Annotated in this window: 74 protein-coding genes and 1 pseudogene (2 of these 75 cut by a window edge); 64 read left to right on the forward strand and 11 right to left on the reverse strand. The window is 55.0% G+C overall.

Annotation, left to right across the window (positions count from 1 at the left end):
• The 13 genes from ACI48J_RS11895 to ACI48J_RS11955 form a co-directional block, all read left to right on the forward strand.
• On the forward strand, nucleotides 1–679 hold the 3' portion of the coding sequence (locus tag ACI48J_RS11895; protein WP_405082903.1) for an alpha/beta hydrolase. Its footprint begins 188 nt before the window's first position; only the last 679 of its 867 coding nucleotides appear in the window; its start codon lies beyond the left edge, outside the window; the stop codon is at nucleotides 677–679.
• A gap of 56 nt (nucleotides 680–735) precedes the next feature.
• On the forward strand, nucleotides 736–1545 hold the full coding sequence (locus tag ACI48J_RS11900; RefSeq protein ID WP_405082904.1) for a 2,3-dihydro-2,3-dihydroxybenzoate dehydrogenase: 810 nt from the start codon (nucleotides 736–738) through the stop codon (nucleotides 1543–1545).
• A 22-nt stretch (nucleotides 1546–1567) separates the two neighbouring features.
• The gene (locus ACI48J_RS11905; RefSeq protein ID WP_405082905.1) at nucleotides 1568–2893 is read left to right on the forward strand and encodes an isochorismate synthase; all 1326 of its coding nucleotides are present in this window, start codon (nucleotides 1568–1570) and stop codon (nucleotides 2891–2893) included.
• Nucleotides 2890–4602: a (2,3-dihydroxybenzoyl)adenylate synthase gene (locus ACI48J_RS11910; RefSeq protein WP_405082906.1), complete on the forward strand. Its 1713-nt coding sequence runs from the start codon at nucleotides 2890–2892 to the stop codon at nucleotides 4600–4602. Before ACI48J_RS11905 ends, ACI48J_RS11910 begins: the two co-directional genes overlap by 4 nt.
• A 72-nt stretch (nucleotides 4603–4674) precedes the next feature.
• A complete protein-coding gene (locus ACI48J_RS11915; RefSeq protein ID WP_405082907.1) occupies nucleotides 4675–5748 on the forward strand; it encodes an isochorismatase family protein in 1074 nt (357 codons plus the stop codon).
• A complete protein-coding gene (locus ACI48J_RS11920; RefSeq protein WP_405082908.1) occupies nucleotides 5748–13007 on the forward strand; it encodes an amino acid adenylation domain-containing protein in 7260 nt (2419 codons plus the stop codon). Before ACI48J_RS11915 ends, ACI48J_RS11920 begins: the two co-directional genes overlap by 1 nt.
• Entirely contained in the window at nucleotides 12991–13188 is a 198-nt protein-coding gene (locus ACI48J_RS11925) for an MbtH family protein (RefSeq protein WP_326052630.1), read from the forward strand. Before ACI48J_RS11920 ends, ACI48J_RS11925 begins: the two co-directional genes overlap by 17 nt.
• A 384-nt stretch (nucleotides 13189–13572) precedes the next feature.
• Entirely contained in the window at nucleotides 13573–14133 is a 561-nt protein-coding gene (locus ACI48J_RS11930; protein ID WP_405082909.1) for a MarR family winged helix-turn-helix transcriptional regulator, read from the forward strand.
• 70 nt (nucleotides 14134–14203) lie between these two features.
• Nucleotides 14204–15424, forward strand: coding sequence for an MFS transporter (locus ACI48J_RS11935; protein WP_405082910.1), 1221 nt, complete (start codon nucleotides 14204–14206; stop codon nucleotides 15422–15424).
• Between the two features lie 196 nt (nucleotides 15425–15620).
• Entirely contained in the window at nucleotides 15621–16340 is a 720-nt protein-coding gene (locus tag ACI48J_RS11940; RefSeq protein WP_326052624.1) for a response regulator transcription factor, read from the forward strand.
• A 4-nt stretch (nucleotides 16341–16344) separates the two neighbouring features.
• Entirely contained in the window at nucleotides 16345–17811 is a 1467-nt protein-coding gene (locus ACI48J_RS11945) for an ATP-binding protein (protein WP_405083210.1), read from the forward strand.
• The gene (locus ACI48J_RS11950) at nucleotides 17808–18959 is read left to right on the forward strand and encodes a TolB family protein (RefSeq protein ID WP_405082911.1); all 1152 of its coding nucleotides are present in this window, start codon (nucleotides 17808–17810) and stop codon (nucleotides 18957–18959) included. Before ACI48J_RS11945 ends, ACI48J_RS11950 begins: the two co-directional genes overlap by 4 nt.
• Nucleotides 18960–19364: 405 nt before the next feature.
• A complete protein-coding gene (locus ACI48J_RS11955) occupies nucleotides 19365–20393 on the forward strand; it encodes a response regulator (RefSeq protein WP_405082912.1) in 1029 nt (342 codons plus the stop codon).
• A gap of 287 nt (nucleotides 20394–20680) precedes the next feature.
• On the opposite strand, the gene ACI48J_RS11960 is transcribed toward ACI48J_RS11955, so the two are convergent.
• The gene (locus ACI48J_RS11960) at nucleotides 20681–21079 is read right to left on the reverse strand and encodes a RidA family protein (RefSeq protein ID WP_326052609.1); all 399 of its coding nucleotides are present in this window, start codon (nucleotides 21077–21079) and stop codon (nucleotides 20681–20683) included.
• Between the two features lie 405 nt (nucleotides 21080–21484).
• Between ACI48J_RS11960 and ACI48J_RS11965 the strand changes: the two genes are divergently transcribed.
• From ACI48J_RS11965 to ACI48J_RS12025, 13 genes are all read left to right on the forward strand, one after another.
• Nucleotides 21485–22771 (forward strand): maltose ABC transporter substrate-binding protein, encoded by a 1287-nt coding sequence (locus ACI48J_RS11965; protein ID WP_326052608.1) that lies wholly within the window; start codon nucleotides 21485–21487, stop codon nucleotides 22769–22771.
• A 36-nt stretch (nucleotides 22772–22807) separates the two neighbouring features.
• The gene (locus ACI48J_RS11970) at nucleotides 22808–24106 is read left to right on the forward strand and encodes a carbohydrate ABC transporter permease (RefSeq protein WP_405082913.1); all 1299 of its coding nucleotides are present in this window, start codon (nucleotides 22808–22810) and stop codon (nucleotides 24104–24106) included.
• An 18-nt stretch (nucleotides 24107–24124) separates the two neighbouring features.
• Entirely contained in the window at nucleotides 24125–24958 is an 834-nt protein-coding gene (locus ACI48J_RS11975; RefSeq protein ID WP_326052605.1) for a sugar ABC transporter permease, read from the forward strand.
• Nucleotides 24959–24996: 38 nt separating this feature from the next.
• Nucleotides 24997–26835 (forward strand): glycoside hydrolase family 13 protein, encoded by a 1839-nt coding sequence (locus ACI48J_RS11980; protein WP_405082914.1) that lies wholly within the window; start codon nucleotides 24997–24999, stop codon nucleotides 26833–26835.
• A gap of 32 nt (nucleotides 26836–26867) precedes the next feature.
• Nucleotides 26868–27782: a LacI family DNA-binding transcriptional regulator gene (locus ACI48J_RS11985; protein ID WP_405082915.1), complete on the forward strand. Its 915-nt coding sequence runs from the start codon at nucleotides 26868–26870 to the stop codon at nucleotides 27780–27782.
• Between the two features lie 26 nt (nucleotides 27783–27808).
• Complete coding sequence (locus ACI48J_RS11990) at nucleotides 27809–29167, forward strand: alpha/beta hydrolase (protein ID WP_405082916.1); 1359 nt, start codon at nucleotides 27809–27811, stop codon at nucleotides 29165–29167.
• A complete protein-coding gene (locus ACI48J_RS11995; protein WP_405082917.1) occupies nucleotides 29164–30507 on the forward strand; it encodes an alpha/beta hydrolase in 1344 nt (447 codons plus the stop codon). Before ACI48J_RS11990 ends, ACI48J_RS11995 begins: the two co-directional genes overlap by 4 nt.
• 22 nt (nucleotides 30508–30529) lie before the next feature.
• Nucleotides 30530–31126 (forward strand): hypothetical protein, encoded by a 597-nt coding sequence (locus ACI48J_RS12000; RefSeq protein ID WP_405082918.1) that lies wholly within the window; start codon nucleotides 30530–30532, stop codon nucleotides 31124–31126.
• 447 nt (nucleotides 31127–31573) lie between these two features.
• Nucleotides 31574–33013 carry an FAD-dependent oxidoreductase gene (locus tag ACI48J_RS12005; protein ID WP_405082919.1) on the forward strand — a complete coding sequence of 480 codons (1440 nt, stop codon included), beginning with the start codon at nucleotides 31574–31576 and terminating at the stop codon, nucleotides 33011–33013.
• A gap of 519 nt (nucleotides 33014–33532) precedes the next feature.
• Nucleotides 33533–34402 carry an aminoglycoside 6-adenylyltransferase gene (locus tag ACI48J_RS12010; protein WP_405082920.1) on the forward strand — a complete coding sequence of 290 codons (870 nt, stop codon included), beginning with the start codon at nucleotides 33533–33535 and terminating at the stop codon, nucleotides 34400–34402.
• 189 nt (nucleotides 34403–34591) lie between these two features.
• Complete coding sequence (locus ACI48J_RS12015; RefSeq protein ID WP_405082921.1) at nucleotides 34592–35350, forward strand: alpha/beta fold hydrolase; 759 nt, start codon at nucleotides 34592–34594, stop codon at nucleotides 35348–35350.
• Nucleotides 35350–35940: a TetR/AcrR family transcriptional regulator gene (locus ACI48J_RS12020; RefSeq protein ID WP_405082922.1), complete on the forward strand. Its 591-nt coding sequence runs from the start codon at nucleotides 35350–35352 to the stop codon at nucleotides 35938–35940. The genes ACI48J_RS12015 and ACI48J_RS12020 overlap by 1 nt, the downstream gene beginning before the upstream one ends.
• A 21-nt stretch (nucleotides 35941–35961) precedes the next feature.
• On the forward strand, nucleotides 35962–36345 hold the full coding sequence (locus ACI48J_RS12025; protein WP_405082923.1) for a nuclear transport factor 2 family protein: 384 nt from the start codon (nucleotides 35962–35964) through the stop codon (nucleotides 36343–36345).
• A gap of 237 nt (nucleotides 36346–36582) precedes the next feature.
• Here the strand turns inward: ACI48J_RS12025 and ACI48J_RS12030 are convergent, their stop codons facing one another.
• Nucleotides 36583–37446 carry a hypothetical protein gene (locus ACI48J_RS12030; protein WP_405082924.1) on the reverse strand — a complete coding sequence of 288 codons (864 nt, stop codon included), beginning with the start codon at nucleotides 37444–37446 and terminating at the stop codon, nucleotides 36583–36585.
• 758 nt (nucleotides 37447–38204) lie between these two features.
• Here ACI48J_RS12030 and ACI48J_RS12035 point away from each other — a divergent pair.
• The 11 genes from ACI48J_RS12035 to ACI48J_RS12085 all read left to right on the forward strand — a co-directional run bounded on the left by ACI48J_RS12035 (nucleotide 38205) and on the right by ACI48J_RS12085 (nucleotide 79246).
• On the forward strand, nucleotides 38205–50735 hold the full coding sequence (locus tag ACI48J_RS12035; protein WP_405083211.1) for an amino acid adenylation domain-containing protein: 12531 nt from the start codon (nucleotides 38205–38207) through the stop codon (nucleotides 50733–50735).
• An 83-nt stretch (nucleotides 50736–50818) separates the two neighbouring features.
• Entirely contained in the window at nucleotides 50819–65866 is a 15048-nt protein-coding gene (locus tag ACI48J_RS12040; protein WP_405082925.1) for an amino acid adenylation domain-containing protein, read from the forward strand.
• Nucleotides 65867–65971: 105 nt separating this feature from the next.
• Nucleotides 65972–69223, forward strand: coding sequence for a non-ribosomal peptide synthetase (locus ACI48J_RS12045; protein WP_405082926.1), 3252 nt, complete (start codon nucleotides 65972–65974; stop codon nucleotides 69221–69223).
• A 31-nt stretch (nucleotides 69224–69254) separates the two neighbouring features.
• A complete protein-coding gene (locus tag ACI48J_RS12050) occupies nucleotides 69255–71039 on the forward strand; it encodes an ABC transporter ATP-binding protein (protein WP_405082927.1) in 1785 nt (594 codons plus the stop codon).
• Nucleotides 71036–72769: an ABC transporter ATP-binding protein gene (locus ACI48J_RS12055; RefSeq protein ID WP_405082928.1), complete on the forward strand. Its 1734-nt coding sequence runs from the start codon at nucleotides 71036–71038 to the stop codon at nucleotides 72767–72769. Before ACI48J_RS12050 ends, ACI48J_RS12055 begins: the two co-directional genes overlap by 4 nt.
• A gap of 233 nt (nucleotides 72770–73002) precedes the next feature.
• Nucleotides 73003–74442: a helix-turn-helix domain-containing protein gene (locus tag ACI48J_RS12060; RefSeq protein WP_405082930.1), complete on the forward strand. Its 1440-nt coding sequence runs from the start codon at nucleotides 73003–73005 to the stop codon at nucleotides 74440–74442.
• Nucleotides 74443–74571: 129 nt separating this feature from the next.
• Complete coding sequence (gene deoD / locus ACI48J_RS12065; protein WP_405082931.1) at nucleotides 74572–75285, forward strand: purine-nucleoside phosphorylase; 714 nt, start codon at nucleotides 74572–74574, stop codon at nucleotides 75283–75285.
• Nucleotides 75282–76463, forward strand: coding sequence for a NupC/NupG family nucleoside CNT transporter (locus ACI48J_RS12070; RefSeq protein WP_405082932.1), 1182 nt, complete (start codon nucleotides 75282–75284; stop codon nucleotides 76461–76463). The genes deoD and ACI48J_RS12070 overlap by 4 nt, the downstream gene beginning before the upstream one ends.
• A gap of 41 nt (nucleotides 76464–76504) precedes the next feature.
• Complete coding sequence (locus tag ACI48J_RS12075; RefSeq protein ID WP_405082933.1) at nucleotides 76505–76759, forward strand: hypothetical protein; 255 nt, start codon at nucleotides 76505–76507, stop codon at nucleotides 76757–76759.
• 135 nt (nucleotides 76760–76894) lie between these two features.
• A complete protein-coding gene (locus tag ACI48J_RS12080) occupies nucleotides 76895–77158 on the forward strand; it encodes an HPr family phosphocarrier protein (RefSeq protein ID WP_326050302.1) in 264 nt (87 codons plus the stop codon).
• A gap of 12 nt (nucleotides 77159–77170) precedes the next feature.
• Entirely contained in the window at nucleotides 77171–79246 is a 2076-nt protein-coding gene (locus ACI48J_RS12085; RefSeq protein WP_405082935.1) for a methyl-accepting chemotaxis protein, read from the forward strand.
• 354 nt (nucleotides 79247–79600) lie between these two features.
• Here ACI48J_RS12085 and ACI48J_RS12090 read toward each other — a convergent pair whose 3' ends face one another.
• Nucleotides 79601–80374, reverse strand: coding sequence for an IclR family transcriptional regulator (locus tag ACI48J_RS12090; protein ID WP_405082936.1), 774 nt, complete (start codon nucleotides 80372–80374; stop codon nucleotides 79601–79603).
• A gap of 140 nt (nucleotides 80375–80514) precedes the next feature.
• Between ACI48J_RS12090 and ACI48J_RS12095 the strand changes: the two genes are divergently transcribed.
• The 6 genes from ACI48J_RS12095 (at nucleotide 80515) to ACI48J_RS12120 (ending at nucleotide 87417) form a co-directional block, all read left to right on the forward strand.
• Complete coding sequence (locus ACI48J_RS12095) at nucleotides 80515–81615, forward strand: alpha/beta hydrolase (protein ID WP_405082937.1); 1101 nt, start codon at nucleotides 80515–80517, stop codon at nucleotides 81613–81615.
• A gap of 80 nt (nucleotides 81616–81695) precedes the next feature.
• A complete protein-coding gene (locus ACI48J_RS12100; RefSeq protein ID WP_326050295.1) occupies nucleotides 81696–83090 on the forward strand; it encodes an MFS transporter in 1395 nt (464 codons plus the stop codon).
• 69 nt (nucleotides 83091–83159) lie between these two features.
• Nucleotides 83160–84065, forward strand: a complete 906-nt coding sequence (locus tag ACI48J_RS12105) for an alpha/beta hydrolase fold domain-containing protein (protein ID WP_405082938.1) — start codon at nucleotides 83160–83162, stop codon at nucleotides 84063–84065.
• A 132-nt stretch (nucleotides 84066–84197) separates the two neighbouring features.
• Nucleotides 84198–85076: a polysaccharide deacetylase family protein gene (locus ACI48J_RS12110; protein ID WP_405082939.1), complete on the forward strand. Its 879-nt coding sequence runs from the start codon at nucleotides 84198–84200 to the stop codon at nucleotides 85074–85076.
• A 276-nt stretch (nucleotides 85077–85352) separates the two neighbouring features.
• Nucleotides 85353–86438 (forward strand): AI-2E family transporter, encoded by a 1086-nt coding sequence (locus ACI48J_RS12115; protein WP_405082940.1) that lies wholly within the window; start codon nucleotides 85353–85355, stop codon nucleotides 86436–86438.
• A gap of 100 nt (nucleotides 86439–86538) precedes the next feature.
• Nucleotides 86539–87417 (forward strand): NAD-dependent epimerase/dehydratase family protein, encoded by an 879-nt coding sequence (locus tag ACI48J_RS12120; protein WP_405082941.1) that lies wholly within the window; start codon nucleotides 86539–86541, stop codon nucleotides 87415–87417.
• A 108-nt stretch (nucleotides 87418–87525) separates the two neighbouring features.
• Here the strand turns inward: ACI48J_RS12120 and ACI48J_RS12125 are convergent, their stop codons facing one another.
• Entirely contained in the window at nucleotides 87526–87978 is a 453-nt protein-coding gene (locus ACI48J_RS12125) for a hypothetical protein (RefSeq protein ID WP_405082942.1), read from the reverse strand.
• A gap of 236 nt (nucleotides 87979–88214) precedes the next feature.
• On the opposite strand from ACI48J_RS12125, the pseudogene ACI48J_RS12130 reads away from it, so the two are divergent.
• The 4 genes and pseudogenes from ACI48J_RS12130 to ACI48J_RS12145 form a co-directional block, all read left to right on the forward strand.
• Nucleotides 88215–88532: pseudogene (locus ACI48J_RS12130) on the forward strand (RrF2 family transcriptional regulator); the annotation flags it as partial.
• Nucleotides 88533–88623: 91 nt separating this feature from the next.
• Nucleotides 88624–89538, forward strand: coding sequence for an NAD(P)/FAD-dependent oxidoreductase (locus tag ACI48J_RS12135; protein WP_405082943.1), 915 nt, complete (start codon nucleotides 88624–88626; stop codon nucleotides 89536–89538).
• Between the two features lie 219 nt (nucleotides 89539–89757).
• A complete protein-coding gene (locus ACI48J_RS12140) occupies nucleotides 89758–90378 on the forward strand; it encodes a TetR/AcrR family transcriptional regulator (protein WP_405082944.1) in 621 nt (206 codons plus the stop codon).
• A 77-nt stretch (nucleotides 90379–90455) separates the two neighbouring features.
• On the forward strand, nucleotides 90456–91685 hold the full coding sequence (locus tag ACI48J_RS12145; protein ID WP_405082945.1) for a cytochrome P450: 1230 nt from the start codon (nucleotides 90456–90458) through the stop codon (nucleotides 91683–91685).
• 159 nt (nucleotides 91686–91844) lie between these two features.
• On the opposite strand, the gene ACI48J_RS12150 is transcribed toward ACI48J_RS12145, so the two are convergent.
• Both ACI48J_RS12150 and ACI48J_RS12155 read right to left on the reverse strand, forming a co-directional pair.
• Complete coding sequence (locus ACI48J_RS12150; RefSeq protein WP_405082946.1) at nucleotides 91845–92057, reverse strand: hypothetical protein; 213 nt, start codon at nucleotides 92055–92057, stop codon at nucleotides 91845–91847.
• A gap of 78 nt (nucleotides 92058–92135) precedes the next feature.
• Entirely contained in the window at nucleotides 92136–93563 is a 1428-nt protein-coding gene (locus ACI48J_RS12155) for a PLP-dependent aminotransferase family protein (protein WP_405082947.1), read from the reverse strand.
• Between the two features lie 125 nt (nucleotides 93564–93688).
• Here ACI48J_RS12155 and ACI48J_RS12160 point away from each other — a divergent pair, with 125 nt between their 5' ends.
• From ACI48J_RS12160 to ACI48J_RS12180, 5 genes are all read left to right on the forward strand, one after another.
• Nucleotides 93689–94606 carry a DMT family transporter gene (locus ACI48J_RS12160; protein WP_405082948.1) on the forward strand — a complete coding sequence of 306 codons (918 nt, stop codon included), beginning with the start codon at nucleotides 93689–93691 and terminating at the stop codon, nucleotides 94604–94606.
• Between the two features lie 127 nt (nucleotides 94607–94733).
• Complete coding sequence (locus ACI48J_RS12165; protein WP_405082949.1) at nucleotides 94734–95222, forward strand: hypothetical protein; 489 nt, start codon at nucleotides 94734–94736, stop codon at nucleotides 95220–95222.
• A gap of 381 nt (nucleotides 95223–95603) precedes the next feature.
• Nucleotides 95604–96005 (forward strand): flagellar basal body rod protein FlgB, encoded by a 402-nt coding sequence (gene flgB / locus ACI48J_RS12170; RefSeq protein ID WP_405082950.1) that lies wholly within the window; start codon nucleotides 95604–95606, stop codon nucleotides 96003–96005.
• A 57-nt stretch (nucleotides 96006–96062) separates the two neighbouring features.
• Complete coding sequence (locus ACI48J_RS12175; RefSeq protein WP_326050280.1) at nucleotides 96063–96833, forward strand: TerC family protein; 771 nt, start codon at nucleotides 96063–96065, stop codon at nucleotides 96831–96833.
• 57 nt (nucleotides 96834–96890) lie between these two features.
• Entirely contained in the window at nucleotides 96891–97541 is a 651-nt protein-coding gene (locus ACI48J_RS12180; RefSeq protein ID WP_405082951.1) for a DedA family protein, read from the forward strand.
• Between the two features lie 128 nt (nucleotides 97542–97669).
• Here ACI48J_RS12180 and ACI48J_RS12185 read toward each other — a convergent pair whose 3' ends face one another.
• Complete coding sequence (locus tag ACI48J_RS12185) at nucleotides 97670–98311, reverse strand: beta-class carbonic anhydrase (protein WP_405082952.1); 642 nt, start codon at nucleotides 98309–98311, stop codon at nucleotides 97670–97672.
• A gap of 478 nt (nucleotides 98312–98789) precedes the next feature.
• On the opposite strand from ACI48J_RS12185, the gene ACI48J_RS12190 reads away from it, so the two are divergent.
• The 4 genes from ACI48J_RS12190 (at nucleotide 98790) to ACI48J_RS12205 (ending at nucleotide 104419) form a co-directional block, all read left to right on the forward strand.
• Complete coding sequence (locus tag ACI48J_RS12190; RefSeq protein WP_405082953.1) at nucleotides 98790–99578, forward strand: GNAT family N-acetyltransferase; 789 nt, start codon at nucleotides 98790–98792, stop codon at nucleotides 99576–99578.
• A gap of 177 nt (nucleotides 99579–99755) precedes the next feature.
• Nucleotides 99756–100310 (forward strand): GNAT family N-acetyltransferase, encoded by a 555-nt coding sequence (locus tag ACI48J_RS12195; protein WP_405082954.1) that lies wholly within the window; start codon nucleotides 99756–99758, stop codon nucleotides 100308–100310.
• Nucleotides 100311–100757: 447 nt separating this feature from the next.
• The gene (locus ACI48J_RS12200) at nucleotides 100758–102479 is read left to right on the forward strand and encodes a proline--tRNA ligase (protein WP_405082955.1); all 1722 of its coding nucleotides are present in this window, start codon (nucleotides 100758–100760) and stop codon (nucleotides 102477–102479) included.
• A gap of 401 nt (nucleotides 102480–102880) precedes the next feature.
• Nucleotides 102881–104419, forward strand: coding sequence for an ABC-F family ATP-binding cassette domain-containing protein (locus tag ACI48J_RS12205; RefSeq protein WP_405082956.1), 1539 nt, complete (start codon nucleotides 102881–102883; stop codon nucleotides 104417–104419).
• Nucleotides 104420–104564: 145 nt separating this feature from the next.
• Here the strand turns inward: ACI48J_RS12205 and ACI48J_RS12210 are convergent, their stop codons facing one another.
• Together ACI48J_RS12210 and ACI48J_RS12215 are read right to left on the reverse strand one after the other, a co-directional pair.
• The gene (locus ACI48J_RS12210) at nucleotides 104565–105569 is read right to left on the reverse strand and encodes an MFS transporter (protein WP_405083212.1); all 1005 of its coding nucleotides are present in this window, start codon (nucleotides 105567–105569) and stop codon (nucleotides 104565–104567) included.
• A gap of 9 nt (nucleotides 105570–105578) precedes the next feature.
• Entirely contained in the window at nucleotides 105579–106079 is a 501-nt protein-coding gene (locus ACI48J_RS12215; protein ID WP_405082957.1) for an NUDIX domain-containing protein, read from the reverse strand.
• Nucleotides 106080–106298: 219 nt separating this feature from the next.
• Here ACI48J_RS12215 and ACI48J_RS12220 point away from each other — a divergent pair, with 219 nt between their 5' ends.
• The 3 genes from ACI48J_RS12220 (at nucleotide 106299) to ACI48J_RS12230 (ending at nucleotide 109166) form a co-directional block, all read left to right on the forward strand.
• The gene (locus ACI48J_RS12220) at nucleotides 106299–107399 is read left to right on the forward strand and encodes a threonine aldolase family protein (protein WP_405082958.1); all 1101 of its coding nucleotides are present in this window, start codon (nucleotides 106299–106301) and stop codon (nucleotides 107397–107399) included.
• A 202-nt stretch (nucleotides 107400–107601) separates the two neighbouring features.
• Nucleotides 107602–108282 carry a metallophosphoesterase family protein gene (locus ACI48J_RS12225; protein ID WP_405082959.1) on the forward strand — a complete coding sequence of 227 codons (681 nt, stop codon included), beginning with the start codon at nucleotides 107602–107604 and terminating at the stop codon, nucleotides 108280–108282.
• A 278-nt stretch (nucleotides 108283–108560) separates the two neighbouring features.
• Nucleotides 108561–109166, forward strand: a complete 606-nt coding sequence (locus tag ACI48J_RS12230; RefSeq protein ID WP_405082960.1) for a VanZ family protein — start codon at nucleotides 108561–108563, stop codon at nucleotides 109164–109166.
• A 101-nt stretch (nucleotides 109167–109267) separates the two neighbouring features.
• Here ACI48J_RS12230 and ACI48J_RS12235 read toward each other — a convergent pair whose 3' ends face one another.
• On the reverse strand, nucleotides 109268–110167 hold the full coding sequence (locus ACI48J_RS12235; protein WP_405082961.1) for a LysR family transcriptional regulator: 900 nt from the start codon (nucleotides 110165–110167) through the stop codon (nucleotides 109268–109270).
• Nucleotides 110168–110304: 137 nt separating this feature from the next.
• Between ACI48J_RS12235 and ACI48J_RS12240 the strand changes: the two genes are divergently transcribed.
• From ACI48J_RS12240 to ACI48J_RS12250, 3 genes are all read left to right on the forward strand, one after another.
• Complete coding sequence (locus ACI48J_RS12240; protein ID WP_405082962.1) at nucleotides 110305–111798, forward strand: UbiD family decarboxylase; 1494 nt, start codon at nucleotides 110305–110307, stop codon at nucleotides 111796–111798.
• Nucleotides 111799–111866: 68 nt separating this feature from the next.
• Nucleotides 111867–112433, forward strand: coding sequence for a UbiX family flavin prenyltransferase (locus tag ACI48J_RS12245; protein WP_326050258.1), 567 nt, complete (start codon nucleotides 111867–111869; stop codon nucleotides 112431–112433).
• A gap of 81 nt (nucleotides 112434–112514) precedes the next feature.
• Nucleotides 112515–113099: a YdeI family protein gene (locus tag ACI48J_RS12250; protein ID WP_405082963.1), complete on the forward strand. Its 585-nt coding sequence runs from the start codon at nucleotides 112515–112517 to the stop codon at nucleotides 113097–113099.
• Nucleotides 113100–113264: 165 nt separating this feature from the next.
• Here the strand turns inward: ACI48J_RS12250 and ACI48J_RS12255 are convergent, their stop codons facing one another.
• Nucleotides 113265–113810 (reverse strand): DUF6022 family protein, encoded by a 546-nt coding sequence (locus ACI48J_RS12255; protein WP_405082964.1) that lies wholly within the window; start codon nucleotides 113808–113810, stop codon nucleotides 113265–113267.
• A 414-nt stretch (nucleotides 113811–114224) separates the two neighbouring features.
• Here ACI48J_RS12255 and ACI48J_RS12260 point away from each other — a divergent pair, with 414 nt between their 5' ends.
• Nucleotides 114225–114878, forward strand: a complete 654-nt coding sequence (locus tag ACI48J_RS12260; protein ID WP_405082965.1) for a TetR/AcrR family transcriptional regulator — start codon at nucleotides 114225–114227, stop codon at nucleotides 114876–114878.
• A gap of 88 nt (nucleotides 114879–114966) precedes the next feature.
• Nucleotides 114967–115343, forward strand: partial view of an NAD(P)H-dependent oxidoreductase gene (locus ACI48J_RS12265; protein ID WP_405083213.1) — the 5' portion only. It continues 199 nt past the right edge of the window; only the first 377 of its 576 coding nucleotides appear in the window; the start codon lies at nucleotides 114967–114969; its stop codon lies off the right edge, out of view.

Here is a 115343-nt window from a genome sequence, read left to right on the forward strand (position 1 = left end):
CGGCAATTCGGTATTTGCCACCGTAGCGGAGGCATTGCGGGTTCAATGCCGGCGTCCCGAAGTGACGGGCGTCAAAGCGGCGCTTGTCGTAGGGATCGGGTATCCGACGGACGAACCGTTTCATCCGCAGCGATACTTCGATTACACGCCGGAAAAGACAGCCAAGTATACGCGCAAGCCGGACGGAACGGTGCTTCCGGAGCAGGGAGGCGCGGCTGCCTTCCTCGAATTTATTCAGGAAGAGCTGAAACCGGCCATCGCAAGGGAGTACCCCGTCGACAGCGCGAATCAGACGATTATGGGTCATTCCCTTGGAGGATTGTTCGTCCTGCATACGCTTTTTACAAGACCGGAATATTTCCGTACCTATATCGCCGGCAGCCCGTCCATCCATTGGAACCGCGAATGGCTCGACGAGCGGGAGAAGCTGTTTACGGCTGCACTTGACGCGGGTTCGCTGCAGAGGAGTTCGGGTATCCGGGCGCTGATTGCGATGGGCGAACTGGAAAATGCGCATCCCTCGGGCAATTACGGGATGGCGAGAGAGCTGGCCGCCAGGCTCTCTAAAATGGAGAGCCGCGGTTTAACCGCACAATGGCATTCGTTCGAAGAGGAAGGGCATGTCTCCGTTCTTCCCGGATTGATCAGCCGGGGGCTGAGGTTCGCTTCCCGCCCCTAACGAAAGCGGCAGAAGGAGCCTGACAATACAGCCATTGGAAGGGAGCGAATTGAAGGATGAAAGAAAGCCCGTTTGCAGGTGCGCCGTACACGGGAATCTCCGGTAAAGTTGCCGTCGTGACGGGCGCCGCCCAAGGCATCGGTGAAGCGGCGGCAGCCGTTTTTGCAGGACTGGGCGCCGTAATTGCCGCCGTAGATCTCCAAGAGGAGAAGGTGAAGCGGACAGCCGAAGATCTGACAAGCTCGGGCGCCTCCGCCGCAGCCTATACGGCCGACGTGTCGGACAGCAGGAGCGTGGAAGAAGTCATTGCCCGTATCGAGCGTGAGCAGGGACCGGTCGATATACTCGTGCATGCGGCGGGAGTGCTGCAGCACGGAACCGGCGTAACGCTCGGCGACGAGGAGTGGGAGCGGACATTCGCCGTGAACACGACCGGCGCCTTCTATGTGTGCCGCTCCGTCATCAGCCGCATGTCCGGTCGCCGCAGGGGGTCGATCGTGCTGATCGGCTCTAATGCGGGGACCGTGCCGCGTTACGGCATGAGCGCCTACGCCGCTTCCAAAGCCGCCGCGGCCATGATGCTGAAATGCCTGGGTCTTGAACATGCCGCGGAAGGAATCCGCTGTAATATCGTTTCTCCGGGATCGACGGATACACCGATGCAGCGGGGCATGTGGGAAGACGACAGCGGGGAATTCAAGACGATTTCGGGCTCGCCGGAACTGTACAAGCTGGGCATTCCGCTCGGAAAGCTGGCGACTCCGGAGGATATCGCCTGGGCCGCGGCTTTTCTCTCGTCGGATCAGGCGGGACATATAACGCTTCACGATATCCGAATCGACGGCGGAGCCACGCTCGGCCGCTGACAGATCAAAAGGAGTGGTAAACATGATGCTGGGACAAAAGGAAAAATTGTTATCCCCGGCCGACCTGCTCGATAAATACAGCGAAGGCTCGGCGTTTTATTTCGGCTCGCCCCGCCTGACGCTGCTTGCGGAAGGGGAGCTTGTCCGGCTTTCCGTTGAAGGGAAAGGGGAAGAACTGGAACGGCTGCCCCGCCGGGTCGCGGACCTGCTGGCGGGTGTCCGTGCGGGGAATGCCGCCGAACCCGTTATCGTCGGCGCGATTCCGTTCACCGTGAACAGCGGTGTCAGACCCGAACTGTTCGTTCCGCTGCAAACCCTGTGGGCGGGTCCCCTGCCGGAATCGGAGGAGGTCCTTGCCGAGATTGCGGGCGATACGGACCGTCCTGTTTTTGACGGGAAAGCGGACGGCGGAACCTTCAACATCGTCTCGTTTCCAACGGAATCCGATTACGAGGCGGCGGTGCGGAAAGGACTGGAGCAGCTGAGGTCCGGCAAACTGCGCAAGGTCGTCCTTTCGCGTTCGCTGCGGCTGGAAAATTGCCCGCCCGTTCAAACGGGGCATCTCCTGCGCCGTCTCGCGGCAAGCAATACGCGCGGCTGCACGTTTGCCGTTCCTTTGCGGGGGCAGCAATCCGCAGCGGCCGGCAGCGGCTGCAACGCCGGACCGGGCCAAGGCGCGGCCCCGGCTTCTGCCGCCCGTACGCTGATCGGCGCCAGTCCGGAGCTGCTTGTCGCGCGCTCGGGCCAGCTGGTCACGGCCAACCCCCTGGCCGGCTCGGCCGCCCGCAGCGGCGATCCCGCCGAGGACAAGCGGCGTGCGGACGCGCTCCTGCTGTCGGCCAAAGACCGCCACGAGCATGCGGTTGTGGTCGAAGCGGTAGTCTCCGCGCTCCGGCCTTACTGCCGGAAGCTCGATGTACCGGCCGAGCCTTCGGTCATCGGGACCAAAACGATGTGGCATCTGTCCACGAAGGTGACCGGAGAGCTGCTGGAACCGGCGGCAAGTTCCCTTGAACTGGCGGTCGCGATGCACCCGACGCCAGCGGTGTGCGGCACCCCGACAGGTCCCGCGAGAACCGCCATCCGCGAGCTCGAATCGTTTGACCGGAGGTATTTTACCGGAATGGTCGGCTGGTGCGATGCGGCGGGCGACGGCGAATGGGCGGTGACGATCCGCTGCGCAGAGATCGGGGAGGATGCCGTGACTTTATACGCGGGCGCCGGGATAGTCGAAGGTTCGGACCCCGCTGCCGAGCTGGCCGAAACCTCCTCGAAGCTCAAAACGCTGCTTCTCGCGATGGGAATGGACCCGGAGACGGGAAGCGGCGGGGGAGGGAAGAGCGTATGAGCGGAGATTATCCATACTGGCCGGACGAGTTCGTCCGGAAGTACCGCGAAGCGGGCTGCTGGCGCGGTGAAACGTTCGGCGGGATGCTCCGCGAACGTGCCGCCGCTCATGGGGACCGGACCGCCATTGTCGGCGGTGAAGCGCGTGTCAGCTACGCCGAGCTGGATTTGAACGCCGACCGGCTGGCTGCCGGTTTGAAAGGGCTCGGAATCCGGAAAGGCGACCGGGTCGTCGTGCAGCTTCCGAACGTGCCGGTTTTCTTTGATGTGATTTTTGCGCTGTTCCGGATCGGTGCTCTCCCCGTCTTTGCACTGCCGCTCCATCGCCGGAGCGAAATTGTTCATATCGCTTCCTATTCGGAAGCGGCGGCTTATATCACCATCGACAAGTACGCCGGCTTCGACTACCGCACGCTGGCTTCGGAAGTGAAAGCCGAAGTTCCGGGTCTTCGTCACGTACTCGTAGCCGGAAATCCTGGTGATCATCGGAGTTTGGAAGAAACGTATGCACGCGAAATTCCGGCTATTCCGGGTAAATTATATCCCTTACAGGCGGACAGATCCGAGGGACAAGCATCCGATGGTCCGGACAAGCTGCCGGATACGCGGGATACGGGGCCTGCTCCCGGAGACACCGCTTTTCTGCAATTGTCCGGCGGAAGCACGGGGCTTCCCAAGCTCATCCCGCGTACGCACGACGATTACATATACAGTCTTCGGCGCAGCGCGGAAGTATGCGGGCTGGACGGCGGCAGCGTATATCTGGCCGCTTTGCCGGTCGCGCATAATTTTCCGCTGAGCTCGCCCGGGGCGCTCGGAACCTTGTACGCCGGAGGTACGGTCGTGCTTGCGCGGTCGGGCAGTCCGGACGAGGTGTTTCCGCTGATCAGGAAGGAAAAATGCACCATTGCGGCCGTCGTTCCGCCGCTGGCGCTTGTCTGGCTGGAGGCCGCCCGGACGAGAGGCGAAAACCTTCATCCGCTCCAGGTTCTTCAAGTAGGCGGGGCCAAATTCAGCGAGGAGGCGGCCAAGCGCGTCAAGCCCGAGCTGGGCTGCACGCTCCAGCAGGTTTTCGGCATGGCCGAAGGTCTTGTGAATTACACCCGGCTGGATGATGCGGAAAGCGTCATTACGGGCACACAAGGACGGCCCATGTCACCGCTTGACGAAGTGCTTATTCTCGATGACGAGGATCGTCCGGCGGCTCCGGGAACGATCGGTCATCTGCTTACCCGGGGACCTTATACCATCCGCGGCTATTACAAAGCCCCCGAGCACAATGCGCGCAGCTTTACTCCGGACGGCTTTTACCGGACGGGAGACCTGGCACGTCTGACCCCCGAGGGTAATCTCGTGGTGGAAGGCAGAGCCAAGGATCAGATTAACCGGGGGGGCGACAAAGTAGGCACGGAGGAAGTGGAAAACCACCTGCTTGCCCATCCCGCCGTCCGGGACGCCGCCATCGTGGCGATGCCCGACGAATTTCTGGGCGAGCGTTCCTGCGCTTTTATTTTGTCTAGGGATCCTCATACGGGAGGCGACGAACTGCGTTCCTTCCTCCGCCGCCGGGGTTTGGCCGCTTACAAAATCCCGGACCGGTTCGAATTCATCGATTCGTTTCCCCAGACCGGAGTCGGAAAGGTGAGCAAGAAGGAGCTTCGCCGGCGTATTGCGGCTTTGCTGCTGGAAGAAGCCGGAGTTAAAAGCTAGATTCGCACAGCGGGTCTATCGGGCATGGATAGCCCGGTTAATTTTATACAGCCTGACAAGGAGAGGATTGAAATGGCAATACCATCCGTACAATCATACCCGATGCCTACGGCAAAGGATTTACCCGTAAACCGGGTTTCCTGGACACCCGACCCGTCCCGGGCGGCGTTCCTTATTCACGATATGCAGCAGTATTTTATGGCCTGTTTCGAACCGGGAAAATCGCCCGGAGTTGAGCTGACGGAGCATATCCGGCTCCTTGCAAGTCGCTGCAGAGAACTCGGCGTGCCGGTTATTTATTCGGCCCAGCCCGGTGCCCAGACACCCGAACAGCGCAGGCTGCTTCAAGATTTTTGGGGGTCCGGTATCGGACCCGACCCCCGGGAACAGCAAATCATTGCGGAACTCGAACCCGGAGACAACGATATCCGGCTGACCAAATGGCGCTACAGCGCTTTTCAGAAAACGGATTTGGCCGAGCAGCTGAAAGCGATGGGACGGGACCAGCTGATTATCGTCGGCATTTATGCCCATATCGGCTGTCTGATGACGGCCTGCGAGGCTTTTATGAGAGATATCGAGGCCTTTATGGTCAGTGACGCTCTCGCCGATTTTTCGCGGGAAAAACACGATCTGGCGCTGGAATACGCGGCCGAGCGCTGCGCGTTCACTCTGACGACGGAGCATCTTCTGGCGCAGTGGGCAAAAGAGACTCCGGAGGCCGTGAACCCCGGGCAGACGGAAGCGCGGGCCGCTTCAAACGCAGGCGGCCCCTTAAACGGCGCAGCCTCCGGTATCGCCGAAACCGCCGCGGCTGACGTCCGGGCGGACGGGCCGGAAGTGACGGGCGCTCCCGATCCGTACGCCTTTGCTTTGTCGGCTCTGCGGCAGCAGGTTGCCGGGCTTTTGCGGGAGCGGCCGGATGCGATAGGAGACGAGGATAATCTGCCGGAATATTGGGGACTCGACTCCATCCGGATTATGACATTGGCCGAACGCTGGAGAAACCTGGGGGCGTCCGTTACGTTCGCGGAGCTTGCCGAAGAACCGACGCTGCTTGCCTGGAGCAGACTGCTGGCTTCCAGAACCGTAACCTTCGTCCCGAACGGGGATTATTACGATGCGGCCGCAAGGGGGGATCGCTGATGATAGGGAGCGCCCTTCGGCTGCCGCTTTCCGGCGCTCAGCAAGGAATCTGGTACGCCCATCAAATGGACGCGCAGCGTTCCGTTTACAACACGGCGGAATGGCTGGAGATTCACGGAGACATAAACGAGGAACTGCTGGAGCAAGCGCTGCGGCTGACGGTACAGGAAGCGAAGTGGCTGCACGCCCGCTTCGGCGAGGACGGCGACGGACCGTGGCAGGAGCTGGGACCCGAAACGGACTGGGCTCTGCTGAAAATAGACGTCAGCCGGATGAATCATCCTCGTGCCGAGGCGGAAGCCTGGATGCGCCAGGATTTGCAGAAGCCCGTGGAACTCGCGGAAGGACCTTTGTTTACCCAGGCGCTGATCCGGCTGGCTTCCGACCGCTGGTGCTGGTATCAGCGCATTCATCATATACTGATCGACGCGTACGGCTATGCGCTGCTGCACCGGAGAGCGTCTCGGATTTATACCGCTCTCGCAGCCGGCGGACCCGTTCCGCCGCATAATTTCGGTTCTCCCGAGCAAGTTCTCCGCGAGGAGGAAGCATACCGGGCATCGGGGCAGCACGAGCGGGACCGGGCGTACTGGCTGGACAAGCTCGCGGACGCACCCGACTCCTCCGTCATGGGCAGAGGCGGAAACAGCCCGGACGGCAGCCCTCTCCGGCAGTCGGGGCGGCTTGCTGCCGCGGCAAGCCGCGTACTGGCCGAATCCGCCGCTGGGGCCGGATGCAGTTGGGCGGAAGCGGTGCTTGCCGCCGCCGCCGCTTACGTGCACCGGATGACGGGCTCCGCGGATATCCGGCTCGGCCTTCCTTTAATGAACCGGCTGGGCAGCTCGGCCCTGAATGTACCCGGTATGGTCATGAACGTCCTGCCGTTGTGCCTGACCGTAAGGCCCGAAACGAGCTGGGGAGACTTGAGACAGCAAGTTGCGGCGGAACTGCGCAAACTCCGCAGGCATCAGCGCTACCGGCAGCATGATCTTGTAAGAGATCTGGGTCTGCTGGGCGAGAGGCGAAGGCTTTACGGGCCGATGATCAACATCATTCCGTTCGTGGAAACCCCTTCTTTCGCCTCGGCCGGAACGGTTCGGCACTCCATTTACGCAGGACCCGCCGACGATCTGTCTCTGCATATTTACGAAGCCTCAGACGGTGACGGCTTGCAGATCGATTTCGATGCGAATCCCGGCATTTACAGCGGGCAGGAACTTTCGGGCCACCGGCGCCGTTTTCTCAGCTTCCTCGAGTCGGCCGCCTTCGCTGACCCGGATACACCCGCCGGACTGCTGGACACACTGCTGCCTTCGGAGAAGGACCTGCTCCTGAACCGCTGGATCGATACCGCCTGCGACGTGCCCGGAGATACACCCGCGGAGCTGATCCGCCGTCGTGCGGAGCTCTCGCCCGATGCGGCTGCCGTTCTGTGCGGCGGACGGACGCTGACGTACGCGGAGCTGGACCGGCAGGCAGCGGTTCTCGGCGCGGAGCTTAGACGACTCGGGATCGGACCCGAGCGGCTCGTCGCGATTGCGCTCCCGCGGAGCGAGGCGGCCGTCGTTTCCATCCTGGCGGTTCTCCGGCTGGGAGCGGCCTATATGCCGGTTGACCCGGACTATCCGGCGGAGCGCATCGCCTACATGCTGGACGATGCGCAGCCGGCCTGCCTCCTGACGGATACAGAGTCGATGCGTTCGCTGCCGGATACGGGCGATGTGTCCTTGCTGCTGCTCGATCAACCGGGCAAGGGAGACCGCGCGGAAAGTCCCGGTTCCATTCCGGAAACCGGAGACCAGGCAGATGCCGAATGTCATCCGCTGCGCCCGTCTCCGCTCAATCCCGCTTATGTGATCTATACCTCCGGCTCCACCGGCAGGCCGAAAGGCGTGCCCGTAACCTACGGCGGCCTCGCCAATCTGCTCGACGCCATGCAGAGGAAGTTCCGTCTTCAAGAAGGAGACAGCTTCTTATCGGTGACGACCCTTGCGTTCGATATTTCCGTGATGGAAATTTTGCTGCCGCTGATCGGAGGCGCTTGCCTGGATATCGCATCCCGGGAGCTGATTCTCGAACCGGGGGCGCTGGCCCGCAGAATAAGGTCGACCGGAGCCTCCATCATGCAGGCGACGCCGACTTTGTGGCAGGCGCTCGTATCGGCAAGGCCGGGAAGGCTCGACGGCCTGCGCGTCATTGCGGGAGGGGAAGCGTTGCCCTTGAGCCTCCAGCTTGCCCTGCAGGAACTCGGCTGCGAGGTGCACAACCAATACGGCCCGACGGAAACGGCCATCTATTCTACCGCGGCCGCACTTCCGGGGGATTCGATGATCAAGCCTCCGATCGGCCCGCCGATCGCCAACACCCGGACGTATATCCTGGATGCCGGGCTCCAGCCCGTTCCTCCGGGAGCCGAAGGGGAATTGTACATCGCAGGCGCCGGAGTGGCCCGCGGTTATCTGAACAAACCCGTTCAAACGGCGGAGCGTTTCGTAGCCGATCCGTGGGGAGAGCCGGGTTCGCGCATGTACCGCACGGGCGATCTGGCCCGCTGGCTTCCGGACGGAAGCATCGATTATTTGGGCCGGGCGGATCATCAGGTAAAATTGCGCGGCTTCCGGATCGAACTAGGCGAAATCGAATCCCGTATCGCCGGACAGCCCGGCATAGCTCAAGCGGTTGTCGTGGTCAGGGAAGACAGGCCAGGGGAGCGGAGACTCACCGCGTATGTCGTGCCCGAGGAGCTTCATGAACCGGATCATGCCCGATTGAAAAAACAGCTTCAGCAGGAGCTGCCCGAGTATATGGTCCCGCTTGTCTGGGTTACCCTGGCGAGTCTTCCGCTGACGCCCAATAAAAAAGTCGACCGCAAGGCGCTGCCCGTTCCGAAAATGGCCGGCTCCGTTAAAGAAGCTTCCGCGCGGACGCCTCACGAGGAACTTCTATGCCAGGTATTCGCGGAGGTGCTCGGCTTGTCCTCGGTTGGCATCGACGACGACTTTTTCCGTCTGGGCGGGCATTCGCTTCTGGCCGGACGAGCGGTTCTGCGCATACGCGAAACGACGGGAGTAGATGTGCGGTTGTCCGGCATATTCGAAGCGCCGACGGTTCGCGAACTTGCACTGCTGCTGGGACGGAAGGGGATAGCTATCCCGCCGGTCGTTCCGGCCGCTCCGGGGGCCGCAGTCCCTCTATCGAGGGCTCAGAGACGCTTGTGGTTCCTGTACCGCCTGGAGGGACCGAGTTCCACCTACAACATCCCGCTGGTGTGCACACTCTCCGGGAAGCTGGACCGTCAGGCGTTGAAGCAGGCCCTGCTCGACGTTGCCGGGCGTCACGAGCCGCTGCGCACCGTATTTCCGGAGACGGCTGACGGCATGCCGCAGATCCGCATCATGGATCGCGAAGCTGCCGCCGAGATGTTTGTGTTTCAGGTTGTTCCGGCAGAGGGCCTGGAGGGAGACGACTGGGAGGAAGCGCTCGACCGGGAAGTTCGTCACGGATTCGAGCTGTCTTCCGAGATCCCGCTGAAAGCGGTCCTTTTTGAACGGGATGAAGAGGAATACGTCCTGCTGCTCATCGTGCATCATATCGCGGCAGACGGCTGGTCGCTCTCGGTTATCACGTCGGATCTGACCGCCGCCTATGCGGCCCGGGTTGCAGGCCGTGACCCTTCATTCAGCGATACTCCGGTCCGGTACGGCGATTTTACGCTGTGGCAGGAAAAACTGCTGGAAGAAGAAAGCGAGCCGCAGAGTCTGATGGGAAGCCAGCTGGCGTACTGGAAAGAGGCGCTGCGGGATCTGCCCGAGGAGCTGCCGCTGCCGGCCGACCATCCGCGCCCGTCCGTGTCCGGACAAGCCGGGGGTGTGATTCCGTTCCGGATCGGCGAAGACTTGCACGCGCAGCTGCTCGAACTGGCGGCCGAAGGGAAAGCCAGCTTGTTCATGGTGCTGCATGCGGCGCTGGCGGCGCTGCTGTCCCGGTTGGGCGGCGGCGAGGACATACCGGTCGGAAGCCCCGCCGCGGGACGGCCGGACGAAGCGACCGGATCGCTCGTGGGCATGTTCATCAACACGCTCGTGCTCCGGGCGGATCTTTCCGGACAGCCCACGTTCCGCGAACTGCTCGCACGCGTCCGGCAGACGGATCTCAGCGCCTACGAGAATCAGGAGCTGCCGTTCGAGCGGCTGGTCGAGGCGCTGAGTCCGGCACGGTCCCGTTCACGGCATCCGCTGTTTCAGATTATGCTCGTGCTGCAAAATACACCGGCCGCGAGGCTGGACCTGCCGGGAATCGCCTCGAAGCTGGAGCTGCGGGGAACAGGTTCATCCAAGTTCGATCTTACATTCGAACTTACAGAGCACCGGCGCCCGGACGGGGAACCGTGCGGCATAGAAGGCTTGCTGGAATACAGCGCGGATTTGTACCTGCCGCACACGGCCGAAGCATTTACCGAGCGGTTTCTGAAGCTGCTGGAACAAGCTGCGGCGCAGCCCGATCAGCCGGTCGGCCGCATAAGCGTGCTGCTGGAGGAAGAGAGGCTCGCGCTCACGGCCAAGCCGAAAACGGAGGCTGCCAAGCAAACGATCGCAGGCGGCAAACGGTCCGCCTCGGGACGAACCCTTACGGAGCAGTTCGAAGGGCAGGCCGCACTCCGGCCGGATGCTCCCGCTGTCGTGTACGGCACGCAGACGCTGAGCTATCGGCAGCTCAACGAACGGGCGAACCGGATCGCCCGCCTCCTGATGGAGGAAGGAGCCGGACCCGAGCAGTTCGTAGCGCTGGCTCTGCCGAGATCGGCGGATCTTCCGGCCGCTGTGCTGGGCGTTCTGAAAACGGGAGCGGCGTATCTGCCCCTCGATCCCGATTATCCGGCCGACAGGCTGGCCTACATGCTGGAAGATGCGGGACCTTCGATTCTTGTTACTTCGGCGGACGCCGCTGCAAGCATGCCGGAAAGAAGCAGCCTGAAAGTCGTGGTACTGGGCGACTTTACCTGCGAGGAGCGCCTGCGGAAGCTGCCGGATTCCGATCCCGAACCGGATCTGCGTGCAGGCAGACATAACGCCCTCCATCCGGCGTATCTCATCTACACGTCGGGCTCGACGGGCCGCCCCAAAGGGGTCGTTATTCCTCACGAAAATGTAATCCGGCTGATGGAATCGACAGAGGAATGGTTCGGCTTCGATGAGACGGACACCTGGACGCTGTTCCACTCCTATGCCTTCGACTTCTCGGTATGGGAGCTGTGGGGCGCACTGTTGTACGGAGGAAAACTCGTTGTCGTGCCGTTCTCCATAAGCCGTTCTCCGTCCGAATTCCTGGGTCTGCTGGAAGAACAGGGCGTTACGGTGCTCAATCAGACGCCTTCCGCTTTCTATCAGTTGATTCAGGCGGACCGGGAGCATTCGGAGAGAGCTTCGGATCTTTCGCTCAAACATGTCATTTTCGGAGGGGAAGCGCTTGATCCCGGAAAATTGGAGGAGTGGTACAGCCGCCATCCGGATCATTTCCCGAGACTCGTCAATATGTACGGCATAACGGAGACAACCGTGCATGTGAGCTACTATCCGTTGGACCGTCGCAGCGCGGAAGCAGGGTCCGGCAGCGTCATCGGCGTACCGATTCCCGACCTGGACGTATACGTGCTGGACGATAACCTGGAGCCTGTACCGTTCGGCGTAAGCGGGGAGATGTACGTGTCCGGTGCGGGACTTGCAAGAGGCTATTGGCAAAAGCCGGAGCTGTCCGCCCAGCGTTTTGTCGCCGATCCGTTCGGTACTCCGGCAAGCCGGATGTACCGGACAGGGGATCTGGCCAAGAGATTCGCGGACGGCTCCCTGGAGTACTTGGGTCGGGCCGACCAGCAGGTGAAGCTGCGCGGCTTCCGGATCGAGCCGGGCGAAATCGAAGCCGTGCTGGAGAAGCACCCGGCGGTTGCGCAGGCGGCCGTCGTCCTGCGGGAGGATCAGCCGGGTGACAAACGGCTGGCGGCGTATATCGTTCCCGCCGTGTCCGGCGAAGTACCGGACACGGGCATGATCCGTCTGCACGCTTCCGCGGCGCTGCCGGATCATATGGTCCCTTCCGGCGTCGTCGTGCTGGACAGTCTGCCGCTGACCGTTAACGGCAAGCTCGACCGCAAAGCGCTGCCGGCTCCCGTCTACGCTTCCGCCAGCGGAAACCGGAGTCCCCGGACGCCGCAGGAAGAAGTGCTGTGCGGACTGTTCGCGGAGACGCTCGGCCTGGAGGATGTCGGGATCGACGACGGATTTTTCGAACTGGGCGGGCATTCGATGCTGGCCGTCCGTCTCATGAGCCGGATACGGGAGGTATGGGGTAAGGATCCCGGTATCGGTCTTCTGTTCGAAACGCCTACAGTGGCCGGACTTGCCGCGAGGCTTGAAGAGGATACGGGTGACGGGGCGCTGGAGATGCTGCTGCCGCTGCGGTCCAACGGTTCCGGCGCTCCGCTGTTCTGCGTGCATCCGGCCGGAGGACTCAGCTGGTGCTACGCCGGCTTGATGAAGCATCTGAATCCGGACGTTCCGATCTACGGGCTGCAGGCGAGAGGCATAGCCGGTCCCGACCGGCTTCCGCAGACGCTGGGCGAGATGACGGAGGATTACATCCGCTGCATCCGAACCGTCCAGCCGGCGGGTCCGTACCGCCTGCTCGGATGGTCGCTGGGAGGCAACGTGGCTCACGCCATGGCGGTGCAGCTTCAGAAGGAAGGCGAATCCGTCGAATTTCTGGCGATGCTGGACGCCTATCCGAGCCATTACCTGCCGCTGCGGGGAGAGCCGGATGAAGAAGAGGCGCTGACCGCTCTGCTCGCTCTCGGCGGGTACGACCCCGACAGCATCGGAGACGGGCCGCTGACGATGGAAACCGCGATTGAGATTCTGCGCGGAGACAACAGCGCGCTGGCTTCGCTGAGTGTCGAGACGATCCGCCAGCTGCGTGTAACCTACGAAAACTCGGTCAAAATTTTGGCGGCCTACGTGCCGGAGAAATACGACGGCGATCTTCTGTTTTTCCATTCGACGATCATTCCGGACTGGTTCGATCCCATCGATCCCGATATGTGGATTCCATATGTGGGAGGAAAAATCGAGCGCCACGATATACAATGCCGGCACAAGGATTTGTGCCAGCCGGGACCGTTGTCCATCATCGGCCGTATGCTGGCCGGAAAGCTGTCATCCGCAAACATGAAGGAAGGGGAGGGGAGTTTCCATGGGCAATCCGTTTGACGATCAGAGCGGTTCCTTCCGGGTTCTTGTCAACGCCGAAGGGCAGTATTCGCTTTGGCCCGCTTTTATCCGGACACCGGACGGCTGGACGGCCGTTCTGGAGGAAGGCACGCACCGGGAATGTCTCGAATATATCGAGAGCAGCTGGACCGATATGAGGCCGGCCAGTCTGCGGGAGTAAAGAGACGGAGCATCCGATGGAAGCGGAGTTTTCCGAACCGTCGGGGTCGCTCACTTGACTTTTCTTTAAAAAAAGCTCGACCGCAAATATAGAAGGACGGTTCCGGTAAATGCCCGGACACCGTCTTTTTTTGTCGCTTGCAACGCTGCGATACGTCTTAAAGATGCAGAACGGAGTGCAACGCTTTCGGACCTTTGTCAGCGGAAAAACCGCTCTTGCCAGAAGAGCGGCCGGTTACGCGCTCCCGCTCCATACTGACGCTTGCAAAAACGGAAACGATACGTTATAGTGAATTTGATTAGATTATCTAACTAATAGGAACGATGAAGTCTGCACCGGGAATGATCGAACAGCGATAAGGCGGATAACGTCGAAGGGAGGTATATGAACGTGAACAGAAAACCCGCCAAGGAATATACGACCGAACAGCAGCTGCCGAGACTGGGGACGAAGCCTTATCGGGATTTGCTGGAACGCACCGCGAATTCCGATACGGACCGCGATTCCGCTCTTACAGGTCTCCTTATGCTCTGGGTCGGGGACAGTGTTCTCGATGTGATGGATATTCATTTATCCGATTACGACATCACGGAGAGCAAGATGGATATTCTGCTGCTTATCTTCCTTCATCAAGACCAAGAGCTCGTTACCCCTTCTTCCATAGCGGACCGGCTCGGCATACGCCGCTCCTCGGTGACGTCTTTATTGAACTGGCTCGACAAGAGAGACTTGATCATCCGCGAGCCGTACAGCAAAGACGGGCGAATGACACATATCCGGCTTAGTCCCGAAGGGAGCGGGTTGGTTCAACGGGTGCTGCCCGTATTCTGGTCCACCTGCGCGTCCCTCGTCGATGAATTGGATAAAGAGGAACGTGAGCTGTTTAATAAGATGCTCGTTAAGCTTAACAGAGGCATAGAAAAACGGCTCGGAGCCGGCAGATAATTTTTTTAGTCATGTAGTTAGATAATCTAATCATATATCCGTATTAAATCCATTCAACTTGAGGTGAAGTATGAATAATCAAGCCCCACTTACGAATGCTTCTGCCGTGCGCAGAAACTATTCCCTTATGACCGTGATTTTGTGCTGGTCCGGCCTGGCGATCATGTCCAGTTTGTATGTGACGATTCCCCTGACTTCGGTTTTTGCCCGGCTTTATGACATAACGCCGACACAGGCGGCCGCTGCGGGGAGCACGTTTTCGGTGGGCTTTGCCCTCGGATGCCTCATTTATGGCGCTATGTCCGATAAATACGGGCGAAAGAAGGTTATTTTCACCGGTCTTCTCGTTCTGACGCTTATTTCGTTTCTTTTGGCCATGGCCCATACGTTTGCTTGGATCGTGGTTCTCAGGGGGCTTCAAGGAGCGGCGGCAGCTACTTTCTCACCGGTGGCGCTTGCGTATGCCGTAGAGATGTATCCGGCGGAAAAGCGCGTAACGACGATCGGCTTCATCAGTACGGGATTTTTGACGGCCGGAATCGTGGGACAGGTGGTCAGTAGTCTTATCAGCGAACAGTACGGGTGGAACGCGGTATTTTATGTGCTTGCCGGCGTTTACGCACTGACTGCGGTTCTGGTTTATATTTTTCTTCCAAAAGGAGGCATCCAACAGGCCCACGCGAATATTTGGGAGCCAGTCCGGCAGATCGGGCAAGTTTTTGTCCGCAAGCAGCTCGTGTTCAGTTATGTGGTCGCTTTCGTTCTGCTCATGTCTTTTGTGAACATGTATACGGTGCTGGGCAGTTATTTAAGCGGAGCTCCCTTCGGTCTGGATAAACAGGGAGTTCTGGTTGTCCGGTCCATTGGAATCACGGCCATGCTTCTGTCGCCGTTTGCCGGACGTATCTCGAAACGCTTCGGAATACATATGACACTGCGGGGGTCTCTGGCGCTGGCGGCAGCCGGATTGGCTTCGATGGGGCTGATCTCCAGTCTGCCGGTTCTTGTTGCGGTAAGTCTCGTATTCGTGGCGGGCATCGCGCTGGCGGTTCCTTCACTCGTCTCTCTCGTCGGTCAACTGGGCGGTAAACTGCGCGGAATAGCGGTGTCCGTCTATACGTTCATTTTATTTGCGGGAACGAGCTTCGGTCCGGTGTTATCGCTTTCTTTTATGAAAAGCTTCAGCTATCCCGTTACGTTCCTTCTGCTCGCTTCCATTTTGTGCATAGGTTTGGCGGCAGCCTGTCTGATTGGCCGGGAGAAGCCTTTGGAAATTAAAAAATCCCGGTAAGGGAACGCACCGGTTTGTGTAGGGAGGGTTTAAACAACGTGCCTTCAGAAAACACCGGTCAATAAATGAAGCCAACTGTCCGCAGGGAAGCGGACGGGTGGCTTTTTTTGTCCGTCCGATGCAAATAAATGTAAATAAGCTGCTGGTAACGGCGGCACCGGTTGTGCTACGATTTCATCTAGAACGGAGTGAAGGTATGGAGAAGACTAGAGAGAATACCAGAGAGAAGACCAGATTATTGATCATTGAAGATGAAGAGCCTATCGCGGATTTGCTTGCTTACGGGCTGAACCGGGAAGGGTTTGAGGCTTTTACCGCCCATACGGCGGCGGAAGGCTTGCTCAAGATCGGCCAGGTGCGGCCCGATCTGCTTCTGCTCGACTGGATGCTGCCGGATTTGAGCGGGCTCGAAGTATGCAGACAGGTCACGGCCGCCTATAAAATCCCGATCATTATGATTACGGCCAAATCGGATATTACCGACAAGATTCAAGGGCTTGAATACGGGGCGGACGACTATATGACAAAACCGTTCGATTTGCGCGAGGTGGCTGTCCGCATCCGGACGGTGCTGAGGAGAGTCAGCCAAGCGAACGTAACGCCGGCAGCGCCGGCGGGGGCCGTAATCCGGTTCAGGGACATCGAAATCGTCGAACACGAACGAATCGTCACAATCGGCGACGAGGCTGTCGATCTGACTCCGAAAGAATTCGATCTTCTTCTCACGCTGTGCAAGTACAAAGGCAAGATTTTCACCCGGACGGAACTGCTGGATTTCGTATGGGGCTACGATTATACCGGAGATACGAGAACGGTCGACATCCACATTCAGCGGCTGCGCAAAAAACTGGGAGCGAGCGATCTGATCGTGACGGTATTCGGGGTGGGATACAAATTTGAAAAACAGGTGGATTAACGGCATATTCTCGACCATCAGAGCCAAATTTCTGATCGGGCTGTTCGTGATTTTTTCCGTTTCTTACCTGCTGCTGAATCATTTCGTCGTCCGGATCATTGAAACCAGTAATGAAAAGATCATTTCGCAGGACTTGATCCAGCTCAAAAACAACAGCAGCATTTACGTCAAACAGGCGTTTCTGATTAACCATTTCAACACGGACGACGTGTACTTCCAGCAGATGGCGGAGGAAATGGTCCGGGATCTGAACCATGTCACCTCCAGCGATACAAGCGCCTATTCGGTTGCGGGAGAACTGATTTTTGCATCGGACGAAACGAAGTTTTTATCGGCGAACGCGGACGATCTTCAGCATGCGCTGGACGGAAAAACAGCCTACCGGATTCAATACACGGACGAGAAGGCGGAAGTGTTTTATGCCTATCCGGTTATCGTCGAAGGCAAGAAAGTCGGTATTCTACGCTTCGGCAAAGATTTTTCTTTGCTGTACGAACAAAAAAAACACATTTTGGATGTTTTTTCCACCGTAACGATTGCCATTTTTATTGCGGCGTTTGTTTTTTCCTATCTGTTGTCCAGAAACATTACGATTCCCCTGATCAAGCTTACAAGAGCTTCTTCGGAAGTGACGAACGGCAACCTGAATATCAAGATCGGTTTTCGCAGAAAAGACGAGATCGGACAGCTTGCGCATAACTTCGGCAATATGATCGTTCAGATCAAGAAACAAATTCAGCGGATTAAGAAGGATCGTGACCGCCTGGAAGAACTGAACCGGCATCGGAAGCAATTTTTCGATCATGTCACGCATGAACTGAAAACGCCTCTTACTTCGATCATCGGGTACGCGGAGCTTATCCGAGAAGTAGGCAGCCGGGACGAAGCTTTTTTTGCCAAAGGAATGAATCATATCGTGAACGAAAGCAAACGGCTGCACGAAATGGTGCTTCAACTGCTCACCCTATCCAGGGAAACCGGCGGTCAGGATGCGACGGAAACGGTCGAGCCGGGCCATATTCTGCGTGACGTATGCGACGGAATGCTGCTGAAAGCCCAGAGGTACAACAAATTCATTCATTGTGAGGCGGACGAAAACCTGACCCTGGTCGCGGACCCGGCTAAAATCAGGCAGCTTTACATCAATATTATCGACAACGCGATCAAATACGGGCGGTCTCCGTCGACGGTTCAGGTTAAAGCCGAGAAACTGCCGGGGTTCATCCGGGTTACCGTAGAGAACGAGGGGGAAACGATCCCGTCCGGTGAATTAGCTAAAATTTTCGAGCCGTTCTACCGGGTAAACGGACCGGCCGACCGGGAAGCGGGCAGCTGCGGTCTGGGCCTGAGCATCAGCAAAGCGATTGTGGACGGGCTCGGCGGTACGATCGGGATGAGGAGCGATGAACAGGTGACGACGGTCATCATCGAATTGCCTTACGAGGAGGCCCGTGAGGAGGAATCAGAATGAAAAGACGATCTATGCTGAGCTTGCCGCTTCTTCTGGCGGCATTAGCTCTGCCGGCCAGCTGCGAGGGATCACCGAAGGCGAAAACCATCGTGATCGGAGATACGGCAGAAAACGCGCATAGGGAAGAGGAAAGCCCCGATTTTGAAACGAACAAAATTTACAAACTCTCCTTGCCCGGAAACAAGGCGGTAGATGTATGGGGATGGATGTCCTCCCGCCTTTTGCTCGCTTCTTACAAGAATCAGGAGACGAAACAGGATATCCAACTGGTGGATTACCGGAATTTGTCCGCCGTGAGCTTGACCCCGCTTGCCGGGAATGCACAGTCCGGGAAAACTTCACCCGACGGGAAGTATATGGCCTATACGGGTCAGTCCCGTACGGGGGAGACTTTGTATGTACTCGATTTAAACACGGCGCAAAGCTTCGCCCCCGGAATACCGGATAAAGGGAAAGGGATTACCAGCGCCATGACCTGGTCCAACAACGGCCGATACTTGTCTTTTACGGTGAAAAGCAGAGAGTACGGGACCGAATCCATTGTCGTGTACGACATGAAGAACCGGGCTGCGCAGGAAATTCCTCTGCCGAGATGGCAGGAAAACAGCGAGGCCCCCGCTCCACGGTCGCTGAAACGCGATAGCAAATATACGGTGATTTCGGTTAAATTTGCGGACGACGGCAGCACGGCCCTGATGGGGCGTATAGGCGAGGACGGTTCGTATGTTACTCTCGGGGCGGTAGAAGAAGATAAATGGACCCGCAAGTTCGAACATTCGGCCAGCGAGCGGCAGTTTGATTATGTGAACGGCAGCCAAATTATTTTTCTCGACGCCAAAAATACACTGACGCTTTACGACGAGCGCGATGAGAATACAGTCGCACTGTCTGCGGGGATCAGCACTTTCCGCCTGTCGGGCGATAATAAAACGATTGCCTACGCAAAGGACGAAGAGTCTCTCTACGTCGCAAAGCTGCAGGGCCATAACATGATTAAGGAGAAATTGGTCTACAAGGGCCTTGTGCTGTCCCAAATGGACTGGAGTCCCGACAATAAGAAAATTTTGATAACGGGCTGGAAGTCTTACGACAGAGGGCCTGCTACAGGCAATCCGGAACAAACCCCGCTTGTGATCGAATTCAAATAAAATCCCTGTCTCCGCCCCGGCGGCATGCAGGGATTATTTCGTCTAGGCGCGGATTTCCAAAATGGAAACATTTTGTTTACAAGTTAGAGAGCTTTCTTTTACAAGCCGGGCTTATAACTATAGATAACCCCCGTTAGCCTCGGCGTAAGAAATGCGGATGGGGGGAGGATGCCGGAATGATAAGAATGCTTCTGCTGATCACGACCCTGCTGAACGAATAACCGGTGAAACTTCCGGCCGGATCTTCCGCTTCATGACCTGATCGGACCGATTCCGTATTTTAATGATTCATTCGAGCTTCTGATGATAGCCTCTGCGGGATGAAGGAGCCTATAATGGCGCTGAGATACGGGTTGTAAACGGGTCCGTCAGGATACTCCGACATAAGAAAAGGGGATTCGTAAGGTGTATACAATCTTACTGGTTGACGATGAATCAACGACGATTAAACTGATGCGTTATATGCTGGAGAATTCCAGGTTTCCGGTTCTGCGCATTTTCGAAGCTGCCGACGGGAAAGAGGCGCTCCGTATGATGCGCGAGTACGGGGCCGATCTTGTCGTAACCGACATAAGCATGCCTTATATGACCGGCCTGGAGCTGTGCCGTCAGCTTTCCGGGGAGTTCCGGCACACGCCCGCCATCATCGTGTCCGAGCACGATAAATTCGAATACGTGAGAGAGGCGCTGGTCTGCGGAGTGAAAGATTACCTCTTGAAGCCGCTGTGCAAAGAGCGCTTTCTGTCTTCCGTACGCAGGACGCTGGAGGAGCTGCCGGAAACGGTTCATACCATCGGCGAGACCTCGGACAGATGGAGAGGGCTTGCGGATACCTGGGTCGAAGCGGTGCTTCAGGAGAACCGCACGGTTCAGGAGATGACGGGCCGCAAATGGCTGGCTTCGCTGCAAGGGGTGCCCCCTTCTCTGTGCCTGAAGTGGCACAGCGCTTTTCACCGCATCCTTCTGCAGAGCGCCGCAGCCAAGCTCGAAAGAGAGGTCGATTGCTCTCTGCAGCCTTATCACGGACAAACCGGCGCCGAGCTGACGAATTGGATCATAGCCGATTTCAAAGCTCTGCAGCATGCCGTGAAACTGGCGGCTTATACGGATAACCAGCGCATGATCTATAACGCGCAGAAATATATCCAGCAGCACTACAACAAAGAAATCACGCTGGAAGAACTGGCTTCGTCCGTTGGGTATTCCGCTCCTTATTTCAGCTATCTGTTCAAACTGAAAACCGGGATTTCTTATATGGCTTACCGCACTCAACTGCGGTTGAAACGGGCTCAGGAGCTGCTGCTTAAAAGCGACAAGTCGATGCCGCAGATTGCCAGCGAGGTCGGTTACAACGATGTAACGAGCCTGATCCGCGCCTTTAAAAAAGAGCTGGGCTACACGCCTTCGGATTACCGGAAAAGCGGCTTAGTTTAAGCAGCGAAAGCGGGAGAAGCCGGAATTCAAATTTGTTGAGTACATAACTGTTTTAAATTAAAACGCTTAAATATTTGGAAGACCAACCGGGAGACCTCGTCTGATGGGGGCTGCCGGTTGGTCTTTTCAATCGAGAGAGCGGCCGGACGATACCCAGGATAGGGGGAAGGGGGAGGACTTCAAATGTCGCTTTTTTAAGGCAATAAAATATCCGGTTAGTCATAAAAATGAACATAAAAACCCCCACGCAATGTTCGATTACGTGAGGGAGAATGAATTGGTCGGGATTAGACTTTAGCCGCCCATATCTCAATTTCAATTTTTAGTTCAGGTAAGCCTAATTCCGAGATATAGCCGATCGTCATAGCAGGATAATTAAGGCCGAACAATTCGGCCCATTTTTCATATAAAAAATCCCAGTCGATTTTTTGGGTAGCCCATATGTTGACTTTAATAATATGTTCGGATGATAATTCCTCGGCGTGCAAGACAGTTTGGATATTATCGAAAGTATACCGGATTTGTTCGTTCATGCTATCGGGAATCTTACCGTTTCGATCCGCTCCGATTTGACCGGAAGTGACATACAGCTCCGCATTTCTTGGGATTTTGGTAATGTGAGTGTAGTTGCCTACGGGGCTGCACATACCTGCCGGATTTTTTCTGGTGATTTTGGAGTTTTCCATTTTATATGACCTCGCATTCTATAAATGACCTGCCGTTTTCACTGCTCGCTTTTGGACAGACTTTGCCCGTAAAAGTGAATGCTAGAAAAAAACAGCGGTAGAGTATCCGTAACCGACGGACAGAAACCCCATAGACTTCTTCTTCATGGATCGGATACCCCTTTCTTTATACATGCGAAGAGAACAATTGAATACATTGTAGACCAGATTCTAGGGGGTGTCAAAATTTGTGACGGCCAAACGTGTTTGAACGGTTGCATGTAAGACACCCTATGAATAGGCAAAAGCATTTACCATTTTTTATCATTGACTCCTTGGAAAGATACCCTTTATGATGTGGTTAAGCAATTACTTAAACGTTTCAGTACTTAAACGATTCAGTAATCAAATGAAGGGGGAAACATCATGTCCAAACGCTTATTTTCCGCCGGAATTGCCGTTCTCTTAAGCGTGACCGGCTTAACCGGTTGCGGTAACGATGAGCCTTCGCCTTCCGCGCAGCCGCAGGAACAGGGCGGAGGAAATGCGCAGCAGAAGGAGCTCAAACCCGAAAGCGGTGCCAAGCTCGTCGTGTGGGAATCGAAGGGTCCCGAACTGGATTATTTAAAAACCGTCGCCGCAAGCTTCGAGAAGGAATACGGAGTTCCCGTAAAGGTGGAACCCGTCCCGGCCATCGATACCGTGAAAAAGCTGACCACCGACGGTCCGGCCGGAATCGGGGCCGACGTCTTCTCCGCACCGCACGACCAGCTCGGCAATGCCGTCATGACCGGCCTTGTGCTGGAAAACGACGCTTTCGGCGAAGAGGACAAAAAGCAGCTGCTGCCTTCGGCTTTGGAAGGCGTCAGCTATTCCGGCGCCCTCTACGGATTTCCGACGGCCATCGACACGTACGCGCTTTTTTACAATAAAAAAGCGATGCCCCAAGCTCCGAAAACATACGAGGAGATCGTAAAATTCGCCGAAACCTACAACGATCCGGCGAACAAAAAGTTCGCCCTGATGTGGGACGTCGGGCAGCTGTACCAGTCGTATTCGTTCCTTGCCGGCTACGGAGGTTATGTTTTCGGCGGCAAAGGCACCGATCCGAACGATATCGGGCTGAACAGCCCGCAAGCGGTCGAAGGAGCCAAGTATTTGCAATCGCTTAAAAAAATTCTGCCGCTGAATATCCACGATATCAACGACAATATCATCACCGGCTTTTTCCAGGAGGGGAAAACGGCCTCCGTCATTAACGGGTCTTGGCTTATTTCCAGCTTGTCCAAAGCCGATTTCGAGTTCGGCGTCGCTCCGCTGCCGCTGCTGCCTAACGGGGAGCATCCCGTAAGCTTCTCCGGCATCCGGGCCCTGTACGTCAATTCGTATACGAAGTACCCCGATGCGGCAAAGCTGTTCGCAAGCTATGCGACAAGCAAAGACCATCTGATCGAGCGGTTTAAAATGACGGCTCAGCTGCCTCCGAGGCAGGACGTCATGACGGACCCGGTCCTCACCTCCGATCCTTACGCGCCCGCTTTCCTGGAGCAGGCGAAGCATTCGGTGCCCATGCCTTCGATTCCCGAGATGGGCAACGTCTGGGTGCCGGCCGGAACCGCTATTTCCTCGTTGTGGAACGAGAACCAAGACCCTGCCGCCGTTTTGACGAAGGCCGTGGAACAAATCAAAACCGCGATGAAAACAACGAAATAAGCGGAACATCAAAACCTAAGTTAGGCGGTCTGACGTATGCAAGTAAATCCAAACAATCGCCGGCACCGGATACGGGCCGCTGCGGGCTCGGCGGCACTCATCGGCCTGGGGCAGCTCTACAACAGGCAGATTGTCAAAGGGCTTCTGTTTCTCCTTTCGGCACAGTTGTTTATCTGGAGCTACTGCCCGCTGGCCCTGCGGGGAATAGCCGGACTGATCAGCCTGGGTGACGTGCCGACCAAAGTGGTCCGGGGCAAAGTCATACCCGGCGACCATTCCATCTTTCTGATGATCAACGGAGTGATGACCTGCGTGATCGTGCTGTTGTTCATCGGATTCTACGCCCTGAACATTGCGGACGCATGGAAGAACGGAGAGCTTAGAGACAGAGGAAAGCCCGTTCCCGGATTTCGGGCGTCGGTGAAGCAGGCGAAGTTCAAGCATTTCCCGTACCTGCTTCTGCTGCCCGCGTTCGTGTTTGTTCTTTTCGTCACGGTGATCCCGCTCGTGTTTAACGTTATGATCGCGTTTACGAACTATTCGGCGCCCGGCCATATCCCGGATCGTTCGCTGGTCGATTGGACCGGACTCCGGACCTTTACCGATTTGTTCGCCCAGAAAGCGTGGCGGTCGACCTTCCTCGGCATTTCGCTGTGGAATATCGTCTGGGCGACAGCCTCCACGATAACGGTCTTTTTTAGCGGACTCCTTCTGGCGATGATGATCAATCACCCGCGTATCCGCTTCAAAAAGTTTTGGAGAACCGCCTTTATGCTTCCCTGGGCCGTACCGCAATTCATTTCGATTCTGGTATTCCGCGTGCTGCTCAACGGCTCGTTCGGTCCCGTCAACGGATTTCTGGCCAGCCTCGGCTTGCCGCCGGTGTCCTGGCTGTCCGATCCGACGATTGCCAAAGCATCGATTCTGCTCGTGAATCTGTGGTTCTCGACTCCTTTTCTGATGGCCCTGATGGCGGGGATTTTGACGACGATGCCCCGGGATCTCTACGAGGCGGCCGATGTGGACGGGGCTACCGCTGCGCAGAAATTTTTCGGAATTACGCTGCCGCTTGTGAAGCTCGCCACGGCACCGATTTTTATTATGCAGTTTGCGTTTAACTTCAATAACTTCAATCTGATTTATTTGCTGACGGACGGGAAACCGAACAATCCCGATTATTATTACGCCGGAAGTACGGATATCCTGATTTCGTGGATTTTCAAAATGACGCTGAATCAGAGCCAGTTCAATATGGCCTCGGCCGTCTCCATCATTATGTTTGTGTTCATTGCCCTGTTCTCCTTATGGAATTACAGACGGATGAAGGCACTTTGAGAAGAGGAATGGGTCTGCATGAGGAAATTTAAAGACAATCTGACCGTTACGGGAATCTATCTCGTTTTTATCGCGCTGCTTGTCGCAACGGTTTACCCGATCCTGTGGGTGATCGGCACTTCGTTGAATCCGGGGCAGAGTCTCCTGGTCAGCCGGATGATCCCGGATCATCCCACTTTCGCCCACTATGCCGAGTTGATCAAGCAGACGGACTTTGTGCTGTGGTACCGCAATACGGTCAAGATCGCCCTGGTGAACGCCGTCGTTTCGACAACGCTTGTGGCCGCCACGGCCTATGCCTTCTCCCGGTTCCGGTTCAAGGGTAGGCAGCAGGGATTGATGACCCTGCTCATTCTGCAAATGTTTCCGGGCTTCTTATCCGTCATGGCTCTATTTGTTCTCCTGCTTCAGACGAAGCTGCTGGACACGCACACGGGCTTGATTCTCATTTATGCGGGAGGCTCCGTTTCGATGGGAACCTGGGTGATGAAGGGGCATTTCGATACGATTCCGAAGAGCCTGGAGGAGGCGGTATTCATAGACGGGGGGAGCCACGCCGACGCGTTTTTTAAAATCATTTTCCCCCTGTCGCTGCCGGCGGTTACTTTCGTCGCTCTGAACAGCTTCATCACGCCGTTTATGGATTTTATTTTGCCGCAAATCGTGCTGAGGTCTTCGGAAAAAATGACGCTGGCCCAAGGCTTGTACAGCATGGTAGCCACCGAGACGAATTCGAGCTTTACGCTGTTCGCCGCCGGAGCCGTGCTAGTGGCACTTCCGATTACCTGCCTGTACATGTATTTCCAGAAGTATCTGATCCACGGAATTACGGCAGGGGCGGACAAAGGATAGACAATAGAGCGGAATACTAGGAGAAAAAGGAGCAGACCATGTTACTGGAAGCGATCGACCACCGGTCGGGGCAGGCTTACTGCTATGCCTACGACGAGCGTACCGTGCATATCCGGCTGCGCACGAAAAAAGACGATGTTGACGCCGTGCACGCGCTGCACGGAGACAAATACGATTGGGAGCGGACAGCTCTTGAAACAAGGCTGTACAAGACAGGCAGCGACCAATTGTTCGACTACTGGCAGGGAGAGTTGGTCCCGCCGCATTACAGATTGAGATACGCTTTTAAACTGACTTCGGGGGAAGAGGTCGTATGGTTGACCGAGAAAGGGTTCGGCACGGAAAAATCGCAGGACCCGCTCACGTTTTTCGATTATCCGTTTTTGTGGCCGCAAGAGGTGCTGAAACCGCCGGCCTGGGTGAAGGAAGCCGTCTTCTACCAAATCTTCCCCGATCGCTTCGCGAACGGAGATCCGGCCAACGATCCCCCGGGCGTCCGTCCTTGGAGCGACTCCGATCCGGGGCCGCACGATTTTTACGGCGGAGACCTGCAGGGGGTGTACGACCGCATCGACTATTTGACTTCGCTCGGCGTAAACGCGATCTATTTCACACCGCTGTTCGAAGCGGCGACGAACCATAAGTACGACACGGCCGATTACAGGAAAGTCGATCCGGCTTTCGGGGATACGGCGCTGCTGAAAAAGCTGGTTGCCGCGTTCCACGAAAGAGGCATCCGCGTGATCCTCGATGCGGTGTTCAATCACAGCGGAGAAGGATTCGCCCCGTTCATGGATGTGCGGGAGAAAGGTCAGGACTCTCCTTACCGGGACTGGTTCCACATCAAGGAATTTCCGCTGAGGACGGAGCCGAGACCGTCTTATCACTGTTTCGCGTTCGAGTCCCACATGCCGAAGCTCAATACGGCCAATCCCGAAGTCAGAAACTATCTGCTTGACGTGGCCGAGTATTGGGTGCGGGAGTGCGATATCGACGGCTGGAGGCTGGACGTGGCCAACGAAGTCGATCACGAGTTCTGGCGGGAATTCCGCAAGAAGCTGAAAGCGCTGAAGCCCGATTTCTACATCCTGGGCGAAATTTGGCACGATGCGATGCCGTGGCTTCAGGGGGACCAGTTCGACGCGGTCATGAATTATCCCGCCACCGACGCCATTCTCGACTATTTCGCCCAGGGCGAAATCGATGCCCGGGAGCTTGGCAGCCGGATAAACCGCCTGCTCGCTTCCTATCCGCAGCAGGTGAACGAGGCGGCCTTCAACATCCTTGGCAGCCACGACACCCCGCGGCTTCTGACCCGGATACCGGACGAGGCGAAAGCGAAGCTGGCGGTTCTGCTCCAGTTCACGCTCCCCGGAACTCCCTGCATTTATTACGGGGACGAAATCGGAATGCAGGGGGGGCCTGACCCCGATTGCCGGAAGCCGATGCAGTGGGATACGGCCCGGCAAAATCACGGCCTTCTCGCGTTTTACCGCATGCTGATCGAGCTGCGGCGGACACGCCGCGCTTTGAGTGAAGGCACTTTCCGGGTTGTTTACGCGGAGCAGGATCAGCTTATCGTGCTGAGAAAGAACGCGGAGGAGGAGCTTTACATCTGCGTGAACAACAGCAGCCGGGAGGCCTCCTGCCACGTTTTCGAGCCGGAGCCGGTCTCTTCCGCCGCGAATGCGCAAAGCGAGCTTCGGCCGGGCCCGGAGAGAGGCGGCCTCATCCGGCCGGAAGCCGAAGTGATTCTCGGCGGGGGGGCGTTTGTCCGGACCGAGAACGGCCTCTCGGCAGCGCTGCCGCCGTACGGCTGGCTGGTCGCATCGGTGCCCCTGGGGCGGTTTGACACCGGACAAGGGGATATGCTTTAATCAACCTAAACGTTTAAGTAGGAGCGATTAGGATGAAGAAAGCAACCATCAAAGATATAGCCAAAGCGGCGGGTGTCTCCATTGCCACCGTTTCGTATATTTTGAACGATGTGAAGACCCAGTCCATCTCGGACGAAACGCGCGTCAAGGTGATGAAAGCCGCCCGGCAGCTTAAATACGTGGCGAACCGGACCGCGCAATCGTTAAAAATCAAAAAAACGGGCCTGATCGGCATTTTGCTGTTTCAGGGGGACGAAGACCGTTACTGGTCCGATTTTAAATATGCCAAAACAGTAAGCAAAATCGAACAGATTTGCGGACAACTCGGATACCATGTCATTTTTATGCAGGTCCGTAGCCGGCTTTCGGATTACAAAATGATCATGGAGCGGAATTTGGACGGCGTTTTCCTTCTTAATGCGGATCAGGAACGTTTCGGCACGGTCTCCAATTATTTCGGTTTCGGTATTCCCGTCTTTGTCATCGACAGTTATATCGAAGATTCGCTGTTTCACAAAATCATTCCGGATTTCGCGCAAAGCTTCCGGGCTTGCGAGGCTGCCCTTGGCGGGCGGCCGGAGTTTCTGGTCACGGATGCTTACAACAACGCGAAGCTTGCCGGTTTCATTCGGGAACAGTCCGGTTTGGAGGATGAACGGATTTGCACGTATGACAGTCCGGAACAGCTGAACGATTTCCTGTCGCGGTTTGAAGGGAAGCCGGGGATCGTGATCAACGAATTTCTGGCGCTTGAAGTGCTGAAAAAGACGCCCCGCATTGCCGCCGTATGCACGTGCCATTGTCCGCAGGTCCTTCCGTGTACGGTAGGGAGGATTACGTTCGATTTGAATGACTATCAGGAAATAGTTCATAAAATGGATCGTTACATTCAAGATGCGGACTATGTAGATCCTGAAAAATTTTACTACTTGTCCGGCACTCCGTAACGATCCGTTTCAAAGGAGAGTTCACGGTGAGTTCATCGCGGTTAATCGAAATCAATCCTTTTTATTCTCATACCTTGAAAAACGAGCGGACAATTTATGTGTATTTGCCGCCAAGCTATCATTCGAACGACGGGAAAAGATATCCCGTCCTGTATATGCAGGACGGCCAGCATGTTTTTTTCAAAGACCGGAAGGGCGAGTCCTGGGATGTTCATCTCACCGTCGACGAGTTGACTGCGCAGGGCAGGATGAGAGAAATCATCGTCGTCGCCGTTTCGCATGTGGAGGACGCGCGCATCGCCGAATATATGCACGCCAATCCGGACGGCCACAACCTTTTCAACACCACCAATCAAGGCGAACTATACGAGACGTTTCTCGTCCATGAGGTGAAGCCTTTCATAGATGAGACCTACCGGACCTTGACGGAGAAAGAGCATACCGCTCTGATGGGATCGTCCGCCGGTGGACTTGTATCCTACAACATCGGCTTCCGGCAGCCGGAAACGTTCGGCATGATCGGAGCGTTGTGCCCTTTCTTCGTAAGCGTAGATCCGGCCACGATGGAAGACCGGTGGCTGAGCACCGTCTATACCGACAAAAAACCGCTGAAAATATGGATGGATGTCGGGGACGCGGAAGGCTTCACGGTTATGGAGAAGCATGTGAGACAAGTCGCGGATAGGCTGATGGACGCGGGCTACGAGCCGGGCGAAGATTTCATGTATTATTTCGCCGTCGGCTCGGGCCATTCTCAGAAAGACTGGGCGGCCAGAGTCCATGCGCCTCTTCTGTATTTTTTCGGCGAAATCGGAACTCCGGTACGCGTAGATCTTCTCGGCCCGGAAAGAATCGGTCTGCAGGGTCCGTCCTGCGCGCTTAATCCTGTCGTTCATTATGACAGCGGCTTTATGATGACCGATCTGGACGCGGACTATGAAGTAACGGACCCGGGTATCGTCGAGGTAACGGCCGAAGGCAGGCTCCTTCCAAAGCGGGAAGGAAGCGTCACCGTCCGTTACAAGGGGCAGGGGCTGGCGGCGAGTCTGGACTTGACCGTCGTTGCGCATCTTTCCGATACGGTCAGCGTCACGATGTTCGTCGAAGTGCCGGCCTGCACGCCGAAGACGGATACGCTCTATGCGGGCATCGAATTGCCGATGATCGGAGAGAGGCTCTATGGAGGCACGTTCCAAGTGCCGCGGGGTATTTCCTTCGAGTTCCGTATTTCGCGCGGCCTCGGCAAGCACGAAACGTACGCAAGCGGAAAGGAAATACCTTACCGCAAATTTACGGCCCGCGAGGGGCTGGAGCTGTCTTACAAAGTGGAACACTGGGTAGACGTTCCGCCAGAGACGGAAGCAAAGGAGGCGGCAAACGGATGAGGAGTCGGTCGAGTTTGTTGAAAATCGAACAGTTTTATTCGGCTCTTTTGAACAACCGCCGCGATCTGTTCGTATATCTTCCGCCCGGTTACGGCGAAGAGAGCGGCAGGCGTTATCCGGTCTTGTACGTGCATGACGGACAAAATATTTTTCATCCCGCCTTTAACGGCTATTCGTGGAACCTTCATGAAACGGCGGACCGGCTCGTTCAAAACGGCCTGATGGAGGAAATCATCATAGTCGGCATCGCGAATATGGGCATGCAGCGGTCGGATGAATTCACTCACGAGCTGGAAGGCGTCGATTATTTGCGCGACAAAGTGGACATCCGGCCGATAGGGCAGCTTTACGAACAGTTCATCACCGATGAATTGATGCCCTATATCGACTCGCTGTTCCGCACGAAAAAAGGGCCGGAGCACACGGCCATGATGGGATCGTCCCGGGGAGGTCAAGTGACCTATCATATCGGCATGCGCCGCCCGGACCTGTTCGGGAAGCTGGCCATCCTGTCGCCCTATTTTTACTGCGTCGATCCCGTAACTCTGGAGGAAGCGCGCCAGTATCATACCTGGACGGACAAAGTCCCGTTATCCCGGATCTGGATCGATTCGGGAAGCTGCGAGGGCACGCTGATTCTGGAAAAACATGTGCGGGAAGCGACGGAAAGCCTTCTGCGGCTGGGCTATAAACCGGATGACGAGCTCGTTTATTACCTGGACCCGACCGGCACTCATTCGGAAAAGGACTGGGCCGCGAGAGTGGCGTCTCCGCTACTGCATATGTTCGGGGTAAAAGGAGCTCCTGCCAAGCTTAGTCTGGAGGGAGAAGAAATCGCGGGTATCCGGGGGCCGGAAATGCGTCTGAATCCGATCACGGAATTTGACAGCGGGTTTAAAATGTCGCTGCTAAGGGCGGATTACGCGGCCGAAGACGGGACGATCCTCGAGATGCGTGAAGACGGCACCCTGGTGCCCGGGCGTGAAGGGGAGACCGCCGTTAAGGTGAGTTACGGCGGCCTGTCCGCAACGCGGTCGATCCGTGTCGCCGGAGAGCTCAAGGAGCATGTCACGCTTGAGCTGCTTGTGCACGTGCCTGCGGATACGCCGGAAACCGCGGCTTTGTACAGCTGGATTCCGCTTCGCAGAGAAGCGGGCGAACCCGGCCTATATTCCGCACGTCTCACCGTTCCCCTTAATGCGGCTTTTGAGTACCGGATCAGCCGGGGGGACGGAGCCGTGGAAGCGGATCAGGCCGGGCAGGCGGTTACGCGCTTTTACAAGGCAGAAGCTGACGGCCGGCTGGAACTAACGGTACACAGCTGGAAGAATCCTCGGTAAGGGAAGAGGGAGGAAATTTTAGATGAACAAAATGATCGTTAGCGTGCTGCTCGGATCTTTGATTGTTTCCGGAAGCCTGATGATGAACGGAACGGCCATGCGGCCCGCATTGCCGAATTACGGTATGGCGGATGGCAGGGCGGCTCTTCCGGGAGCGGGCGGCATCCCAGATGTTAAGGTTCCGGTGCTTGACGGAGTCGAATCCGGCGGCGAGAAGACTTATGCTCAGCTGCCCGTGACACAAACCGCAAATAATATCGAAGTTACCGTGCATGCCGTCAGGCTTAAGGCCGACACGGCGGATTTCGAGGTGACGATCCGAAATCTTTCGGACCGGGAGCCGATCTCGCCGGATCTCGCAAGCGTCTCTGTCGTTACGAATGAAGGCCTGGCCGGCCGTCACTCGGAGAAGGTACATGCTGCGCAGAATAATCCGGATTTCGAGCAGGCGGTGATCCTGCCCGGCAAGGAGAGATACGGGTGGCTGAGCAGCGGTGCGTGGAGTGAGGAAGCTCCCGGGCGTCTCACTCTGAAGGTGACAATCCGCAGCAACAGCGGAGTGGGGCAGGCGTTTAGCATCCCCGTTGACTGCCGGGGGCTTACGTTCCGCACTCTTTGATGACACGGGCCGTTACGGGTATTAATGCCGAGACGGAAGAAGAGAGACGGAGCCGGACGGATTGGTCAGAGAAGCGCTAGAGAGTCAGGCAGATAGAGATAGGTACGAGTGAGGGCAAGAGCAAGAGCAAGAGCAAAAGCAAAAGCAAAAGCAAGAGCAAAAGCAAGAGCAAGAGCAAAAGCAAAAGATAACTGGATGCCGCACTCAGGTGCGGCTTTTTGCCGTATGCATGTGGCCCTGTGGCAGGCACCGCGCATCGGCTTAAATACCTCTTGCATCTTTTGAAGCAAAGGTGTAAGATAGGGCCATAAAGACATTGTGATTTATTTCACAGAATAAACTCGATCCGTTGTTATTATTTATCCGCTTTGGCTAACCGCCAACAGCTCTTTTTTTAAAGAAAGTATGTGAATTAATTCACTAATAAAATTTCGGGAGGCTATCATCATGACATTCAAAGTTGCCGTAATCGGATGCACACACGCAGGAACCGCCGCTGTTAAAAACATTGCAACCCAATATCCCGACGCGGAAATCACGGTTTACGAGCGTAACGATAATATTTCGTTCCTTTCGTGCGGAATCGCGCTTCATGTCGGCGGGGTGATCGGGGATGCGCAGGGGCTTTTCTACAGCAACCCGGAAGAGCTTGCCCGGCTCGGTGTCGTTACCCGGATGCGTCACGAAGTGCTGGAAGTCGATGTGCAGGCCAGGACGCTCCGGGCCCGCAATCTGGAAACCGGGGAAGAGTTCGGCGACAGCTACGACAAGCTGGTCGTGACGACAGGTTCGTGGCCGGTCATTCCCCGGATGGAAGGCATCGGGCTGGAGAACATCCAGCTGTGCAAAAACTACGGCCATGCCCGTGAAATCATCGCCCGCGCGGCGGACGCGAAGCGCATCACGGTAATCGGAGCCGGTTATATCGGCATCGAGCTGGTCGAAGCGTTCCGCGATCTGGGCAAAGACGTGACGCTGATCGACAACATGGACCGCGTCATGGCCAAGTACCTGGACCCCGAGTTCACCGGCTTGGCCGACAAGGAACTCCGGGAGCGGGGAGTACGGCTCGCGCTCGGGCGGACCGTCGAAGGCTTCCGCGGTACGGACGGCAAGGTCCGCGAGGTCGTGACGACCGACGGCACTTTCGAGACCGACATGGTCGTGCTGTGCATCGGCTTCCGTCCCGGAACGGATCTGCTCAAAGGCCAGGTGGATATGCTGCCGGGCGGTGCTATCCTCGTGGACGATTATATGCGCACGAGCCATCCCGACGTGCTGGCCGCCGGAGACAGCTGTGCCGTCCGGTACAATCCGACGGGCGAAGCGGCTTACATCCCGCTGGCGACGAATGCGGTGCGCATGGGAACGCTGGCCGCTATGAACCTGCAGAAGCCGGTCGTCCGGTACCAGGGCACCCAAGGCACGTCGGCCATCAAGCTGTTCGACTGGAACATCGCTTCGACGGGGCTTACCGAAGGAGCCGCGGCTGCGGCGGGCATGATTGTGAAGGCCGTCCTCATTCATGAGAACAACCGGCCGGAATTTATGCCGACTTATGACGACGTGATGCTGAAGCTGGTTTTCGAAGCGGAAGGCGGCCGCTTGGTGGGAGCGCAAGTGATGTCGAAAGCGGATTTGACTCAGGCCGTCAATACGCTGTCGGTTTGCATCCAGAACCGGATGACCGTCCAGGAGCTTGCTTTTGTGGATTTCTTCTTCCAGCCGCACTATAACAAACCGTGGAACCTGCTAAATACGGCAGGCCTGGCGGCGATGAAACGGCTCGATGAAACGGCGAAGGCTGCCGTAACAGAGCAGGAACGTATGGAACCCGGCACCGAACGTGCCGATGCCCGGCCTCACGGTAAATACGGTGTCGCGTAAAAAGACTGAACGGCGGACGAAAGCTGCTCCGATCTTATGACCTGCCAAATATAGAACCCGCTGCCGTTTTATAAGGGGAGCGGGTTCTTTTTATTCACGCGTATTTCTATTTATGACCCTTAGCGGGCTCGAACTGCTGACCCTCAGCCGATCAAGATACGGCTCTAGTTCAGCGGCAGCTCCCATCTCAAAAAGAGAAATTTCCGTCTGTCCCACGAATAGAGTAAAATATAGTAGAAGCTGAGCAGCCGGTTTTCCAACCTGACTGACGGAAATTTGGCGCAGCGCATTTAAGATACGGCGGGCTTTTTAGCACCGGCCACAACAAGAAAGCCGTCACATACATACGCAGCTAAAACGGGCTTTTAAACGGCCCTGTCTTACAATTTTTAACCGGGAGGATAAGCTGATGACATTTGCGGAACATTTTACATAACTCCGTTTACCGGATATCCGGGGACCTCCTTGAAATGTTTTCTTTTCAAAATTCGGACATGAAAACTCGGGAGGTGCCGATCCATGCGTTCGGAACAAGAAATGTTTAATCTGGTATTAACAGTGGCGAAGAATGACAGCCGTGTAAGAGCGGTCGGTTTGAACGGTTCGAGGACGAATCCGAATGTTCCCAAAGACATTTTCAGGGATTACGATATCGTCTATCTCGTCACGGATATGGAGTCTTTTATAAACGACCCGGAATGGGTGAACGTTTTCGGCGAACGGATGATTATGCAGACGCCGGAAGAGATGGCTCTGTTTCCTAACGAGCTGGGAAACCGGTTTACCTATCTCATGTTATTTGAAGACGGGAATCGGATAGACCTGATGCTTATTCCTCTTGAGGAGAAAGAAATGTACTGCCGGGAAGACAAGCTGACGATGATCCTGCTTGACAAGGACAACGCTTTGCCGGTCGTACCGCCTCCAACTGATGAAGACTACTGGGTGCAGCGGCCGAGCGCCGAATTTTACGCCGATTGCTGCAACGAATTCTGGTGGGTGTCCACTTATGTCGCCAAAGGACTGTGGAGACAGGAAATTTTGTATGCGATCGATCATATGAACCTGGTCCGGGCGATGCTGCTCAAAATGCTGGAATGGAAGGTCGGGATCGATACCGGCTTCTCGCTCAGTATCGGGAAGAACGGCAAATTTTTAAAACGGTACCTGGATGAAGAATCTTGGAGCAAGCTTTTGTCGACCTATGAAAACGGCAGTTATGAACAGGTTTGGAACGCTTTGTACGCGATGGGAGAGCTTTTTGAGCCTGCTGCCCTTCAAGTGGCGGCCGAATTCGGATATGTTTATCCTGCAAAAGAAGCGGAGAAGATCAAACCGTTTTTGCGGCGAGTTCAATTCCTTGCTCCGGATGCGCGGGACATCTATTAACAGTTCTTGAAACGAAAAAGAACCCTGACACATAGCTGTCAGGGTCTTTTGGTTACGATGGGAACTGAAACGGACAGCGAAGGCTGGAAAACGGGCGCTCATAAATTTTATATTAACCGTACGTTCATTCAATAATAAAATAATGGTACTGTAATGGAATATTCTTCATGCGGAAAGGAGTTCATGTAGATGGATCTGTATTATGAAATACAGGGAAAAGGCGCTCCGGTCGTGCTCATCCACAGTCCCGGTGTAGACTCTCGTGAATGGAAGCTCATCGCTCCAATTTTGGCGCAGTCGTTCCAGGTGATCACGTTCGACGGCCGGGGGACCGGGAAATCCCCCGCTCCGACCGATCCGATCAATCTAGTCGAAGATCTGAAGCATCTGCTTGAACATTTGAATATAGGGCAGGCTGTCCTGATCGGTCATTCCATGGGCGGGCAGGCGGCAGCGGATTTCGCTTTGACTTATCCTTCGATGGTTAGCCGACTTATTCTGCTCGCCCCGGCGCTTACCGGTTTTCCTTACTCGGAGGCATTCACGCAATGGATGGCCCAAGTGAACTCTTTCGCCCCCGATCTCGGCAAAATGATCGACTACTCCTTGGCCGGACCTAATTACCAAGTCGTCATGTCGAGTCCGCAGCGGGATTTTCTGATTGAGATGCATACGGACTATATGCGCAAAGTTTTTACGGAATGGAAGAGTTTCGAAGTGAACTGGCCTCAGCCTCCCGCGATCGAGCGTTTAGAGGAGATTGCCGCGCCAACCTTGTTTCTGCATGGAACGGTGGAATGGGGGGATATGGAAGGCGTTGCGGAGCAATATAAGCGTGTCCCTTCGTGTGAAATCATCCGCATAGTAGGCGCCGACCATATGCTGACATTGACTCATCCCGCGGAAACGGCCGGTTATATCGAACAGTTTCTGAAGGAACCTATCTGATGCCGCGTTCAAGGGAAGAAAACGAGCGCGTCCGCCGGCTTGCCCAAGAAAACATCCGGACATCTGCGATGCAAGTTTTTATAGAGAAGGGCTATTATAACGCTTCTATTGCCGATATAGCAAAGAGGGCGGGGGTTTCCAAAGGGCTTTTGTACAATTATTATAAAGGAAAAGAAGAACTTCTCGGCGACATGGTACAAAGCCGGATAGAAGAAATCGAAGACGTCATGCAAAAAGCGGCTTCTATGGGTACCCCGACCGAGCAGTTGAAACATATCATCGACGGCGCCATCGACAATGTGCTCCAGCATCCGAAAATTTACCGGTTTTATTTGCATCTGCAAACGCAGCCCGAAGAAGATCTGCTGCTGTCCCGGTACAGCCAGATGCTCAATGAAGAAATGGCCCGGCAGTTTCAGCTTCAGTGTGAAATGTTCCGTAAACTCGGAGTTCCCGATCCCGAAATTAGATCGCTTCATTTTTCTTCGGCCATCCACGGAATTTCCCTGATGATTTCGACCTATCCCGAGCATTACCCTGTCCGGCAGGTGAAGGAACAGTTGTTTCGCGATTTTTGTGCTACCGAGTAAATATTCGAGAGGAGCGTCAAGATGGAGAACCGTGCGGCGCAAAGTTTGATTGAAAAATACGTGGAGGCCTACAACGCTTTCGATATCGAAGGCATGCTTCTGCTTATGCACGAGGAGATTGTGTTCCGGAATATCTCTAACGGCGTGGTGAATGCGGAGACGGAAGGAAAAGACGCTTTTCGCGAATTAGCCGGACAATCCCAAAAGCTGTTCTCCCAGCGCTGTCAGACAATTACGGATTATGCGGTCATTGGCGACCGGGTCGAAGTTGGGATTGATTACGAGGGAACTCTTGCGGCCGATCTGCCTCACGGTCCTAAAGCGGGGGAAAAGATCGCTCTTAAAGGAAAGTCGGTATTTAAAATTGAAGACGGCAAATTGCTTGTAATCGAAGATTACAGTTAAAAGGGTATCCGGGAGGGATTTCCGTGCTTTCAGCGAAAGGTGCGGGCCTTCCCCGTACAGAGCGGTTTTGGTCCACGGCGGTGGTTATTCGGCGGCGCAATGCGAAACGTGAAACGACGCCACGCAAAGCAGCCGAAGTTTCATCCGGAGAGTGATATTGGGCACGGTATATGCGGTGTACGAACGCAAACAGGTGCAGGCTTTTTAGCCTGCACCTGTTATTTTTTTGTCCCGGCGTCAGTAGCGGTCCATAATCAACTGAGTCTTGAGCGAATCCTGCGCGAGGAACCAGCCCTTGCTCTGCAGCAGCGCGATCAGTTCATCGTGCTTCGCGGACGCGGTTGATTCGCTCGTCGTCTTGAACGAAGCTTCGACTATGTATTCGGTGCCGGTTCCGGCAGAATTCCGGATCGGCCATACTTCGATGTACAGCTTCAAGCCGTTCCAAGTGCCGATCGAGCGTTTGGCAAGCACAGGCCCGTAGTAGCGGGAGCTTCCGAGCAGACTCGTGCCCCAGCCGTTGCTGAGCCAGTCGTCGAACTTGCCCGGCGCATTGCTGATCATCAGGCTGCGGGCATCGCTGACAGACGGAAGATCCATGCCGCTGTATCCGGATTTGCTGGCATTTTTGCTTCGCGTGATGCTCAAGGTTTTGTTCTGGTAGCCCCACTCGACTTGCGCTTCGTAGTTCGTATCGCTTGAGTCGAATCCGTCCTGGTTCGCTTTCGTAAGGGCGGCGTTGATATCGTTGTTTGCGATCGGGTACCGCTTTTTGTAGCTCAGCTCGAATTTGCTCTCGCCTTCGGTTTTACGAATGCGGGTGCTCCAGCCGCCGGTATAAATAGTTTTGGCGTTCGTGTCCAGGAAAGCCACATTCATTTTGGTAACGCTGGACGGCATGGCGAACGTATCCAGCACGTCGCTTTTAAGCTTGTTATCCGAGCCCAGAACGGCCGCCGGACTCATCAAAATCTTTACCTCGTAATCGGGTACCATGTTGCTTGCCGCATGTGCGGGTTCGGACTGGATAACCGTTCCGGTCAATAAAATCGAACCGACGGTCAGGACAAGCGCGGTGGTGCGGAGCAAACTTGTAAACATCTAATTTTCTCTCCTTTATTCTCATCTTTAATAGTTTCCCATTATTTAGAATAAAGAACGTTTATTAGCTCATCGTCAAGCGAAAGAACGATTTATGTAAATCCCGCTTTCTTTATATTCGCAGAGAAGTGAAAGAATTGAGGTGTGGTCCGGAGAGAGGGGCGGGAATCGGGCTTAATCGACAAATACCCACGTTTCGGCAATGACATATGTCACACATAATGTTGTTATTTTGTAAAATTGGATAAATATAGACCTTATTATTAAATTAATACAAAATAGTTCAAAAATACCATGATTACCGTGGAGACATCAGTTATAATTGGTAATTGATGGTGAATTATGTAATTTTATAAGAAGAGGAAGCAAATGGAACTCCTACAAAGCTTGAAAGCCAAAATAGTTTAGCTTCAAACGCAAGAATTCTCTTGTTTCAAAACCCGGTAGACGGGGATGATTTTTATCCATTTGTTAAACTGCCCGCGAAGGGAGGATACCTTTACTCATTATCTCTATCCGACATCATCTGTCAAGTTTTGGAACATGTTTACAAGCCGGACAATTCATTAGACGAGCCTGCCGAAAGAGCCCCTTCACTTTTGTCCAAGTTTTTTGAAAGTTTGGTGTGTGGAATTAGATAACAGGGTTGCATACCTGAAAACGAATCTCTATACCGGGAGAGTGTCGATGTGAGAGAAAATACGAACAAACGGTTTGCTTTAACTCAAGCGCAGCGAAGAATATGGAGTATGGAAATGATGTATCCGAATACATCGGTCGGAATCATCGTGGGTACTCTGTTTATTCGCGGACCCGTGAATACCGACGTTTTGATGCAGGCGATTTATAAGCTGGTCCGGGACCACGATGCGTTCCGAATCCGGATTGCGTCTTCCGATGCCGGTGAACCACTCCAGTGGTTTGCGAATGAATCGGACATTGAACCGCACTGCGACTATATGGAAATGGGCAGCGAAGCCGAAGCGAAAGAGTGGCTGGAACAATTTAATCATACGCCGTTATCCATTTTTGACGAACACCTGTATCAATTCTGCCTGTTTAATCTGAATAACGAAGAACATTGGTTTAACATAAAAATACATCACAGCATAGCGGACGGTATCGCATCGCATCTTCTTTGCACGACGGTCATGGAAAATTATACAAAATTAATCGACGGCCAAGAACCGGAGCCTAAAGCAAAAGGGACTTATCTCGATTACATTTACGCCGAACAAGAATACGAGCGTTCGGATCGCTACCAGAAGGACAAAGCCTACTGGCTGGACAAGTTCGAATCCTTCTCGGAAATTACACGAATGAAACCGAGTTCGCCTTACTCCGTGAGTACGGAGGCCGACAGGGTGAGTGTACCTTTCGCAGGCAAGCGCTACGAGCAGCTGCAGCGTTTCAGCGAGGAGTATAACATCAGTACCTTTACGGTGTTCTTGGCGGCATTATACATATTGCTCCATAAAGTAACGGGAAATGAAGATATTACAGTCGGGACCATCTATGCGAACCGGACGTCGAAGCAGGAAAAAGAGACGATAGGTATGTTCGTGAGTACGGTTGCGACCCGAATGCTGCTCGAGCCGGATCAGCATGTATTGGCGTTTTTGCAGCATGTGTCCAAAGAACAGAAGGCGAATCTCCGCCACCAGAAGTACCCGTACAATCAGCTTATTCAAGACTTAAGAGAGCGGAACAAACAGTGGGACGTTCCCGAATTGTTCCGGGTGGACATCGAATATTTGCCCGTGAACTGGACTTATTACGACGGCCTCAGCGTCATTCGGAAAAGCAGTCATTCCGGGCACGAAGTGGGCGATTTTGCCGTACACGTCGTAGATATGCTGGACGACAAGGAAATTGATTTGAATATCGATTACCGGGCTCAATTGTTCGATGAGAGTGAAATCTTACGGATCTCGGAGCAGATGTTTACTATTATTGACCAGATTGTCCTTAATCCCCGTCAAACCGTGCGCGAGCTGTCCATGCTGAGCAGCGAAGAGAAGAATAAAATTTTGACGGAATTCAATCCGCCGGTGTCCGAACTTCCGCCTGCCGAAACGTTCCACCGGTTGTTCGAGGAACAGGCGGCGCTGAATCCGGATACGGCGGCAGTGGTGTACGAGAACAATCAGCTCACATACGGGGAACTCAACGATCGGGCCAACCGTCTAGCGGGCTCGCTGCGCGGAGCCGGAATCGGCCGGGAATCGGTCGTGGGCATTCTGGCCGACCGCTCGGTCGATCTGCTCGTCGGCGTCATGGCGGTATGGAAAGCCGGAGGCGCGTATGTTCCGCTGGACCCGGATTACCCGTCCGATCGCATCCGGTTTATGCTCGAAGACAGCGGTGCGGCCGTACTGCTGACGCAAAGCGGACTGAGGGACAGGGCCGGAACGTGGCTGGGAGAAGGAGGGGCGCTTCGCACGATTCTATGCCTGGACGACGAGAAGTCGTACAGCGAAGAAAGGGAGAACGCGCCGGCGGAGAGCCGGCCGGACGACCTTGCCTACGTGATCTACACCTCCGGCACGACAGGGCGGCCGAAAGGCGTTATGATCGAGCACCGGAGTCTGGTGAATACGGCAGCGGCTTACCGCAAGGAATACGGGCTTGATCAATTCCCCGTACGCCTGCTGCAGCTGGCGAGCTTTTCCTTTGACGTGTTCGTCGGGGATATCGCCCGGACGCTCTACAACGGCGGCACCATGGTCATCTGCCCGAAAGACGACCGGATCGATCCGACACGCCTGCACGGCTGGATACAGAGCCGGCAGATTACCGTGTTCGAATCGACGCCGGCGCTAATCATCCCGTTTATGGAGCATGTGGCGCAGCAGGGGCTCGATATGAGCTCGATGAAGCTTCTCATCACCAGCTCCGACAGCTGCAGTGTGGAAGATTACCGGCAGCTGCAGGAACGGTTCGGTTCTCGGTTCCGGATCATCAACAGCTACGGCGTGACGGAGGCGGCGATTGATTCGAGCTTCTACGACGAACCGCTCTCCAAGCTGCCGGAAGCCGGAAATGTGCCGATCGGCAAAGCGTGGCTGAATGCGAAATTTTACATCGTGGACGCTCAGTTGAACCCCGTTCCCGTAGGGATTCTGGGCGAGCTGTGCATCGGCGGGCCGGGCGTGGCCCGGGGATACATGAACCGTCCGGAGCTGACGGAAGAGAAGTTTGCGGACAGTCCGTTCGCTGCCGGGGAGCGCCTGTACCGCACGGGCGATCTGGCTCGCTGGATGGAAGACGGCAACGTCGACTTCATCGGGCGGATCGACTATCAGGTGAAGATCCGAGGATACCGGATCGAGCTCGGCGAAATCGAGACGGCCATGCTGCGTTTTGACGGCATCCGCCAAGCGGTCGTGACCGACCGTACCGACGAGCGGGGCCAGAAGTATTTGTGCGGGTACGCGGTGGCGGAATATGAAATCGATACCAGAGAATTGCACGCGTATCTGGAGCGGACGCTCCCTTCGCATATGGTGCCGGCTCGCGTGATGTGTCTGGACCGGCTGCCTCTTACGCCGAACGGCAAGGTAGACCGCAAGGCGCTGCCCGAGCCGGAAGGAAGCTTACAGGCGGAGGTGAAATACATCGCTCCCCGAACTTCGGCGGAACAGGCGCTTGCCGCCGTCTGGCAGTCCGTGCTGGGCGTAGACAGAGTCGGTCTGTCGGACAATTTCTTCGGACTTGGCGGCGATTCGATCAAAGCGCTGCAGGTTTCTTCAAGGCTCCTTCAGGCCGGTTACAAACTGGTTATGCGTGATCTTTTCCACTATCCGACGATAGCGTCCCTCAGTCCGCAGCTTCAAACGGCCGGCAAAACCGCCAGCCAGGAAGAGGTAACGGGAGCCGTGACGCTGACGCCGATTCAGCGCTGGTTTTTCGGGCAAAATCCGGCCGACCCGCACCACAGCAATCAGGCCTTCATGCAGTACCGCAGGGAAGGTTTCGAGGAGACGGCTCTGAGGAAAACGATCGCTAAGCTGGTCGAGCACCATGACGCGCTGCGTACGGTTTACCGCAAAACCGAAGCCGGATATGAAGCATGGAACCGGGGGACGGAGGAAGAGTTGTTCAGCCTGGAAGTGGCTGATTTCACGGGCCTCGGAAACTGTAAGGCAGCCGTTGAGGCGAAGGCAAGCGAAATCCAGGGAAGCATCGACCTTGAGAAGGGACCTTTGGTGAAGCTGGGCCTGTTCCGCTGCACGGATGGCGACCATTTGCTCATAGCCATCCACCATCTTGTTGTGGACGGCGTGTCCTGGCGTATCTTGTTTGAAGATTTTGCGGCCGGTTACGAACAGGCTCTGGGCGGACAAGCGATTTCGCTTCCGCATAAAACGGATTCGTTCCAGACATGGGCCGGGCAGTTGTCCCGCTATGCGGGTAGTGCGGCGCTTGAATCCGAGCGGGCTTACTGGAGGCAGATCGGGCGGATCGAACTTGCGCCGCTGCCCAAAGATTTGGGGCAGGAGAAATCACGGCTCAAAGACAGCGATGTCGTGACCGTAATATGGACGGAAGGCGAGACGGAGCAGCTCTTGAAACAGGCGCACCGCGCTTACAATACGGAGATGAACGACCTCCTGCTTACCGCCCTCGGTATGGCCGTCCAAGCCTGGACGGGACATAGCCGGGTGCTCGTGAATTTGGAAGGCCACGGACGTGAAGACATCCTGCCGGATGTCGACATTACGCGCACCGTCGGATGGTTCACCAGCCAATTTCCGGTCATTCTGGAGAGCGGCCGGGATCAGACGGTTTCGCAGCAGATCAAACAGACCAAGGAAGGCCTCCGGCGTATTCCGAATAAGGGAATCGGCTACGGCATTCTGAAATACATGTCGGAAGAGGGGGAGAGCGGCCTATTCGGTTCCGATCCGGAGATCAGCTTTAACTATCTCGGTCAGTTCGATCAGGATTATCAGAGCAGCGGTTTGGAACCTTCTCCATTCTCGACCGGGAACGATATCAGCGAAAACGCGGTGATGGATTTCGCGCTCGACATGAACGGTATGGTCACGGAGGGATCGCTTGAGCTTTCGATCCGCTACGGCACGACACAGTACCGCCGGGAGACGATTGAGCGGCTGGGAAGCCTCCTGGAAACAAGCTTGCGGGGAGTAATCGCACACTGCTTGTCCAAGGATCTGCCGGAGCTTACACCGAGCGATGTCCTGCTTCCTGATCTGTCCGTGGAAGAGCTGGAGCAGCTGACGGCACGCACCGCCTCCATCGGCGAGCTGGAAAATGTGTACACGCTGACTCCGATGCAGAAGGGTATGCTGTTCCACAGCCTACTGGACGCCGATTCGGAAGCGTATTTCGAGCAGGTGACGTTCGATCTGCAGGGCAGCCTCGACGCCGAAGCTTTTGCGAAAGGGCTGGATGTGCTGATTCAACGGCATGAAGCGCTTCGGACGAATTTTATAAGCGGATGGAAAGATGAGCCGGTTCAAATCGTGTTTCGTCAGCGGAAAGGCGAAATTTACTACGAGGATGTAAGCGGACTTGACGAGTCGGAGAGGGAGCAAGCACTCGCTGAACTGGCAAACGCCGACAAAGCCCGGAAATTTGATTTGGCGCATGATTCGCTTATGCGGGTGACTCTTGTGCGGACCGATGAACAAACGTGGCACTTGATCTGGAGCCACCATCATATCCTGATGGACGGCTGGTGCATGTCCTTTATGATCAAGGAAGTGTTTGAAAGCTATTTCGCGTTTCTGGAACGAAGAAAACCGGAACTTCCTCCCGTTACTCCTTTTGCCCGTTATATCGAATGGCTGGAGAAACAAGATCGGAACGCGGCAGCCGACTATTGGAGCGGTTACTTGAACGGCTATGACCAGCACACCAAGCTTCCTCAGGAAAAAGCGCAGCGTAAAGCGGAAAGTTTCAACGCGTTCGAACTGGATTTCGAATTCAGCCGGGAACTGAGCGAGCGGATCGAGCGCGTGTCCAGGCAAAATCAGGTGACGCTGAGTACGTTCGTCCAGACGCTCTGGGGTCTTGTTCTCCAGGTTTATAACAACAGCCGGGATGTCGTGTTCGGCTGCGTCGTTTCAGGCCGTCCGGCGGATATCGCCGGTGTGGAAAGCATGATCGGCCTGTTCATCAATACGATTCCGGTCCGGGTTCGGAGCGAAGCGGGAGAGTCTGTGGCGGATGTCTTGCGAAAAACCCAGGAGCAGGCACTTGCTTCGGGCGCGTACGATACGTTCCCGCTGTATGAAATCCAGGCGCTTAGCGAGCAAAAACGCGATCTTATCAGCCATATCATGGTATTCGAAAACTATCCGATGGAGGAACGGGTCGAACAGCTCATCGGAGGAAACGGAGCTTTGGCCATTTCCAACATTCAGGCCCCGGAGCAGACGAACTACGATTTCGATATCACGGTTATTCCGGGCGAGCGGATTGTGATCCGGTTCACCTATAACGGGGATACGTTCAGCGAGGAAGACATCCGCGGGATTCACGGGCATTTCACCCGGGCGGTCGAGCAGGCTGCGGCCGATCCGAACATCCCCGTCGAACAGTTGGAGCTGCTTACGCTTTCGGAAAAAGAGCAGCTGTTCGAAGCGTTCAATCCGGCCATGTCCGAGCTTCCGCAGGTGCAGACGTTCCACCGGCTGTTCGAGGAACAGGCGGTCCGGACTCCCGATGCGGCGGCCGTCGTCTACGAAGACAAGCAGTTGTCGTACCGGGAACTCAACGAACGGGCGAACCGGCTGGCCGTAACACTGCGCGCGGGCGGTGTCGGCAGAGAGTCCATCGTCGGCATTTTGGCCGAGCGTTCAGTGGAGCTGCTCGTCGGCGTCATCGCCGTATGGAAAGCGGGAGGCGCGTACGTGCCGCTTGACCCGGATTATCCGGCCGACCGCATCCGGTTTATGCTCGAAGACAGCGGAGCGACGGTGCTGCTGACGCAGACTTCTCTCAGAGAGAGCGCCGGGGCTTGGCTGGAAGCGGAAGAGACGGCGCTGCGCGCGATCCTTTGCCTGGACGACGAGAAGTCGTACAGCGGGGACGGAGAGAACGCGGCTATCGGAAGCAGGGCCAACGACAGCGTGACCGTCGGCGATGCGGGCGACACCGCACAGCGTGCCGGAACGTCTGCCGGTCAAGAAGCCGCAGGCGGCGCAATCGGCCCTACGGCTGACAGCGCAGTGTCCGGCAGCTTGTCCGCATCAGGCACACCGGACGACATTCCTTACGAAACGCAGCCGCACGACCTCGCTTACGTGATCTACACGTCCGGCACGACGGGACGGCCCAAAGGCGTCATGATCGAGCACCACAGCCTTGTGAACACGGCGGCCGCCTACCGCCGGGAATACCGGCTGGACCGGTTCCCGGTACGGCTGCTCCAGCTCGCGAGCTTCTCCTTCGACGTGTTCGTCGGAGATATCGCGCGGACGCTGTACAACGGCGGCTCCATGGTCATCGTGCCGAAAGACGACCGGATCGACCCGGCCCGCCTGCACGGCTGGATCCAAGAACAGCAGATTACCGTGTTCGAATCGACTCCGGCGCTCATCGTGCCGTTTATGGAGCACGTAGCCGAAAATGCGCTTGATATGAGCTCGATGGAACTGCTCATCACGAGCTCCGACAGCTGCAGCGTAGGCGATTACCGCGTGCTGCAGGAACGATTCGGCTCGCAGTTCCGGATCATCAACAGCTATGGGGTCACGGAAGCGGCGATCGATTCGAGCTTCTACGACGAGCCGCTGGCGAAGCTGCCGGAGACGGGCAGCGTGCCGATCGGCAAAGCGTGGCTGAACGCGAGGTTCTACATCGTGGACGCGCACCTGAACCCGGTGCCGGTCGGCGTCCTGGGCGAGCTGTGCATCGGCGGCCCGGGCGTGGCACGGGGTTACTTGAACCGTCCGGATCTGACGGAGGAGAAATTCGTGGACAGCCCGTTCGTCACGGGCGAGCGTCTGTACCGCACGGGCGACCTGGCCCGGTGGACGGCGGACGGCAACGTCGACTTTATCGGGCGGATCGACCACCAGGCCAAGATCCGGGGCTACCGGATCGAAACCGGCGAGGTCGAGTCGCAGCTGCTCCAGACGGACGGCGTCCGCGAAGCGGTCGTGATCGTGCGCGAAGACGGCGGCGGGCAGAAAGCGCTGTGCGCGTACTACACCGCGGAAGGCGAGCTGGCCGCAAGCAGCCTGCGCAGCGCGCTGGCGCAGGAATTGCCGGGCTACATGATCCCGTCGTATTTCATCCGGCTGGAGCGGATTCCGCTGACGCCGAACGGGAAAGTCGACCGCAAGGCGCTGCCGGCGCCGGAAGCGGGCGCGGACGGAGGCGCGGAATATATCGCGCCAAGGACGCCGCTGGAAGCGAAGCTGGCCGCCATCTGGCAGGACGTGCTCGGTCTTCGGAAGGAAATCGGCATCCGTGATAACTTCTTCGACCTGGGCGGACATTCCCTGCGGGCGACGACGCTTGTCGGCAAAGTGCACAAGGAGCTGAACGTCGATCTGCCGTTAAGAGACGTTTTCCGGCATTCGACGGTTGAAGAAATGGCGCAGGCAATCGCCAACATGGAACGGCAGGAGCACGTCTCCATTCCTCTTGCCGAAAAGCGAGAATATTATCCGCAATCATCGGCGCAGAAGCGGTTGTACATTCTCAACCAGCTTGAGGGAGCGGAGCTGAGCTATAACATGCCGGGAGCACTGCTGCTCGAAGGGGCGCTGGACCGGAACCGGTTCGAGGAAGCATTCCGCAGTCTGATTCAGCGTCATGAAACATTGCGCACGGGCTTCGAAATGGCGAACGGGGAAGCGGTGCAGAGGGTATATCCGGATGTGGACTTTTCCGTGGAACATGTCGGGGCAAGCGAGGAAGAAGCGGCAGAAACGGTGCGGGATTTTGTCCGTCCGTTCGATCTCGCGAAACCGCCTTTGATTCGGGTTGGCTTGGTCGAACTGGCGGTTGAGCGGCATATCTTGCTGTTCGATATGCATCATATCGTTTCCGACGGAGTTTCGATGGACGTGCTGGTGGAAGAGTTCGTTCGCCTATACAGCGGAGAAGAGTTGGAGCCGCTGCGCATTCAATACAAGGACTACGCCGTCTGGCAGCAGTCCGAAGGGCACAAAGAGCAGCTGAAGCGTCAGGAAGCTTACTGGCTTAATGTCTTCCGGGGAGAACTGCCTGTGCTGGAGCTGCCGACGGATTATGCTCGGCCTGCCCTGCAGAGCTACGAAGGACGGACGCTCCAATTTTCCATGGATGCGCAGAAGAGTGAAGGCTTAAAGCGGCTGGCGGCGGAAACGGGAACCACACTCTACATGGTCCTGTTTGCGGCCTATACAGTTATGCTGCATAAATATACGGCTCAGGAAGACTTGATCGTAGGCACCCCGATTGCCGGCAGGACACACGGAGATGTGCAGCCGCTCATCGGAATGTTCGTCAATACGCTGGCAATCCGCAATTACCCGGCCGCGGACAAAACGTTCCTCTCCTACCTGCAGGAGGTCAAGGAAACGACTCTCGGCGCGTACGAGCATCAAAACTACCCGTTCGAGGAATTGGTGGAAAAGGTTCAGGTTGCCCGCGATCTAAGCCGCAACCCGCTTTTCGACACGATGTTCACGCTGCAAAACACGGAAAACAAAGAGCTTCAACTGCCCGGTCTCCGGCTGGCTCCTTATGCGAGTGAAGAAATCGTGTCCAAGTTTGACCTTAGTTTGGATGTGACGGAAGTCTCCGGCGGCTTGGATTACTTGTTCGAGTATGCAACCTCTTTGTATAAAAAAGAAACGATAGAACGAATGGCCAAGCATTACGAACAGCTTTTGAATGCCATTGTGAAGAGCCCGGAAGCCAAAATCGCCGATCTTGACCTGGTTACTCCTTCCGAAAAAGAGCAGCTGTTCGAAGCGTTCAATCCGGCCATATCGGAGCTTCCGGAGGTGCAGACGTTCCACCGGCTGTTCGAGGAACAGGCGGTCCGGACTCCCGATGCGGCGGCCGTTGTTTACGAAGACAACCAGCTGTCTTACCGGGAGCTTAACGAGCGGGCCAACCGGCTGGCGGCAGCGCTGCGCGCGGGCGGCGTCGGCAGAGAGTCCATCGTCGGCATTTTGGCCGAGCGTTCGGTGGAGCTGCTCGTCGGTGTCATCGCCGTATGGAAAGCGGGAGGCGCGTACGTGCCGCTAGACCCGGATTATCCGGCTGACCGCATCCGGTTTATGCTCGAAGACAGCGGAGCGACGGTGCTGCTGACGCAGACTTCTCTCAGAGAGAGTGCCGGGGCTTGGCTGGAAGCGGAAGAGACGGCGCTGCGCGCGATCCTTTGCCTGGACGACGAAAAGTCGTACAGCGGGGACGGAGAGAACGCGGCTATCGGAAGCAGGGCTGACGACAGCGTGACCGTCGGCGATGCGGGCGACACCGCGCAGCGTGCCGGAACGTCTGCCGGTCAAGAAGACGCCGGCGGCGCAATCGGCCCTACGGCTGACAGCGCAGCGTCCGGCAGCTTGTCCGCATCAGGCACACCGGACGACATTCCTTACGAAACGCAGCCGCACGACCTCGCTTACGTGATCTACACGTCCGGCACGACGGGACGGCCCAAAGGCGTCATGATCGAGCACCACAGCCTTGTCAACACGGCGGCCGCCTACCGCCGGGAATACCGGCTGGACCGGTTCCCGGTACGGCTGCTCCAGCTCGCAAGCTTCTCCTTCGACGTGTTCGTCGGAGATATCGCGCGGACGCTGTACAACGGCGGCACCATGGTCATCGTGCCGAAAGACGACCGGATCGACCCAGCCCGCCTGCACGGCTGGATCCAAGAACAGCAGATTACCGTGTTCGAATCGACTCCGGCGCTCATCGTGCCGTTTATGGAGCACGTAGCCGAAAATGCGCTTGATATGAGCTCGATGGAACTGCTCATCACCAGCTCCGACAGCTGCAGCGTTGGCGATTACCGCGTGCTCCAGGAACGATTCGGCTCGCAGTTCCGGATCATCAACAGCTACGGCGTCACGGAAGCGGCGATCGATTCGAGCTTCTACGACGAGCCGCTGGCGAAGCTGCCGGAGACGGGCAGCGTGCCGATCGGCAAAGCGTGGCTGAACGCGAGGTTCTACATCGTGGACGCGCACCTGAATCCGGTGCCGGTCGGCGTCCTGGGCGAGCTGTGCATCGGCGGACCGGGCGTGGCACGGGGCTACTTGAACCGTCCGGATCTGACGGCGGAGAAATTCGTGGACAGCCCGTTCGTCACGGGCGAGCGTCTGTACCGCACGGGCGACCTGGCCCGGTGGACGGCGGACGGCAACGTCGACTTTATCGGGCGGATCGACCACCAGGCCAAGATCCGGGGCTACCGGATCGAAACCGGCGAGGTCGAGTCGCAGCTGCTCCAGGCGGACGGCGTCCGCGAAGCGGTCGTGGTCGTGCGCGAAGACGGCGGTGGTCAGAAAGCGCTGTGCGCGTACTACACCGCCGAAGGCGAGCTGGCCGCAAGCAGCCTGCGAAGCGCGCTGGCGCAGGAATTGCCGGGCTACATGATCCCGTCGTATTTCATCCGGCTGGAGCGGATTCCGCTGACGCCGAACGGGAAAGTCGACCGCAAGGCGCTGCCGGCGCCGGAAGCGGGCGCGGACGGAGGTGCGGAATATATCGCGCCAAGGACGCCGCTGGAAGCGAAGCTGGCCGCCATCTGGCAGGACGTGCTCGGTCTTCGGAAGGAAATCGGCATCCGCGACAACTTTTTCGACCTGGGCGGACATTCCCTGCGGGCGACGACGCTTGTCGGCAAAGTGCACAAGGAGCTGAACGTCGATCTGCCGTTAAGAGACGTTTTCCGGCATTCGACGATTGAAGAAATGGCTCAAACCATAGCGGGGTTGGAACACCGGGAACATACCGCCATTCCTGTACTCGAGAAACGCCCTCATTACCCGCTGTCTTCCGTTCAAAAAAGGCTGTACATCCAGCATCAGATGGAAGGCGCGGAGCTGAGCTACAATATGTCGGGTCTTATGGTTCTCAAAGGTGAACTGGACCGCGGCCGCTTTGAAGCTGCGCTTCGCGGGCTCATCGGCCGTCACGAGATTTTGCGTACGGCATTCGAGATGGTGGACGGCGAACCTGCGCAGGTTATTTACCCGGAAGTGAATTTCGCCCTGGAGTACCGGCAGTCGGACGAAGAAGGAGCCCGGGAAATTGCCGCACGGTTTGTCCGCGTCTTTGATCTGGAACAACCGCCGCTGCTGCGGGTCGGTCTGATCGGGCTGGAACGGAACCGTCATATTCTGATGTTCGACATCCATCATCTTGTTTCCGACGGCGTGTCCACCGGCATTTTAATCGACGATCTTCTCCGCATGTATACGGGCGAAAACCTCCGTCCGCTGCGGATTCAATATAAGGATTTCGCTTCGTGGCAGCAGTCCGAGGCGCAGAGCGAACGTCTGAAAAAACAGGAAGCGTACTGGCTGGACGTGTTGGACGGAGAGCTGCCGCGCCTTGAACTGGCGACCGATTTCGCGAGACCGGCGGTGCGGAGCTACGAGGGAGATGTACTGGATTTTGCCATAGGCAAGCAGCTAAGCGAAGCCTTGCAGCAAATCGCGGACGATAACGGCGCAACCTTGTATATGGTTTTCCTCGCCGCCTACACCGTTCTGCTGCATAAGTATTCCGGACAGGAAGACATTATTGTGGGCACACCGGTCTCAGGCAGAACTCATGTAGATACGGAACCTCTGATCGGAATGTTCGTCAACACACTGGCGATCCGGAATTACCCGTCCGGCGAGAAAATGTTCCTTTCTTACCTGGAGGAAATCAAAGAAACGATGCTGGGAGCTTATGAAAACCAGGATTATCCGTTCGAGGAGCTTGTGGAAAAAGTACAGGCGGCAAGGGACTTGAGCCGGCATCCGATATTTGACTCGGTGTTTGTGATGGAAACGAGAGAAGACCGGATCAGCCGTTTCGGAGAGTTAACCGTCGAACCTTATATCGAGGCCAAGACGGTCGCCAAATTTGATCTGACCCTGGAAGTTACGTATGAGGAAGAAGGCATGAGCGGTCATTTTGAATATGCGACTAAACTGTTTACCCGGAACATGATCGACAATTTTGCCGAAGACTTTCTGACCATCCTCTCCAAAATTTGCGAGCAGCCTCATGTCCTGCTGAAAGATCTTTCCTTAAACGGTTCTTCGGGGCAGGAAGAGGACTTGCTGGAAGCTATTGATATTGTTTTCTAAAGCTTTACCCGGCGGATGTGCGTGCGGCGCATTCCGTATGCAACCCGCCGGATCGCTTTTTTTAACGAAAAGAGAGGGGAACGATGAAGGTGGCTTTTGAAAAAGAAATCCTTTTTTGGAACGAAAAATTTTCAGGTGAAGACGATTCGCTTACCCTGCTGCCGTACAGTAAGGCTCCAACCCACGCGGCTCCAAGCGTTCTGTCCGTTTCCGGTACTTTGTCCGGCGCAGCGGCGCAGCGGGTCATTCAAATGAGCAAGGGCGCGCCGCTGGCCGCCTATATGATTTTGCTGGCGGGAGTTCAAGTCCTGCTGTACAGGTATACAGGTGATTCCGCTGTTCTTGTCGGCATGCCGGTTGTGAAGAAACCGCAGGAGACGCGGCGGACCATTAACCATACGGTTATTCTCAAGAATAGGATCGGCGGCGAGTCCACCTTCAAATCGGTGTTGAACGAATTGAAGGTTTCTCTTCCCGAGGCTATCCGTCATCAGCACATTCCGTTCCTCAAAATGACGGAGAAGCTGGAGCTTCAATACGCGGACGGAGTGCCGGTCGTCAACACGCTCGTTTCTCTGAATGAGCTGCACGGCACTGACGTCGGCGGGAATGTGGTCTGCGACTGCCTGTTCCAGTTCCGTCTGGAGGACGGTTCGATCCATCTTCAGATTTGGTACAACGAACATTTGTATCACGCGGAATTTATGAACGGGGTGGTCGATCATCTGGACCGTCTGCTGGCAGGCGGTTTAAATAACCTTGATCAGGAAGCGGCAGGGGCGGCTATGCTGTCTCCGGAGGAAGAGCGCCGGCTTGTTCACGCTTTTAACGAGACGGAAACGGACTATGAGTCGGAAAAAACGATTCACGGGCTGATCGAGGAGCAGGCTGCCCGCGTTCCGGAAGCGACAGCGGTAGTTTTCGAACAGGAACGTCTCACCTACCGGGAGCTGAACGAGCGGGCGAACCGGCTGGCGCGTACGCTGCGGGCGAAGGGTGTGCAGCCGGATCAGCTTGTCGGCCTGATGGCCGGACGCTCGCTGGAAACGGTCGTCGGCATCTTAGCGGTACTGAAAGCCGGAGGCGCGTACGTGCCGATCGACCCCGAATATCCCGAGGAGCGCATCCGCTACCTGCTGGAAGATTCGGGCGCGAAGCTGCTGCTGACTCAGCGGCGGCTGCTGGACCGCGTTCCGTATGCGGGAACTGTACTGGCACTCGATGACGAGAGCTCCTACAGCGCCGATGGCGCCAATCTGGAGCCGGTTAGCGGACCGGACCATTTGGCTTACGTCATTTACACGTCCGGAACGACGGGTAAGCCTAAGGGCGTGATGTTGGAGCATCACGGACTCGTCAGTTTGAAGAACATGTTCCGGTACACGCTGGGCATCACCGAAACGGACAGAGTCGTCCAGTTCGCGAGCCTGTCGTTCGACGCGTCGTGCTGGGAAGTGTTCAAGGCGCTGTTTTTCGGAGCCGCTCTCTACATTCCGACGGCCGACACCATTCTTGATTATCAGCTTTTCGAGCGCTACATGAACGAGAACGGCATCACGGCCGCGATCCTGCCGCCTACGTACGCCGCCTATTTAAACCCGGATCATATGCCGGGGCTGCAAAAGCTGATTACCGGCGGCTCGGCCGTATCGGCCGAATTCGTGCAGCAGTGGAAAGACAAAGTGCGGTATTTCAACGCCTACGGCCCGACGGAAGCGTCGATCGTCACTGCGGTCTGGGCCGCCGAGCCGAATAATACCGGTTTGAAATCGGTCCCCATCGGCCGTCCCATTCATAATCACAAGATTTATATCGTGGACAAACACGGGCAGCCTGTGCCTGAAGGAGTAGCGGGTGAACTGTGTATTGCAGGTGTCGGTCTGGCGAGAGGATATTTGAATCGCCCCGAGCTGACGGCGGAGAAGTTCGTCGACAACCCTTTTGCCTCCGGCGAACGGATGTACCGGACCGGGGATTCCGCCCGCTGGCTTCCTGACGGGAACATCGAATATATGGGCCGGATCGACCACCAGGTGAAAATCCGCGGCTACCGGATCGAGACCGGCGAGATTGAAGAACAGCTCCTGAAAATTCCGTCCGTACAGGAAACGATCGTTATCGCCCGCGAAGAAGAGAGCGGACTGCAATTGTGCGCTTACGTTGCGGGAGACCAGTCGCTGACCGTTAGCGATCTTAGAGCAGCGCTGTCGCAAAACTTGCCGGGTTATATGATTCCGGCGCATTTCGTGCAGCTGCCGAGGATGCCGCTGACGCCGAACGGGAAAATAGACCGGAAGGCGCTGCCTGCCCCGCAAGGAAACGCGCTGGGGAGAGGCGAGTATGTTGCGCCCCGAAACGAAGCGGAGCAAGCTCTTGCCGACGTTTGGAAGGCTGTGCTGAATACCGAACGGGTCGGAGTAACGGACCACTTCTTCGAGCTCGGCGGTGATTCCATCAAGTCGATTCAGGTTTCCTCCCGGCTGCACCAGGCCGGCTACAAGCTGGAAATTCGCGACTTGTTCAAATACCCGACGATCGCGCAGCTCAGCCTGCATGTGAAGCCTGTCGCCCGGACGATCGATCAGGGAGAAGTGACCGGAGCCGCCGTTTTGACTCCCATTCAGCAATGGTTTTTCGAGCGTGATTTCGCGGATATACATCACTTTAACCAATCCGTTCTGCTGCACCGCAAAGACGGTTTCGATGCGACGGCTCTCCGCAAGGTGCTGCAGAAGTTAACGGAGCATCATGATGCGCTGCGGATGGCTTTCCGCAAAACGGAGCACGGCTATACGGTCTGGAACCGCGGAATCGGGGAAGGCGAGATGTACAGCCTGGAAATTTCCGATTTCAGGGAGGGGGCGAATTCGGGAGCCGCGGTCGAAGCGAAGGCGAACGAAATTCAGAGCGGGATCGGGTTGGAAGACGGGCCGCTTGTAAAAGCGGGCCTGTTCCGCTGCGCGGACGGCGATCATCTGCTTATCGCGGTTCATCATGCCGTCGTCGACGGTGTATCGTGGCGGATCTTGATGGAAGATATCGCGCTTGGGTACGAGCAGGCCGGCAAAGGGGAAAGCATCCGTTTTCCCGCGAAAACCGATTCCTACCTTGCCTGGTCCAATCAGCTCGCGGCCTATGCGCAAAGCCCGGACATGGAGAAGGAGCGGGCCTATTGGCAGGACGTGGAGCGTACACCCGTGCCTCTTTTGCCGAAGGATATGGAAGCGGAGGACTCCCTGCAGCGGGACAGCGAGTCGCTCTTTGCCGTTTTGACTCCGGAGGAAACGGAACTGCTGTTGAAACGGGTGCACCGGGCCTATAACACGGAAATGAACGATATCCTGATTGCCGCTCTGGGAACAGCCGTGCAGAAATGGAGCGGACATGACCGGGTCCTTTTAAATCTGGAAGGTCACGGACGTGAGTTCATCGGAACGGATATCGACATTACGCGGACGATAGGCTGGTTTACGAGCAAGTTTCCCGTTGTGCTGGAGCCGGAGAGCGGCAAAGACTTGGCGCATCAAATCAAAGCGGTCAAGGAAAGTCTGCGCCGGATTCCGAACAAAGGGATCGGATACGGGGTATGCCGGTACCTTTCGGAGAAAACGGACGGCTTGGTTTGGGGGGCCGAACCGGAAATTAACTTTAACTATTTGGGCCAGTTCGACGACGATCTGCAAAACAACGAGATGGGCCTGTCGCCTTATCCGGGCGGCAGCCCGGCAAGCGACCGGCAGGCACGCAGCTTCGTGCTGGATATTAACGGCATGGTCCTGGACGGTTCGCTGTCGCTTGACCTGAGCTACAGCCGGAAGCAGTTTCACAGAGCGACGATAGAGAAACTGGTTTCGCTGCTGGAGCAGAGCCTCCGGGAAATTATTGCCCACTGCGCGGCTGAGGAACGGACGGAGCTGACGCCGAGCGACGTGCAGTTCAAGGGACTGAGCGTTACTGACATGGAACGGATTGCCGAAGACACGGCACCTATCGGCGAGATCGAGAATATCTACACACTTACACCGATGCAGAAGGGGATGTGGTTCCACAGCGCGATGGACCCGCAGACGGGCGCCTACTTCGAACAAGCGCGTTTTACGCTGCTGGGCGAGCTGGATGTCGATGTTTTCTCCAAAAGCTGGGCCGAATTGGCCGCGCGGCATGTTGTGCTGCGGACTAATTTTTACAGCGGCGCGGGCCCAGAACCTCTGCAAATCGTGTACCGGGATAAGCCGGTCGGCTTCGAATATGAAGATCTGCTGCATCTGGATAGTGCAGAACTCACAGCCTATACCGATAAGAAAGCGGAGGAAGACAGGCTGCGGGGCTTTGATCTGGAACGGGATGCGCTTGTGCGCGTCACGGTACTCCGGACGGATGAGCGGCGCTACCACGTGCTGCTCAGCTTCCAGCATATTCTGATGGACGGCTGGTGCTTGCCGCAGCTTACGCAGGAGTTATTCGAAACGTACTCGGCTTACGTCCGGAATGTGAAGCCGGAGCGGATTGCGTCAGCGGACTACAACCAGTACATCGAGTGGCTGGAGAAACAAGATGAAGAAAGTGCTTCCGGCTATTGGTCCGGTTATCTGGAAGGGTATGACGGACAGACGGAGCTTCCCAAAAAGACCGATGCGAAAAGCGGACCGTTTCTTCCGGAGCATGTCGTTTGCGAGCTGGGCAAAAACTTGAGCGAACGGATGGAGCATACGGCCAAACAGCAGCATGTCACGTTAAACACCTTGCTGCAATCGGCATGGGGCGTCGTTTTACAAAAGATTAACGGGACGGGCGATGCAGTGTTCGGCAGCGTCGTCTCGGGAAGACCGGCTGAGATTCCGGGAATCGAAGAGATGATCGGACTTTTCATCAACACGGTACCGGTGCGGGTAACGAGCGAGCCGGACACGACTTTTGCCGACGTCATGGTCAAGGTGCAGGAGCAGGCGCTGGAATCCGGCCGTTACGATTATTATCCGCTGTATGAGATCCAGGCGCGAAGCTCCCAGAAGCAGGATCTTATCCACCACATTATCGCATTCGAAAACTATCCGATGGACGAGCAGATGCAGCAGGCGGGCGGCAGCCAAACGGGCGGTCTGACTGTTACGGATGTCGAGATGGCGGAACAGACGAATTACGACTTTAATATGACGGTCGTGCCGGGAGAAGCCGTCGAAATACGTTTCGATTACAATGCCGGTATGTTTGCAAAAGAGGATGTCGAGCGTTTAAGTGGGCAGCTCATGTACGTACTGGAACAAGTCGTGAACGATCCCCGGGTCAAAGTGGGCGACTTGGAGCTGGCGACGGCGGCTGAAAAAGCGCAAATTATTGAAGCGTTCAACGACACAACGACGGATTTCCCGCGGGATAAAACCCTTCATCAGCTGTTTGAGGAACAGGCGGAACGGATACCGGATGCGGTGGCGGTCGTGTTTGAGCAAAAGGAACTTACGTACCGCGAGCTGAATGAGCGGGCGAATCGCCTGGCGCGTACGCTCCGGGGCGAAGGAGTCGGCCGGGACTGTCTCGTAGGCATTGTTGTCGAACGTTCCGTGGAGATGATCGTCGGCATTATGGCCGTGCTGAAAGCCGGCGGCGCTTATGTGCCGATCGACCCGGAATATCCGGAAGAACGTATCCGGTACCTGATCGAAGACTCGGGCGCCCGGGTCATGCTGACGCAGCGTCATCTGCAGGAACGGATTCCCGTCCAAAGCACCCTGATCGTACTGGATGACGAAGGGTCTTACCACCCCGTCGGGTCGGAATTGGAACGAATCAACGAATCGGCCGATTTGGCCTGTGTGATCTATACCTCGGGAACGACCGGGAAGCCGAAAGGAAACCTGGTGTCCCACCGGAACATTATCCGGATCGCACGAAATACGAACTATGTCGAGATTACGGAGCGGGACCGGGTTCTCCAGTTGTCCAGTTATTCTTTTGACGGGTCGATTTCCGACATTTTCGGCGCTTTGGTCAACGGGGCGGGCCTCGTTCTCATTCCGAGAGAGATCATGCTGGAAATCGGGCAACTGGCCGAATTGATCGAAAGGCAGCGGATTACGGTTTCGCTCATTACGACCGCTTTTTTCAACGTGCTCGTGGATGTAAATGTGGATTGCTTGCGGCATATGCGGGCCATTCTGTTCGGCGGAGAGCGCGTTTCGGTCGGTCATGTCCGTAAAGCGGTCGCTCATCTGGGACCGGGCAAAATCATTCATTTGTACGGCCCTTCGGAGAGCACGGTGTACGCGACGTACTATGTGGTGAACGAAGTGGCCGAGGACGCCGTGAATGTTCCGATCGGTCGTCCGATCAGCAATACGACGGCCTATATCGTGGATGCCCGCAACAATCTCCAGCCGATCGGTGTAGCCGGAGAGCTGTGCGTAGCGGGCGAGGGCTTGGTCCGGGGATACCTGAACCGGCCTGAATTGACGGCGGAGAAATTTGTGGACAATCCTTTCGTTCCCGGAGAACGCATGTACCGCACAGGAGACGTGGCGAGATGGCTGCCGAACGGAACGATCGAATATGTGGGCCGGATGGACGATCAAGTGAAAATCCGCGGCTTTCGGATCGAGCTTGGCGAGATAGAGGCGCAGCTGCTGAAGGTGGAATCCATCCGGAAAGCGACTGTGACCGCCCGTGAAACCGCCGGCGGAGATAAACAGCTGTGCGCCTATTTCACGGCGGACGGCGAGCTTCAGGCAAGCCGGTTAAGAAGCGCCTTATCCCGCGAGCTGCCGGGTTATATGATTCCTTCGTACTTTGTTCAGATGGAGGAAATGCCGCTGACGACTAACGGCAAGGTGGACCGCAGAGCGCTCCCGGCGCCGGAACTCAGCTTGCAGGAGGGGACGGAGCATACGGCTCCGCGGACTCCGCTGGAAGCGGACCTGGCCGCAATCTGGCAGGGCGTACTGGGACTGGAGAAGGTTGGCGTGAAGGAAAACTTCTTCGAACTCGGAGGACATTCTCTGCGGGCGACAACGCTTGTCAGCCGGATACGCAAAGAGCTTCACGTGGATTTCCCGCTGAAGGATGTCTTTGTTTATTCGACGGTAGAGGAGATGGCTCAAGCGATTGCAAACTTGACGCGGCTTTCGTTCTCTTCGATCCCCAAGGCAGAGGAAAGCGAGTATTACCCGCTATCTTCCGCGCAAAAAAGGCTGTTCATCCTTCAACAGCTCGAAGGGGCGGACCAAAGTTACAACATGCCGGGAGCTTTGCTGCTGGAAGGAGAGCTTGACCGGGATCGTTTTCAAGAAGCGTTCAGAGGTCTGATCGCGCGTCATGAGACGCTTCGCACCGGTTTTGGGATCATAAACGGGGAAGCGGTGCAGCGGATATACAGCGACGCGGACTTTTCGGTCGAGCATATTCGGGCAAGCGAAGAAGAGGCGGGCGAAGCCGTGCAGAAGTTCATCCGGCCGTTCGACTTGGCGGCGCCGCCTTTGCTCCGGGTTGGCTTGATCGAACTGACGGCGGACCGGCATATTCTGATGTTCGATATGCATCATATCGTGTCCGACGGCGTTTCGATGGATGTGCTGGTGGAGGAGTTTGTCCGGCTGTACAGCGGCGAAGAACTGGAACCACTGCACATTCAATACAAGGACTACGCGGTATGGCAGCAATCGGAGGCGCAGAAAGAACAGTTGAAGCGGCAGGAAGCTTACTGGCTCGATGTTTTCCGGGGAGAGCTGCCCGTACTGGAACTGCCGACGGATTTTGCCCGTCCCGCCGTACAAAGCTACGAAGGACAGACATTTGAATTTTTTGTCGACGCGCAGAAGAGCGAGGCTTTAAAACGTCTTGCGGCAGAAAGCGGCTCGACGCTTTACATGGTGCTGCTTGCGGCGTATACGGTGCTTTTGCATAAATATACGGCTCAGGAAGATCTGGTCGTTGGGACTTCCATTGCCGGAAGAACCCACGGGGACGTGCAGCCGCTGATCGGAATGTTCGTCAATACGCTGGCAATCCGCAATTACCCGGCCGCAGAGAAAACGTTCCTGAGTTATCTGAAAGAAGTCAAAGAAACGACTCTGGGCGCATACGAGCATCAGAACTACCCGTTCGAGGAACTGGTCGAAAAGGTTCAGACGGCTCGTGACTTGAGCCGCAATCCGATTTTCGATACGATGTTCTCTCTGCAAAACCTGGAGAACAAGGAATTTGAGCTGGAAGGGCTTAAGCTCACTTCCTATCCGAGCGAGTACGGCATGGCGAAGTTCGACCTCAGCTTAGATGTCGTGGAAGAAAACGGCGGTCTCGAATGCAGCTTGGAGTATGCGACTTCCTTGTATAAAAAAGAAACAGTGGAACGGATGGCGCAGCATTTCGAGCAGCTGCTCGGTGCCATCGCCGAGAAGCCGGAGGCGAAAATCGCCGAACTGGAACTGCTGACTCCTTCCGAAAAAGAGCAGCTGTTCGAAGCGTTCAATCCGGCCATGTCCGAGCTTCCGCAGGTGCAGACGTTCCACCGGCTGTTCGAGGAACAGGCGGTCCGGACTCCCGATGCGGCGGCCGTCGTCTACGAAGACAACCAGCTGTCGTACCGGGAGCTTAACGAGCGGGCCAATCGGCTGGCCGGAACACTGCGCGCTGGCGGCGTCGGCAGAGAGTCCATCGTCGGCATTTTGGGCGAGCGTTCGGTGGAGCTGCTCGTCGGGGTCATCGCCGTATGGAAAGCGGGTGGCGCGTACGTACCGCTTGACCCGGATTATCCGGCCGACCGCATCCGGTTTATGCTCGAAGACAGCGGAGCGACGGTGCTGCTGACGCAGACTTCTCTCAGAGAGAGTGCCGGGGCTTGGCTGGAAGCGGAAGAGACGGCGTTGCGCGCGATCCTTTGTCTGGACGACGAACAGTCGTACGGCGGGGACGGAGAGAATGCGGCTATCGGAAGCAGGGCTGACGACAGCGTGACCGTCGGCGATGCGGACGACACCGCACAGCGTGCCGGAACGTCTGCCGGTCAAGAAGCCGCCGGCTGCGCAATCGGCCCTACGGCTGACAGCGCAGAGTCCGGCAGCTTGTCCGCATCAGGCACACCGGACGGCATTCCTTACGAGACCCAGCCGCACGATCTCGCCTACGTGATCTACACGTCCGGCACGACGGGACGCCCTAAAGGTGTCATGATCGAGCACCGCAGCCTCGTGAACACGGCGGCCGCCTACCGCCGGGAATACCGGCTGGACCGGTTCCCGGTCCGCTTGCTCCAGCTCGCGAGCTTCTCCTTCGACGTGTTTGTCGGAGATATCGCGCGGACGCTGTACAACGGCGGCACCGTGGTCATCGTGCCGAAAGACGACCGGATCGACCCGGCCCGCCTGCACGGCTGGATCCAAAAACAGCAGATTACCGTGTTCGAATCGACTCCGGCGCTCATCGTGCCGTTTATGGAGCACGTAGCCGAAAATGCGCTTGATATGAGCTCGATGGAGCTGCTCATCACCAGCTCCGACAGCTGCAGCGTAGGCGATTACCGCGTGCTCCAGGAACGATTCGGCTCGCAGTTCCGGATCATCAACAGCTACGGGGTCACGGAAGCGGCGATCGATTCGAGCTTCTACGACGAGCCGCTGGCGAAGCTGCCGGAGACGGGCAGCGTGCCGATCGGCAAAGCGTGGCTGAACGCACGGTTCTACATCGTGGACGCGCACCTGAACCCGGTGCCGGTCGGCGTCCTGGGCGAGCTGTGCATCGGCGGCCCGGGCGTGGCACGGGGCTACTTGAACCGTCCGGATCTGACGGAAGAGAAGTTCGTGGACAGCCCATTCGTCACGGGCGAGCGTCTGTACCGCACGGGCGACTTGGCCCGGTGGACGGCGGACGGCAACGTCGACTTTATCGGGCGGATCGACCACCAGGCGAAAATCCGGGGCTACCGGATCGAAACCGGCGAGGTCGAGTCGCAGCTGCTCCAGGCGGACGGTGTCCGCGAAGCGGTCGTGATCGTGCGCGAAGACGGCGGCGGGCAGAAAGCGCTGTGCGCGTACTACACCGCCGAAGGCGAGCTGGCCGCAAGCAGCCTGCGCAGCGCGCTGGCGCAGGAATTGCCGAGCTACATGATCCCGTCGTATTTCATCCGGCTGGAGCGGATTCCGCTGACGCCGAACGGGAAAGTCGACCGCAAGGCGCTGCCGGCGCCGGAAGCAGGCGCGGACGGAGGCGCGGAATATATCGCGCCAAGGACGCCGCTGGAAGCGAAGCTGGCCGCCATCTGGCAGGACGTGCTCGGTCTTCGAAAGGAAATCGGCATCCGCGATAACTTCTTCGACCTCGGCGGACATTCCCTGCGGGCGACGACGCTTGTCGGCAAAGTGCATAAGGAACTGAACGTCGATCTGCCGTTAAGAGACGTTTTCCGGCATTCGACGGTTGAAGAAATGGCGCGTGCAATCGCGCGGATGGAACAGCAGGAGCATGTCTCCATTCCTCTTGCCGAAAAACGGGACTATTATCCGCAATCCTCGGCGCAGAAGCGGTTGTACATTCTCAACCAGCTTGAGGGAGCGGAGCTGAGCTATAACATGCCGGGAGCGCTGCTGCTCGAAGGGGCGCTGGACCGGAAGCAGTTCGAGGAAGCGTTCCGCAGACTGATTGAGCGGCACGAGACGCTGCGCACGGGCTTCGAAATGGTGAACGGGGAAGCGGTGCAGCGGGTATATGCGGCCGTGGACTTCTTCGTGGAACATTTTTCCGCGTCCGAGGAAGAAGCGGCTGAAACGGTGCGGGGTTTTGTCCGACCGTTCGATTTGGCCAAACCTCCTTTGCTGCGCGTAGGCTTGGTTGAGATGGCGGCAGAGCGGCACGTTTTACTGTTTGATATGCATCATATCGTTTCCGACGGCGTTTCGATGGACGTGCTAGTGGAAGAGTTCGTTCGCTTATACAGCGGAGAAGCGTTGGAGCCGCTGCGCATTCAGTATAAGGACTACGCCGTCTGGCAGCAGTCCGAAAGGCAGAAAGAGCACCTAAAACGCCAGGAAGCTTACTGGCTTGACGTTTTCCAGGGAGAGCTGCCGGTGCTGGAACTGCCGACGGATTATGCCCGTCCCGCCGTCCAGAGCTATGAAGGGCGGACGCTCGAATATTTCCTGGACGCCCGGAAAAGCGATGCACTGAAGCGGCTTGCGGCGGAAACCGGAACCACGCTCTACATGGTTCTGTTTGCGGCCTATACGGTAATGCTGCATAAATATACCGGGCAGGAAGATCTTATTGTCGGCACACCGATTGCGGGCCGGAACCACGGTGATGTGGAGCCGCTGATCGGAATGTTCATTAATACGCTGGCGATCCGCAGCTATCCGGCCGCGGAGAAAACGTTCCTCTCCTACTTGCAGGAGGTCAAGGAAACGACTCTCGGCGCGTACGAGCACCAGAACTATCCGTTCGAGGAGCTGGTGGAAAAGGTTCAGGTTGCCCGGGATTTAAGCCGCAATCCGATTTTCGATACCATGTTCACGCTGCAAAATACGGATAATAAAGACTTTGAACTTGAAGGTCTCCGGCTGACCTCGTATCCGAGCGACAGCGCCATGGCCAAATTCGATTTGAGCCTGGATGTGATGGAGGACAGCGGCGGTTTGGATTACAGCTTTGAATATTCGACCGCTTTATACAAGAAAGAAACGGTGGAACGGATGGCGCAGCATTTCGAGCAGCTGCTCGGTGCTATCGCCGAGAAGCCCGAGGCGAAAATCGCCGAACTGGAACTGCTGACTCCTTTCGAAAAAGAGCAGCTGCTCGAAGCGTTCAATCCGGCCATGTCTGAGCTTCCGCAGGTGCAGACGTTCCACCGGCTGTTCGAGGAACAGGCGGTCCGGACTCCCGATGCGGCGGCCGTCGTCTACGAAGACAACCAGCTGTCTTACCGGGAGCTTAACGAACGGGCGAACCGGCTGGCGACAGCGCTGCGCGCGGGCGGCGTCGGCAGAGAGTCCATCGTCGGCATTTTGGCCGAGCGTTCGGTGGAGCTGCTCGTCGGTGTCATCGCCGTATGGAAAGCGGGAGGCGCGTACGTGCCGCTTGACCCGGATTATCCGGCCGACCGCATCCGCTTTATGCTCGAAGACAGCGGGGCAACGGTGCTGCTGACGCAGACTACTCTTAGAGAGGGCGCCGAGGCTTGGTTGGAAGCGGAAGAGACGGCGCTGCGCGCGATCCTTTGTCTGGACGACGAAAAGTCGTACAGCGGGGACGGAGAGAACGCGGCTATCGGAAGGATGGCTGACGACAGCGTGACCGTCGGCGATGCGGGCGACACCGAACAGCGTGCCGGAACGTCTGCCGGTCAAGAAGCCGCCGGCTGCGCAATCGGCCCTACGGCTGACAGCGCATCGTCGGGCAGCTTGTCCGCATCAGGCACAGCGGACATCGACTCCGCCGAGACGCAGCCGCACGATCTCGCCTACGTGATCTACACGTCCGGCACGACGGGACGGCCCAAAGGCGTCATGATCGAGCACCGCAGCCTTGTGAACACGGCCGCCGCCTACCGCCGGGAATACCGGCTGGACCGGTTCCCGGTACGGCTACTCCAGCTCGCGAGCTTCTCCTTCGACGTGTTCGTCGGAGATATCGCGCGGACGCTGTACAACGGCGGCACCATGGTCATCGTGCCGAAAGACGACCGGATCGACCCGGCCCGCCTGCACGGCTGGATCCAAAAACAGCAGATTACCGTGTTCGAATCGACTCCGGCGCTCATCGTGCCGTTTATGGAGCACGTAGCCGAAAATGCGCTTGATATGAGCTCGATGGAACTGCTCATCACCAGCTCCGACAGCTGCAGCGTAGGCGATTACCGCGTGCTGCAGGAACGATTCGGCTCGCAGTTCCGGATCATCAACAGCTACGGCGTCACGGAAGCGGCGATCGATTCGAGCTTCTACGACGAGCCGCTGGCGAAGCTGCCGCAGACGGGCAGCGTGCCGATCGGCAAAGCATGGCTGAACGCGAGGTTCTACATCGTGGACGCGCACCTGAATCCGGTGCCGGTCGGCGTCCTGGGCGAGCTGTGCATCGGCGGCCCGGGCGTAGCACGGGGCTACTTGAACCGTCCGGATCTGACGGAGGAGAAGTTCGTGGACAGCCCGTTCGTGACGGGCGAGCGTCTGTACCGCACGGGCGACTTGGCCCGGTGGACGGCGGACGGCAACGTCGACTTTATCGGGCGGATCGACCACCAGGCGAAAATCCGGGGCTACCGGATCGAAACCGGCGAGGTCGAGTCGCAGCTGCTCCAGGCGGACGGCGTCCGCGAAGCGGTCGTGATCGTGCGCGAAGACGGCGGCGGCCAGAAAGCGCTGTGCGCGTACTACACCGCCGAAGGCGAGCTGGCCGCAAGCAGCCTGCGCAGTGCACTGGCGCAGGAATTGCCGGGCTACATGATCCCGTCGTATTTCATCCGGCTGGAGCGGATTCCGCTGACGCCGAACGGGAAAGTCGACCGCAAGGCGCTGCCGGCGCCGGAAGCGGGCGCGGACGGAGGCGCGGAATATATCGCGCCAAGGACGCCGCTGGAAGCGAAGCTGGCCACCATCTGGCAGGTCGTGCTCGGTCTTCGGAAGGAAATCGGCATCCGCGATAACTTCTTCGACCTGGGCGGACATTCTCTGCGGGCGACGACGCTTGTCGGCAAAGTGCACAAGGAACTGAACGTCGATCTGCCGTTAAGAGACGTTTTCCGGCATTCGACGATTGAAGATATGGCAGCGGCAATCGCCAACATGGAACGGCAGGAGCATGTCTCCATTCCTCTTGCCGAAGAGCGGGACTATTATCCGCTCTCGTCGGCGCAAAAAAGGCTCTTTATCCAGCACACGCTGGAAGGGGCGGATGAGCTTTACAACATGCCGGAAATGCTGCAGCTCGAAGGGCCGGTGGATATCGGCCGGATAGAGGAAGCTTTCCGGACATTGATCGCAAGGCACGAGACGCTTCGCACCGGATTTGAAATGGTTCACGGAGAACCGGTTCAACGGATACACGATCAAGTGGAATTCGCAGTCGAAACGAGCAAAGCCGTCAAAGAAGACACGGCACAAATCGTCCGCAGCTTCGTCCGTGCGTTTGACTTACGGACACCGCCTCTGCTTCGCGCAGGCCTGATCGAACTGGGTCCGGAGCTGCACATTCTCATGTTCGATATGCACCATATTGTCTCCGACGGTGTTTCCATGTCGATATTGGTGGACGAATTTTCTCGGTTGTATGCGGGAGAAGAGCTTCCTCCGCTGCGAATTCAATACAAGGATTACGCGGCATGGCAGCAGAGCGAAACGTACAAAGAACGCACACGGCAGCAGGAGTCGTACTGGCTGGAAGCGTTGGCCGGCGATCTGCCCGACGTGGAGCTTCCGGCCGATTATGAGCGGCCGCGGGTACGTAGTTATGAAGGCGGTCATCTGGAATTTGAAGTCGGCGCGGATCTCACCGCTAAGCTGGGCGATCTGGCAGCCTGGTCGGGAAGCACCTTGTTTATGATCCTTTTATCCGCCTACAACGTGCTGCTGTCCAAATACAGCGGAAAAGAAGATGTTATTGTCGGAACGCCCGTTGCAGGCAGAACGGATGCCGATCTGGAGCCGGTTATCGGCATGTTCGTCAACACGCTGGCGATCCGCAACCGGCCTGCCGGCGGCAAAACCTTCCTTTCCTTCCTGGAGGAAGTGAAGGAATCGGCGCTGGGAGCTTTCGAGCATCAAGACTATCCGTTCGAAGAGCTCGTGGAGCGCTTGAATGTGAAGCGGGAAGCAGGCCGCAATCCGCTGTTCGATACGGTATTCGATATGCAGAATATCGAGGAACACGAGGCTTCGCTCGGAACTCTTCGTCTCAAGCCTTATGAGCTGGACGATCTGGAAGAAGCGAAATTCGACCTCACCTTGTTCATGTCGGAAGACAACGGCGCGCTCGGCGGAGGGTTCTTTTACGGGACGAAATTGTTCAAAGAGGCGAGAATCCGGACAATGGTCCAGGATTACTTGCATATCTTGTCCCAGATTTGCGAAAATCCCGAAAGCCTGTTAAGCGAGATCCAATGCCTCAAGCTTTCGAACGGCACGAAGAATTCGGTAGAAGCGATTGAATTCGCTTTTTAGACAAAGCCCTGCCGGGTACTAGTCGTTCATGCCTGAAGAGTGTGTGTCCGGAAACGGGGGCATGCACTCCGGGTATGAGCCGATATCATTTTAGGGGAGGTACGCATGAAATCGTTGTTTGAAAAGGAAGAAATGTATTGGAAAGAAAAGTTCAATGCCGATGACAGCTTGACCTTTCTTCCTTACAATCAATCCCCCAAAGCCGCAGCCGGCCCGATTTCCGAAGGGAGTCCGGACGTTGTCAGCCTCAGGCTGCCGCCCGCGCTGTCCGAAAGAATTCTCCGACTTGCCAACGGTTCGGATTTGGCCGTTTTTATGATCGTGCTGGTCGGAGTAAACTGTCTGCTCCACACTTACGCTAAGCGGGATAACGTGCTCGTCGGGATTCCGGCGCAAACGGGCCCCGGAGACGAACCCGCGATCCACGATTTTCTCCTGATTAAAACGTACATAAACCGTCAAAGCACGTTCAAATCTCTGCTTGGTCAAGTTAAGCTGGCGATCGGCGAAGCGCTGGAAAATCAGCATCTTCCGTTCCGGAAAATGACGGGTTCCCTGAATATCGAAACGACTCCCGAAGGGACCCCTATTCTGAATACGATTGTTACCTACAAAAACATCCATACAGCGGATATTCAAGGAAAAGCCGCTGCGGATACCGTTTTTCAGTTCGATTCGAATGATAACTCTATCGGGTTGAACGTGAGTTTTAACAGCGGGCGCTATAACTGCGATTTTATTGAAAAAGCCGCCGGGCATCTCGTGCAGCTTATGTCCGTCCTGTTAGTTCAGCCGGATCTTGAACTCGGTGGAGCGGATATGCTCTCGCTTTACGAAAAGCAGCAGCTGCTTGTTGATTTTAATAACACGGAAACGCACTATGAACGGAAGCAAACGATTCATGGGCTGATCGAAGAGCAGGCAGCCCGCGTTCCGGAAGCGACAGCGGTGGTTTTCGAACAGGAACGTCTCACTTACCGGGAGCTGAACGAGCGGGCGAACCGGCTGGCGCGTACGCTGCGGGCGAAGGGTGTGCAGCCGGATCAGCTTGTCGGCCTGATGGCCGGACGCTCGCTGGAAATGGTCGTCGGCATCTTAGCGGTGCTGAAATCCGGCGGCGCATATGTGCCAATCGACCCCGAATATCCCGAGGAGCGCATCCGCTACCTGCTGGAAGACTCGGGCGCGAAGCTGCTGCTGACTCAGCGGCGGCTGCTGGACCGCGCCCCGTATGCGGGAGCTGTACTGGCACTCGATGACGAGAACTCCTACAGCGCCGATGGCGCCAATCTGGAGCCGGTTAGCGGACCGGACCATTTGGCCTACGTTATCTATACGTCCGGAACGACGGGCAAGCCTAAGGGCGTGATGGTAGAGCACCACGGGCTGGTCAGCTTGAAGAACATGTTCCGGTACACGCTGGGCATTACCGAAACGGACAGAGTCGTCCAGTTCGCGAGCCTGTCGTTCGACGCGTCGTGCTGGGAAGTGTACAAGGCGCTGTTTTTCGGGGCCGCTCTCTACATCCCCACAGCCGAGACCATTCTGGACAACCGGTCGTTCGAGCGTTTCATGCACGAAAACGAAATTACGGCCGCGATCCTGCCGCCTACGTACGCCGCTTATTTAAACCCGGATCATATGCCGGGGCTGCAAAAGCTGATTACCGGGGGCTCGGCCGTGTCGGCCGAATTCGTCCAGCAGTGGAAAGACAAAGTGCGGTATTTCAACGCTTACGGTCCGACGGAGGCTTCGATCGTTACCTCGGTTTGGACGGCCCGCACTGACGATATCGGACTAAAATCGGTCCCGATCGGCCGGCCGATTCAGAATCACCGGATTTATATTCTGGACGACCGTCTGCAGCTTGTGCCGGCGGGCGTAGAAGGAGAGCTGTGCATCGCGGGAGAAGGGTTGGCGAGAGGATATTTGAACCGTCCCGAACTGACGGCCGAGAAGTTCGTGGACAATCCTTTTTCGCCGGGCGAGCGGATGTACCGGACCGGAGACCTGGCTAGGTGGCTGCCGGACGGGAACATCGAATACAGGGGGCGGATCGACCATCAGGTGAAAGTCCGCGGTTACCGGATCGAGACGGGCGAAATCGAGGAGCAGCTTCTGAAAGTACCGTCCGTACAAGAAGCGATCGTCATCGCCCGGGAGGAGGCGGACGGTCAACAGCTGTGCGCTTACTTCGTGGCGCAATCGAAGCTGACGGTCTCAGGGCTGAAGGAAGCGCTGGCTAAAGAGCTTCCGGGTTACATGATCCCGGCGCATTTTGTGCAGCTGCTCCGGATGCCGCTGACGCCGAACGGCAAAATCGACCGGAAGGCGCTGCCCGCCCCGGAAGAGAGCGCGGAGCAATCGGCGGAATATATCGCGCCCCGCACGCTGATGGAAGTGAAGATCGCCCAAATCTGGAAGGACGTGCTCGGCCTCCGGAGGGTCGGCGTGAAAGACAATTTCTTCGATCTCGGAGGGAGCTCTCTGAGCCTGATGCGTTTGATTCAGGCGGTCTATGACGAAACCGAAATCGAAGTGCCGCTGAACCAGCAGTTCAAGAATCTCACCGTGGAAGCGATGGCGTTCGGAAGTAGCGAATCGGGCCTGGAGACAAAAGGCCAATCTTTTATCAAGCTCAATAAAACCGGCGCCTTGAATGTATTTTGCTTCCCGCCGGGAAGCGGATTCGGCATCGGGTACCGGGAACTCGCGAACCTTCTGGACGAACGTTTCGTCCTCTACGGGACCGATTTCATCGAAGATTCGGAAAGCTGCGAAGCGATGCTGGATGACTATGTCGACGAAATCGTGCGCATTCAGGAGGAAGCTCCTTACGTGCTGCTCGGCTACTGTTTCGGCGGAAATTTGATGTTCGAAGTCGCTCAGAGGATGGAGAAGAGGGGTTTCCGCGTCTCGGATTTGATCATGGTGGATTCCTGGATTAAGGAGACATTGACGCCCGCAGAGACGACTGAAAGCGAATGGCAGGAAATACTGGAGGATTTATCGGATACGGAAAAAGAAATGATGGCGAACCCCGTTATCCGCGAGCGTGTCAGCAGCAAGGTGCGCGCCACATTGATGTATGAAGCGCAGCTCATAAACAGGGGGACGGTTGAAGGGCATATCCATGAGCTGATCGCCGAAGACAGCGACGCCTTCCGGCTGGAGCACGGCCTGCCGTCCTGGCGCGGAGCGGCTCAGGGGACCTACACGGAGTACAAGCTTGCGGGCGCGCACGAGAAGCTGCTCGAACCGGAATGCCTGGACGGAACGACCAAAGTCATCCTCCGGATTCTGGAGGAAATCGCTCGGCGAAACGGTGCATCGCCAAAGGTGCTGCATGGAAGCTGACGGCCGCTCCATCGCCGGGAAGGGGGACCCAATGGCGGCGCAAAAAAGCAAACGCGTCTACGCTGCATGGAAAGCATTCCGCTGGATATTAACGTTTGTAAACCGTCACAGAGGCTGGATGATCGCAGGTACCGTATCCGCGATTGCGGCAGCCGTCATCGAAGTGTGGACGGGCAGTTTGATCGAACAGCTGACATCCCAGGCCGAGAACGGAGCGGGGCCGGTTGTCATCGAAATCGTGTGTACCGTTTTTTTCGTCATACTGATCGGAGTGCCCGCGAAATACTTGATGATTTACGGAGTAGAGAGGAGCAGCGCTTCGGCGGTGAGAGATATCCGCAACCATGTGATGAACCATATCGGCAAATTGCCTATTCATTATGTGGAAAAACAGCATTCCGGCGATATTCTATCCCGGATCAGCAGCGATCTTCAGCTTATTCATCAATTTATGAGCCGGGATTTGGCCCAGTGGTTTTATCATCCGCTGCTGTTCGTGGGCTGTTTCACCTATCTGATCTGGATTCAATGGGAGCTGATGATGTACAGTCTGCTGCTTTTTCCCGTCTCGCTGCTTGTGTCGCACTGGATCGGCAAGCAGCTTCAGCAGCTGACGGAAGAGGCCCAGGCAAACATGGGACGGATGAATATGAACCTGCAGGATACGCTCGGCGGTATGCCGGTGGTGAAGAGTTATTTGCTGTCGGGGCTGCTGTTCCGCTCCTATCAATCCCTTCTGCTTCTGACGGCTCAGAAGAAACTGGCCGTGAAAAAAAGGGAAGCGTGGGTCAATCCTCTCCTGTCCACACTGATGCTCAGCCCGATCATTTTTGCCGTAAGCTACGGAAGTTATCTGATTTCCAAAGGGGAGCTCGGCACCGGAGAATTGATCGCGTTTCTTTATTTGCTGAATCTGTGTTTGGAGCCGCTCGATCATATTCCCGAGTTGATCACGCGTACGTTCGAGATGTCCGGCGCTTTAAAGCGGGTTTCCGATATTTTGGAACAGCCTGCGGAAAATCAGGAGGGACACGCGATTACAAAAACCGCCTCGCCGCCGGTCGAGTTCCGGAACGTCTCCTTTTCTTACGAAACCGGCTCTCCGATTCTTCAAAACTTGAGTTTCACGGTGCCCGAAGGAAAAACGATCGCCCTGGTTGGCGCGAGCGGCGGAGGCAAGAGCACGGTTTTCAAGCTGTTGTGCGGCTTTTATCCGCTGGAGGACGGGGACGGAAACATCTGTGTATTCGGCCAGCAGGTAAAAGGCAGCGACCCGGAGCAGCTGCGTTCCCACTTCTCCGTTGTGACCCAGGAGTCCTACTTGTTCAGCGGCACCGTAGCCGACAATATCGCGTACGGCCGGCAGGACGCGTCCATGGACGAAGTGATCGCTGCCGCAAAATCGGCGCAAGCGCACGCGTTTATCATGAGTCTGCCCGAGGGGTATCAGACGTATGTCGGGGAACGGGGCGGCTTCCTTTCGGGAGGACAGCGTCAGCGGATCGCCATTGCCCGGGCGCTTCTCAAGGATGCTCCCATTCTGCTGCTCGATGAGCCTACATCCGCATTGGATCCGGAGTCCGAGGGCGCTGTGCAGGAAGCCTTGCAAGTTCTTATTAGAGAAAGAACGACAATCGTCATCGCCCACCGGCTGTCTACCGTTCAGAATGCGGATGAAATTTGGGTTCTGGAGCAGGGAAGGCTTGTGGAAGCCGGGACTCATGCGCAGCTTCTGGAGAAGAAAGGGCTGTACGCCCAATCGTTCCTCCAGGAGTTTACCGGTCATGCGGAAAGCAAGGAGGTGGTCTATACATGAAGGGCGGCGGGTTAATCTCACAGGTGAAAGAACTCGTGTACTTAATGAGATTCATGAGCCGCAGACGCAAAATTCATTACTACACGGGTCTCGGTATTACGGCGGTCAACCAGACGCTGTTTCTCGTTTCCTTCAGCCTGGTTGTCCAAAATCTGGTCAACTTTGCCGATTACCGCGATTCGGCCCTGATGTATCGCGCTTTCTACATCCTTGCGGGGGCCCTGCTGCTGGAAAATGTCATTTCCCCCTGGTTTACGTACTTATATCAGCGCAGCGTCGAATTTACGATTGTGGACGTTCGTGAGCGCCTTTACCGGAAATTTTGCCGGCTCCGGCCGAAATATTTGGAACAGACGCACCACGGAGACCTGATGTCACGGGTAAATAACGATGTGGCCGCGGTGGAACTCACCTTTACCAGCATTTATTTCATGCTGCTGCTGCAAGTGGTGTTCAGTGTTGGCTCCATCATTTCGATGGTGCTGATCGACTGGAGATTCGCCTCCGTTTCGCTGCTTGTTCTGCTTGTTTCTTTCTCGATCAGCGCCCGGTTTGCCCGGCAAATCCGTGTCCTTTCCGAGAAGTCGCTGCAAACTTTAGCCCGGATGACCGAAAAGTTTAAAGACTTTATCGGAGGCATTCAGCTCGTGAAATTGTTTCATATCCGTCCGGTTTATTCCCAGTACCGGAGCCTGAACGAAGAAGTGACCCGGCTTGCCGAGCAAACCGCAAGGAAGAACGGGCTGCAGGCCGCCGTCAACCATTTTGTCAGCTATGTCACGTTCTGCGGAATTATCGTCATCGGAAGTCTGCTATATGCTTACGGGCTGATCGGGATGGGAAGCGTTGCGGCGCTTGCCGTTCTCCAGATCAACCTGACCCATGCAATTATGAATTTCGGGACGGTGCTGTCTATGGCGCAAAATTCGTTAGCCGGCGCCCACCGGATCGAGGAAATTTTATCGGAGGAAGAAGAGCCGGAAAGGTTGGGATTGTCCGATCCCAAAAGGACTTCGGAGGCGATGGTGGAGTTCCGGGACGTGGAATTTTCGTATCAGGCGGACAAAAAAGTGCTGTGCAGGATGTCCATGCAGGTATATCCGGGACAGGTCGCGGCTATCGTGGGCGCAAGCGGGAGTGGCAAAAGCACCTTGATCAAGCTGCTGCTCGGCTTCTATCCCGTGGACAGCGGGGAAATTTTGCTCGGCGGCAAACTCTTCGGCGCTTACACGCTGGACGAAATTCGCGGGCAGATCGCTTATGTGCCGCAGGAGCCGTTTCTGTTCAGCGGAACGATCGAGGAGAACATCCGATACGGCAACCCGCAGGCGACTGCGGAGGACGTGATCGAGGCGGCCAAGGCCGCGTATGCCCATCATTTTATCGAGGAGCTGCCCGGCGGATATCAAACCCAGGCAGGGGAGCGGGGAGCGTCTTTGTCCGGCGGACAAAGACAGCGTATCGCGATTGCCAGAGCCATCCTGAAAAATGCCCCGATTCTGCTCCTGGACGAAGCGACGTCCGCACTCGACAACGAGTCGGAGCACTGGGTGCAGCAGGCTCTGAACGAGCTGATGAAAGGGCGGACGACGATTTTGATCGCCCACCGCCTAAGCACGGTGGAGAAGGCGGATTCCATTACCGTGATGAACCAGGGCACGGTTGTGGAGCGGGGAACGCACCGGGATTTGCTGGCTAAGGGCGGCTATTACGCGAGGCTGTACGGCTGACAGACCCGGACCCGGCAGAAAGTTGTGTCCTATGCCCGCGCAGGGCAGAACATCCTAACCGCAGTCCGGTTAACCGGACTGCGGTTATTTTGCGTGCGGAAGGGAACAACTGTTGAAGAGCCGTTGGTATGTATATGCTAATCCGGACTGGAAGCAAAGCATGGATAATCCCCACCATACCGGTATAATGAGGGTACGAAAGTCGGGCGATACCGGATCTGGAAGGTGATGAAATGAACAAAGATTTTAAGCTGATGAAGGCGCTGACCGAGCTGCTGGATTCCGAAGAACGGTGGTTTACTTTCGGAGAGGCCGAAAGGAAGCTGGGCATATCGGACAAGTCCGTCCGGAAATTGGTGGAGGAGATAACGGCGCTTATGCCGGGCACAATGAGTATCGAAGTTTCCAGAGGCAAGGGCATCTTCTTCCGCCGCGAACGTCACGGACCGACTATCCGGGAAGTGCTTGTGGAGCAGTTCAGGCAGACATCTTATTACCGCCTCATGCACAGGTTGTTCATTTACGGAGGCCGGGCTTCTGCCGAGGAGCTGGCGGAATTCCTTTATATGAGCGCTTCGTCGTTTAAAAAATTCATTATTCAACTGAATCGGGAAGATCTGCAGCCGTCCTGTCTGCGGCTCGCTTATTCTTCTCCTGCGCTTAAAGGAAATGAAATACACATCCGGTATTTTTACTGGAAATTATTTTCCGATTCGCACCCATATACAGGCTGGCCGTTCGCAGAGGTTGATTATCGGCAAATCCAGGAATGGATAACGGAATTGGAAGAGGAGCAAGGGATCGTTTATTTTCTGAATGCCAAACGGAGCCTGATTTTCCTGATTGCCGTTACGCTGGAAAGAATCCGGCAGGGACATTCCGTTTCGGTAAGCCGGAAGCTTTACGACTGGGAAAACGGCGCGTTCTATGAATCGGTCCGCCGTTTAGGCGGAAAGCTTGGACAAGAATACGGCCTGGACATTGCCGGGGAAGAAATTTATTTTCTGCAGTCGTTATGCAGCCTGAGTCAATACCATTACCGGAACGAAAAGGAAATGGCCTTGGAGCAGGAAGCGGCTCTCCGTAGGAACGATGAGCCCAAATACCGGATGATTAACAACCTTTTACCTTTGCTCATGGAAACCTTCCATTCGTTAGGTGCCGGCGACCGGTTTGTAATGGAAATGTGCGAGTTTTTCGAAAAGCTGATGATCGATAATGCCATTCCCGAACTGATGGCGGTATCGAAAAGCCGGCTGATCGCCTACATGCGCCAGGAAGAGCCTCTTATTTACGAAGGGGTAACGGAGTGTATAAACCGGTGGAGCCGTGAATACCCCGCCGTATCGGTCAGCTCGTACCATCTCGTCAAGCTCGGTTTTATCGTCAGCTCCAATGTCCGGTACAAAAGCAAAAAGGCTTTTCTTATTATCGGTGAAGAGTTTTCCGTCCGTCATTATGTGGCCAACCGGATTAAAAGAGAGATCGGCGACGAGTTGACGATCGAAACTTCCATCTTGCATGAACTAAGCGATGAAACCGTGCGTGAGCGTGAGATTGATTTTATTATAAGCACGATGCCTGTTGCGCTGAAAACCGTGCCCGCTGTGATTATTTCCGCCATACCGACGAAAAGGGACCTGGAAAACATCCGCAAAGAACTGCTTGAGTAAACGCTTGGTCCCGATTTCTCCGTATTCAACGGCTTTTATGTGTCTAGTTTCCGGCCCCGGATTCTTTTATGCTGTGGTTGAAAGCGGTTGCGAACCGCCGATCCACGACAATCGAGGAGGAAACACAACATGAGTATCCACTTGGAAGCCCAACCCGGAGAAATCGCCGAACGCGTCCTGCTGCCGGGAGATCCGCTGCGCGCTAAATTCGTAGCCGAGCATTTCCTGAACGATGTGCGCTGTTATAACGAAGTGAGAGGGATGTACGGCTATACCGGGTTTTATAAAGGGGTTCCCGTGTCGGTTCAAGGTACCGGCATGGGAAATCCTTCGATGAGTATTTACGTGACGGAGTTAATCCGGGATTACGGAGCCAGGAAACTGATCCGGATCGGCACTTGCGGCGCGATGCAAAAAAATATCCGGATCCGCGATCTTGTGCTGGCCCAGGCGGTCTCGACGGACAGCAACATGACGGACAAAATTTTTCATGGCTGCAGTTACGCCCCTACGGCCGATTTCGGCATGCTGACACAGGCATATGAAGGCGCAAAGCGGAGCGGCGCCAACGTATTTGTCGGGAATGTATATAATTCCGATGAATTTTACCGCCAAACCCTAGACAGGCTGCATACGTTTATGGAGTTCGGCGTTCTCGCCGTCGAGATGGAAAGCACCGCGCTTTACACGCTTGCCGCCAAATACGGAGTCAAAGCGTTGAGCATTTTGACGGTGGGCAGCCAGCTTCTTACAAACGAACGTTCCGCGCACAAAGACAGCGAGCAATCTTTCAATCAGATGGCCGAAGTCGCCCTGCAGACGATTATTGAGGATGCCGTATGAAATATGCGGTAGCTTTGATCGGGCTTATCGTCATTTTGTCGCTCGCGTGGCTTGTCAGTTCGGATAAGAAAAAGATCAAGTACCGGCCGGTCCTCGTCATGATTTCTCTGCAAATCATTTTAGGCATGGTTCTGCTTAAAACAGGCGTAGGCGAATTTCTCGTAAAAGGATTTGCGGACGGGTTTGCCAAGCTGCTCGGCTTTGCTAACCAAGGAACGGATTTTGTGTTCGGCGGGATCGTAAACGAAGGAATTCATTCGTTTTTCTTCCACGTCTTGATGCCTATTGTCTTTATGTCCGTCCTTATCGGAATCTTGCAGTATTACAAGATATTGCCTTTTGTTATCAAATACATCGGGCTTGCCTTAAGTAAAGTGAACGGAATGGGAAAACTGGAATCTTACAATGCGGTCGCTTCCGCGATTTTGGGACAGAACGAAGTCTTTATCTCTATCAAAAAGCAGATCGGGCTGCTGCCGAAAAACCGGCTCTATACGTTGTGCGCGTCCGCGATGTCGACGGTATCCATGTCGATTGTCGGTTCCTATATGACGATGTTGAAGCCGGAGTATGTGGTGGCCGCACTGGTGCTGAATCTTTTGGGCGGATTTATTATCGCATCGATCATCAATCCGTACGAGGTGAAGGCGGAAGAAGATATTTTGGAAACCCGTGAAGAATCGAAACAGACGTTCTTTGAGATGCTTGGCGAGTATATTATGGACGGCTTCAAAGTTGTCGTAATCGTCGGCGCTATGCTGGTCGGGTTTGTTGCTCTCATCGCCATGATTAACGGCATTTTCAGCGGTGTTTTCGGAATTTCATTCCAAAACATACTCGGGTACGTTCTTGCGCCGTTTGCTTTCCTCATAGGTGTCCCTTGGGAGGAGGCCGTAAAAGCGGGAAGCATTATGGCTACCAAAATTGTGGCGAATGAGTTCGTGGCTATGCTAGATTTTGTGAAAATTCAAAACGATTTCAGCGAACGTACCCGGGCAATCGTGTCCGTGTTCCTAATCTCGTTCGCTAACTTCGGTTCAATCGGTACGATCGTCGGCGCCGTGAAAGGGCTGAACGAGAAGCAGGGCAACGTAGTGGCCGGATTTGGGCTGAAGCTCTTATACGGAGCGGCTCTCGTGAGTTTTCTGTCGGCGACGATCATAAGTATCGTATTCTGATAGAGCCTCATCACAGCGGTTTTCAGGGATGATCAGATCCCTTGGATCGCTTCGATGGTCGAAAATTGCGTGCCGGGATTCACCGCCGAAGAAGCGAGAATTCACGCTCTAGCAGATCTCCTATAAAAGAATACAAAACCACCGGCTGCGAAGTGCCGGTTAATCAGCCGGAAGCGATTTTACGTTTCCGGTTTTTCGGTTTTTGCAGAAAAGCGGCTCCCTCCGGCAGGGGCGGAATGGAGCCAAAAGCTGCTTATGGTCACGAATTTGGCTGGAACCCCATTCCTTTCCTTTAAGTTGTTGGCAGAAGGATCGGGAGGATTTTTTTGTATGGTATTCCGCATACAGGAACAGCTTTATTGCCGGGTATCCGAAACAGCGATTACGATACAGGAAGGCAAGACCATTCAGATGTTTAGGGGGATACAGACATGAAAAAGAAACAGATGGAGATGAAAACAAACGGCTTTCCCGTCATCCAGGCCAAGCTGTTTGCGCACAAGGCGGCGGAATACGAATCGGAGGTCCGGGTCGTGTGGGAAGAGAAAAACATTATCTCCGACGGAAAGAGCATTCTGGGCTTGATGGCCATGGAAGTCAAACAAGGCACACGGATTCTGCTTACGGCGGAAGGGACAGATGAGCAACGTGCCGTGGAAGAACTGGTGAACTGGCTGGAGACGTACCGGGGTTAAGGAGCGAAGTTGATGGATACGACGAGACAGATCCCAGGAGTTAAAGAAGCGGGGCTTACACGGTTGTTTCGGCAGGCGGCCCGGAAAGCGCGGCTTATCAGGACCCGGTTGATTGCGGCTTTCCTCGTCGTTCTTACCATTCCCGGTGTGCTGATCGCTTATTTCTCTTATCAGAGTGCGAAGAACGAAGTCCGGCAGCGGATTCAGGACTCCATTTATTATAATGTCGACCTTATCCGCGGGAATCTGCATGTCAGGCTGGCGGCCGCCGTAAGTGCTCTCCAGGGAGCCTCAAACGCCCTTGAGCGGCAAAATATCGTGAACAGGGGAGCCGTTCAAGCCGGGCTGGAGCAGCTGCTGCTCAGCGTGCCTGAACTGACGGAGGCTTCAGTCGTCACGCAGAGCGGAGAGGTCATCCGGCCGCTTTCCGGAGCCGCCGCATCCGCTGCGGAGCAGACGGATGGTAACCAATCCGGCTGGCCGGCACAGAGCCGGGAGAAGAAAGGCGAAGTCGCGATCGGAGACGTACGGCTGAACCCGCAAAGCGGCGCGATGACCGTACGTCTTTCTAAAGCGCTTGCCGACGGAAGCGTCCTGTCGGGGACCCTATCCATGAGCGAACTCGCTGCGCTGATCAAACGGACCAAAGCCGGGGATACCGGTACGCTGGTTGTGGTGGACGCGCAAAATACAATCGTGGCGGGCTCGGGCTATGTGTTTGAGTCCGGATTTCTCCAGCCGGGCAAGCCGTTTCCCTTCGAAGTTTTGACGGCACACCCGGTTCCGGAGGAGAGGGACAGCGAACGGGCTATCGTCAAAGCGTTTAAGTATTGGGACGGTTTGGAGATGAACGTTTTTACGGGCACGGACCCGGATACACAGTGGAAAGTCATGGGGATCACAGCCTCCGCCGATTATTCCCGCGCGGCGAGGCCGATTCTGGATACGAGCATGCACGTTATCGCCGTTTCGATGATTTTGACGGGACTCATTATCTTTTCTATTCTCCGGATGCTGTTTGTTCCGCTGAAGCGGCTGCGTCAAGGGGCCGGAGCCGTGCGGGAGGGCGATCTAACACAAAGAGTCGGCATCTTCGGGACGAACGAATTAGGAGAATTGGCGGCGGATTTTAACGAGATGACTCTCTCGCTTCAGTCCATGGTCACCGAGCTGAACGGAACTTCAACCGTACTTGCTGCTACCTCCGACACGATCAAAAAGGAAACCGAGCAGACGGAACGCTTGATCACCCGGGTATCCGAAACCGTTAAGGTTACGGCGCAAACGGCCGTATCTAGTGCGGAGGCTTCGCGGGAAACCTCGAAGGCCGTGGAAGAGATGGCAAGAGGTATCGGTTCCATTGCCGAGTCCGCGAACATGATTGTCGAATCCGCCTCCAGGACGGCAACCGATGTTGCGGCCGGCAGCAGAACGGTACTCCATGTACAGGAACAGATGAACCGGATATTGGATGCGGTTCTGATCTCGTCTGAAATGACGGCCGACTTATCCAAGCTTTCTGAAGAAACGAAGCAGCTCAACGATGCCATCTCCGACATGGCGAGCCGGACCAGTCTGCTGGCCTTGAACGCGTCGATTGAAGCTTCCAGGGCCGGGGAGCACGGACGCGGATTCGCGGTCGTGGCGGCAGAGGTCCGCAAGTTGTCCGAGCAGTCCGGAAGAACCGCCGAGGACATCCGGGAATCGCTCGGCCAAATGTTCGGACTTATCGAGCGGCTTGCGTCGCATACAAACGATCAAGTGAAAAACCGGGTGGGAGAAGGCATCCGTTCAAGCGGGGAAGCATCGGCGGCCTTCCGCAGCATCGAGCGTTCGACGGCAAGCATTGCGGAGCAGATTCGGGAGATTTCGGCGGCTTCCGAGCAAATTGCCGCCGATACGGAGCAAGTCTCCGCATCGACGGCCGAACTGTCCGCGCTTTCCTCCAAATCGGCGGAGGGAGCGCAAGTTACCGCGGAGGCGGTAGAGCGTCAGATGGAAGCTGTCCGGAACATTCATTCGTCGGCGCAGCTTCTGTCGGAGCGTTACGCCGATTTGCAGCGGCTCGTGAACCGGTTCAAGCTGTAGCCGGTCCTGCTTGTGACAATGGAGCCTGGCGTGGGGCTCGACCGGCCGCCGTGCAGCGCCGAACGCGCACATGGATTCGTGCGCGTCGGAAAGGTTAGCGGGCTTACTCGAGCCGGAACGAGCGCCTCTCCTCCCGATAACAGCCGAGCGCCGTCCAACTTGCTTGCTCGGATTGGACCAACCCCTTTCCTTACTCAACATAAAAGCAGACCCGCATTAGTGGTGCGGGTCTGCTTTTCGTTTCTTAAATCCTGCCGGCCGGCATTTCGGACAGCCAACTGCCTGAGCAATCTGTGAGCAAACTGTACAGTCTGCAAGGGCCGATAAACCGAACGGCACGCGCATTTTCTGCGGTTACTTCAGATAGCCGAACCTGCGCGATATTTCTTTCGCGGCTTTGACGACTTTGCTTGTCAGCAGACTGATCCGCTGATCGCCGAGCCGGTCAGACCCGGCGATCAGCGTCAGGACCGATATGACATGCCCGGAAGCATCGCGAAGAGGGGCGGATATGGAGCCTAAGGCCGTCCTGTATTCGCCGACGGATACACAGTACCCCTGCTTCCGCAGCACTTTGAGATGATCCCTCAGCTCGTCCGGGTCCGTCCGGGTCAGCGGGGTATAACGCTTCAAAGGAGCGCTTAACAGCTTGCTGAGCCCGGATTCGCTCTCATAGGCCAGCAGAAGTTTGCCGCCGCCTGTAGCGAACGCGGGTGCCCGGCCTCCCGAGAACGCTTCTTCGTCGAGCGGGTTCCGGGTGCCCACCTGATGGATGTAGACGATCTCGTTTTCCTCGAGGACGGCAATGCGGAGATCTTCCGAGGTTTCCGCCGCAAGACGCTCGATAACCGGCATGGCCGCTTCCTGCAAATCCAAATGGGAGTGGAGGATGGTATGGTACAGCGTCACGATCCGCTGGCCGAGCCGGTACTTATGCGTGACGGGATCCTGGTAGACGAAGCCTTCGCTGAGAAGGGTGGATAAAAGACGGCTGGCCGTGCTTTTGCCGATCCCAAGCTCGCAGGCGATTTCGGTCAATCTTTTTTCGGGCGATTGAAGAGTAAACAATTTCAGCAAACGCAGGGCGTTGGTGACGGAGGAGAGCAGCTGCGGATTGGTTTGTTTCACTTTCATACCCCCGTGGAAGTTTTTTGGCGTTCCGTATAGAGGAACAATCGCGTTGTCCCTTCCGATCATGGCATATTATGATTCATTTGTAAACGCTCTTATGAAGGGTGAGTCCAGAGGAATACGGGGGAGATGGCAGCATGAACACAGCAGAACAGGCAGAAGCGCTTCTTAGAAAGCTTGGGGAAGAAACAGCGGAGACGGAGCGGGACGGGTACCGGTTCACGGTGAAAAAAATTCCGGATGGCGCAGCGTCCGGGCAGCTCGATCCAAGAGTGTACGACGTTCTCGGGGAGCAGGTCATTCCTCCCTTCTCGAACGTTGAGCGCCGGATGGAAGCGGAAGACGTCCGGCAGATGCGGGCCATGATGGGATGGCCGAATACGTCCGTTACCCGGACGGCGGTCGAGACCGTTTGCCGGAAGATAAACGGCGTCAATGGACCCATCCCGCTGCGGATTTATACACCGGAAGGAAGCGGTCCGCGCCCGGTCGTCGTTTTTTTTCACGGCGGCGGATTTATCGGGGGGACCGTCGATGTCATGGAAAATCCGTGCCGGGCGCTCGCGGAGAAAGCCGGGGCGATCGTCGTTTCGGCGGACTATCGGCTGGCGCCGGAGCATGCGTTTCCCGCCGGGTTGACCGACTGCTTCGAAACGGTGCAGTGGGTCCGCCGCCACGCGTGGGAGCTTGGCGCCGATCCCGGCCAGATAGCCGTGGCCGGCGACAGCGCGGGCGGCAACCTGGCGGCGGTTTGCGCCATAATGGACCGCGACCGGGGCACGGGGATGATCCGGTTTCAGGCGCTGCTCTATCCGACCGTCAATGTGTCGGGAACCGAAACGGAGGATTTCCGCTGGAGCGAGGAAGCGTACGACATCCGCGGACACCGGGACCGCGAACTAATCCTTGGCGGGCTGCATGGTTTGGGCGGAAGCTTTCCGGGTCTGATCGAGCTTTATCTTCAGGGAAGAACGGAGAGCACACACCTATACGTATCGCCGCTGCTTGCCGGCGATCTGGGGAACTTGCCCGAGACGCTTATCGTCACGGCCGAATACGATTACCTGCGGCTGGAGGATGAAGCTTACGCACGCAAGCTCGCACGCTCCGGCGTCTCCGTCAGAATGATCCGCTACAACGGGATGGATCATGCTTTTTTGGACAAATTGGGCTTGTACCCCCAGGCGGAAGACTGCTTGAACGAAATGGCCCGGGAAATGAAAAGGGTGTTCGCGTAAGCTTGCTTTTGGCTGACAGTTAGGCCGCTTTCAGGCACATTAGGAAGGTTACATTTTATGAGATAGCGGAGGAAAACGACATGGAAACGATTAGACCTGCCGGAAGCGGTGAAGCGGCCGCCCATCATCCGGCGAATCCGTCAATGGTACGAGTCGGTACCAGAGAGAGGCTGAGCTACGGGTTCGGCGAATTTGCAAGCAGTCTTATTTGGACGGCTCTATCGGCTTTTGCCGCTTACTATTACACCGATGTCGTCGGTTTGTCTGCCGCCGCGGTTGGGACTCTGCTGCTTATTGCGAGGCTCCTGGACGCTTTTGCCGACGTGGGAATCGGCATTCTCGTGGACAAAACGAAAAGCAGGCACGGCAAAGCGCGGCCCTGGCTTTTGTGGCTGGCCGTTCCGTACGGCGTCGCGGGCGTGCTTTTATTCTCGGTTCCGGATCTGGGGCCTGTCGGCACACTTGTATACGCTTATATTTCGTATTTACTCGTCAATATCATTTTTTCCGGCATCAACATTCCGTTCAGCGTTTTGAATGTCATGATTACCCAGGAGCCCTACGAGCGTTCGATGCTGAACGTGGTTCGCACGATTTTCGCATCCGTGGGCGGGATCGTCGTCACCTTCTTCACCATGCCGCTGGTTCGCTTCTTCGGGGGAGGCAAGCTCGGCTGGCTGCTGACCTTTGTCATGTTCGGGGTCTTCTCCACCGGATTTTTCCTGCTTACGTTCTTCGGGACAAAAGAAAGGGTGAAGCCTTCCGTCGTTCAAAAAGACGTTCCCGTGAAACGGGCGGGCAAAGCGCTTCTGCGGAACAAATATTGGGCGCTGCTGGCCGTTTTCGCGCTCTTTACCTTTATCGGAAACGCGGCTTCGACCGGGATCAACGTCTATTATGCGCAGCATGTGCTTCAGAACACGGAGCTGGTCGGAACGATCGGTCTGGCGAGTCTGCTTCCCATCCTGATCGGTCTGTTTTTCCTGCCCCTCGTTATCAAGCGAATCGGCAAACGCAACGCCTGTCTCATCGGTATTTCGCTTACCGTTGCCGGTTCATTGGCTGTCGCGTTCGATCCGGCGAACATCACGCTGGTGCTGACGGGAACCGTTATTAAAGCGATCGGCACCGTTCCCATCGTCGGCACGATTTTTGCGATGCTGGCCGATACGGTCGACTACGGGGAGTGGAAAACCGGAATCCGCAGCGAGGGGCTCGTTTACAGCGCCACAACCTTCGGATCGAAGGCGGGAACCGGTATCGGAGCGGCAGTTGTGAGCTGGGTGCTGGCCTGGAGCGGATATTTGGGCGGGCAAGCCGTAGTAAGCGCTTCTGTCCAATCTTCTATTCAGTTTCTGTTTATATATCTGCCCGTTCTAATCGGGGTTATTCAAATCGCAATACTTGCTTTCTATAAACTCGACAAGGAATATCCGCAAATTATCCAGGAATTGACCGAAGCAAAAGACATTTAATTAATGATATTAAATATTAATGACATTTACCGATATATCTATTTTAACCGATCAGGAGGAAATATTGTCATGGAAGAAATGCCGTTTCCGTCAAGAGATGTGGAAGTTCCCGCCGATCAGAGTCATCCCGAGGGCATGCAGGTAATGTTCGGCGATCGGGAGGATCGGTTTGCCGCTTTTTACTACCCCGATATCGAATATGTCCGTTACGGCGAGCGTGGGATGCGGCTGAATATGATCCGCCCCGCCTCTCTCAAAGGTCCTCTGCCGCTACTCATTTATGTGCAGGGCTCGGGCTGGCGGAAGCAGAAGCTGTATGAAGCGATTCCCCAGCTCTCGGAATTCGCGCACCAGGGGTATATCGTCGCGAGTGTGGAATACCGGCCTTCGACGGAAGCCGAATTCCCGGCTCAGATTCAGGATGTCAAATCGGCGATCCGCTATTTAAGAGCCAATGCCGGCCAATACGGAGTCGACACGAACCGGGTTGCGATCTGGGGAGATTCTTCCGGCGGTCATATGGCTGCGCTCACAGGCGTTAGCGAGGGAGAGGCGGAATTCCTGACGGAGTTTGAAAAAGATCAGTCGACATCGGTCCAAGCGGTGGTTGATTTCTACGGACCGAGCGATCTTCTCCAGATGAGCGGGTACCCGTCCAAAATCGATCACGATGCGCCCGATTCCCCGGGCTCCGTGCTGTTGGGCGGCCCGATACGGCAGAACAAGGAGAAAGCCGCCGCCGCGAATCCGATCGGATATATCACCAAGGATAAAAAGCTGCCTCCTTTTCTCATCATGCACGGTGACCGGGACGAGATCGTCCCCTTCAACCAGAGTGTTCTGCTTTACGAGGCGCTGCGCCACGCCGGACAAGACGTCACCTTTTATAAAGTAAAAGGGGCCGGGCACGGGCCGGGCTTGTGGACCCCCGAAGTGCTGCGGGTTGTGCGCGATTTTCTGAAAGCGAACTTGTAAGAGTGGAACCTTGCCGGCTCGACGAAGATGCGGGAAATCAGGAAATGCTGAAGGTGTCGTATACGATAACGGAGATTGACAGGGGTACATCTCACATTGTTGCGTATAACCAACTAAAACGGGAGGGATAACATGCTGGCGGAGAAACTTGGGTACCGTGCGGATGAACGTCTTTTAATCGTGAACGCGGACGATTTTGGCATGTGCGGCAGTACGAATCGGGCCATTGCTTCCCTTCTGGAAGAAAGGGCCGTCACATCCACTTCGCTGATGGTTCCCTGTCCCTGGATGATGCAGGCGGCCGCTATCGCGAGCCGGCATCCCGAGTACGATGTAGGGCTGCATCTCACGCTGACATGCGAATGGGACGGTTATAAATGGGGGCCGCTGACGTCTGCCGGGGTAAAACGTTTTTTCGAAGACGAAAACGGTCATTTCCGGAAGGACAACCAGTCCGTCGCGCGCACGGACCCCGAACTTATCAAACGGGAGTGTGTCGCCCAGATCGAAACGGCTCTGAAGCTGGGCGTGGATCTTACCCACTTGGACAATCATATGGCGAGCCTTCACGGAGCGATGGGGGCGGGCCGGCATTTTGTGGACCTTCTCATCGAGCTCTGTGTCCGCTACAAGCTGCCGCTGCGGCTTCCGAGGCATCCTTTCCCCATGTTTCCTCATGACGAGGCGTTGGTGGAATTGGCGGATTCTCGCGGGGTAGTTTTTCCGGATTATCTCGAAGGCCTGCCGTTTGCGCTAGAACCGGGAAAAGATACGGATTCGGTCAAAACCAATGCAGCCCGCCTTTTACGGAATTTACAGCCGGGTGTGACGGAGCTGATTTTCCATCCTTCTTTCGAAACCGAGGAGTTGAAGGGGATCACGGATACATCGCCTGTGCGTCAGAAGGAATATGAAGTTTTTCGCGATCCCGATATCCGGCGCATTCTGGCAAAAGAAAATATTAAGCTGATCAAATGGCGGGATCTGCGCGATTTGCAGCGAAACGAATAGTGCCCCGACGCCGGTAACTTGTACCGGTAGGCGCAAGAGGCTGATCGCACGGGAACCGGGCGGTCAGCTTTTTTATTAGGGAGTGTCTATAAATACGAAGAATATATAAATTATCGGAAGGGAGGAACGAATTCACTTTATCAAAGGCCTGTCGCTGCGGCAAAATTACGAGTCCCGGTTTGTATTTTTTCTATTATTGAGTTTCCTCCGATCCGGGTAATGTATGGCATAACGTAATTCGGCGCTTGCCGTACAAAAGGAAAGGGGGAGAGGAACATGTACCTTCAGAGCCGTTTTTTCCGCGTATGTCTGGGAATTATCTCCGTGCTTCTGATTATTCTGCTTTTCAGTAAAATCAGCTTTGTGTTCAACCCCTTGATCACGATGATCAATATTTTGATCGTTCCGTTTATGATGGCGGGCTTTTTCTATTATCTGCTCCGCCCCGTGATCCAGTATTTAACGTCCCGGAAACTGAACAAAGTCTTGTCCATTCTGCTGGTATATTTTGTCCTGACGGCGATTGTCATTATCTTTGTTGTCGGCGTATGGCCGACGCTGCAGCGCCAGGTGGAAAACTTCGTGAACGGGGTTCCGGGGCTGATCGAGAATTTTAAACAACAGATGGGCAGGCTGCAGCAGAACCGGATGTTCTCCATGTTCGCGGGAAGCGAATCGGATCTGTCGACGAAGCTTTCGGAATATTTGAACAAGGGCATTACGGCGGCCTCCGACTATGTCTCCAATGTGATTTCGATCTTGACGAATTTCGTGATCATTATCGCGACGGTTCCGATCATTTTGTACTACATGCTGAAAGAAAGCGAGCATATCCCGTCCTCGATTCTGACTGTCATTCCCAGACGCTACCGCCGGGACGGTAAAGAGGTGCTCGCTAACATCGATTCTGCGCTTAGCGGGTTTATCGTGGGCCGCGTCATCATCACCAGTTTGCTCGGCGTCATGCTGTACATAGGGTTTCTGATCATTGATCTTCCGTACTCGCTTTTGCTGGCCATTGCGGCTACGATCTTGAATATCATTCCGTATATCGGGCCTATTCTCGGCGCTATCCCGACGATTATTGTCGCTTTTACCGTTTCACCCGCCATGGTCGCCTGGGTGCTTGTGGTGACGGTCATCGCGCAGCAAATCGAAGGAAATCTGCTGTCTCCTCACATTTACGGGAAAAGACTCGATATCCATCCGCTGACGACCGTCATTCTGCTTCTGGTTGCCGGGGATATTGCGGGGATACTGGGCGTCATTCTGGCGATTCCCGCCTACATTGTGCTGAAAATCATTATCGTGCGCATTTATTCGCTGTTTTTAGCGGAAAAAGTGGAGGAGCTCGTGGAATAGAGGTTTGTTTGCTTAAATAAAAGGCTGCCGCCAGGCAGTCTTTTCTATTTTGGGTTTGGGGAAAGAAGATGGTAAAATTTACGAAAGGAGGGGATTGACTATGCAAAACGTGCTTATTTTGGGCGGAACACGCTTTTTCGGTAAAAAGCTGACCGCGAACTTGCTCCGCGGAGGGGCGGATGTAACCATCCTTACGAGAGGCAATGCTGCCGATTCGTTCGGTCCGGGCGTCAAAAGGCTTTATGCCGACCGTACGGATGCGGCTGCTCTGCGTCAGGCGATCGGATCTGCGGATTACGACGTGGTCTACGACAATATTTGTTACACGCCTCAAGATGCGGAACATGCGGTGCAGTTGTTTGCCGGCCGCACCGGCCGGTACATCGTGACTTCATCGAAAAGCGTCTACCCGTTCGGAGGCCCCCGCAAAAAAGAAAGCGATTTCGATCCTTACGGCTATCCGCTGCCGTCGGTTTACCCGGACCAACCGGATTACGCGGAAGGCAAACGGCTCGTTGAAGCCGTTTTATTCCACAAAGCGACTTTTCCGGCAGCGGCCGTACGGTTCCCGATCGTCCTGGGCCCGGATGATTATACGCGCAGGCTGCATTTTCATATCGAGCATATCAAGCGGGGACTTCCGCTCGGTATCCCGAACCGCGAGGCGCTTCTGACATTCATCGACTCGGATGAGGCGGCTTCTTTCCTGGGCTGGCTCGGCACATCTGCGCTGGAGGGACCCGTGAACGCCTGCTCCAAAGGAGAGATTACGCCGGGTGAAATCGTCTCCCTTATCGGGGAGGCCTTGAACAAGGAGGCACACGTTTCGGACAAAACGGAAGAAGAGCACATGTCCCCGTTCGGTGTACCGGAGTCCTGGTATATGGACACGTCCAAAGCCGAAGCGGCCGGCTATACGTTCCGTCATCTGGACGACTGGCTGCCGGACTTGATCCGCAAGCTTGCCGGGGAAAGTTAAAGGGGAAGCAGCGGACTGAATCGGCTGAGCTCTGACTTTACGGACAAAATAAGGCACGCTCTTACAAGGGAGCGTGTCTTTTTTATCGTCTAAAATCAGGCGCTGCCGTCAGCCCCGGAAGCCTGCGGCCCGGTCATTTGCGGGTTCACCTGCCGGCTGTGGGCGGACGATAGAAGTTCCCCTGAATTTATAAAGCGACATAAACAAGCTTAAACCCGCTATGAACGCGAATTTCTGATCATTAGGATATATAACATCCATCCCAGGCAAAGGTACGGCAAATAGCAGGAGCGGATAAAAGCTTAAAATGAAAAACAAAATAAATGCGGCTAAAAACAAGGTCCGGTGAACAGTCAGTTTGCTTGTCATGAACAGCGTACCGCTATATACCCCCGTCAGCATATACAACAAAATTTTGAAACTATCCAATAGAAAAATGTTTGAGTAAACGGAGTTCGCACGTTCATAATCCAAATACAATTCAAGCTTTCCGATTCCGTAAAAGACAATCCCTGCCCCGACTAACCAAATAAAAATAAACGCCGTATGGTTCAGTTTCATAAATTATATCCTCCTTAAACCCATTAGGTTAAATTTACCATAGTATTCATACATTGGATAGTTAACGAGGTTAACGAATGAGTGCTCAGCGATTAGTTTTGATATTTTCGCTTGCTAAACAAACAGGCATTATTGTATATTGTAGATATTATAGATCCGTAATAAACGGAATTAAAAACACTCCTTCATTTTCGCTCACTTTTAATTTCGATCCGGAAGGAGGCAACGGCTGTATCATGCAATTTTCCAAAAGCACGGGGTACGCTCTTCATGCACTGATTCATTTAGCGCATACGGAACGCGGGCACTACGTAGGCATTAAGGAATTATCGGCCTGGCTCGGCGTGTTGGAAAGCTACTTGTCCAAAATTATGTCCAAGCTGCGGCAGGACGGCATCGTACGTGCCGTTCCGGGAGCAAGCGGCGGTTACGAATTGGCGCGCGAGACCGATCAAATCACCTTTCTCGACGTGATTCAGGTGATCGAAGGACGTCAGCACAAGTACGAATGTTTCAAAATCAGCGAAGAGCACCATCCGATGTTTTTCGACTCGGCTTCCGCCGGAAGCGGCGAGGCTATGGACAACAAGTCATAAACTTATTGCAGACTAATTGTGGATATTAAAGATCCAGGAGGATGGTCATATGGAACAACAAATCGATGTAGGCATTATCGGCGGGGGGCCAGCCGGATTGAATGCGGCGCTGGTGCTGGGCAGGGCAAGAAAAAGTGTAGTCGTCATCGACGAAGAGCGTCCGCGCAACCGGGTTACCCGCGAGTCTCACGGCTTTCTGACCCGGGACGGCATCAGCCCTGCGGAGTTCCGGCGTATTGCCAAGGAGCAAATTGCGGCGTATCCTTCCGTTCGTTTCGTTACGGATTCAGCGGTAACGGTCACGGGGGCGGACGGCAATTTTCAAATCACGACGGCTCAAGGAACGGTCTACCGGTGTAAAAAACTTCTTTTCGCCGCCGGAAAAAAGGATCTTCCGCTCGATGTTAGCGGCTTGGCGGACGTTTACGGCAAAAGCGCGTTTGTCTGTCCTTATTGCGACGGGTGGGAACTAAGGGACCAGCCTCTTGTTCTGATCGTCAAGGGAGGCGCTGCCGTGCATTCGGCCCGGACGGTTTCCGGCTGGTCGAAGCGGCTGACGATCTGCACCAACGGTCCCGACGAGCTGACGGACGAGCAGCGCGAGGAACTCAAGGCGCATCATATACCGGTTTTCGATTCGCCCATCTTGCGCATTGAATCGACCGGCGGTATGGCGGAGCAGGTTGTGCTTGAAGATGGCAGCGCGATCCCGTGCAAGGGGATTTTCTTCGCGCCCAAACTCGCTGCCGGTTCGGACCTGCCGCGTGAGATCGGCTGCCGCATGACGGAAGGGGGCTCGGTCGTGGCCGATCCTTTCGGTAAAACGAACGTACCGGGCGTCTTCTCTGCCGGCGATGCCGCAACCGAAATGTATCAGGCGATTACGGCCGCTTCTCTCGGTTCCCTGGCCGCCGTCGGCATAAACACGGAGCTGCTTGCGGAAGCCTGGGACAACCGGATCTAGCGGCAGTTGCAGAAAGTTCGCGGATGCGGCGGTCAGTAAGCGACAAGCCGCAAGCCGGCAGCCCTGGCCCCTCCAGGCAATCACCTTAAAGCAACAAGAAGCGGCCCATCTGAGGCCGTTTTTTTGCGTGGATCGCCTCTTTTCTATATTGACTAACCGGTCAGCATCCATTACACTTTTATTAACCGATCGGTTAGCATGAGGGAAGGAGGACCCCGGTTGCCTTTACAACTTTACGAGAGAGAAGAGATTTTCGAAGCCTGTCTTTCCGTTTTCGCGCGCCACGGGTATAAAGACACTTCGACCGGAATGCTGGCGGAGGCGGCCGGAATTTCCAAGGCACTGATTTTCCACCATTTCAAAAGTAAAAAAATGCTGTATCTCAGCTTGCTGGATCACTGCTTCGAGAAGGCGAGTGAAGAACTCCGGGTGGGCACCATTCCGGACTACCGGGATTTTTTTGAAGCGATTGATGCGTACAGCCGCAAAAAAATCGACTATTTCCGCAAGCATCCGGACGAAATCAAACTGATTTACGAGGTTTTTTATTCGACCCCGGAAGAGCTGAAAGAGGACATTTCCAAGAAGTACGGGTATAGACTTGCCTCCAAGTACGAGGTGTGGGAGCGGTTATTTGACAAAGTGCCCCTAAGGAGCGGAGTGGACCGCAAGCACGCTTTTGAGCTGATTGTGATTACCCTGGAACATTTCGAGAATAAGTTCGTAGCGGAGGTCACAGATCTTAGCGCCGTCGACGACGATTATATCGAAAACATGTTCAAGAAAATGAATGAGTTCTGCGTCATGATCCGTCAAGGAATCGCGCAGGATGACGCTTAAAAGGCTGCAGCACGCTATTTCCCGCATAACGTTTGCCGTTTTTCCGCTTATTCGCTTTTAAAGAAGGGAGTAAATCCATGGAAAAAATGACTGGCGGCGATCTTACTTCGCCGGAAACAATGCGTGATATCATTTCGTTCTATAAGCGGCTGGCCGCGCAGAAAGAATCTCTTTTCCGTCTGGACGATTTTTACGGGATGGGAGGGGCCTGGATCGCTTTTCGTTACGATGATGTGGCCGCGATGCTGAAAGATCCTCGGTTGGTCAAGGATATGAGGAAATACGTGCCGCAGAACGAGCCGGAAGCAGCGGGGGCAGGCACGTACGTGGGCAAACTGTTTGAATGGTTGAGGAACATGCCGAATATGCTTTCGGTTGACCCGCCCGATCATACCCGGCTGCGCAGGCTCGCTTCGAAAGCTTTTACGCCGCAGATGATCGAGGGCCTGCGTCCGCGCATCCAGCAGATCGCCGACGAGCTTCTGGATGCCGTCCAAGAGCGGGGCCGGATGGATCTTGTCGCGGATTTCGCTTATCCGTTGCCCATTAACGTCATTTCGGAGATATTGGGGATTCCGGCGGCCGACCGCAGCCTTTTCCGGGGCTGGACTCAGAAGCTCCTGCAAGCATCAGTGGACCCCAGCCAAGGTTCCGCGGTGGAAGAGGCGCTGGAGGAGTTCATCGGGTACATCCGGACGCTGCTGGACGCAAAACGCCGCAATCCCGGCACGGATGTGACGAGCGGCCTAGTCCAGGCTTACGAGCAGGGCGATAAGCTGAGCGAGAACGAGCTTCTCTCGACGATCTGGCTGCTTATCATCGCCGGACATGAAACAACGGTCAACCTGATCGGCAACGGCACGCTCGCGCTGCTGCGGCATCCCGGACAAATGCGCCTGCTCCGGGAAACGCCATCCCTTCTTCCGGGTGCCGTAGAAGAGATGCTGCGCATGGAGGGGCCCATTGTCATCGCGAGCCGATTTGCCGGAGAGGACATCGCCATGCACGGCAAAGTCATCCGCCAAGGCGAGATTGTGCTGCTGTCTCTTGCCGCCGCCAATGTGGACCCGCAGAAATTTTCCGATGCGGATACGCTTGATATCACCCGCGAAGAGAATGAACATCTCGCCTTCGGCAAAGGGATCCATCACTGCCTGGGCGCGCCGCTTGCCCGCCTGGAAGGGCAGATCGCTTTCGGCACGCTTTTGCGTCGGCTGCCCGACCTGCGGCTCGCGGTCGAACCGGAGCGGCTGGTTTATAACCACGGAAAGCTGCGCTCGCTAACCAGCCTGCCTGTTCTTTTCTGACCGCTAGACACCGATAGGGGCGCGGCGCCCGAATGCCGGATCGCCGCGCTCCGGATCGGCATCAGAAGTTTTAGAACAAGCCTTGTCTACATATAGACAAACAAGCCCTATCCAATTGGACGGGCCTTTTATTTGTTCCCCCATGCAAGATGTATGGACCTATTCCTCTTTAGTTCCTCTACCCGCCCAAACACAAACAGGACCCACAATAAAAGTATTCACCAGAATAAATAAAATGGTATTAATTTTTATTGCAATCATAAGGAGTGCAAGAGTAAAAGGGATCGTCAGTAAAATTCTTTGGGTGCGAGTCTTCATAACGTTACCAACGCCCAGTGCGGCGGACAAGGTAGATAAAATGGTTTTCTTCATGGCTCTCTCCCTTAATAACATAGCTTTACGGATATAGAACAAGGGTTAGCGTTGTCTAAACTTCTTATTAAAATATTATTAAGAAAAGTTCATCAAGGAAGAAACCACTTCTTTAAACCGCCTCATCCCCGCGCGCAGCTCTGCTTCATTCAAATACGAGTAACTCATGCGCACCCGGGATGTCGACTCTCTCAGCGGATCGCAGATCGTCCCGGGGACGAAGGTGAGGGACTGTTCCATGCAGCGGCTGAGCAGACGGTCCATCGGCACCGAAGCAGGCAGCTCCACCCACAGATTAAAGCCTCCCGCAGGGCTGGTCCATTGCCAGCCGGTTCCGGACAATTCTTCTTCCATGATGTCCTTGCGCACGGCAAGGGCAATTCTCAGTTTCGCCAAATGCTGCTGCATCCGTTCGGAAAAGAAATAGTGCAGAAAAATCTTCTGATTCAGCAGCGGAGCCCCGCTGTCGGATAACGATTTGGCCCGGATCAGGTAGTTCATGAACGACGGACGGCAGGCCACGGCCGCAATGCTGAGCCCGGGAGCGATATATTTGCTGAAACTGCGGAGATAGATGACGTATCCGGCGGTATCGTAGGAAAAGAGCGGCAGGGGAGGCTCATCGCCGAAATAAATATCGCGTCCCGGATCGTCCTCGATCAGCAGGCACTTGTACGTTTCCGCCAGCTCCACCAATTTCTTGCGCTGCTCGGCCGGAACCGTGAACCCCGTCGGGTTGTGAAAAGTGGGATTGAGGTAAAAAAGGCGCGGCCTTTCGGTCTGCATAATCCGTTCCACTTGCTCCAAATCGTAGCCGGACGGATGAATATCGACCGGGATGATCTTGGCGCCCTGGCGGCTGAAAACGTCTATGGCCGGACTGTAAGTTGGCCGTTCCAGCATGACGGCATCCCTCGGCCTTACGAGGACTCTGGCCACCAGATCGATCGCCTCCTGGGAACCGGAGGTGATCAGCAATTCATCGGGAGACAAGAAGAAATGAAAGCTTGTCGTGAAATAACCGCAAAGCGCTTCGCGCAGCTCCTGGTCTCCTTGAACGGTAGAGTAAGTGCCCAGCACTTTCGGGTACAGATCGAACACTTTTTTTACATACTCCGACAAATAAAGATTCGGCAGCAGATTAGGGTCGAGCAGCGCCTTGGAAAATTGATAGTCCGCCTGCACCTGATGGATTTCCGAAAGGTGGCTTTCATGCACATAGGCGGAAACGATCGGATCGTTTAGCGGACCCAGCATCGACTGGCTGCCGGGATTCGCGTAGTAACCCGATTTATCCTTCACGTACACATCCCCATTGCGCTTCAGCAGCTGATAAGCCTTAAAAACAGTCAGCCGGTGCACCCGAAATTCCGCCGCCAGCGACCGGATTGAAGGAAGCTTGTCGTGCGCCTTCCATTCCCCGCGCCGGATTCTTTCCAGCAGGTAATCGTAAATTTGTTCGAAAAGCTTATCGGAATGGACGTTCGAACGGTTTTCTCTTTCCACCACACATCGCTCTTTTCCTCAGGTTGATTTCCTCCAGTATAGCCGATTACGGCGCAAATCTGTTCTGTTCATTGAAAACTGTTCTGTTTATTCCCGTTTATACTGGGGGAAAAGGAGGAATGGAAATGATCCCGTTCAACTATATCCTGATGTGTTTAATTTTCGGGACAACTTTTTTGGCCATCAAAGTGGGGATCGATGCGGGGGCATCCCCTTTCTTCTCGGCCGGGGTCCGTTTTTTTCTTGCCGGCGCAATCCTGTTTATTGTCATGGTTGTACAAAAGAAGGCGCGGCTTTCGCTGCTGCTCCGCAAAGAGATGATGCTGACCGGACTCGGGCTCACTTTCGGTGTTTTTGCGAGTCTATATTGGGCCGAGCAATATTTAAGCTCCGGCATCGCCGCCGTTTTGTCGGCAACGGCTCCGCTTATGATTATGCTGCTGCAGACGGGCTTGACCCGGCAGAAAATGTCCGCTTCTTCCTGGGCGGGCTGTCTAGTGGGATTCGCCGGTGTCGTTATCCTGCTCGTCCCCGGAATGACCGTCGCGTTCAGCGCGGTCTGGGTGGCGGGCTGCATCGCGGTCCTGATGGGGCAGGTTTTTTATTCGGCGGGCACAGTGTATTCCCGGCGGGTTATCCGAAGATTTTCCGATACGTCCCCGATCGCACTGAATGCGGCGCAGATGCTGTACGGGGGACTCATGCTGCTGCTTTTGTCGCTATTCACGGAGCAAGTACATATGGAAGCTATGCTCGTTCCCGAAGCCGTTTTTTCGCTGCTGTATCTGATCGTCTTCGGGTCGATGATGGGGCACACGATCTTCTACTGGCTTGTAGCCAAAACAAATCCCGTTTTTCCGTCCACCTGGCTTTATATTTCTCCGCTGATCGCGCTTAGCCTTGGGGTGGTTCTCTACGGTGAACCTCTTTCGTTTTTGTCTCTGGCAGGAGGCGTTATTATTATCGCGGGCATTCTTCTGATCAATCTCAAAAGCCTAAGGCAATTGGCGGGTGCCCGGTCGCATTTGGTTGAGCGAAGTTAGGCAGCTTAGCGGGGGTTGCGGACAAAAGCGGGAAACATTCTGTGTAAAAATGTTCACAAACATGTCACTTATGCGGAGCCTTCCATTATCCCTATAATAACAAAGGTAATCAGAGAGGATGATGGAATTGCCGACAACGAAGAAAGAAAACGTTTATTTCGGATTGATGATGTGCTGTGGAATGGTCGTGGGTATGATGTCTTATAATTTAGTGACAAACGGCTTGATCGGCACGATATCCTGGAAAGGAATCCTTGTACAATTCGTGCTTTGCTTCCTTATCGCGTTCATAGCGGAATCGTTTATTGTCGGTCCCGTGGCCAAGAAAATCGCTTTTTCGCTGCCTTTTGACAAATCCAAACAGGTGCTTGTCATTTTGTCCCTTTCATTTTTTATGGTCATCGGCATGGTTGTGATTATGTCTATGTACGGACTGGCGACTTCTTATTTGCTTAACCCCCCGGTAGGAAAATCGCCGCTTGAAAGTTATATGTCTTTGATAGTTAAAAACTTTAGTTTTGCTCTGCCGCTGCAACTCCTTATTGTAGGTCCGATTGCTCGATATTTGTTTAAAAGATTCGTTAAAAGCGAAGAAATAGCGATATCCGTAAGCTGAATTTACACAATGTGCAATTTTCGGCGGAATATAACGATTACTCTTAAATAAAAAGATTGACACGGTCAGACGAATCTGTTAACTTGAAATTAATTTCATACCCTTCAAAGGGGAGTAGCTTGTACATGCTTAGTCGTCATTACGTGGCTTGATCGCCTCCGGCTTTGCATGCGACGTAAGATTGATCACGTTGTTAGCGAGACCTTTGCCTTACGGCATTGGTCTTTTATTTTTTAGCCAAACAGCAGCCTTTGCCGGCCAACCGGTGAAGGCTGCTTTTATTTTGGCCCTATTTCGGGGGAGGGAGGAAAAGCGGCGCCGTTTATCGAGTTAATCTCATTAACGCAGCATCAAGATTACACGAGGAGGAGTGTCAACCCCATGCTAGTTTCTTCGACGACCCGGATGAACGAGAAGGCGCTCGACATTGCGGCGGCCAGGCATCAGGCGATCCTGAGCAATCTTGCAAATGTGGATACCCCCGGTTACAAGAGTCGGTTTGTTTCCTTCGAGGAGGAGCTGAAGAAAGCGACGGAAGGTAAGATGCCTTTGGAAGGGATTACGTCCCACAAGCGGCATTTCAAGATTTCCGGTTCGGGAGAAGCCGGTCTCATTAACACCGCGGTTCTCGGTCCGTATGTTTTCAATACCAATGGAAATAGTGTAGATATGGATTACGAGATGTCCTTGATGGCTAAAAATCAGCTGGCTTACTCGGTTTTCGCCGAAAGGGTAAGCGGTCATTACAAGAAAATGAACGGGCTGCTCAGAGACTTGAAATAATCTGCCCGGTCAAAGATTTAACTCAAACTCAAACTCAAAACTGCAGGAGGATAACGTATGGATGTTTCGCTAATTCTCGAATACGGCTGGGTGCTGCTCGTGCTTGTCGGTCTGGAAGGACTGCTCGCGGCGGACAATGCCCTCGTACTTGCCATCATGGTCAAACATTTACCGGAAGAAGAAAGGAAAAGGGCGCTCTTCTACGGATTGGCTGGCGCTTTCGTCTTCCGTTTTCTATCGCTGTTCATTATTTCTTTTCTCGTTGATGTCTGGCAGGTTCAAGCCATCGGTGCGGTTTATCTGATCTTCATCGCACTCAATCATATTTTTCGCAAAGTTCTGGTCAAGAAGGGCGAAACCGGCAGCACAAAAGAGAAAGAGGTCAAAGCGGGCTCTTCATTTTGGGTGACGGTTTTCAAGGTCGAGCTGGCCGACATCGCTTTTGCGGTGGATTCCATTCTCGCGGCTGTCGCTTTGGCGGTGGCTCTGCCGGAAAGCGGCCTGCCCAGAATCGGAGGGATGGACGGGGGACAATTTTTCATCGTCTTTGCGGGCGGGCTCATCGGATTGATCATTATGCGTTTTGCCGCTTCCTACTTCGTGAATCTTCTTAACCGGAGACCCGGCCTGGAAATTGCGGCGTTTGTCATTGTGGGATGGGTAGGGGTCAAGTTGATTGTGTATACCTTGTCGCATCCGGCGCTTTCCGTTCTGCCCGAAGGATTTGCGAAGCTGCCGGCATGGAAATATACGTTTTACGCGGTTCTGGTTCTTATTGCCTTGTGCGGCTGGTTTCTGTCGAAAGAAAAAAAAGAAACGGCAGTCTGAAAGAGCTGAGATGCGGAATTCCGTTCGTTTGACAAAAGACGGGGAGGAGAGATGCGAATGGAGCAGTGGATTACGGAAACGATGGAGGCATTCGGATATTTCGGCATCTTCCTGCTGGTCGCACTGGAAAACCTATTCCCTCCGATTCCTTCGGAGGTCATCCTGACCTTAGGCGGTTTCATGACGACCACATCCGCATTGACGGCATTCGGTGTTATCCTGGCCGCAACCGCCGGTTCCGTTGCGGGGGCCGTCTGCTTGTACGGGGCCGGAAAGCTGATGTCGATGGAACGCCTGCAATCGCTAGCCGCGCGGTACGGTAAGATTCTCCGTCTGAAACCGGAGGATATCGGAAAAGCGGGCTCCTGGTTCGACAAATACGGAGTATGGGCCGTGTTTCTCGGACGGCTCGTGCCCCTGGTCCGCAGTCTGATTTCAATTCCGGCGGGAAGTGCGGGCATGAGCTTCGTTCCTTTCCTGCTTCTTACTACGGCGGGTTCGCTTATTTGGAACAGTGTCCTTGTCTATGTCGGGGCAGCCGTAGGCGCATCTTGGGAGACGATTGTGGGCTATATGGACATCTATTCCACCGTTATTTATGCGGGACTGGCTCTGTCCTGCGCGCTTGTCGGTTTCCTCTACGTGCGCAGGCGGATCGTTAAGAGCGAACGGGGGAAAAAATCGTTCGAGATCGGTAACGATAAGTAAAGGACAGGACAAGCCTTCGTGCTGAAAGAAGCCGGTAAAAGAAGCCGTATCCGTTCCGGCAGGCAGCGGAAAGACGGATAAAGGGGTGCCCGCAAATTCCGCGGGCACCCCTTCCTTTTTCTGCTGCGCTATTCATTTCTCCTTTCAATTGTGGCGTCTAATGAAGCGGCTTCTGCATTCAGAAGCGCGGACACACCTTCTTTCGGCTGAATGTGTTTTCCCTCAACGACTACATCGAGCCGTCCGGTAACCGGATGAATAACCAGCCCGTGTACAAGAACCGATTCCGGGAACAGCGGATGTGATCGTATCATGCAAACACTGTTTGCAATGCTTTCTTCTATACTGGTAAAACCGGTCAGCCACCCGTCCAGATCAATGCCGGCATCCGACAGCGTCTGCATATAAGGATCTGAGACACCGAACTGCCGGATGCTTTCCCTCTCATCGGCGCTTCTAAAATTCGCCAGCCCGCATTCGTGATGACCGATCACATAGACTTCCTTAGCCTTCAGTTTGCAAATGGCAAGCAGGATGTTTCTCAGGATGCTTCCGGACGGATGAGACACGACTGCGCCTGCATTTAGAATAACTTCGGCATCTTCGTTCCGAATTCCGAGCGCCTTGGACAGGAGTTCCGGAATCTGAGTGTCCATGCAGGCGAGGATCACTATTTTGGTTTCCGGGTATCGGATTGTCTGAAAGGGGAGAGCCTGTTTTTCCTGCACGATAATACGGTTGTGAGCGAGTATTTCCTCTATATATGACATGCCATACGACCTCCTTTCCATGAAATTTGAAAGCATGAATTACAAATATTAGTAAAAATACATACTTATGTTAATTTGAGTTTTGAGTTTCGTAAATAATAAAATCCAACGAAAATTGATACTTTACAATCAAATACCCTGCTCTATCGAAAATAATGTATGTTCACGGATGTATAAAAGCCGAAGCCGTTATCTTGTACGGCGGCCCGGAGCAAGGCTGCAAGGGTCCCATTCTTTACGGAGATTTAGGACTGACCCCGCACCGACGATGTTTTGAAAGTACTGGCTTGAGGTTTAACTAAAACGTGCGGTTTCATTCGAAAAAAACGGATAGATCATCTTAAATACCCGGCTGGCGCATTCTTACGGGATGCGTCTTTTTTTGCCTCGGCCGCGTACTTGATATACGCCATCCTGTCCGTGCTTTTTTCGCCGGGCTAAGGTAAGCTTAACGTATATGAATCAAGGAGGGGCCGGGATGAACGAACCGGGGATGGTTACGTTAAACACCGAGAATATCAGCCGGGAACATATTTGCTGTGCGATATCGGATAAGAAATGCGCCAACGGAGTCCAGTTGAAAAAGGCATGGCTGCAGCAGCGCTTTCAGGAAGGTTTGCGTTTCAAAAAGCTGGATGTCCGGCAGAAAGTATTCATCGAATATATTCCGGCGGAATACGCCTGGTGTCCGGTGGAAGCTCCCGGTTACATTTATATCAACTGCTTCTGGGTAGCCGGCTCGTACAAAGGCAAGGGCTACGGTAAAAAGCTTCTCGGGGAATGCCTGGAGGAAGCGGGCGCGACGAATGGGGCGATAGCGGTAACAAGCCATACAAAGCGGCCCTATTTGTCCGACAAATCTTTTTTTGTCCGTAACGGATTCGAAGTGTGCGATCAGGCGCCTCCTTATTTCGAGTTAGTCGTGCAGAAATTCAAGGAAGGCGCTCCGACACCGAAGTTTAAACAAAGCGTTCATGAGCAGAGAGTGGACGTTGTAAAAGGATTTCAGGTTCTGTACACCGCCCAGTGTCCCTATACGGATCATTACGTGGGAGAGCTTGCGGATTGTGCACGCGAACGTTCCATCCCGGTTGAAACCAGAAGAATCGCATCCACTGAAGAAGCTCAATCCGCACCGACGCCTTACACCAGTTACAGCTTGTTTTATAACGGTCATTTTATCACACACGAGATTTTGACCCGGAACAAGTTCGAGAAAAATCTAGATGGCTGGATACAAAAGTACGGATTGCCGGGTGTCGAATAGACAGTCTATCTGCCGCCTGCGGACGAGCTGCCGGAGAAGAAAGCTGCCTGTAAATTGGATTGGGGAGGTTGGAAGATGAAGGAGAAATACGTGTTTCGTTAAGTCCGCGGACCTCCGGGTATCCGTTCGTTCCTCATGCTTGTGAGGTTGCAAAAACGAACAGCCGGGAGGATGGACATGGATATACGGATCAGAGAATTAACCGCGGAGGATGAATTCGAGGGCATTGAGGTGGACGGGAGCTTTATCGTCGATTCCGTTCTCGTCCTTACTCTTGAGAACGGTCGGATCGGTTATGCGGTTGAAGAAGTGCCCCGCTATACCAAAAGGTATGCGGACGAGCCCGACGGGGAAACGGAAGACACCGGGTATGCAGGCTATATCGGAAATCCCGATCAAGTCATGTACCTGGCCTGCACGGATAACCGGATCGCAGGTCAAATTCTGCTTAGGAAGAACTGGAATGGGTACGCTTATGTCGAGGACATTAAAGTAGACCCCGCCTACCGAAGATACGGCGTCGGCCGCAGGCTGATTGACCAGGCCAAGATTTGGGCGAAGGCAGGGGGAATGCCGGGGATCATGCTGGAGACGCAGAACAATAACGTCCGGGCCTGCAAATTTTATGAAAGCTGCGGGTTTGTCCTAGGCGGATTCGACTCCTGCTTGTATAAAGGTCTCGACAAACAAAGCAATGAAATTGCGCTGTACTGGTACCTGATGCTCGTTTAAAATTATACCTCCCTGAACCGTATCTTGCCGTTTGGCGGAGGCAATTTTTACATGGATAGTAACAACCGGCAAGGAGGCAAGATCGGGTGGACAAAATCGTCATTCTCTTCTTGACGGCGGCACAACTTTCATGTAAATTGATAAAAATAATTACACGTAAAAAGCGTTGAACAAGGATACAGAGTTCAGCGGTCGCCGTACAGAGATGAAACCCGCCGGCTGAAAGGTTTCACGAAGCGATTGGACTCTCTCCCGCCTTGCCAGCTGTAACGGAACCCTCATTTGAGGATGCTGGTTAACCGTTACCGGGTCATGCCGTTATCCGGATGAGGACCTCGCACGCCTGCGCGGTTGAATTAGGGTGGTAACACGACACATTCGTCCCTGACGGATGTGTCTTTTTGTTTTATAGGGGTTTCGTCATGATCATACAAAGGAGAGGGAACAATGCGCCAGAGCCGATTATTACTCACAACTTTACGAGAATCTCCCGCGGACGCCGAAGTGATCAGTCACCGGCTCATGCTGCGGGCGGGATTTATCCGCCAACTGGCGGCGGGGATTTATACTTACCTGCCTCTTGGAAGAAGAGTTCTGCGCAAGGCGGAGCAGATCGTACGCGAGGAGATGGATAGGGCGGGAGCCCAGGAGATGCTTATGCCGGTTATGCAGCCTGCCGAGCTGTGGAAAGAATCGGGCAGATACTCGGTGTACGGCCCGGAATTGATGCGCCTGAACGACCGGCACGACCGGGAATTCACGCTGGGACCGACTCATGAGGAAGTCATTACTTCGATCGTGCGGGGGGAAATAAATTCTTACCGGAAACTGCCGGTCACGCTCTATCAGATCCAGACGAAATTCCGGGATGAGCGGCGTCCCCGTTTCGGTCTGCTGCGCGGACGAGAGTTTCTAATGAAAGACGCCTATTCCTTCGATGCCAATTGGGAAGGGCTGGATGAATCGTACCGGCAGATGTTTCAAGCTTACAACCGGATACTAACGCGGTGTGAAGTAAATTTCCGTGCAGTCGAGGCCGACGCGGGTGCGATAGGCGGAGAAGGCGGCACTCATGAATTTATGGCGCTGGCCGATGTTGGGGAAGATACGATTGCCGCTTGCACCGTTTGTGAATATGCGGCTAATCTGGAGCAAGCGGAATCACGGACCGTGCGGACGGATTCCGTCGAACGATCGGAGGAAAAGGCCGTTAAGTTTCATACGCCCGGCATACGCACGATCGGTCAGCTCGTTCAGTCGCTGGGAATTCGTCCTTCCGATATAATGAAAACGATTGTTTATACGGCCGATGCCAGACACGTCGCCGTTGTCGTAAGAGGTGACCGGGAAGTGAACGAAATTAAAGTGAAAAATTATCTCCGGGCCGATGATCTCTCTATAGCGGATGCGGCAGCCGTGGAGGAAGCAACCGGCGCGCCTGCGGGTTTTGTCGGGCCTTTGGGCCTGAACATTCCCCTTCTGGTTGATAAAGAGGTCCTCGGCATGGCGTTTGGAATCGCAGGGGCCAACGAAGCGGACTATCATTACAGAAACCTCGATCCGGGCCGCGACTTGGCGGATCCGGAAGTCGGCGATTTCCGTCAAGCGGCGGAAGGAGACAGATGTCCGCGTTGTACCGAAGGCGTGCTGAAATTATCGCGCGGGATTGAAATCGGGCATGTATTTAAACTGGGAACGAAGTACAGTGATAAACTGGAAGCGTCTTTCCTGGACGCGGCGGGGAATAGCACCCGCATGATAATGGGCTGTTACGGAATCGGCGTTTCCCGTATTCTTTCCGCCGTGATCGAGCAGAATCATGATACCAACGGTATAATATGGCCTCTGGCTCTGGCGCCTTATCAGGTTCATGTTATTCCGGTCTCAATCAAAGACGACGTTCAAGTTCAAGCGGCGAATGATATTTACCGGCGTCTTCAAGAGAACGGGATCGAGGCGCTGATGGATGACAGAGACGAACGCCCCGGTGTTAAATTCAAGGATTCGGATTTGATCGGGATTCCATTCCGCATTGTAATCGGCAAAGACGCCGGGCAAGGCAAAGTGGAGTTTGCAGAACGCAGAAGCGGGTTGAAAGAAACCATCACAATCCAAGCTGCTTGCGAGCGGATTCTCGATCGGGTTCGTCTTTCCAAACCCGCGCATTGACAAGGGCGCAGGAGCGTTATAAAATAGTTCCAAATGAAAGGGAGTATTCCGCATGAACCGCTGGGAAACTGAAAAACGATATCCAAAACGCTGCTCCGAACAATCGGAACTAAACGATGAAACGTTGTCCGGAGCTTAATCGAGAAGCGAAACGCTTTTCATTCATCGGCTGATAGCTTTCAAATTTCGCATGAAACCCTCGTGCTTATTTGGGCTGCTGTCCGCCGGTTAGATTAAGGCTGCAGACAATATTTTGTCTGCAGCCTTTTGTGATACCTTGTTCAGTTTCCGGCTGAAGATCGTATTGCTGTATTTGCACGCAAAATACAGAAAGCAGAAGGCTTGTGCCGTATCGGCGCAATCTTTCTGCTTTTTTTTATAGGGAAAAGGAGAAGACAAACATGAGCTTACTGGAGATTACGGGCATGTCCCACTCGTTCGGAGACAGAACGTTGTATAAACAGGTCGATTTTGAATTGTTCAAAGGGGAACATTTGGGTGTCGTCGGGCAGAACGGCACGGGAAAAAGCACCCTGCTGAGCATTTTAACGGGAGAGATTATACCCGACGAGGGAACGGTCCGATGGCAGTCGAACATCCGGATCGGTTATCTCGACCAGTACGCCGTCATCGACGGAAACCGGACAATAGGGGAGTATTTGAAAACGGCTTTTGCCTCCTTGTTCGAGCTGGAAACGAAAATGAACGCCCTCTATGAAGAAAGTGCAAGCACCGGAAAGGAAGAACCGCTGCTGAAAGCCGCACACTATCAGGAAGAGCTGGAGAGGCTGCAATTTTATGAGGTGGACAGTACAATTCAGAAGGTCGTGAACGGGCTCGGGCTGAGCGCCATCGGAACCGGCCGTCTTATTCAAGAATTGAGCGGAGGGCAGCGGGCCAAGGTCATTCTGGCCAAGCTTCTTCTGGAAAAACCGGATGTGCTGCTGCTCGACGAGCCTACGAATTTTCTCGATAAAGAGCATGTTAGCTGGTTGGCGGATTATTTAACGTCCTTAACGAACGCTTTCGTCGTGATTTCGCATGATGCTGTCTTTCTCGATAAAATCACGACCGGCATCTGCGATATCGAAGGCGGAACAATCAAAAAATACCCGGGCCGATATTCGCATTTCCTCCGGCAAAAGGAGCATTTGCGGGAGGATCATATCCGGCAGTACAACGCCCAGCGGAAAACGATTCAAAGGACGGAGGCGTATATCCGTAAGAATAGGGCCGGAGTTAACTCCAGAATCGCCCGCGGACGCCAAAAGCAGCTGGATAAAATCGAGCGGATCGAGGCGCCTGCATTTGCCGCGAGGCCGTTCATCCGCTTTAGGGAACTGCCGCTTGGGTCTCAGACGGCTCTTCGCGTAAACGAACTGGAAGCCGGGTATGCGGCGCCTCTGCTGCCCAAGTTAACTTTTTCCGTCAGAAGCGGGGAAAAGATCGTCATCACCGGATTTAACGGGATCGGAAAATCCACGCTGCTCAAAACGCTCATGCGAAGGATTCCGGTTATTTCCGGCGGATTCCGTTTCGGGGAACATGTTAAGACCGGCTACTATGAGCAGGACTTGATCTGGGAAGACGACACTCTGACACCGGTTCGGTTTTTAGCCGACTGTTATCCGCAGCTGAACAACAAAGAAATCCGGCGTCATTTGGCTCAATGCGGAGTAAATGAAGCGAGAGCTTCCCAAACACTTCGTACGCTGAGCGGAGGGGAGCAGTCGAAAGTGAAACTGTGCGGTTTACTGCTTTCGCCCTGCAACGTGCTCATCATGGACGAACCGACCAATCATCTGGATGCCGAAGCGAAAGCCGCTTTGCGCGACGCCTTGATTCACTTCGGCGGCACCCTTATTCTGGTGTCACATGAACAGAAATTTTATGAGGGATGGGTGGACCGGGTTCTCGAAATCGGCAGCAGGAAGAGCTGATTGGATGAGGAAGGCTATACGCGTGCCATCGTAACCAGTTTTGTGGAAAAGAAAAGTACCGGGAAGCGGGCCGTTTTCGTTTGGCCTGCATGTCCCGGTGCTTTTTTTGGCCGGAAGAGAATGAAAACATGCAGATCTGCTTGAATTAACGTGAAGTTTCACTCGAATGTTTCTGCTTGCCGCTCTGCAGACCGGCTGAAAACACAAGCGCGATAATCACCGCCGCAGCTATGGCCAGAAAAGCATCGGAGTAAGGAGCGGCGTCCAGAGCATAGAACGGGTTCAGCGGATTTTGTGCGGCTTCTTTACGCGCCGCCAGAAAGGCTCCGATAACGGAAGCGCCTGTTCCGGCCCCGAGGAATAAGGCCCCTTGGAAGATTCCGAGCCCCGCGCCGAGCTGTTCGTTTTCGAGCGTACTTGCAGCAGCGTTGTTCGCCGGCGAATTCGTAAAGGCGACGCCGAAGCCCAGTCCGAGCATTCCGGCCGAAGCCAGCAGAGGAGAACTCCCCGCTGCAAAAGTGGAAATGAACAAAAGCGAAATGCCCATGACCGAAAGTCCGGCGACGACGGGTATTTTAGCTCCGATCCGGTCGGAAAGACGGCCGGCCGCAGGGGAAAAGACGGCCACAGCCGCGGCGCCCGGCAGCAGGACAAGTCCGGCTGCCCCGGGGGAAAGGCCGTTGACTTCGACGATCAGAAGCGGCACGAAGACAAGCGACGAGACGTAAGCGAACATCGTGAAGAAACCTGTCAAGACTGCGGCCATGTAGCCTTTGTTTGCCAACAAGGCAGGTGGAAGGAACGGGTGCTCCGCCGTGAAAATTCGCCGGATGAAGGCGGCTGCCATAAGACCAGCACCTGCCAGACTGCCCCGGGAGGATAACGACCGGAATCCCTCCGCCTGTCCCTCAGTGACGCCGAAAAGGAATAAACCCGCCGCCAGGCCGAACGCGATCCCGCCAAGCAGATCGAAACGGCGCTCTTTGGCGGTCTCGGTTTCGGTTCCGGGATTTCCGCCCGGGAGTACATAAAGGGCGCAGGGAACAAGCGCGAGCAGCAGCACCAAAGTAATCCAGAAGAGCGCGGGCCAGCCGAACAGCTGGCCGACAAGACCGCCGAAGATCGGCCCGGCTGCCGTTCCGATGCCGATATAACTTCGCTACATAAGATTTTTCAAGTAATCATTCTTCCACTGAAAATAAACTTCGTTCTTTTCTTCTCTTGAAAACAAATGCTTAGGGTAAGGCAAGGCCAGTTCAGGTATCTGTTCCGGACAGAAATAACGAAGTTCGGCTGTTTCGCTGTCCATGGGATTCAAGGTGCCGGATTGAACGACGCAATCGAACATCATGATGTTATACTCCACTTTATGTCCGTTCGGGTATTGATAGCGGTACTCCATTCCGCCGAATACGCCTATCAACTTGCTCGGAAAAACATATAATCCTGTTTCTTCGCGCACTTCGCGCACTATCGCTTCGGCAGGCGTCTCGCCAAGTTCAATAGCTCCTGCGGGCAGGCTCCATTTCTCGCCGTTTCCTTTGTTTTGAAATAAAACTTCTCCCGACTCATTACGAACGATTCCCGCAACGCTTGGCACGAAGATCCATTCACTGCCTACTTTTTTTCGCAGATTTCTATAATAATCAGACATTCCCATTTCGACTACCCCCTTAATTTTTTATGCAAAACAGTAGTATTCGTTCTTGATTGGGAACTTCCTTCTAATGTACCCAGTCTTATTGCTTATCTATGAAAAAGGACGACCCACTCGTGTGGTTGTATGAAAAACGTCGTTTTCACCTGAAAAAATCAATTTCTTATGCGGGCGGGATTTAGTATGCTAAGAGATAAGACTTTACCGCAAGGGGGATGCTGGATGAACGATAAAGAATGTTTAAAAGAGGCCTTCAAACGGGCGCCTTATCCGCTGGGCGGCAACGGGCCCCGGGACATCGGAATCTTGAAGAAGGTCTTTGACGAGATTGAGGGAACGCTGGAAAGCGACGTTTACGGAACGGGGACGCTGATTGAGGAGTTTCAAAGCAAAATAGCCGCCTATCTGGGCAAGGAAACGGCCGTGTTTTTCCCGAGTGGAACGATGGCGCAGCAAATTGCGCTAAGAATCTGGTGCGATGAAAAAGGAAGCAGGCGGGTCGCGTATCATCCGCTCTGTCACCTGGAAATACACGAGGAAGACGGCTTGAAGGAGCTGCACCATATAGAGCCGGTTTTGCTGGCCGACAAGGACCGGCTGATTACGCTCGAGGATGTGAAGCAGTTAGACGGTGAAATTTCATGTCTGCTTCTGGAGCTGCCGCAGCGGGAAATCGGCGGCCAACTGCCGGCATTCGAAGAGCTGGCGGCCATTTCGGTTTACTGCCGCGGAAGAGGTATTAAGCTTCATCTGGACGGGGCGAGATTGTTCGAAATTACGCCTTACTACCAAAAATCGGCCGCTGAGATATGTGCGCTTTTTGACAGCGTGTACGTGTCCTTCTACAAAGGAATCGGCGGAATTGCAGGAGCCGTGCTGGCGGGCGACAGTGATTTTACGGAACGGTCCAAAGTGTGGAAAAGACGCCACGGCGGCGATCTGATTAGTCTTTACCCGTACATAATCACGTCGGATTATTATTTCGACCGGCGGATCGGCAGGATGGCACAGTACTTCGGGGAAGCGAAGGAACTTGCCGCTTTCTTCAATGAATGCGAGGGCGCTTATACAATACCCGCGGTTCCGGTGTCCAACATGTTCCATATCCATTTTAAGCTGCCGGAGACCGTTATCCTCCCGATCCTTACGGAAGTATGCGAGGCCACGGGGGTAGGATTGACTTCTTGGCTGCATGAACGTGAAGAAGGAACCTGCTACACCGAGATCAGCGTGGGTGACCGGTACGAGAATGTGCCCAAAGACAAGATCCGGGAAGCCTTCCGCCTGCTGAAGGAGAAGCTGGAAGCGGCGTTACCCGCGTAAGCGGAGCAGTCCGATTAGATACCGGGACCTTCCTTATTCGCCTGTCCGGCATGGAGAGGATGGAAGGAAGGACTTAGTCGTACAGCCGAAGCACGGATATTAATTAAGGATGTTAATTATCTGATATATTTAATCTCATTAACTATTTCGTTGAATCATTTTTCATCCGTCTGTCATCTATGCACACGAAAGAAGGAACGATATGAAACGAACTCTCGTTATCAGCGACATACATGGGGAAATAGACAAATTTACAAGGCTGCTGGAAAAGGCGAGCTACAATCCCCGGCAGGATCAGTTGATTTTGCTCGGCGATTACGTGGATAAGGGGCCCGATTCCAGACGAGTGGTGGAGAAGGTGATGCAGCTTCACCGGGAAGGCGCGATCGTTCTCAAAGGGAACCACGATCATATGATGGTCAAATCGTTCGAACGGGACCCTGTATTCATCGAACGCTGGTTCCGGAACGGGGCACGTGCGACATTGACCAGCTATGAACATCCGGGAGCCGCTTCGGAAGCTCCTGCTCCCGAAACATTGGAGCTTACGCCTCTGCTGGAGGAACACCTTTCCTTTTTGGGCGGCCTTCAAACCTACCATGAAACCGAAGATACCATTTTTGTTCATGCCGGGGTACATCCTTTGACTTCGCTTGCAGAGACGGATGCTCATGTGCTGATGTGGATCCGCGACGAGTTTCACAAGGGCTACCGGGGCGAGAAAACGGTCGTGTTCGGGCACACCATAACGGAAACCCTTCACGGCAAGCGGGATGTTTATTTCGGCGACAACAACATCATCGGAATCGACGGCGGAGCCGTATACGGAGGGGTGCTGCACTGCCTCGAGCTGCCGGGCCGGAACGTCTATTCCGTTGACTAAACAACCTTTTGCACCGGAAAATGATTCTTGAAAAACGCACTCGCGAAGCGAGAGGACCTCTTAAAAAACCGTTCAGTTTCTGAACGGTTTTTTTCTTTTCTAAACGATTGTATAGAAGAAAGCAACAATTCCTTAATAAAGGCTTTACGTTTCGTTTCGGAATGAAAGCCGCCCTCCGTTGTATAATGCAAACAAACGTCTCCTGTAGACCGATTCATTATCGAAGAACTGCATGTGCGGCCGCTAATTTTGCAGACAAGAAAGGACTATACTCACCCATGTATCAAGGTAAGCTGCGTAAAATGACTCTACTCCTGTTAGGCTTATACACCGGATTGATTTTCTATTTCTTATATATCGGATTTAACCGCAGTTCGCATCTTGCAGACCGGGGCATGCGCTTCAATTTGATTCCGCAAGGAATTCCGCTGCATTATCCGATAGGCAGAGACTTTCATAGCTGGTTTTTCGAATTCGGCAACTTTGCTGCTTTTGTTCCTTTCGGGCTGCTCATTCCGCTCTTGTTCCGCTGCAAATTCGTCCCGTTTATTGTGTGCTTCCTGGCGTCGATCACGTTTCTGGAAACTTTGCAAATGCTTACCCGATTAGGGGCTTTCGATATCAACGACATCGTGATTAATACGTTAGGAGCTGCCGTAGGCTTCTTGGCTCAGCGCTTAGTTCCCGGCAGCCGGGACAGTTTGCGGGGCATGGTCCGGCTTGTTTTGATGACGATCATCCTTTCGGCCGGTACGGTTGCCGCTGTCGGAGGGATGAATGATTCGATGGAAAAAGGAAACGGCCGCTATCTTTTCAAGCCGCAGGAATCTCCGTCACACAGTGTGGTGTTGAATCACGACGTGCAGCCGCAGAGGGCTGAATAAGCCGTCCATCACTCTTGTCCCGCACGCAGCTGACGGCAAGCGGGGTTTTTAGTGTCGCATGCCTACAAGCATTCCTCAGCCGAGCGACTGCAATGCGGTAATTAGTGCAGGGAGCCGATCAGCAGCTCTTTGAAGTTGCGGGCCGCTTGAGATACAAATTGATGTTCAAGCGTAATGATCGCGGTATCGGATTCGATCGGCGGATCAATCTCGGCATAGCGGACCTGTCCGGGCTTTTTGAGAAGCAAAGCCGACCGGGGCACGATGGAAATCCCGAGACCGGAGTCCGTCAAAATCATCAGCGTCGAGACGTCGGGGCTCTCGCATACGAGATTCGGCTCGAAGCCGGACGTTTTGCACGTTTCGATAAATTTGTGGTAGACGCCGTAATCGCCCTGGCCCCGGAGGATCAGCAGCGGCGAGGAGGCAAGTTCATTAACCGGAACGGAATTCCCGTCGGGCAGTTTCCATTCGGGAGGGAACACCGCCACCAAAGGCTCCGTTTGCAAGCGGTGTATGGAAACTCCGGGCATGCGGTCCGCCAAATACGATTGCAAAGGAAGTCTGACGATTCCCATTTCGATCACTTTGTTTTGCAGAAGTTCCTCCACCCGGAACGAATCGGCCTCCCATAGTTGAAAAGAGACATGGGGGGAACCGAGCCGGAACTGCTTCATCACGGCCGGCAAGTACGGAACGCAGGACATAACGGTGCCGATGGACAGGGTTCCTCTCAATCCATTCTGCTGCTCTTTAATTTCGGCGATTACCCCGTCGATGGAGTGCAGGATTTCTTTGGCCCGCTTATAGAACGTCCATCCTGCCGGGGTGATTTCGAATTTCTTATTTTCGCGGTCGATCAGGGTAACGCCCAGTTCTTCCTCGAGTGCCTTGAGCTGCAAGCTGAGGGGAGGCTGAGCCATGTGCAGACGCTGCGCCGCTTTCGTAATTTGCCCTTCTTCGACAATCGTCAGGAAGTAGTACATTTTTTTGAAGTCCATAGCGGAAGAAAGCACTCCATTCAAGAGATGATATATTTTATATATGCCAAACAGCTATTATATATATTTTACATATATTTAAAAGGAGAAGTAAACTGAACTGGCGAGAATGAATGAATACCGCCAGGAGGTGCGCGATGAAAAAGCCAATCATAAGCTTTCGCGACTATGTAGAAACCCTCGACGGGTACGGGGATCTGTTTACCGTGGATCAAGAAACGGACTGGAATCTGGAGATGGGCGCCATGATCCGATACGCGTACGAGCTGCCTGCTCCGGCTCCTCTTTTTACAAAAGTAAAGGACAGTACACCCGGCTTTCGGGTACTCGGTGCGCCGGTAGGCCTAAGCCCCGACAAGCGGCATCCGTATTTGAGAATCGCGCTTTCTTTGGGCCTGCCGGTCCATTCGACACTCTCCGAACTTGTGGAAGAGTGGTCGTATCTTCCGGATGCGGAACCGATACCGCCGCGGGAGACGGCGGACGCGCCCTGCAAGGAAAATAAGCTCTTCGGCGAAGAGATTGATCTTACCCGTCTGCCGGTTCCCTATATCCATGTCGGAGACGGGGGGCGTTATTTGAACACCTATGGCGTCATGATCGTTCGGTCCCCGGACGGCTCCTGGGTGAACTGGTCGATTACCCGGGTGATGCTTCACGACGAACGGACAATGGCCGGAGTCATCGTTCCTACCCAGCACTTGGGTAAGATTTACGCGCAGTGGAGAGAGATCGGGCAGCCTATGCCGTACGCTCTTTGTCTCGGGGCCGATCCCGGTATCGCCATGATAGCCGGATATCCCCTTCCCAACGGAACGAGCGAAGCCGAATTGCTCGGCGGCTGGTATGGCGAGCCCGTTGAGGTCGTGCGCTGCGAAACGAACGATTTAAAAGTACCGGCCGCGAGTGAAATGGTCATCGAAGGGGTGGTTTCGCTTCAGGATACGCTGCCCGAAGGCCCTATGGGCGAATACGCCGGGTATACCTGGGTGGGACACCGGAAGCCCGTTCCGTGTTTTAAGGTGACGGCGATGACTCATCGTAACAATCCGATCATGCCCGTCGTCGCCGCGGGCGTGCCCCCGGAAGAAAATCATACCAACTGGGGAGTCGCCATCGCGGCGAGTATCCGGCATGAACTGCGCAAGCGCCGTCTTCCGGTAACCGCCTGTCTCGTTCCTTTCGAGTCGGCCGTGCACTGGCTCGTTGTTACCGTAGACACTCGCTCGGAGGAAGCGGCAGAGAGGGCAAACGATTCTCTGGCGCGTCAAATCGGGGAAGCGGTATTTTCCTCGCGCGGTGGGTCCTACATCCCTAAAGTGATCGTCGTAAACGACGACATCGACCCCGCCCGCATCGAACAAGTCGTCTGGGCGCTCGCTACCCGAAGCCACCCGGATAAAGTCATTCTTTTTCCCGGACAGAAAGTGCTGCCGCTGGTCGCTTATCTCGATTCGCATGAGAAGGAGGCGGGAACAACGACCAAGGTCGTCTACAACTGCTTGTCATCCGACGAATGGCCCAAAGATTACAGGCCGCTGGAAGCTTCTTTCGCGGGTTACCCGGATGAACTCCGGGAGCAAGTTCGGGAGCGGTTTAGAAGCTGCGGAATGATCAGTGAACGTGGATAAGAAGCGGTAAACGTCCAGGCGGCGATCCGGCGGTTTAAGAATAAATCACGGGGAAGGAGAAGATAGGTGTGAAAGTTATCGTAGGCATTTCGGGCGCGACCGGCGCCATTCTGGGAATCCGTCTGCTGGAGGGGTTAAAGGAGGCGGGGATTGAAACGCACGTGGTCATCTCCCCTTGGGCCGCCGCCAACATTCAACTGGAAACGGCCTATACGGTGAAGGAAGTGGAACAGCTTGCGGACTATTCCTACGCGCATAAAGATCTGGGAGCCGTCATTTCCAGCGGATCTTACCGGATGGACGCCATGATCGTCGCGCCCTGCAGCATGAAGACGCTGGCCTCGATCCGGCTCGGCTTAAGCGACAATCTGATCGCGCGCGCGGCGGATGTTCTTTTGAAAGAACGGAAAAAACTCGTTTTGTTAACGCGTGAAACGCCTCTCAGCGATATTCACCTGGAACATATGCTGGCTCTGTCCCGAATGGGAACGACGATTTTTCCGCCGGTGCCGGCCTTTTATAACCATCCTCAAAATATCGAAGATCTTATCCGGCATATCGTGATCCGGACAATCGATCAATTGGGCATAACCCTGCCTGCGGCCAAAAGATGGGGCGGCATGAAGGAAGCTTGACCCGTATTGAAGCAAACCTTCTCTTGACGTATAGTTGAACTATCCAGCATAACTATCCAGGACAGGGAGGAAGCGGAACCCATGAGCAAGAAAGCGCCCGAGCTGCCGGTTCTTTGCTTTGAGAATCAAGAAGCGTTTGAGATTTGGCTCGAAAGCAATCATGAAGCATCGCCTGGAATTCTTCTGCAAATCGCGAAAAAAAATGCCCGCCTTGTTACGGTTTCTTATCAGGAAGCCCTTGAAAGCGCGCTCTGTTACGGATGGATCGACAGCCAGAAGAAAGCATTCGACGACCAGTCGTGGATTCAGCGGTTTACGCCGCGCGGGGCCAGAAGCATCTGGTCCAAGGTGAATAAAGACAAAGCGGAGCAGCTCATCGCGGACGAGAGAATGAAGCCGGGGGGCTTCAAGGCGATTGAAGACGCCAAGCGCAGCGGTCAGTGGGACAAGGCTTACGAACCGCAAAGCAGCGGCGCCGTGCCGGAAGATTTTGCCGCCAGACTGGAGCTTAATGCCCGGGCTAAAGCGTTTTACGATACGTTAAACAAGCAAAACAAGTTTGCGATCCATTTTAGAATTCAGAATGTTAAAAAGCAGGAAACCCGGGAAAAACACATTCTGCAGTTTATCGAAATGCTTGAACGAGGCGAAAAAATTTATCCCTGACCGGGCGTGAGCTGTATATCTGCGGCTTATACCGAAAACCGCTTACTTGCTGATCTAAATAAGAGCCGGTGAAAGAGGGACAAGCCGCCGAAGAAGACTGAGCGAATCAGTCTTCTTTTTTATGAGGTCTCGAATAGCCGAGCCTGCACGGCCGCTCTGCCTTGTTTACTGCTCCAGGCTGCGCAAATAATTCTCGTACTCGACGCTGAATTCGAGCGCTTGTTTAAAATCGGAGGACATGCGGGACAAGGCCTCTACGATGTCCTGCTGCCTCGTCTCGGTAAGCGCGATAATTCCCGGACGGCGGGGAATACGAAACCGGGTATGATCATGGTAAGTAATGGTGACTATGGTACCGACAGGCGGACCCTCGGTTGGATGAAGCGTACTCCACATCCAGCGCTCCTGATCGCTTTGGTCCGGATTCCGCCCCCATTCGCGGGAAATATCGAAATTACCCGGCAGGCGGGGCTCCGGCCGCAGTCCGGCTTCATTTAGCTGGCGGTGTACCGGCAGGAAGAGCAGGTTCAAGTACGTTCCGTAAGCCGGATCTCCCGCTTCCGCGTAAGCTTTCAGCAGCCGGTCGTTCTCTTTAACCAGAATCTCCTGCCAGTTCTCGCGAACATGAGATTCAATAAAGGCGGCGACGGCTCCGATCTTGTTTTGCGGCTGTTCTCTCAAGAAATCGCTTAATGCTTGGGTTGTAGGCATATGAGGCGTGAACTCCCTTCGCGTTAACCATTTTATGGAATGCAGTTCCATCTTACAACATGCATGCAAATGATAACCTTACCTTCGAAGATCAGGCTGCTGAAGCCGGTTTAGGCATGAAACATTAGCAAGTACTTTAAGCGGGTACATGATTACATGCAGCGGATTCGAAGCCTTTTTTAAGGATCAACTGCTGGAATTCGGTAAACTGACCGGTAAAGAAGACAAGGCGAAAGAATGGGGCGACGGGTGGTAGACAAAAATCAGCGGTCCGAAGCCGCAGATCCAAGCCGCCTGAGGCAGCAGAACGGTGTCCATCCTAAATCCGTAACCTTGGGCCTGGCGGTTGACAACACCGTTTTATTTTTTCTATAATGGCATGGATTTTAAAGACGGAACTAAAGGTGAAGCGGCATGTCTCCACGTACTAAGGAACAAAACGAAGCGATCCGGAATCAGCGCAAACAAGAAGTGCTGCAGGCGGCTGTTCAGGTCTATGTCGAGAAAGGCTATGCGGCGGCCGAAATGGGGGATATAGCGGATCGGGCGGGACTCGCTCACGGTCTCGTTTATTATTATTTCAAAAACAAGAAAGCATTGTTCCGCGAGCTTTACGAGACCATGATGGAAGAATCCAAATGCTTTACGAAAGCTTATTTTGAGCAAAAGGGGTCCGTGTCAGACCTGTTCGAGAGTTATGCCCGGGTCGTCTGCGAACGGGTCAGGGTTAATCCCGCGATTCCGCGTTTTTACATGCGGATTAGTTTGGATGTGCATCATTTGTATACGCCGGAGGAATTCTCTCCGTTTTCGTGGGTGAAAAGCTTTTTGCAGGAGATGACTCAGGCCATTGAAAAAGGGATCGGAGAAGGCACGATTCGGACGGGTAATCCCGATCTTATGGCGAGACAGTTCTGGGGAGCCGTGTCGCAAGGGATGAATTACTTGGATCAGGCTCAGCAGGAATGGATGGCAAACGGCATGCCGGAGACGGAAAAGAAGGAACAATGGGAGAAGGCTTTGACTCAGGTGGTGGAGTCGTCCGTTTCCATCTTAAGGCTGCGCTAAATTTTTTTATTTTAATATTGACTTATAACTCAATCAAAAATAAAATGTGGGAAAGGGGAGTGATGTTTGTCTGAAAACGTTAGTCGTCGTGGCTCATCCGAATTTGCAGCAGTCCCGTGTCAACAAACGTTGGGTGGAGGAATTGAAAAAACATCCCGGCGAGGTTACCGTGCATGAACTGTACGGCGCGTATCCGGAGAAGGTATTGGATATCGGGCGGGAGCAGGCTTTGCTGGCGGAATGTGAACGTCTCGTGCTGCAGTTTCCGCTTCAATGGTACAGCACACCGCCGCTTCTGAAGCAGTGGCTCGATGAAGTGTTCACAACGGGATGGCTGTTCGGTCCGGGCGGTAAAGCCGTAGCCGGAAAAGAACTCCTGCTCGCCGTTTCTATCGGGGGAGCGGAGGAGACTTATGAGGCGGGCGGCCTGATCGGGTACACGATCAGTGAATTGACCCGCCCTCT

The sequence above is a fragment of the Paenibacillus chitinolyticus genome (assembly GCF_045038035.1).
GTDB lineage: Bacteria > Bacillota > Bacilli > Paenibacillales > NBRC-103111 > Paenibacillus_F > Paenibacillus_F chitinolyticus_A.

Bases quoted from the DNA above. Each gene is read 5' to 3' on its own strand.
- ACI48J_RS11900 (WP_405082904.1), top strand. From the start codon at position 736: ATGAAAGAAAGCCCGTTTGCAGGTGCGCCGTACACGGGAATCTCCGGT.
- ACI48J_RS11905 (WP_405082905.1), top strand. From the start codon at position 1,568: ATGATGCTGGGACAAAAGGAAAAATTGTTATCCCCGGCCGACCTGCTC.
- ACI48J_RS11910 (WP_405082906.1), top strand. From the start codon at position 2,890: ATGAGCGGAGATTATCCATACTGGCCGGACGAGTTCGTCCGGAAGTAC.
- ACI48J_RS11915 (WP_405082907.1), top strand. From the start codon at position 4,675: ATGGCAATACCATCCGTACAATCATACCCGATGCCTACGGCAAAGGAT.
- ACI48J_RS11920 (WP_405082908.1), top strand. From the start codon at position 5,748: ATGATAGGGAGCGCCCTTCGGCTGCCGCTTTCCGGCGCTCAGCAAGGA.
- ACI48J_RS11925 (WP_326052630.1), top strand. From the start codon at position 12,991: ATGGGCAATCCGTTTGACGATCAGAGCGGTTCCTTCCGGGTTCTTGTC.
- ACI48J_RS11930 (WP_405082909.1), top strand. From the start codon at position 13,573: ATGAACGTGAACAGAAAACCCGCCAAGGAATATACGACCGAACAGCAG.
- ACI48J_RS11935 (WP_405082910.1), top strand. From the start codon at position 14,204: ATGAATAATCAAGCCCCACTTACGAATGCTTCTGCCGTGCGCAGAAAC.
- ACI48J_RS11940 (WP_326052624.1), top strand. From the start codon at position 15,621: ATGGAGAAGACTAGAGAGAATACCAGAGAGAAGACCAGATTATTGATC.
- ACI48J_RS11950 (WP_405082911.1), top strand. From the start codon at position 17,808: ATGAAAAGACGATCTATGCTGAGCTTGCCGCTTCTTCTGGCGGCATTA.
- ACI48J_RS11960 (WP_326052609.1), bottom strand. From the start codon at position 21,079: ATGGAAAACTCCAAAATCACCAGAAAAAATCCGGCAGGTATGTGCAGC.
- ACI48J_RS11965 (WP_326052608.1), top strand. From the start codon at position 21,485: ATGTCCAAACGCTTATTTTCCGCCGGAATTGCCGTTCTCTTAAGCGTG.
- ACI48J_RS11970 (WP_405082913.1), top strand. From the start codon at position 22,808: ATGCAAGTAAATCCAAACAATCGCCGGCACCGGATACGGGCCGCTGCG.
- ACI48J_RS11975 (WP_326052605.1), top strand. From the start codon at position 24,125: ATGAGGAAATTTAAAGACAATCTGACCGTTACGGGAATCTATCTCGTT.
- ACI48J_RS11980 (WP_405082914.1), top strand. From the start codon at position 24,997: ATGTTACTGGAAGCGATCGACCACCGGTCGGGGCAGGCTTACTGCTAT.
- ACI48J_RS11985 (WP_405082915.1), top strand. From the start codon at position 26,868: ATGAAGAAAGCAACCATCAAAGATATAGCCAAAGCGGCGGGTGTCTCC.
- ACI48J_RS11995 (WP_405082917.1), top strand. From the start codon at position 29,164: ATGAGGAGTCGGTCGAGTTTGTTGAAAATCGAACAGTTTTATTCGGCT.
- ACI48J_RS12000 (WP_405082918.1), top strand. From the start codon at position 30,530: ATGAACAAAATGATCGTTAGCGTGCTGCTCGGATCTTTGATTGTTTCC.
- ACI48J_RS12005 (WP_405082919.1), top strand. From the start codon at position 31,574: ATGACATTCAAAGTTGCCGTAATCGGATGCACACACGCAGGAACCGCC.
- ACI48J_RS12010 (WP_405082920.1), top strand. From the start codon at position 33,533: ATGCGTTCGGAACAAGAAATGTTTAATCTGGTATTAACAGTGGCGAAG.
- ACI48J_RS12015 (WP_405082921.1), top strand. From the start codon at position 34,592: ATGGATCTGTATTATGAAATACAGGGAAAAGGCGCTCCGGTCGTGCTC.
- ACI48J_RS12020 (WP_405082922.1), top strand. From the start codon at position 35,350: ATGCCGCGTTCAAGGGAAGAAAACGAGCGCGTCCGCCGGCTTGCCCAA.
- ACI48J_RS12025 (WP_405082923.1), top strand. From the start codon at position 35,962: ATGGAGAACCGTGCGGCGCAAAGTTTGATTGAAAAATACGTGGAGGCC.
- ACI48J_RS12030 (WP_405082924.1), bottom strand. From the start codon at position 37,446: ATGTTTACAAGTTTGCTCCGCACCACCGCGCTTGTCCTGACCGTCGGT.
- ACI48J_RS12035 (WP_405083211.1), top strand. From the start codon at position 38,205: ATGTATCCGAATACATCGGTCGGAATCATCGTGGGTACTCTGTTTATT.
- ACI48J_RS12040 (WP_405082925.1), top strand. From the start codon at position 50,819: ATGAAGGTGGCTTTTGAAAAAGAAATCCTTTTTTGGAACGAAAAATTT.
- ACI48J_RS12045 (WP_405082926.1), top strand. From the start codon at position 65,972: ATGAAATCGTTGTTTGAAAAGGAAGAAATGTATTGGAAAGAAAAGTTC.
- ACI48J_RS12050 (WP_405082927.1), top strand. From the start codon at position 69,255: ATGGCGGCGCAAAAAAGCAAACGCGTCTACGCTGCATGGAAAGCATTC.
- ACI48J_RS12055 (WP_405082928.1), top strand. From the start codon at position 71,036: ATGAAGGGCGGCGGGTTAATCTCACAGGTGAAAGAACTCGTGTACTTA.
- ACI48J_RS12060 (WP_405082930.1), top strand. From the start codon at position 73,003: ATGAACAAAGATTTTAAGCTGATGAAGGCGCTGACCGAGCTGCTGGAT.
- deoD (WP_405082931.1), top strand. From the start codon at position 74,572: ATGAGTATCCACTTGGAAGCCCAACCCGGAGAAATCGCCGAACGCGTC.
- ACI48J_RS12070 (WP_405082932.1), top strand. From the start codon at position 75,282: ATGAAATATGCGGTAGCTTTGATCGGGCTTATCGTCATTTTGTCGCTC.
- ACI48J_RS12080 (WP_326050302.1), top strand. From the start codon at position 76,895: ATGAAAAAGAAACAGATGGAGATGAAAACAAACGGCTTTCCCGTCATC.
- ACI48J_RS12085 (WP_405082935.1), top strand. From the start codon at position 77,171: ATGGATACGACGAGACAGATCCCAGGAGTTAAAGAAGCGGGGCTTACA.
- ACI48J_RS12095 (WP_405082937.1), top strand. From the start codon at position 80,515: ATGAACACAGCAGAACAGGCAGAAGCGCTTCTTAGAAAGCTTGGGGAA.
- ACI48J_RS12100 (WP_326050295.1), top strand. From the start codon at position 81,696: ATGGAAACGATTAGACCTGCCGGAAGCGGTGAAGCGGCCGCCCATCAT.
- ACI48J_RS12105 (WP_405082938.1), top strand. From the start codon at position 83,160: ATGGAAGAAATGCCGTTTCCGTCAAGAGATGTGGAAGTTCCCGCCGAT.
- ACI48J_RS12110 (WP_405082939.1), top strand. From the start codon at position 84,198: ATGCTGGCGGAGAAACTTGGGTACCGTGCGGATGAACGTCTTTTAATC.
- ACI48J_RS12115 (WP_405082940.1), top strand. From the start codon at position 85,353: ATGTACCTTCAGAGCCGTTTTTTCCGCGTATGTCTGGGAATTATCTCC.
- ACI48J_RS12120 (WP_405082941.1), top strand. From the start codon at position 86,539: ATGCAAAACGTGCTTATTTTGGGCGGAACACGCTTTTTCGGTAAAAAG.
- ACI48J_RS12125 (WP_405082942.1), bottom strand. From the start codon at position 87,978: ATGAAACTGAACCATACGGCGTTTATTTTTATTTGGTTAGTCGGGGCA.
- ACI48J_RS12135 (WP_405082943.1), top strand. From the start codon at position 88,624: ATGGAACAACAAATCGATGTAGGCATTATCGGCGGGGGGCCAGCCGGA.
- ACI48J_RS12145 (WP_405082945.1), top strand. From the start codon at position 90,456: ATGGAAAAAATGACTGGCGGCGATCTTACTTCGCCGGAAACAATGCGT.
- ACI48J_RS12150 (WP_405082946.1), bottom strand. From the start codon at position 92,057: ATGAAGAAAACCATTTTATCTACCTTGTCCGCCGCACTGGGCGTTGGT.
- ACI48J_RS12160 (WP_405082948.1), top strand. From the start codon at position 93,689: ATGATCCCGTTCAACTATATCCTGATGTGTTTAATTTTCGGGACAACT.
- flgB (WP_405082950.1), top strand. From the start codon at position 95,604: ATGCTAGTTTCTTCGACGACCCGGATGAACGAGAAGGCGCTCGACATT.
- ACI48J_RS12175 (WP_326050280.1), top strand. From the start codon at position 96,063: ATGGATGTTTCGCTAATTCTCGAATACGGCTGGGTGCTGCTCGTGCTT.
- ACI48J_RS12180 (WP_405082951.1), top strand. From the start codon at position 96,891: ATGGAGCAGTGGATTACGGAAACGATGGAGGCATTCGGATATTTCGGC.
- ACI48J_RS12185 (WP_405082952.1), bottom strand. From the start codon at position 98,311: ATGTCATATATAGAGGAAATACTCGCTCACAACCGTATTATCGTGCAG.
- ACI48J_RS12190 (WP_405082953.1), top strand. From the start codon at position 98,790: ATGAACGAACCGGGGATGGTTACGTTAAACACCGAGAATATCAGCCGG.
- ACI48J_RS12195 (WP_405082954.1), top strand. From the start codon at position 99,756: ATGGATATACGGATCAGAGAATTAACCGCGGAGGATGAATTCGAGGGC.
- ACI48J_RS12200 (WP_405082955.1), top strand. From the start codon at position 100,758: ATGCGCCAGAGCCGATTATTACTCACAACTTTACGAGAATCTCCCGCG.
- ACI48J_RS12205 (WP_405082956.1), top strand. From the start codon at position 102,881: ATGAGCTTACTGGAGATTACGGGCATGTCCCACTCGTTCGGAGACAGA.
- ACI48J_RS12215 (WP_405082957.1), bottom strand. From the start codon at position 106,079: ATGGGAATGTCTGATTATTATAGAAATCTGCGAAAAAAAGTAGGCAGT.
- ACI48J_RS12220 (WP_405082958.1), top strand. From the start codon at position 106,299: ATGAACGATAAAGAATGTTTAAAAGAGGCCTTCAAACGGGCGCCTTAT.
- ACI48J_RS12225 (WP_405082959.1), top strand. From the start codon at position 107,602: ATGAAACGAACTCTCGTTATCAGCGACATACATGGGGAAATAGACAAA.
- ACI48J_RS12230 (WP_405082960.1), top strand. From the start codon at position 108,561: ATGTATCAAGGTAAGCTGCGTAAAATGACTCTACTCCTGTTAGGCTTA.
- ACI48J_RS12235 (WP_405082961.1), bottom strand. From the start codon at position 110,167: ATGGACTTCAAAAAAATGTACTACTTCCTGACGATTGTCGAAGAAGGG.
- ACI48J_RS12240 (WP_405082962.1), top strand. From the start codon at position 110,305: ATGAAAAAGCCAATCATAAGCTTTCGCGACTATGTAGAAACCCTCGAC.
- ACI48J_RS12250 (WP_405082963.1), top strand. From the start codon at position 112,515: ATGAGCAAGAAAGCGCCCGAGCTGCCGGTTCTTTGCTTTGAGAATCAA.
- ACI48J_RS12255 (WP_405082964.1), bottom strand. From the start codon at position 113,810: ATGCCTACAACCCAAGCATTAAGCGATTTCTTGAGAGAACAGCCGCAA.
- ACI48J_RS12260 (WP_405082965.1), top strand. From the start codon at position 114,225: ATGTCTCCACGTACTAAGGAACAAAACGAAGCGATCCGGAATCAGCGC.